At 58.9% G+C, this 113,988-nt stretch carries 97 protein-coding genes, 2 tRNA genes and 28 pseudogenes (2 of these 127 cut by a window edge); 55 read left to right on the top strand and 72 right to left on the bottom strand.

What is annotated here, in order from left to right; genetic code table 11:
• The 3 genes from ACW4PC_RS18820 to guaB form a co-directional block, all read right to left on the bottom strand.
• Window positions 1-251 carry the 5' portion of an MAPEG family protein gene (locus ACW4PC_RS18820; protein WP_455874769.1) on the bottom strand. The gene continues 169 nt to the left of window position 1, outside the view, so only the first 251 of its 420 coding nucleotides appear in the window; its start codon is at window positions 249-251; its stop codon lies beyond the left edge, outside the window.
• A gap of 67 nt (window positions 252-318) precedes the next feature.
• A complete protein-coding gene (locus tag ACW4PC_RS18815) occupies window positions 319-879 on the bottom strand; it encodes a hypothetical protein (protein WP_455874768.1) in 561 nt (186 codons plus the stop codon).
• Window positions 880-881: 2 nt separating this feature from the next.
• The gene (guaB, locus tag ACW4PC_RS18810; protein ID WP_092583541.1) at window positions 882-2,366 is read right to left on the bottom strand and encodes an IMP dehydrogenase; all 1,485 of its coding nucleotides are present in this window, start codon (window positions 2,364-2,366) and stop codon (window positions 882-884) included.
• 433 nt (window positions 2,367-2,799) lie between these two features.
• Here guaB and ACW4PC_RS18805 point away from each other — a divergent pair, with 433 nt between their 5' ends.
• A complete protein-coding gene (locus tag ACW4PC_RS18805) occupies window positions 2,800-4,221 on the top strand; it encodes a DHA2 family efflux MFS transporter permease subunit (protein ID WP_239595386.1) in 1,422 nt (473 codons plus the stop codon).
• 6 nt (window positions 4,222-4,227) lie between these two features.
• Here ACW4PC_RS18805 and ACW4PC_RS18800 read toward each other — a convergent pair whose 3' ends face one another.
• From ACW4PC_RS18800 to ACW4PC_RS18790, 3 genes are read right to left on the bottom strand one after another with little or no spacing between them, the layout of a single operon-like run.
• Entirely contained in the window at window positions 4,228-4,611 is a 384-nt protein-coding gene (locus ACW4PC_RS18800) for a VOC family protein (RefSeq protein WP_455874767.1), read from the bottom strand.
• 58 nt (window positions 4,612-4,669) lie between these two features.
• Window positions 4,670-5,389 carry an RlmE family RNA methyltransferase gene (locus tag ACW4PC_RS18795; protein ID WP_133936861.1) on the bottom strand — a complete coding sequence of 240 codons (720 nt, stop codon included), beginning with the start codon at window positions 5,387-5,389 and terminating at the stop codon, window positions 4,670-4,672.
• A 7-nt stretch (window positions 5,390-5,396) separates the two neighbouring features.
• Entirely contained in the window at window positions 5,397-6,971 is a 1,575-nt protein-coding gene (locus ACW4PC_RS18790; protein ID WP_455874766.1) for a Ppx/GppA phosphatase family protein, read from the bottom strand.
• Window positions 6,972-7,219: 248 nt separating this feature from the next.
• Here ACW4PC_RS18790 and ACW4PC_RS18785 point away from each other — a divergent pair.
• Window positions 7,220-7,293 (top strand) — tRNA-Gln (locus ACW4PC_RS18785).
• A 762-nt stretch (window positions 7,294-8,055) separates the two neighbouring features.
• Here the strand turns inward: ACW4PC_RS18785 and tnpA are convergent.
• A pseudogene (gene tnpA, locus ACW4PC_RS18780) lies at window positions 8,056-8,504 on the bottom strand (IS66-like element accessory protein TnpA).
• A gap of 500 nt (window positions 8,505-9,004) precedes the next feature.
• Between tnpA and ACW4PC_RS18775 the strand changes: the two are divergent.
• A pseudogene (locus tag ACW4PC_RS18775) lies at window positions 9,005-9,558 on the top strand (recombinase family protein).
• A 358-nt stretch (window positions 9,559-9,916) separates the two neighbouring features.
• Window positions 9,917-11,137, top strand: coding sequence for an AAA family ATPase (locus ACW4PC_RS18770; protein ID WP_455874765.1), 1,221 nt, complete (start codon window positions 9,917-9,919; stop codon window positions 11,135-11,137).
• Between the two features lie 1,002 nt (window positions 11,138-12,139).
• Here ACW4PC_RS18770 and ACW4PC_RS18765 read toward each other — a convergent pair.
• On the bottom strand, window positions 12,140-14,194 hold the full coding sequence (locus tag ACW4PC_RS18765) for a S8 family serine peptidase (protein ID WP_455874764.1): 2,055 nt from the start codon (window positions 14,192-14,194) through the stop codon (window positions 12,140-12,142).
• Between the two features lie 583 nt (window positions 14,195-14,777).
• Here ACW4PC_RS18765 and ACW4PC_RS18760 point away from each other — a divergent pair.
• From ACW4PC_RS18760 to ACW4PC_RS18745, 4 genes and pseudogenes are all read left to right on the top strand, one after another.
• Window positions 14,778-15,530 (top strand): trypsin-like serine peptidase, encoded by a 753-nt coding sequence (locus tag ACW4PC_RS18760; RefSeq protein WP_455874763.1) that lies wholly within the window; start codon window positions 14,778-14,780, stop codon window positions 15,528-15,530.
• Window positions 15,531-15,679: 149 nt separating this feature from the next.
• Window positions 15,680-16,396, top strand: coding sequence for a hypothetical protein (locus ACW4PC_RS18755; protein ID WP_455874762.1), 717 nt, complete (start codon window positions 15,680-15,682; stop codon window positions 16,394-16,396).
• Between the two features lies 1 nt (window position 16,397).
• On the top strand, window positions 16,398-17,336 hold the full coding sequence (locus ACW4PC_RS18750; protein ID WP_455874761.1) for a hypothetical protein: 939 nt from the start codon (window positions 16,398-16,400) through the stop codon (window positions 17,334-17,336).
• Window positions 17,337-17,972: 636 nt separating this feature from the next.
• A pseudogene (locus ACW4PC_RS18745) lies at window positions 17,973-18,218 on the top strand (DDE-type integrase/transposase/recombinase); the annotation flags it as partial.
• A gap of 737 nt (window positions 18,219-18,955) precedes the next feature.
• Here the strand turns inward: ACW4PC_RS18745 and ACW4PC_RS18740 are convergent.
• The 3 genes from ACW4PC_RS18740 to ACW4PC_RS18730 are packed head-to-tail and all read right to left on the bottom strand — an operon-like array spanning window position 18,956 to window position 21,345.
• Window positions 18,956-19,747 (bottom strand): hypothetical protein, encoded by a 792-nt coding sequence (locus tag ACW4PC_RS18740; protein ID WP_455874760.1) that lies wholly within the window; start codon window positions 19,745-19,747, stop codon window positions 18,956-18,958.
• Between the two features lie 7 nt (window positions 19,748-19,754).
• Window positions 19,755-20,705 carry a DGQHR domain-containing protein gene (locus ACW4PC_RS18735; RefSeq protein ID WP_455874759.1) on the bottom strand — a complete coding sequence of 317 codons (951 nt, stop codon included), beginning with the start codon at window positions 20,703-20,705 and terminating at the stop codon, window positions 19,755-19,757.
• A gap of 34 nt (window positions 20,706-20,739) precedes the next feature.
• Entirely contained in the window at window positions 20,740-21,345 is a 606-nt protein-coding gene (locus ACW4PC_RS18730) for a hypothetical protein (RefSeq protein WP_455874758.1), read from the bottom strand.
• A gap of 75 nt (window positions 21,346-21,420) precedes the next feature.
• On the opposite strand from ACW4PC_RS18730, the gene ACW4PC_RS18725 reads away from it, so the two are divergent.
• The 8 genes from ACW4PC_RS18725 (at window position 21,421) to ACW4PC_RS18690 (ending at window position 26,151) form a co-directional block, all read left to right on the top strand.
• On the top strand, window positions 21,421-22,071 hold the full coding sequence (locus tag ACW4PC_RS18725; RefSeq protein ID WP_455874757.1) for a DGQHR domain-containing protein: 651 nt from the start codon (window positions 21,421-21,423) through the stop codon (window positions 22,069-22,071).
• Entirely contained in the window at window positions 22,049-22,447 is a 399-nt protein-coding gene (locus ACW4PC_RS18720; RefSeq protein ID WP_455874756.1) for a hypothetical protein, read from the top strand. Before ACW4PC_RS18725 ends, ACW4PC_RS18720 begins: the two co-directional genes overlap by 23 nt.
• An 86-nt stretch (window positions 22,448-22,533) precedes the next feature.
• Window positions 22,534-23,649 (top strand): hypothetical protein, encoded by a 1,116-nt coding sequence (locus ACW4PC_RS18715; RefSeq protein ID WP_455874755.1) that lies wholly within the window; start codon window positions 22,534-22,536, stop codon window positions 23,647-23,649.
• Entirely contained in the window at window positions 23,570-23,788 is a 219-nt protein-coding gene (locus ACW4PC_RS18710) for a hypothetical protein (RefSeq protein WP_455874754.1), read from the top strand. Before ACW4PC_RS18715 ends, ACW4PC_RS18710 begins: the two co-directional genes overlap by 80 nt.
• Before the next feature lie 274 nt (window positions 23,789-24,062).
• Window positions 24,063-24,653: an ATP-binding protein gene (locus ACW4PC_RS18705; protein WP_455874753.1), complete on the top strand. Its 591-nt coding sequence runs from the start codon at window positions 24,063-24,065 to the stop codon at window positions 24,651-24,653.
• A 144-nt stretch (window positions 24,654-24,797) separates the two neighbouring features.
• Entirely contained in the window at window positions 24,798-25,097 is a 300-nt protein-coding gene (locus ACW4PC_RS18700) for a hypothetical protein (protein ID WP_455874752.1), read from the top strand.
• Window positions 25,098-25,246: 149 nt separating this feature from the next.
• Window positions 25,247-25,483: a hypothetical protein gene (locus ACW4PC_RS18695; protein ID WP_455874751.1), complete on the top strand. Its 237-nt coding sequence runs from the start codon at window positions 25,247-25,249 to the stop codon at window positions 25,481-25,483.
• 404 nt (window positions 25,484-25,887) lie between these two features.
• Entirely contained in the window at window positions 25,888-26,151 is a 264-nt protein-coding gene (locus tag ACW4PC_RS18690) for a hypothetical protein (protein ID WP_455874750.1), read from the top strand.
• A 31-nt stretch (window positions 26,152-26,182) separates the two neighbouring features.
• On the opposite strand, the gene ACW4PC_RS18685 is transcribed toward ACW4PC_RS18690, so the two are convergent.
• From ACW4PC_RS18685 to ACW4PC_RS18670, 4 genes are all read right to left on the bottom strand, one after another.
• Window positions 26,183-26,500, bottom strand: a complete 318-nt coding sequence (locus ACW4PC_RS18685) for a hypothetical protein (protein ID WP_455874749.1) — start codon at window positions 26,498-26,500, stop codon at window positions 26,183-26,185.
• A 201-nt stretch (window positions 26,501-26,701) separates the two neighbouring features.
• Complete coding sequence (locus ACW4PC_RS18680) at window positions 26,702-27,301, bottom strand: hypothetical protein (protein ID WP_455874748.1); 600 nt, start codon at window positions 27,299-27,301, stop codon at window positions 26,702-26,704.
• Between the two features lie 314 nt (window positions 27,302-27,615).
• Window positions 27,616-28,041, bottom strand: a complete 426-nt coding sequence (locus ACW4PC_RS18675) for a hypothetical protein (protein ID WP_455874747.1) — start codon at window positions 28,039-28,041, stop codon at window positions 27,616-27,618.
• Complete coding sequence (locus ACW4PC_RS18670; protein ID WP_455874746.1) at window positions 28,014-28,106, bottom strand: hypothetical protein; 93 nt, start codon at window positions 28,104-28,106, stop codon at window positions 28,014-28,016. Before ACW4PC_RS18670 ends, ACW4PC_RS18675 begins: the two co-directional genes overlap by 28 nt.
• A gap of 137 nt (window positions 28,107-28,243) precedes the next feature.
• On the opposite strand from ACW4PC_RS18670, the gene ACW4PC_RS18665 reads away from it, so the two are divergent.
• Entirely contained in the window at window positions 28,244-28,642 is a 399-nt protein-coding gene (locus tag ACW4PC_RS18665) for a helix-turn-helix domain-containing protein (RefSeq protein ID WP_455874745.1), read from the top strand.
• A 256-nt stretch (window positions 28,643-28,898) separates the two neighbouring features.
• Here ACW4PC_RS18665 and ACW4PC_RS18660 read toward each other — a convergent pair whose 3' ends face one another.
• The gene (locus ACW4PC_RS18660; RefSeq protein ID WP_455874744.1) at window positions 28,899-29,507 is read right to left on the bottom strand and encodes a recombinase family protein; all 609 of its coding nucleotides are present in this window, start codon (window positions 29,505-29,507) and stop codon (window positions 28,899-28,901) included.
• 570 nt (window positions 29,508-30,077) lie between these two features.
• On the opposite strand from ACW4PC_RS18660, the gene ACW4PC_RS18655 reads away from it, so the two are divergent.
• Together ACW4PC_RS18655 and ACW4PC_RS18650 are read left to right on the top strand one after the other, a co-directional pair.
• Window positions 30,078-30,920, top strand: a complete 843-nt coding sequence (locus ACW4PC_RS18655; protein WP_455874743.1) for a septal ring lytic transglycosylase RlpA family protein — start codon at window positions 30,078-30,080, stop codon at window positions 30,918-30,920.
• On the top strand, window positions 30,917-31,315 hold the full coding sequence (locus ACW4PC_RS18650; RefSeq protein ID WP_455874742.1) for a CBS domain-containing protein: 399 nt from the start codon (window positions 30,917-30,919) through the stop codon (window positions 31,313-31,315). Before ACW4PC_RS18655 ends, ACW4PC_RS18650 begins: the two co-directional genes overlap by 4 nt.
• 269 nt (window positions 31,316-31,584) lie before the next feature.
• Here ACW4PC_RS18650 and ACW4PC_RS18645 read toward each other — a convergent pair whose 3' ends face one another.
• Window positions 31,585-32,214 carry a methyltransferase family protein gene (locus ACW4PC_RS18645; protein ID WP_455874741.1) on the bottom strand — a complete coding sequence of 210 codons (630 nt, stop codon included), beginning with the start codon at window positions 32,212-32,214 and terminating at the stop codon, window positions 31,585-31,587.
• 858 nt (window positions 32,215-33,072) lie between these two features.
• On the opposite strand from ACW4PC_RS18645, the gene ACW4PC_RS18640 reads away from it, so the two are divergent.
• The 3 genes and pseudogenes from ACW4PC_RS18640 to ACW4PC_RS18630 all read left to right on the top strand — a co-directional run bounded on the left by ACW4PC_RS18640 (window position 33,073) and on the right by ACW4PC_RS18630 (window position 36,165).
• Window positions 33,073-33,378, top strand: coding sequence for a hypothetical protein (locus ACW4PC_RS18640; protein WP_455874740.1), 306 nt, complete (start codon window positions 33,073-33,075; stop codon window positions 33,376-33,378).
• Between the two features lie 911 nt (window positions 33,379-34,289).
• Window positions 34,290-35,085: pseudogene (locus tag ACW4PC_RS18635) on the top strand (lytic murein transglycosylase).
• 315 nt (window positions 35,086-35,400) lie between these two features.
• The gene (locus ACW4PC_RS18630; protein ID WP_455875061.1) at window positions 35,401-36,165 is read left to right on the top strand and encodes a class I SAM-dependent methyltransferase; all 765 of its coding nucleotides are present in this window, start codon (window positions 35,401-35,403) and stop codon (window positions 36,163-36,165) included.
• A gap of 138 nt (window positions 36,166-36,303) precedes the next feature.
• Here the strand turns inward: ACW4PC_RS18630 and ACW4PC_RS18625 are convergent, their stop codons facing one another.
• The 4 genes from ACW4PC_RS18625 to ACW4PC_RS18610 form a co-directional block, all read right to left on the bottom strand.
• On the bottom strand, window positions 36,304-36,459 hold the full coding sequence (locus ACW4PC_RS18625; protein WP_455874739.1) for a hypothetical protein: 156 nt from the start codon (window positions 36,457-36,459) through the stop codon (window positions 36,304-36,306).
• A gap of 102 nt (window positions 36,460-36,561) precedes the next feature.
• On the bottom strand, window positions 36,562-36,732 hold the full coding sequence (locus ACW4PC_RS18620; RefSeq protein WP_455874738.1) for a hypothetical protein: 171 nt from the start codon (window positions 36,730-36,732) through the stop codon (window positions 36,562-36,564).
• Between the two features lie 1,394 nt (window positions 36,733-38,126).
• Window positions 38,127-38,453, bottom strand: a complete 327-nt coding sequence (locus ACW4PC_RS18615; protein ID WP_455874737.1) for a hypothetical protein — start codon at window positions 38,451-38,453, stop codon at window positions 38,127-38,129.
• Window position 38,454: 1 nt separating this feature from the next.
• Window positions 38,455-39,255: a hypothetical protein gene (locus tag ACW4PC_RS18610; RefSeq protein ID WP_455874736.1), complete on the bottom strand. Its 801-nt coding sequence runs from the start codon at window positions 39,253-39,255 to the stop codon at window positions 38,455-38,457.
• Window positions 39,256-39,366: 111 nt separating this feature from the next.
• Between ACW4PC_RS18610 and ACW4PC_RS18605 the strand changes: the two genes are divergently transcribed.
• The 3 genes and pseudogenes from ACW4PC_RS18605 to ACW4PC_RS18595 all read left to right on the top strand — a co-directional run.
• Entirely contained in the window at window positions 39,367-39,543 is a 177-nt protein-coding gene (locus ACW4PC_RS18605; RefSeq protein ID WP_455874735.1) for an Arc family DNA-binding protein, read from the top strand.
• On the top strand, window positions 39,540-39,926 hold the full coding sequence (locus ACW4PC_RS18600; RefSeq protein WP_455874734.1) for a hypothetical protein: 387 nt from the start codon (window positions 39,540-39,542) through the stop codon (window positions 39,924-39,926). Before ACW4PC_RS18605 ends, ACW4PC_RS18600 begins: the two co-directional genes overlap by 4 nt.
• Window positions 39,923-41,115: pseudogene (locus ACW4PC_RS18595) on the top strand (tyrosine-type recombinase/integrase); the annotation flags it as partial. The gene ACW4PC_RS18600 and the pseudogene ACW4PC_RS18595, both read left to right, overlap by 4 nt.
• A 278-nt stretch (window positions 41,116-41,393) precedes the next feature.
• Here ACW4PC_RS18595 and ACW4PC_RS18590 read toward each other — a convergent pair.
• The 5 genes from ACW4PC_RS18590 to ACW4PC_RS18570 all read right to left on the bottom strand — a co-directional run bounded on the left by ACW4PC_RS18590 (window position 41,394) and on the right by ACW4PC_RS18570 (window position 45,076).
• Window positions 41,394-41,585 carry an aminotransferase class I/II-fold pyridoxal phosphate-dependent enzyme gene (locus ACW4PC_RS18590; RefSeq protein ID WP_455875060.1) on the bottom strand — a complete coding sequence of 64 codons (192 nt, stop codon included), beginning with the start codon at window positions 41,583-41,585 and terminating at the stop codon, window positions 41,394-41,396.
• 214 nt (window positions 41,586-41,799) lie between these two features.
• Complete coding sequence (locus ACW4PC_RS18585; protein ID WP_455874733.1) at window positions 41,800-42,075, bottom strand: hypothetical protein; 276 nt, start codon at window positions 42,073-42,075, stop codon at window positions 41,800-41,802.
• Between the two features lie 466 nt (window positions 42,076-42,541).
• Entirely contained in the window at window positions 42,542-43,648 is a 1,107-nt protein-coding gene (locus ACW4PC_RS18580) for a substrate-binding protein (RefSeq protein WP_455874732.1), read from the bottom strand.
• A 72-nt stretch (window positions 43,649-43,720) separates the two neighbouring features.
• Window positions 43,721-44,302: a hypothetical protein gene (locus ACW4PC_RS18575; protein WP_455874731.1), complete on the bottom strand. Its 582-nt coding sequence runs from the start codon at window positions 44,300-44,302 to the stop codon at window positions 43,721-43,723.
• Between the two features lie 273 nt (window positions 44,303-44,575).
• Window positions 44,576-45,076: a GFA family protein gene (locus ACW4PC_RS18570; protein ID WP_455874730.1), complete on the bottom strand. Its 501-nt coding sequence runs from the start codon at window positions 45,074-45,076 to the stop codon at window positions 44,576-44,578.
• A 498-nt stretch (window positions 45,077-45,574) separates the two neighbouring features.
• Between ACW4PC_RS18570 and ACW4PC_RS18565 the strand changes: the two genes are divergently transcribed.
• Window positions 45,575-46,684: a sulfite oxidase gene (locus ACW4PC_RS18565; RefSeq protein ID WP_455874729.1), complete on the top strand. Its 1,110-nt coding sequence runs from the start codon at window positions 45,575-45,577 to the stop codon at window positions 46,682-46,684.
• 279 nt (window positions 46,685-46,963) lie between these two features.
• On the opposite strand, the pseudogene ACW4PC_RS18560 reads toward ACW4PC_RS18565, so the two are convergent.
• Window positions 46,964-47,296, bottom strand: a pseudogene (locus ACW4PC_RS18560) (transposase); the annotation flags it as partial.
• Window positions 47,297-47,864: 568 nt separating this feature from the next.
• Here ACW4PC_RS18560 and ACW4PC_RS18555 point away from each other — a divergent pair.
• Window positions 47,865-49,634 carry an adenylate/guanylate cyclase domain-containing protein gene (locus tag ACW4PC_RS18555; protein WP_455874728.1) on the top strand — a complete coding sequence of 590 codons (1,770 nt, stop codon included), beginning with the start codon at window positions 47,865-47,867 and terminating at the stop codon, window positions 49,632-49,634.
• A 158-nt stretch (window positions 49,635-49,792) separates the two neighbouring features.
• On the opposite strand, the gene ACW4PC_RS18550 is transcribed toward ACW4PC_RS18555, so the two are convergent.
• Window positions 49,793-50,218 (bottom strand): tyrosine-type recombinase/integrase, encoded by a 426-nt coding sequence (locus tag ACW4PC_RS18550; protein ID WP_455875059.1) that lies wholly within the window; start codon window positions 50,216-50,218, stop codon window positions 49,793-49,795.
• A 346-nt stretch (window positions 50,219-50,564) separates the two neighbouring features.
• On the opposite strand from ACW4PC_RS18550, the gene ACW4PC_RS18545 reads away from it, so the two are divergent.
• Complete coding sequence (locus tag ACW4PC_RS18545; protein ID WP_455874727.1) at window positions 50,565-51,179, top strand: SDR family NAD(P)-dependent oxidoreductase; 615 nt, start codon at window positions 50,565-50,567, stop codon at window positions 51,177-51,179.
• The gene (locus tag ACW4PC_RS18540; protein WP_455874726.1) at window positions 51,166-51,351 is read left to right on the top strand and encodes an SDR family oxidoreductase; all 186 of its coding nucleotides are present in this window, start codon (window positions 51,166-51,168) and stop codon (window positions 51,349-51,351) included. Before ACW4PC_RS18545 ends, ACW4PC_RS18540 begins: the two co-directional genes overlap by 14 nt.
• A 1,330-nt stretch (window positions 51,352-52,681) precedes the next feature.
• Here ACW4PC_RS18540 and ACW4PC_RS18535 read toward each other — a convergent pair.
• Complete coding sequence (locus ACW4PC_RS18535) at window positions 52,682-52,834, bottom strand: hypothetical protein (protein ID WP_455874725.1); 153 nt, start codon at window positions 52,832-52,834, stop codon at window positions 52,682-52,684.
• Window positions 52,835-52,992: 158 nt separating this feature from the next.
• Between ACW4PC_RS18535 and ACW4PC_RS18530 the strand changes: the two genes are divergently transcribed.
• Entirely contained in the window at window positions 52,993-53,181 is a 189-nt protein-coding gene (locus tag ACW4PC_RS18530) for a type II toxin-antitoxin system HicA family toxin (RefSeq protein WP_455875058.1), read from the top strand.
• A gap of 4 nt (window positions 53,182-53,185) precedes the next feature.
• Window positions 53,186-53,620, top strand: coding sequence for a type II toxin-antitoxin system HicB family antitoxin (locus ACW4PC_RS18525; protein WP_455874724.1), 435 nt, complete (start codon window positions 53,186-53,188; stop codon window positions 53,618-53,620).
• Between the two features lie 506 nt (window positions 53,621-54,126).
• Here the strand turns inward: ACW4PC_RS18525 and ACW4PC_RS18520 are convergent.
• Window positions 54,127-54,480, bottom strand: coding sequence for a hypothetical protein (locus ACW4PC_RS18520; protein WP_455874723.1), 354 nt, complete (start codon window positions 54,478-54,480; stop codon window positions 54,127-54,129).
• Between the two features lie 222 nt (window positions 54,481-54,702).
• Between ACW4PC_RS18520 and ACW4PC_RS18515 the strand changes: the two genes are divergently transcribed.
• Window positions 54,703-56,316, top strand: a complete 1,614-nt coding sequence (locus ACW4PC_RS18515; RefSeq protein WP_455874722.1) for an arylsulfatase — start codon at window positions 54,703-54,705, stop codon at window positions 56,314-56,316.
• Between the two features lie 100 nt (window positions 56,317-56,416).
• On the opposite strand, the pseudogene ACW4PC_RS18510 reads toward ACW4PC_RS18515, so the two are convergent.
• The 7 genes and pseudogenes from ACW4PC_RS18510 to ACW4PC_RS18480 all read right to left on the bottom strand — a co-directional run bounded on the left by ACW4PC_RS18510 (window position 56,417) and on the right by ACW4PC_RS18480 (window position 66,661).
• A pseudogene (locus ACW4PC_RS18510) lies at window positions 56,417-57,206 on the bottom strand (hypothetical protein).
• A 44-nt stretch (window positions 57,207-57,250) separates the two neighbouring features.
• Window positions 57,251-58,559: pseudogene (locus ACW4PC_RS18505) on the bottom strand (alpha/beta hydrolase).
• Window positions 58,560-58,743: 184 nt separating this feature from the next.
• Window positions 58,744-60,972, bottom strand: coding sequence for a tetratricopeptide repeat protein (locus tag ACW4PC_RS18500; protein WP_455874721.1), 2,229 nt, complete (start codon window positions 60,970-60,972; stop codon window positions 58,744-58,746).
• Window positions 60,973-61,184: 212 nt separating this feature from the next.
• Window positions 61,185-61,955: a hypothetical protein gene (locus ACW4PC_RS18495; protein ID WP_455874720.1), complete on the bottom strand. Its 771-nt coding sequence runs from the start codon at window positions 61,953-61,955 to the stop codon at window positions 61,185-61,187.
• 84 nt (window positions 61,956-62,039) lie between these two features.
• A complete protein-coding gene (locus ACW4PC_RS18490) occupies window positions 62,040-63,041 on the bottom strand; it encodes an HAD family hydrolase (RefSeq protein WP_455875057.1) in 1,002 nt (333 codons plus the stop codon).
• 139 nt (window positions 63,042-63,180) lie between these two features.
• Window positions 63,181-64,875, bottom strand: a complete 1,695-nt coding sequence (locus ACW4PC_RS18485; RefSeq protein WP_455874719.1) for an arylsulfatase — start codon at window positions 64,873-64,875, stop codon at window positions 63,181-63,183.
• 117 nt (window positions 64,876-64,992) lie between these two features.
• A pseudogene (locus ACW4PC_RS18480) lies at window positions 64,993-66,661 on the bottom strand (arylsulfatase).
• Between the two features lie 451 nt (window positions 66,662-67,112).
• Between ACW4PC_RS18480 and ACW4PC_RS18475 the strand changes: the two are divergent.
• The 3 genes and pseudogenes from ACW4PC_RS18475 to ACW4PC_RS18465 all read left to right on the top strand — a co-directional run bounded on the left by ACW4PC_RS18475 (window position 67,113) and on the right by ACW4PC_RS18465 (window position 70,046).
• A pseudogene (locus ACW4PC_RS18475) lies at window positions 67,113-68,905 on the top strand (ATP-binding protein).
• Window positions 68,902-69,540 (top strand): response regulator transcription factor, encoded by a 639-nt coding sequence (locus tag ACW4PC_RS18470; RefSeq protein ID WP_455875056.1) that lies wholly within the window; start codon window positions 68,902-68,904, stop codon window positions 69,538-69,540. The pseudogene ACW4PC_RS18475 and the gene ACW4PC_RS18470 overlap by 4 nt, the downstream one beginning before the upstream one ends.
• A gap of 111 nt (window positions 69,541-69,651) precedes the next feature.
• Window positions 69,652-70,046, top strand: a pseudogene (locus ACW4PC_RS18465) (response regulator transcription factor).
• A 381-nt stretch (window positions 70,047-70,427) separates the two neighbouring features.
• Here the strand turns inward: ACW4PC_RS18465 and ACW4PC_RS18460 are convergent.
• The 5 genes and pseudogenes from ACW4PC_RS18460 to ACW4PC_RS18440 form a co-directional block, all read right to left on the bottom strand.
• Window positions 70,428-70,751 carry a hypothetical protein gene (locus ACW4PC_RS18460; RefSeq protein ID WP_455874718.1) on the bottom strand — a complete coding sequence of 108 codons (324 nt, stop codon included), beginning with the start codon at window positions 70,749-70,751 and terminating at the stop codon, window positions 70,428-70,430.
• A gap of 55 nt (window positions 70,752-70,806) precedes the next feature.
• Window positions 70,807-71,349, bottom strand: a complete 543-nt coding sequence (locus tag ACW4PC_RS18455) for a hypothetical protein (RefSeq protein ID WP_455874717.1) — start codon at window positions 71,347-71,349, stop codon at window positions 70,807-70,809.
• Complete coding sequence (locus ACW4PC_RS18450) at window positions 71,291-71,599, bottom strand: hypothetical protein (RefSeq protein WP_455874716.1); 309 nt, start codon at window positions 71,597-71,599, stop codon at window positions 71,291-71,293. The genes ACW4PC_RS18455 and ACW4PC_RS18450 overlap by 59 nt, the downstream gene beginning before the upstream one ends.
• Before the next feature lie 82 nt (window positions 71,600-71,681).
• A complete protein-coding gene (locus ACW4PC_RS18445) occupies window positions 71,682-72,647 on the bottom strand; it encodes a hypothetical protein (protein WP_455874715.1) in 966 nt (321 codons plus the stop codon).
• A 21-nt stretch (window positions 72,648-72,668) separates the two neighbouring features.
• Window positions 72,669-73,334 (bottom strand): annotated as a pseudogene (locus ACW4PC_RS18440) (selenium-binding protein SBP56-related protein); the annotation flags it as partial.
• Between the two features lie 572 nt (window positions 73,335-73,906).
• Between ACW4PC_RS18440 and ACW4PC_RS18435 the strand changes: the two are divergent.
• The 6 genes and pseudogenes from ACW4PC_RS18435 to ACW4PC_RS18410 all read left to right on the top strand — a co-directional run bounded on the left by ACW4PC_RS18435 (window position 73,907) and on the right by ACW4PC_RS18410 (window position 77,963).
• A pseudogene (locus tag ACW4PC_RS18435) lies at window positions 73,907-75,013 on the top strand (branched-chain amino acid ABC transporter substrate-binding protein).
• An 89-nt stretch (window positions 75,014-75,102) separates the two neighbouring features.
• Window positions 75,103-76,811: pseudogene (locus ACW4PC_RS18430) on the top strand (PAS-domain containing protein); the annotation flags it as partial.
• A gap of 3 nt (window positions 76,812-76,814) precedes the next feature.
• A complete protein-coding gene (locus tag ACW4PC_RS18425) occupies window positions 76,815-77,045 on the top strand; it encodes a histidine kinase dimerization/phospho-acceptor domain-containing protein (RefSeq protein ID WP_455875055.1) in 231 nt (76 codons plus the stop codon).
• Between the two features lie 3 nt (window positions 77,046-77,048).
• Window positions 77,049-77,243, top strand: coding sequence for a sensor histidine kinase (locus ACW4PC_RS18420; protein ID WP_455874714.1), 195 nt, complete (start codon window positions 77,049-77,051; stop codon window positions 77,241-77,243).
• A gap of 19 nt (window positions 77,244-77,262) precedes the next feature.
• On the top strand, window positions 77,263-77,589 hold the full coding sequence (locus tag ACW4PC_RS18415; protein ID WP_455874713.1) for an ATP-binding protein: 327 nt from the start codon (window positions 77,263-77,265) through the stop codon (window positions 77,587-77,589).
• 56 nt (window positions 77,590-77,645) lie between these two features.
• Window positions 77,646-77,963: a response regulator gene (locus ACW4PC_RS18410; RefSeq protein WP_455874712.1), complete on the top strand. Its 318-nt coding sequence runs from the start codon at window positions 77,646-77,648 to the stop codon at window positions 77,961-77,963.
• A 191-nt stretch (window positions 77,964-78,154) separates the two neighbouring features.
• Here ACW4PC_RS18410 and ACW4PC_RS18405 read toward each other — a convergent pair whose 3' ends face one another.
• Window positions 78,155-78,292: a hypothetical protein gene (locus tag ACW4PC_RS18405; RefSeq protein WP_455874711.1), complete on the bottom strand. Its 138-nt coding sequence runs from the start codon at window positions 78,290-78,292 to the stop codon at window positions 78,155-78,157.
• Between the two features lie 58 nt (window positions 78,293-78,350).
• Between ACW4PC_RS18405 and ACW4PC_RS18400 the strand changes: the two are divergent.
• Both ACW4PC_RS18400 and ACW4PC_RS18395 read left to right on the top strand, forming a co-directional pair.
• Window positions 78,351-78,731 (top strand): annotated as a pseudogene (locus ACW4PC_RS18400) (response regulator).
• 70 nt (window positions 78,732-78,801) lie between these two features.
• The gene (locus ACW4PC_RS18395; RefSeq protein WP_455874710.1) at window positions 78,802-79,779 is read left to right on the top strand and encodes an adenylate/guanylate cyclase domain-containing protein; all 978 of its coding nucleotides are present in this window, start codon (window positions 78,802-78,804) and stop codon (window positions 79,777-79,779) included.
• A gap of 414 nt (window positions 79,780-80,193) precedes the next feature.
• On the opposite strand, the gene ACW4PC_RS18390 is transcribed toward ACW4PC_RS18395, so the two are convergent.
• Both ACW4PC_RS18390 and ACW4PC_RS18385 read right to left on the bottom strand, forming a co-directional pair.
• A complete protein-coding gene (locus tag ACW4PC_RS18390) occupies window positions 80,194-80,823 on the bottom strand; it encodes a Vgb family protein (RefSeq protein ID WP_455874709.1) in 630 nt (209 codons plus the stop codon).
• A gap of 48 nt (window positions 80,824-80,871) precedes the next feature.
• Window positions 80,872-82,092, bottom strand: coding sequence for a helix-turn-helix domain-containing protein (locus tag ACW4PC_RS18385; RefSeq protein WP_455874708.1), 1,221 nt, complete (start codon window positions 82,090-82,092; stop codon window positions 80,872-80,874).
• Between the two features lie 121 nt (window positions 82,093-82,213).
• Here ACW4PC_RS18385 and ACW4PC_RS18380 point away from each other — a divergent pair, with 121 nt between their 5' ends.
• The 5 genes from ACW4PC_RS18380 (at window position 82,214) to ACW4PC_RS18360 (ending at window position 85,943) form a co-directional block, all read left to right on the top strand.
• A complete protein-coding gene (locus ACW4PC_RS18380; protein WP_455874707.1) occupies window positions 82,214-83,050 on the top strand; it encodes a DUF899 domain-containing protein in 837 nt (278 codons plus the stop codon).
• On the top strand, window positions 83,031-83,405 hold the full coding sequence (locus tag ACW4PC_RS18375; protein WP_455874706.1) for a hypothetical protein: 375 nt from the start codon (window positions 83,031-83,033) through the stop codon (window positions 83,403-83,405). The genes ACW4PC_RS18380 and ACW4PC_RS18375 overlap by 20 nt, the downstream gene beginning before the upstream one ends.
• The gene (locus tag ACW4PC_RS18370; RefSeq protein WP_455874705.1) at window positions 83,356-84,057 is read left to right on the top strand and encodes a DUF899 domain-containing protein; all 702 of its coding nucleotides are present in this window, start codon (window positions 83,356-83,358) and stop codon (window positions 84,055-84,057) included. The genes ACW4PC_RS18375 and ACW4PC_RS18370 overlap by 50 nt, the downstream gene beginning before the upstream one ends.
• A 191-nt stretch (window positions 84,058-84,248) precedes the next feature.
• Window positions 84,249-84,698 (top strand): SRPBCC family protein, encoded by a 450-nt coding sequence (locus ACW4PC_RS18365; protein ID WP_022717253.1) that lies wholly within the window; start codon window positions 84,249-84,251, stop codon window positions 84,696-84,698.
• Between the two features lie 186 nt (window positions 84,699-84,884).
• A complete protein-coding gene (locus tag ACW4PC_RS18360) occupies window positions 84,885-85,943 on the top strand; it encodes an adenylate/guanylate cyclase domain-containing protein (protein WP_455874704.1) in 1,059 nt (352 codons plus the stop codon).
• Between the two features lie 7 nt (window positions 85,944-85,950).
• Here ACW4PC_RS18360 and ACW4PC_RS18355 read toward each other — a convergent pair whose 3' ends face one another.
• The gene (locus ACW4PC_RS18355) at window positions 85,951-86,268 is read right to left on the bottom strand and encodes a DUF2950 family protein (protein ID WP_455874703.1); all 318 of its coding nucleotides are present in this window, start codon (window positions 86,266-86,268) and stop codon (window positions 85,951-85,953) included.
• A 114-nt stretch (window positions 86,269-86,382) separates the two neighbouring features.
• Between ACW4PC_RS18355 and pepT the strand changes: the two are divergent.
• Window positions 86,383-87,616, top strand: a pseudogene (pepT, locus tag ACW4PC_RS18350) (peptidase T).
• A 24-nt stretch (window positions 87,617-87,640) separates the two neighbouring features.
• Here pepT and ACW4PC_RS18345 read toward each other — a convergent pair.
• The 6 genes and pseudogenes from ACW4PC_RS18345 to ACW4PC_RS18320 form a co-directional block, all read right to left on the bottom strand.
• A complete protein-coding gene (locus tag ACW4PC_RS18345) occupies window positions 87,641-89,263 on the bottom strand; it encodes an ABC-F family ATP-binding cassette domain-containing protein (RefSeq protein ID WP_455874702.1) in 1,623 nt (540 codons plus the stop codon).
• Window positions 89,264-89,449: 186 nt separating this feature from the next.
• Window positions 89,450-89,614, bottom strand: coding sequence for a DUF1328 domain-containing protein (locus ACW4PC_RS18340; RefSeq protein WP_022717247.1), 165 nt, complete (start codon window positions 89,612-89,614; stop codon window positions 89,450-89,452).
• A gap of 77 nt (window positions 89,615-89,691) precedes the next feature.
• A pseudogene (locus ACW4PC_RS18335) lies at window positions 89,692-90,281 on the bottom strand (hypothetical protein).
• A 16-nt stretch (window positions 90,282-90,297) separates the two neighbouring features.
• The gene (locus ACW4PC_RS18330; protein WP_455874701.1) at window positions 90,298-91,089 is read right to left on the bottom strand and encodes an anti-sigma factor family protein; all 792 of its coding nucleotides are present in this window, start codon (window positions 91,087-91,089) and stop codon (window positions 90,298-90,300) included.
• A complete protein-coding gene (locus tag ACW4PC_RS18325) occupies window positions 91,086-91,691 on the bottom strand; it encodes an RNA polymerase sigma factor (protein ID WP_455874700.1) in 606 nt (201 codons plus the stop codon). Before ACW4PC_RS18325 ends, ACW4PC_RS18330 begins: the two co-directional genes overlap by 4 nt.
• A 37-nt stretch (window positions 91,692-91,728) precedes the next feature.
• Window positions 91,729-92,274 carry a tetratricopeptide repeat protein gene (locus ACW4PC_RS18320; protein ID WP_455874699.1) on the bottom strand — a complete coding sequence of 182 codons (546 nt, stop codon included), beginning with the start codon at window positions 92,272-92,274 and terminating at the stop codon, window positions 91,729-91,731.
• Between the two features lie 168 nt (window positions 92,275-92,442).
• Here ACW4PC_RS18320 and ACW4PC_RS18315 point away from each other — a divergent pair, with 168 nt between their 5' ends.
• The 3 genes and pseudogenes from ACW4PC_RS18315 (at window position 92,443) to ACW4PC_RS18305 (ending at window position 95,321) form a co-directional block, all read left to right on the top strand.
• Window positions 92,443-93,495, top strand: coding sequence for a type III polyketide synthase (locus ACW4PC_RS18315; RefSeq protein WP_455874698.1), 1,053 nt, complete (start codon window positions 92,443-92,445; stop codon window positions 93,493-93,495).
• Complete coding sequence (locus tag ACW4PC_RS18310; RefSeq protein WP_455874697.1) at window positions 93,492-93,995, top strand: isoprenylcysteine carboxyl methyltransferase family protein; 504 nt, start codon at window positions 93,492-93,494, stop codon at window positions 93,993-93,995. The genes ACW4PC_RS18315 and ACW4PC_RS18310 overlap by 4 nt, the downstream gene beginning before the upstream one ends.
• Window positions 93,996-94,072: 77 nt before the next feature.
• Window positions 94,073-95,321, top strand: a pseudogene (locus ACW4PC_RS18305) (NAD(P)/FAD-dependent oxidoreductase).
• Between the two features lie 27 nt (window positions 95,322-95,348).
• On the opposite strand, the gene ACW4PC_RS18300 reads toward ACW4PC_RS18305, so the two are convergent.
• From ACW4PC_RS18300 to ACW4PC_RS18235, 14 genes and pseudogenes are all read right to left on the bottom strand, one after another.
• The gene (locus ACW4PC_RS18300) at window positions 95,349-95,735 is read right to left on the bottom strand and encodes an ester cyclase (RefSeq protein ID WP_455874696.1); all 387 of its coding nucleotides are present in this window, start codon (window positions 95,733-95,735) and stop codon (window positions 95,349-95,351) included.
• A gap of 62 nt (window positions 95,736-95,797) precedes the next feature.
• Window positions 95,798-96,346, bottom strand: coding sequence for a gluconokinase (locus tag ACW4PC_RS18295; protein WP_455874695.1), 549 nt, complete (start codon window positions 96,344-96,346; stop codon window positions 95,798-95,800).
• 153 nt (window positions 96,347-96,499) lie between these two features.
• On the bottom strand, window positions 96,500-96,658 hold the full coding sequence (locus ACW4PC_RS18290) for an oligopeptide/dipeptide ABC transporter ATP-binding protein (RefSeq protein WP_455875054.1): 159 nt from the start codon (window positions 96,656-96,658) through the stop codon (window positions 96,500-96,502).
• A 195-nt stretch (window positions 96,659-96,853) separates the two neighbouring features.
• Window positions 96,854-97,231, bottom strand: a pseudogene (locus ACW4PC_RS18285) (ATP-binding cassette domain-containing protein); the annotation flags it as partial.
• Window positions 97,140-97,877 carry an oligopeptide/dipeptide ABC transporter ATP-binding protein gene (locus ACW4PC_RS18280; protein ID WP_455874694.1) on the bottom strand — a complete coding sequence of 246 codons (738 nt, stop codon included), beginning with the start codon at window positions 97,875-97,877 and terminating at the stop codon, window positions 97,140-97,142. The gene ACW4PC_RS18280 and the pseudogene ACW4PC_RS18285, both read right to left, overlap by 92 nt.
• A 109-nt stretch (window positions 97,878-97,986) precedes the next feature.
• On the bottom strand, window positions 97,987-98,202 hold the full coding sequence (locus ACW4PC_RS18275) for a hypothetical protein (RefSeq protein WP_455874693.1): 216 nt from the start codon (window positions 98,200-98,202) through the stop codon (window positions 97,987-97,989).
• A gap of 81 nt (window positions 98,203-98,283) precedes the next feature.
• Window positions 98,284-98,583, bottom strand: coding sequence for a hypothetical protein (locus ACW4PC_RS18270; protein ID WP_455875053.1), 300 nt, complete (start codon window positions 98,581-98,583; stop codon window positions 98,284-98,286).
• A gap of 284 nt (window positions 98,584-98,867) precedes the next feature.
• A complete protein-coding gene (locus tag ACW4PC_RS18265) occupies window positions 98,868-99,068 on the bottom strand; it encodes a hypothetical protein (RefSeq protein WP_455874692.1) in 201 nt (66 codons plus the stop codon).
• Window positions 99,069-99,303: 235 nt separating this feature from the next.
• Window positions 99,304-100,314 (bottom strand): annotated as a pseudogene (locus ACW4PC_RS18260) (ABC transporter permease subunit).
• Between the two features lie 86 nt (window positions 100,315-100,400).
• Window positions 100,401-101,998, bottom strand: a pseudogene (locus ACW4PC_RS18255) (ABC transporter substrate-binding protein).
• Between the two features lie 342 nt (window positions 101,999-102,340).
• Window positions 102,341-102,821: pseudogene (rirA, locus tag ACW4PC_RS18250) on the bottom strand (iron-responsive transcriptional regulator RirA).
• Window positions 102,822-102,949: 128 nt separating this feature from the next.
• Window positions 102,950-103,173, bottom strand: a pseudogene (locus ACW4PC_RS18245) (M48 family metalloprotease); the annotation flags it as partial.
• Window positions 103,174-103,391: pseudogene (locus ACW4PC_RS18240) on the bottom strand (DUF898 family protein); the annotation flags it as partial. It lies immediately after the preceding pseudogene.
• Window positions 103,392-103,564: 173 nt separating this feature from the next.
• Window positions 103,565-105,062 (bottom strand): annotated as a pseudogene (locus ACW4PC_RS18235) (CoA-acylating methylmalonate-semialdehyde dehydrogenase).
• A 200-nt stretch (window positions 105,063-105,262) separates the two neighbouring features.
• On the opposite strand from ACW4PC_RS18235, the gene ACW4PC_RS18230 reads away from it, so the two are divergent.
• Both ACW4PC_RS18230 and ACW4PC_RS18225 read left to right on the top strand, forming a co-directional pair.
• The gene (locus ACW4PC_RS18230; RefSeq protein ID WP_455874691.1) at window positions 105,263-105,595 is read left to right on the top strand and encodes a putative quinol monooxygenase; all 333 of its coding nucleotides are present in this window, start codon (window positions 105,263-105,265) and stop codon (window positions 105,593-105,595) included.
• A gap of 32 nt (window positions 105,596-105,627) precedes the next feature.
• Window positions 105,628-106,510, top strand: a pseudogene (locus tag ACW4PC_RS18225) (LysR family transcriptional regulator).
• On the opposite strand, the gene ACW4PC_RS18220 reads toward ACW4PC_RS18225, so the two are convergent.
• From ACW4PC_RS18220 to ACW4PC_RS18200, 5 genes are all read right to left on the bottom strand, one after another.
• Window positions 106,471-106,671, bottom strand: coding sequence for a hypothetical protein (locus ACW4PC_RS18220; RefSeq protein ID WP_455874690.1), 201 nt, complete (start codon window positions 106,669-106,671; stop codon window positions 106,471-106,473). The pseudogene ACW4PC_RS18225 and the gene ACW4PC_RS18220 sit on opposite strands and share 40 nt — an antisense overlap.
• Window positions 106,672-106,695: 24 nt before the next feature.
• The gene (locus tag ACW4PC_RS18215; protein WP_455874689.1) at window positions 106,696-107,133 is read right to left on the bottom strand and encodes a DUF4174 domain-containing protein; all 438 of its coding nucleotides are present in this window, start codon (window positions 107,131-107,133) and stop codon (window positions 106,696-106,698) included.
• Between the two features lie 130 nt (window positions 107,134-107,263).
• Window positions 107,264-107,509, bottom strand: coding sequence for a helix-turn-helix domain-containing protein (locus tag ACW4PC_RS18210; RefSeq protein WP_455874688.1), 246 nt, complete (start codon window positions 107,507-107,509; stop codon window positions 107,264-107,266).
• 202 nt (window positions 107,510-107,711) lie between these two features.
• A tRNA-His gene (locus tag ACW4PC_RS18205) sits at window positions 107,712-107,788 on the bottom strand.
• Between the two features lie 130 nt (window positions 107,789-107,918).
• On the bottom strand, window positions 107,919-108,368 hold the full coding sequence (locus ACW4PC_RS18200; protein ID WP_455874687.1) for a phasin: 450 nt from the start codon (window positions 108,366-108,368) through the stop codon (window positions 107,919-107,921).
• 216 nt (window positions 108,369-108,584) lie between these two features.
• Here ACW4PC_RS18200 and ACW4PC_RS18195 point away from each other — a divergent pair.
• Window positions 108,585-112,130 (top strand): annotated as a pseudogene (locus tag ACW4PC_RS18195) (ATP-binding protein).
• Window positions 112,131-112,326: 196 nt separating this feature from the next.
• Here the strand turns inward: ACW4PC_RS18195 and ACW4PC_RS18190 are convergent.
• A pseudogene (locus ACW4PC_RS18190) lies at window positions 112,327-113,988 on the bottom strand (acetoacetate--CoA ligase); it runs 326 nt beyond the window's last position.

Raw genomic sequence — 113,988 nt, 5'->3', positions numbered from 1 at the left:
AGATTGTCGGCCTCGGTGATGTAAAGCAGGATGCAGCAGACATAAAAGAGAACCGGCAGCTCGAACTGATTGGCGATGCTGTTCTTGACGAAAAGGCTTTCCGGCGGCTCGCTGCGGTTTTCGCGATAGTCCGAAAGTTTCACATTGCCGGATTGCACCGCCTTCCGGCGGCGGACGCTGAGCAGCATGTAGAGGCCATAGACCAGCGCGACGTGGGCAATAATGGGCCAGAACATTTCGTAGCCGGTCATAGTGTCTCCTCTGCGGCTTCTCTCATATTTTTCAAAGCAGTAGAGGAAAGTTCCGGCACTTTCCAGCCTATCGCCCGTCGACACCGCCAGGTGTCAGACGGATCAGGACGAAACGAAGGATGACGATTGCCGAAACGGCGAGTGCTGCGAATTTCAGCTTTGTCATCCAGGGCAGCAACGCGGCGGCGGACGCGGCGGCGCTGCTGTCACCGAAAGCAATCAGGCTGGAGAGATTCTCGGCATAATCGGCAAAGCAGTAGATGAACGGCAAAACGTAGATCGTCTTGATGAACGCTGGATGCATCGGTTTGCCGAAATAGCTGCCGCCCGGCTGGAGCTTCACCACAATCGTGAAAAGAAGCATCGTCACCAGCGCCGGCAGGACGAGCTCCGGGCCAAGATACATGCTCCGCAGCAGCGCACGCGCGACATCGTTTTCGCTCAGCACATTCTGCATGGCGGTAACCGTAGGCTGATCATAGCCGGTGAAATAGGTGTCGAGCACCATTTCTCCGGTTTCATGGCGGAATGGCAGGACGAAGCCGAAGGTCGTCCATGCCAACACTGCGAGGCAGAGAATGGCAAGCAGCCCGATCATCCTGGAGGGTATCCGGCTGCCCGCAGTCACGATCAGGCGCCTACGCCCGGATAGTTCGGGCTTTCGCGGGTAATCGTCACGTCATGGGCATGGCTTTCGCGAAGGCCGGCGCCGGAGATGCGCACGAAGGTCGCGCGTTCCTGGAACTCCTTGATATCCTTGCCGCCGACATAACCCATCGCTGCCCTCAGGCCGCCCGTGAGCTGGTGCAGGACGCCGGAGACCGGACCCTTATAAGGAACCTGGCCTTCGATGCCCTCCGGCACGAGCTTCAGCGTGTCGCGGACTTCCGCCTGGAAGTAGCGGTCTGCCGAGCCGCGCGCCATGGCGCCGACCGATCCCATGCCGCGATAGGCTTTGAAGGAGCGGCCCTGATAGAGATAGACTTCGCCCGGGCTTTCATCGGTACCGGCGAGCAGCGAGCCGATCATGACGGCCGAAGCGCCGCAAGCCATCGCCTTGGCAAGGTCGCCCGAGAACTTGATGCCGCCGTCGGCGATGACCGGAATATCCTGAGCGCGCGCAGCTTCGACAGCCGACATGATGGCGGCGAGTTGCGGCACGCCGACACCGGCGACTATGCGCGTCGTGCAGATCGAGCCTGGGCCGATGCCGACCTTGACGGCATCCGCACCGGCATCGATCAGTGCCTTGGTGCCGTCCGAGGTCGCGACGTTGCCGGCCATGATGCGAACCGAGTTGGACAGCTTCTTGACGCGGGTGACGGCATCGAGAACACGCTGCGAATGGCCGTGCGCAGTATCGACGACGAGCAGATCGACGCCGGCTTCAATCAGGCGCTCGGCACGCTCGAAGCCATCATCGCCGACGCTGATGGCGGCGGCAGCGCGAAGACGGCCTTGCGCATCCTTGGATGCGTTCGGGTTCAGCTGCGACTTTTCGATATCCTTGACGGTGATGAGGCCAACGCAGCGGCCTTCCGGATCGACGACCAGCAGCTTTTCGATGCGGTGCGAATGCAGCAGGCGCTTGGCCTCCTGCTGATCGACGTTCTCTTTGACCGTGACGAGGTTATCCCGCGTCATCAGCTCGTGGACCTTCTGGGCCGGATCGGAGGCAAAGCGGACGTCGCGGTTGGTCAGGATGCCCACGAGGCGGCCCGACTTCTCAACGACCGGAATGCCGGAAATGCCGTGCGTCTTCATCAGAGACAGCGCTTCGGCAAGCGTCGCATCCGGGCCGATCGTCACCGGATTGATGACCATGCCGCTTTCGAACTTCTTGACTTGCCGAACCTGCTCGGCCTGCTCGATCGGGGTCAGATTGCGATGAATGACGCCGAGACCGCCGGCCTGCGCCATGGCGATCGCCAGTCGGCTTTCGGTGACGGTATCCATTGCGGAGGAGAGGATCGGGATGTTCAGGTCGAAATCGGTCGCGATGCGCGTGGCGATGTTCGTCTGACCGGGCATGACCTCGGAGTGACCGGGCTGCAAGAGCACGTCGTCGAAGGTGAGCGCGTCCGCTCCGGTTGCCGTTTCTATGATGCGAGCCATGGCCAATTTCCTTCAATTAAGAAAAATGCGACCCACCCGGAACGAATCGTTCCGCACCGGCGGTGTGCAAGGGTTGCTTTGGAAGTTGGCGAGGGCTCGTAACACGTCTATGACAGGAAGGGAATAGCAAAACGCCCGGCGCATGCACCGGGCGCGTAATGGCTGCCATGCGTCTGGATCAGATGTCCAACTGGTCGGTCTTCGGCATGAAGCGGTGGCCCGTTCTTAAAATATCTCCGTCTGTGATTCCCGCTGCGGCGGCTTGAACCTATGTCGATTTTGAAAGGAAAAGTTGCCGGGAACCGCCGTCTCACGCACACGTGATGCAAACCCGCAGCTCCCGCAGTTTCAGGGATTGGCAGAGGCGGCAACTGGGACTAGACAGCACGGGCCTCCGAGCCATCCTCCCAAGAGTCGCCCAAGGCTTTTGCCTATGAACCGCATTGTTCCGCTGATCCTCGCCGTCGCGCTCTTCATGGAGCAGATGGATTCCACCGTCATTTCGACCGCCCTGCCCGCGATCGCCAGCGACCTGCATGTCGGGCCGATCACGCTGAAGCTGGCGCTGACCTCCTACATGGTGTCGCTTGCGGTTTTCATTCCAGTCAGCGGCTGGATGGCGGACAGGTTCGGCGCCAAGCGCATCTTCCGGCTTGCGATCTGCGTCTTCGTCATCGGCTCGATCTTCTGTGCAGTATCTTCCAATCTGGTCGAGTTCGTCTTCGCCCGCTTCCTGCAAGGCATGGGCGGCGCGATGATGACGCCGGTCGGCCGGCTCGTTCTCCTACGCACCACCCAGCGGAGCGAACTGGTTTCCGCCATGGCGCTGCTGACGATTCCCGCCCTTGTCGGTCCCCTCGCCGGTCCGCCGCTCGGCGGCTTCATCACCACCTATTTCAGCTGGCACTGGATCTTCCTGATCAACGTGCCGGTCGGCATCATCGGCGTCTGGCTTGCAACAATCTTTCTGCCGGAGGTTGAAGCAACCATGCCGCCGAAACTGGACTTCACCGGCTTCATGCTGACCTCGCTTTCCGCCGCGGGTGTCGTTTTCGGCCTCTCGGTCGTAAGCCTTCCGGCGCTGCCGCCGGCAATCGGTGTCACATCCACCTTGACCGGCTTCCTTTGCGGCTATCTTTATGTGCGTCACGCCAAGCGCCACCCGGCCCCGATCCTGAACCTGAACCTCTTCCGCAACCCGACCTTCCGCACTGCTACGACTGGCGGCAACCTGTTCCGCATCTGCGTCGGCGCCATGCCCTTCCTGACGCCGCTGATGCTGCAGCTCGGCTTTGGCCTGACACCGTTCCAGTCCGGCCTCATCACCTTTTCCGGCGCAATCGGCGCGATCACTACCAAATTCATGGCACGGCGCGTTTTCGCCGCCACCGGCTTCCGCACGACGCTTCTTTCGGCAGCCGCGGTCACAACGATCGTCACAATCACGACAGGCTTCTTCACGCCCGCAACGCCGCATCTCGTCATCATCACGGTGTTGCTCATCGGCGGCTTCTCGCGCTCGTTCATGTTCACCGGCGTGAACGCGCTGGCCTTTGCGGACATTGAGGATCGAGAAGCGAGCCAGGCCACATCGATGAGCTCGGTGATGCAGCAGATCAGCCTCGCGCTCGGCGTTGCCGTGGCCGCAGCGATCCTCGAGACATCCATCTATTTCCGCGGCGAGGCACTGCAGGTCGCCGACTTCCACCTGGCCTTCTACGTCATCGCCGGACTGACGGTCGTGGCGACAATCCCCTTCATTCGCATGGATAGGAATGCAGGGGCGCTGGTTTCGGGCCATCGCGCCAAGCGGATCGGCCCAGCCATCGAGACCGAGCAACAAGCGGTGAAATAAGCCCTGCTATTCCGGCTTTTCGCAGACTGCGGCAAGCTTGTTGCCGTCGGGATCGCGGATATAGGCGGCGTAGAAATTCGCATGATAGGAGCGCAAGCCGGGCTTGCCGTCATCAGTACCGCCCGCCGCGAGGGCCGCCGCATAGAACGCATCGACATCCGCGCGCGTTTCAGCGCTGAGCGCGATCATCGAACCGTTGCCGGCGGCGGCACGGCGACGGTTGAACGGCGTGACGATCCAGAGGCGCGAGCGGGTGTCGCCATCGGCTGAGTAGCCGATTTCCTCGTCAGAGAGACGCTGAAGCTTGTAACCGAGCACCGGCAGTACGGCGTCATAGAACCGCCGGGCGCGCTCGATGTCATTGGTTCCGAGAGTGACGTAGAGTAGCATCAGATTATGGCATTCCAATCCTGCAAGCCGCCATCATCGCCACAGACGAAGCCAAAGATCAAGCTTCCACAGCGTCCGTGACCGGCTTGCGGCCTTTGAAGCCCTTCGCCAGCAGGAACATCTCGACCGACTCGGCACGCGAGGAAGCCGGTTTGACGTGCACCACCTGACGGAAATGCTGCTTCAGCATGTTGAGCAATTCGCGCTCCGTGCCCCCCTGAAAGGTCTTGGCAAGGAAATGGCCGCCTTCGCCCAGAACGTCGACGGCAAAATGCGCGGCAACTTCGCAGAGATGCATCGTCCGCAGATGGTCCGTGCGGTGGTGGCCGGTCGTGGGGGCGGCCATGTCGGACATCACCAGATCCGGCGTGCCGCCGACCGCTTCCATCAGTTTCGTCGGCGCGTCCGGATCGAGAAAGTCGAGCTGCAGGATCTTCACGCCGGGAAGCGGCGCCATTTCCAGAAAGTCGATGGCCGCGACGCGGACATCCTCGTCGGTCGAGCCCGTCACCTTGGCGGCGATCTGCGACCAGCTGCCCGGTGCGGCGCCAAGGTCGATGATGCGGCGGGCGCCTTTGAGGATATTGTGCTTCTCGTCGATCTCCAGGAGCTTGAAGGCAGCCCGCGCCCGGTAGCCCTCAAGCTGCGCGCGCTGCACGTAGGGATCGTTGATATGGCGCTGCAGCCATTGCCGCGAGGAGGCCTTGAGCTTCTTCTTCTTGACGCGCTGGCCGAGCTTGCGGCCGGTGCGGTTGCCCGCGATCGGTGCCTTGGTCATTCTGTCCCTACCTTGCGCGCTGGCCGCGGCGGTTTCGATGGCGCCGCCAGACGCCGTCGTCCGCCATCATGTCGGTCAAGAGGCCTTCTCTCAAGCCGCGGTCTGCGACGCGCATGCGCGGGCTCGGCCAGCGGCGGCGAATCGCCTCCAGAATGGCACAGCCGGCGAGCACCAGGTCAGCGCGGTCCGGCCCGATGCAGGGATTGGCGGCGCGGCTCTCGAAATCCCATGAGAGAAGCTTCGCCTGCATGGCTGAAACCTCGTCATCCGAAAGCCAGATGCCATCCACCTTGCGGCGGTCGTAGCGCGGCAGGTCGAGGTGGACGCCCGCCAGTGTCGTCACCGTGCCGGACGTGCCGATCAGGTGAAAATCGCCAGAATGTGCGACCTCGATTTCCGGGCAGTCGAACCGCGCAAGCATGCCCCCCACCTCCGATACCATGCTCTCGAAGCTCTCCGGCGTCACATGCTGCCCGCCGTGGCGCTCGGAAAGCGTGACGACGCCGACCGGCAGCGAGGTCCAGTGAGTGATGTGATTGGCAAGGCGGCTGAACCGATTCTCGCCGATGCGGATGACCGCTATTTCCGAGGAGCCGCCGCCGATATCGAAAAGCACGACGGAACGCGTTTCGCGGCCGACCAGTGACGAACAGCCGGATACCGCAAGGCGCGCCTCCGTTTCGCGGTCGATGATCTCGAGTTCGAGGCCGGTTTCGGCAACGACGCGATTTAGGAAAATGGCGCCGTTTGCGGCCTGACGGCAGGCTTCGGTGGCGATCAGTCGCATGCGGCGGATCTCGCGGCTTTTCAGCTTTCCGGCGCAGACGCGTAGCGCATCGACGGCGCGGTCCATCGCCTCGTTGGAAAGGCGGCCGCTCGCGGCGAGCCCCTCGCCGAGGCGCACGATGCGCGAAAAGGCATCGACGACGCGGAACTGGCCCGGCCGGGTGGGCTGGGCAATCAGCAGGCGGCAGTTGTTCGTGCCGAGGTCGAGAGCGGCATAAAGTTCGTCCGGCCAGGGATGCTCGGCGGCCTGATCGCGGCGCTCGCGTTCAGGCGGCCGGCCGCCGCGATTGAAGCCATCGTTTCGAGGCTCGGAATGCCCATTGGCCTTAGCTATTGTTGCGGCTCTCGCAATGGCGGGATCCCTGGCAATGGCTGCAGGCTGGGCGATCCCCGGCTGGCCGACCGGCTTGCCAGGCGCCAGCGGACGGCCCTGCAGGCCGCGCTTTCCGCGATGCTTGCGCCGGTTGCGGCGGCTGGATGAAGCGTCGCCATCGGCCTGCGCGGCCGAAGCCGGCTTTTCATGCTGCTGGATCGCTGGGGATGCGCCATCATGCCGCTGGCCACCGTTACCGCGGCGGCGACGTTTGCGCTTGCGGGCCGGGTTCCCGGCTGCAGCTTCCATCGGGCGCGCTGCCTCTCCGGATGTCTCGGAGGAGGCCTGCGAAGCGGCATGAGGCGCGTTGCGGGACTGACCGCCCCGTTTGCCCTTCCGGCGCCGGGATTTCTTGCCGTCCCTGCGCACTGCCACTGACGCCCCGTCAAATTGCGGCTTTGCGCCGCCTTCGGGGTCTTCCACGTTCGTTTTTCCACGCGCCGCGCAAGTCCATGACGGTATGCAGCAGGCGCTCATTAGATTTTTGCGTTGCCGCGAGAATACCAGCGCGATGCAAAATCGCCAAATTCTTTTTGGATTCAAAAAATCGGGACCTGCTCAACCTCACCCGATTAGGGTGCAGAAATTTTTCCAAACAGTATTTGCATTCCTCCGGCTTTTGTTTATAAGCGCCGCACACCAGCGGAGCCGCTTTGCCGGCCGCGCCCTGCTGGGGAATAGTTCAATGGTAGAACAGCGGACTCTGACTCCGTCGATCTTGGTTCGAATCCAGGTTCCCCAGCCAAACACTTTTTTGAATGAAATCAGCGACTTAAAAGAACCAAAACTTGGCAAAGTTGCCGACTTCATGTTGCGTCGTGTTGCAAATCAGTTTCGTTGATTTCCAACGATTTTCACTCACGCGCGGCGAATCCACGCGACATGGAATGCAACATGGAAAGATCCGTCTCCTCGCACTTTTGCGAGTTTGAGAGTCGCATTCTACCTACTAATTTGATCGCATGCGCACGCCAGAACAAAATAGTGATGATGCGCGCCCAAGGGGCGATTTTGCGCGTCCATAGCGTCGGCTGAGCGCTTCAGCCAATCTACCGTCACCTCCAGCCTTCGGAAGCACTGACTGAGCCAAACATTCGTAATGATGGGGTCACGTGTTCGAGTCGACGTAAGCGGCACCAACCTTCCTTTTCTCCATTGAAATCATTATTCATTCAATGAAATCAAGGGATAGAGATTGACCGACTGAGCCCCAAGACAGGGACACGGCAGTCTAATGGTAATACGGATGAATCGACCGACCAAGCGCAAAGGCACAGTGAACGCCCAATTCAAACGGCGCGTTCCGCTCCATCTCCTCGACCGACTCAGAGGCTCGAAGTTTACGGCGGCCTTGCCCGTTGACCATACGCCCTATTCTGGTTCGCTAATGGTATCGTGTGTCATCCATGAGCACGTGAAGTTCTCTCTCAGGTTAATGCCGGCTCGAAAGTCGATCGGCTCACGATGCAGGTAAACCTTGAGATCAACGCCTAGCCTAAGCCTAAGCCTAAACATCACCCAGCACTCCGATTATCGCTGCCAACGCTTTTACATCACTGCATTCCAGTGTCAGATTTACACCGTTCGGCAGTGACGCGCTCACCTTGGCTGGAAAGGACAGAAAGTCGATCCTCTCTGGTTTCAACCGCCGCTCGCCACCAGGCGTGGCATGCGTTTCCAACGCACTGCTCTGCATTGGCAGAGCGCGATCCGTGCTGACCTGGACGGGAATAAACGCCGATGTTGACGACAGCGGCACAGGATGGACCGACGTGGCCTTCCTTATCCATTTCCGCAGGAGGTTGACATTCACCCCGTGTTCAAGCGCAAGCCGCGATACCGACACGCCTGGTTCAAGGCAAGCCGCAACAAGGCGGTTGACCGAAATGGGATCATATCGACGATGCCGTCGCTGCCCACAAGCCTCACACGCAGTCTCTGTTCATCTTCTTCCATGATTTGGTGTCCACCTATTTGGTGGACATCTCATGCCTCAGCGTACTCAAGAGCAAAAGGTGCGGGGGAAATTCGCGCTTACAATTACCTGAAAGCGCAGGAATAAGACCCCTTCTACCGGAAGACCACGGAATAAGAGTGCCGTACCAGAAGCTTGCGAATAAGACCCACCTACCAGATAGCGCAGCGAATAAAACCGACACACCAGAAGGCAGCGAATAAGTGTTGCCTACCAGAACACTCGCAATGGCAATAACCCCCGGCACAGAGAACGCGTGTCCTGTAGTCGTACCGCACAGGAGGAAACGCTCATCTAAGAGAATATCCCCAATGATCCGCATTAAATTGACCACCGAGCCGAATGCTCGGCACATCCACGTTGCCTCAACAACCATCGAAGGCTCGACCTACAGCGCAGCCTCATTGCCGAACGGAGGCTAGCTACGGTCCGTCGACCACAGGAAGCCGCCATTTCACTCTCAGGCACAAAGGATTTTCTTGTGACCGTCTACGGCTATGCCCGCGTATCGACCAGCGACGAAGATCTCACCATTCAGCGCGAGGCCCTGCTTAAGGCTGGCTGTGAACTCGTCAGAGAGGAGAAGCGCAGCGGCACGACCCTTGAAGGCCGTGAAGAGCTTGAGACCCTAATCACGTTCATGCGAGAGGGAGACGTGCTGGTATTCACTCGCATCGACCGTCTCGCGCGTTCCATCGAAGATCTTCAGGCAATCGTTAGGCGACTTGCGGCAAAAGGGCGTTGCTCTCCGCTCGACCGAAACTCCCATCGATACTAGCACAGCAGCGGCAAAGGCGTTTCTCCAAGACGCTAGGTGTCTTCGCTGAGTTTGAGACCAACTTGCGAAGGGAGCGTCAACTTGAAGGTATTGCCAAGGCAAAGGCCGCTGGGGTCTACGCCGGCCGCAAGCCTTCTATTGACGTTGAGAAGGTCGAGGCCATGCATAACGCAGGACACGGTGCTACAGCGATAGCGAAGGCGTTGGGCATTGGACGAGCCTCCGTCTACCGCGTGCTTGAAGGAAAGAGCGCCTAATGCATTTCCTACAAACAGCCGACTCCTGAAATGAGGCCGCTCTTTGGGAAATCCGAAGGCGGCTTTGTTCGTAGGGCGCCTTACTCATGGCCGAAAAGATAAGTTGTGCGAACGAGTGCGCCCCTCTGTTTTCTTTCGAGATCCAGAAACGCCGCGCGCTGTCGAAGCTGATAAGACCCATTTGCTACAGCATCTAGAACCTAGCGGTTCGCGCCGCGACTTTTTGCGAGCTACGCATCGGGCCGTTGCCCCAGACGAAATCGTGGGGGATGCTATTGACCCAATGAAGTCGGCGCGTCTAACTCGCTTTTAACTGCTTCGCTCTCTTGTAGATTTTCGCCAAAATGGGAAACCGAGAATGCTTTACCGGCTAGAGATCGAGAACTTCTATTCGATCCGCGAGCCACAGGTAATCGATCTCCGCTCACTGACACCAATTGACGATGTCGACGGGAGGTTCGGTCCTCTCTGGCGTGGTTCAGAGGAAAGGGTTCCGAAGACCATCGCAATATTTGGCGCGAACGCATCCGGCAAATCAACTGTCCTCAAGGCTTTGACGTTCATCGTGCAATTTGCGCTGCATAGTTTTTCGAGCGCAGCAAATTCAAGGATCATGCTTGATCGGTTCAATGATGAGGAGGCATTTGGTTTGCCTTGCCGTCTGGCCATAGAGCTTGCTGGCATTGCGGACATCACTGAAATTGAGAACCCGCGCGCTGTGCAGTGCCGTTACAGGTATGAGATAGAAATTGGTGGTCTCCGGGCAGAACCGGCGCGCGTCCTTCGGGAAGCTCTCTATTATTGGCCCCCTCCGAACCACAAGAAGGTAACGCTGTTTAATAGAGATGGGGCCGGAGGCGTTAAGGCCGCAAAGGCCTTCGGGATGGCTGGCTTCCGTGGAGCGATTGAGAAGATCCTGCGCCCAAATGCCAGCTTAGTTTCAACGTTGTTCCAGCTCAAGCATCCTTACGCCACGGCTGTTTGGAACCTAGGTTCTCAAGTTTACGGCAACATTTTCATCGAACGAACTGAGACCGACGATGCTGATATGGTCCGATATTACGCGGGGAATCAGGATCATCTAGGTAGGTTGAATCGGGAGATCTCAAGAATTGATCTCGGAATTCAACAGGTCGAGGTGTTTCCAGCGGCAAATGGTGGCCACGAAATGCAATTCCGCCACGAGGGCCTATCTGTCCCAATGCCACTTTATCTCGAAAGCCAGGGAACCAAGAGTTTTCTGAAGATCTATCCCCTGATCGCTCAAGTGCTCGAATTTGGTGGAATTGCTGTGATCGATGAATTGGACGCATCTATCCATCCGGCAATTTTGCCCGAAATCCTCAGGTGGTTCCACGATTCGGAAAGAAATCCGCACGACGCTCAACTTTGGATGACATGCCACAATGCCTCACTGCTTGATTTCCTTACGAAGGAGGAAGTGCTCTTTTGCGAGAAAGACGGCCTGGGGCGTAGTTGCGTTTACAAACTGAGCGAATTCGTTGGCATTTCCCCCGATGATAACTTCTACACGAAGTACCTAAGCGGCGCTTATGGCGCGCTCCCAAACCTTGGGTAAGTCCGTGCGCCAGCCAAGAGTTCATCCACGACACAGGGTTCATCCACGGCAAAGACTTCAACGCCGCCGCATCTTTGTTGGCTGCGAGGGCGAGAGCGAGCGCGGGTACGCTTCGCTTGTAAGTCGGCTTCTAGAGACGGTTCACCAGCGCCTCCATATAGACGCCAAACTGCTGGGAGGGGGAGATCCCCTGGCGCTGTGCGAGACAGCGGAGAGAACCATTACGCGCGAGGAGCGCAATCGCGAGTTGTTTGATCTTAAATTTCTGCTACTAGATCGCGATAAGATCGGCGTGACGCCACAGAGAGACCAACGGATTCAACCGATACTGAATAGGACCGGCGCGATCATTATTTGGCAAGACACTGCCCACGAAGCTATGCTTTTACGTCATCTACCCGGATGTGCCACGCTACGCCCGCCAACCACAATTCTCGCAGTCCAACAGCTGGAGCAGAACTGGCCGGAGTACGAGAAGCCGATGAGTGCGAGTCAACTCTCCACGCGGCTCGATATTGCTCGGCTTCAACAGGCTGCAGGGGTAGAGCAGGGTCTAGCCGACTTCTTTCAGCACATCGAAATCTTTTAGCCAGCCAATAAACGAAAGGCTGCAGCGGCGTCTGCCTCTCGAACCGCGCACGGACAAATAGCCGTCGGCCTACTAAATTTATCCGTTGGCGTTGGATGGCCGATGCCTGTCAGTGCGTTGGCTTGCCCGTCACAACTACTCCTGCCACCGTGGGGCGTGCACTAAGGCCCCCGGTGAGGTTGGTGCTGTTACGGCATCGCATACCGCCCCGGCAACCTCGTCCACGTCTCTAAGTCCCGGAAGGTGCTTCGTTAGAATTTTTACAATTGGTGGCCGGTCGGCGCGAAATTTGCAATTTCTTTGGATTTCATCAATAATTTTCGTGGCTACGTCCGTTAGTGCAACGGAATTGCAGGATGTGAGTGCAATCGCGCCGATTAGTGCGATAAAATGCCTGCGCATGAACTGTCCCCTCATTTGACTGGCGACGACGTGATATCTTCAGCGACAGCAGGGCAATCGCCGGGGTTGTTGGTAGTTACGAACAGCAGATCGCTGACGTCGCTCAGTTTAATTCGTTCACCGGCGCAAGTTACAAGCGCGGCGTTGGCGGAAATTTGAGCATCGACTATTTGGTTTATCGAGCCCAAACCCTTTGCGGGCCTCCGGGGGGAAGGGCGATTCTCTCGCTTGGAGTAAACACGCCACTCAGTGCTACCGGGCGAAGCCCCGGCTACTCTCATAAGTCGCAAGGCGTTACTCGGAGAAGCTCGGTCGATTGTGACATCTTTCTCCCAGTGGGCAAAATCGATGGGCTCCCAGCCGTTTCCTCGCTTCAGCCACGTTTTCGAAGGGTCAAGGAGGCATACACCTGGATCCACCACTCCAGCGGCGATTTTTCCGACTTCTTCGTTAACCTGGCCACCGCGGAAACTTGGAAGTGGCCAAGAACAAATTTGGACGCGATACTTTATGATAGGCGGATACGCATAGTACGTCGGATATTTCGCTATCATTCCGGCGACCATTCCAGCCACGTAAGCGGCTGCCTGTGAGGTTCCGCCGTCTGTGCTAGCGATTTCTGTATCCCCTACCCAGCCAGTTACAGTACCTGTAGGGGCGGCAACGTGCACAAACTTAATCTGCCCTTCTTCTGGATTTGAAACACCGGCTCTCTCAGTCAGCTTAGCAGCGCCCCTTGTGCAGTCCTCACAAGCGGTCACGACGATTACGTTCGCGTTATCTCCAAAATTTTGGGGAAACTTTCTGAGCTGAGCGTTCACAACCAGGGCATTGCCATTTTCTACCGGTGGTGCGGCGGTCACCACGATATTCAGAAAGTTTTCGATGGCACTCCCTTCGCTTGTTCGCAGCCTTGCGTCAGGGTTATTCCAGTAGGTCTCCGTGCCTATTGGCTCAATACTAGAGGCAAACAAATACACGTCAGGCCTGGAGTCGTTGTCTGACTGCAGATAGTAAGCGACATTTTCCATCACGCGCCCAATATCTTCGAATAAATTAAAGGGCTTAATATTAACTCTGGGCCAAATACCTACGAACCCCGTTGCCCTTTGGCTGGCGATTATTCCAGCCATGAGGTTTGCATGATTTTTCAGTTGCTCAAAAGCCACCCACCCGCAAGTTTTGGTCGAGAAAAATCTAAGGGCGCCCGCTCCTAGTGTCGGATACAAATTCCCGGCGGGGGATAGGGGGCCGTCCATCAGCATTACATTGATCTTCGTTAACGTATTATCTTTTCGCGCATCGCTATAATAATGAACGGCATCAGCATCCATATCGATGTAGTCCGAGTAATCGACATCGCTCCACGTAATGCCCTGCTTGCAAGCGTTCTCAATGAGGCTTTTGTCTACTGTGGAAGGACCTGAATTAAGTTTGATTGTCGAACCGCCGATGCCGCGGAGGCTAATGGAGATGTTCTGAAGATCGCTTTCGATGAGCGAATCATAGCCTTTGTGGGCGAGCTGTGCAGTCTTCGCTGCTACGACCGCTTCATATTGTACATAGGTCACTGTTGTAACGAATTTATTCTCGATCTTACCGTCCACTTTAAACTGAAAATGCGACCAATTTTTCGTAATGTTCTCCATGTACGTGCCTGTTTCTTCCGTGCGATAGCGAGTTGTTTCCCTTTTTCTTGTCGAAAGAAATATGCTTGGAAATAAAATTGTTTCACCGGCGGCGACCGTTGCCAGTAATTCCTCACTTCGCCCGTTAATCCTTGCCACCACTTGGAGCATAGGATTGCACGGTTCCGGATAACCCAGATGAAGTAGGGCGCTGCAGACCGTCTCACCCTTTTTCAGTACAGATGGTTCACTTGAGACGCTTACCCCGGATAATTCTAATACATTTAGTACGTCCCGGATATTTTCGGAAACCTTACCTCCGTCGAAGGTAATAACAACCGAAGGCGCATCTTTCATCTCGGCTCTGGCTGAAGCAGTGCTGTGCTCAGCTAGTAGGAACGTTACTGTGGCGAAAGAAACTTGCTGCAGCAATTTCATGTTGCATCCTCACAGCCAGTCTACATCAGGAAATATGTACAATTCTATTCTACCGATTAAATAAAACATTGACAAGCGGCATAGATGTGGCACGGTTGATTATTAGTCGCAGGTCTGGAGGAGCAGACATGACTATATCTTGGCCATTTAAATTGTTTTGTCTTGCGATTGTCATTACGTGGGCCTCTGTCTCAAGCACGGTCCTAGCGGACAATAATGATTGTGCAAATCGAGAGGCAACGTCATCCTTCGGCACGTGGCAGAGGCTTGGATACGTATTATCAAGCAAGAAAAACTTCAAAACTGTCAGCGACGACGACTTTCAAAACGCGCCGACGAGTAGCTTGCGACTTCAAATCAAGGACAACATCCCAGCGGCGGGCTCATGGGTGATATTTGTCCGTGATGATGTAGGGCGACCCCTATACTCCTAATTCGTCGGCCCAGCAATGTTGCCGCCACCAAGGGATTTTGGACTGAACGCGTCCGTGGAAACCGCCTCAATATTGAGGTTTTGGGGTTAAAGCCAACTGAAGAGGTTACCCTTGTAGGGGCAATCGCGTACCCCGCTGAAAGTAACAAAGTGCATCTGTTTTCGACCAAAAAGCCTGAACCCGATTGGCATGAAGCATACAAGTCGGGGGACGTAATAAGGAGACTGGCGGATCCGGTTGCTTTTCTTCTTACAAGCGGCACGTCTCCAAGTGGCGATCTCGAAAGCTGGACGTGCACGAGCGTCCTCGTGGAAGACCATACTATATTAACGAACTGGCATTGTGGTGGAGCTAAGTGGCTTAACAGCACGTTGTATTGGAATTCCGAGGTATTGAGCAATTGCTTATTGGATTTTAGGTGGGACGGGGGGACGTCGTCCTCCCAATTTGGATGCGGAGAACTCATTACCGCTGATCCCGCCCTCGATTTTGCGCTTGTAAAGATAGAGCCGCTTGCGGCTGGCGCACCTCTTAACAGCTTGCCGATTCCAGTCGAGATAGCAGTTGGAAATGAAGCTACAAGTAACCTGTTGGTGGTGCACCATGCTCGGTCTCTTGCAAAAAATCTTAGCAGAAATTGTGCTTCCGTCGCTGAAGCTGACCGCCCGCAGTTCTTTTTCCACAACTGCGACACAGATCCTGGCGCATCGGGCGCCCCGGTTTTCGACGAAAGCGATGGTCGCGTAATCGGCTTACACCATGCAGGGTTCGAAAGAGATAAGGATTGCAAGGTATTAGCGCGGAAAAACGAGGCGGTAAGTATAATGAGCATAAAGGAAGCCGCTTGTAAGGAGTTGGTTGTGAGGGCCAAACTCCCGCGATTATGCGGGACAAAAGGATAGGTTCGATGAAACTATTTCTGCTCGGCATTCGCATCGCGTTTGCTTTTCTGTTCTCCATTGCTTCGCAAACCTAGGCTGTCGATGTAACGAGCGCCGATTTTCAAAATGCGGTCGGCAAGTCTACAGATGACGCTGCCTTCATCGAACTATTGTCTAAACTGCCGCGGGTCGTTTATGACGGCAGAGAACCTTTCTATGTTTTGGAGGGAGACCTCCGGCTGACGCAACAGCAGGTCTGGGCCCGAATAAACTCCGCCACTCCGGTTCCTGTGGCTAATAATTCCGAACTGAATGTCATGTTTCGAAATGGTCTTGCAGATAAGTGGCCGCTTGGCCACCGGTCATTGACTTTCGCAATCGACAAACGGTCCTTCACCAACGCGGAATACAAACTGATTAGGAAGAATTTTCTACTTGCCATACCAGCCTGGACTAAGTCCTGCGGCTGCGGCTTGTCGATAACACATAAACCAGAACACGACTTTAAACCATCCCTATCGGATGTGACCTTCATTGTAAAAAAAGATCCCAACGCCCGAGCATTTTACGCCTTGGCATTTTTCCCTAACGATCCGCGAGACACCCGATATGTGATCATTGGGCCGGAATATTTTCAGCAGATCGAATACGACAAAGTCGGGATCATCCGACACGAGATTGGGCACGTCCTTGGCTATCGCCATAGCCACATCGGCGGAATTGAAGGGTGCGAGTTCTATGAAGAGAAGGACAAAAACTGGAAAGCATTGAGCCCATACGATAGCTCATCCGTTATGCATTATCCCTGCGGCGGGGGAGGATCACCGAAGTTCTTGCTTTCGGCGACAGATCAAAGAGACCACCGCAAGTTTTACGGAGGAAAGTGAAATGGTATCCTTGCTCACACGGCGACAAGGCCTCGTCGGCTTCGGTGCCTTGGCGTCCCTCCTTCCGCTGAATGCATTAGGCCAATCCAAGGACACCCAGGAGTTTTCGGATATTTTATCGCGGGCAGTTAAGGTCGGTGCTTTGTCGCCGGAGGCGGTGCCTGGAGGGCTTGTAACGGACGCGGATCGACAGCTTCTACTAGCTGAGATTGTCGTTGCCACAGTGTCCAGCCCGAACTCGGATGCTGCCGGACTAGCCATCGATAGCGGTCAGGCTTTGAGTCGCTTGAACGCGGCGTTACAAACCCGCACGCGAAAGACCACGCCTCCTGCGTTTTCAGAGCTGTCCAGCCACTACCGAGAACTTTTTGATAAGTGCGCGGTTAAATCCGAACATACTGCCGAGATTGACCGATGGATCACGTTCTTCACGCGAGACCGGAACGTGCAACAGTACCGAGCACTTGAAAAAGTAACGAACGTGCCGTGGTACTTCATTGCAACTCTGCACCTCCGCGAAGCAAGCGCGAACTTCTTAGGACACCTTCACAACGGGGACCCTTTGCGTGCGTTGACAAAGCAGGTCCCAAAAAATCGTCCTCCTCCACCATGGCCTCCAAATCCTTGGGATCCAGTGAGGGCCTGGGCGTCAAGTGCGGGTGACGCATTAAAGCTTGAAGGATTTTCGGGACTTTCGGCGTCAAGTTGGACTGTCGAGCGCAGTCTCTATCGATTTGAAAAGTACAATGGGTTTGGATATCGATATCATAAGGTGCCTTCAGCATATCTCTGGAACTTCAGTTCCGTTTCAAGGCCAGGCGGATATGCAAGCGATGGGAAATGGAGCTCCAGTTATATTTCTAAGCAGATTGGTGCTGCGGTCTTGATCAAACGGATGATGGAGAAAAACGTGGCATCAAAAATGTCCTACGAAACATAGGAGGTTCAAATGAAAACGGTGATGCTGTGCGTTGCGATAATTGTAGCTACTACAACAGGTGCCTTTGCGTGTCCTATTGGTTTCAAGCAGTGTGGCATTAATTGCTGCGCCGGGTAAAGAAATTGGCTGATATTGCCGTGATGAGGAGCCGCGTCGACTAGATGGGCGGGTGATTGAGCGACTGCTCTATTGCCGCGATCCACTCAGTATACTTAAATCAGAATGATTGGGATGCTACACATAACTGATACACGAGACTGACAATATGGCTAATAAAATCCAATGAAATCAATAACGGTTCGGATACAGTCGCTGCCGGTCCTCTTCTGGGCACCTTTTGAGGAATTCTTTGACACGGAAGCTATCGTTGGTGCGACTATGCTCACCTTTAGCTTGCCTTTTGAGCCGCATTGCGATACCCACCACTGAGCCCAACGGCGGATATTTGACGCATCAAATAGCTTAGATGAAACAACTAATTGTGAAATAATAACAGGCGCTTACGGTCTCTGGGTGGTCTAGCGATATCGCTCCACGTAAGCGGCACCATTTTTCTTTTAGTAAATCAGCAGCTTGACGGGCGGCTTCAAGATCCTCCAACAGCCCAGTTCACCACTCTCCCAGACCTTGTGAGCGAACGACTTGTGGTGCGCCGATTACAAGGGTGAGTTCATGCTCGCCGACAAGCGCTACTGCTATCCATTGACGATCACCGATTTCGCTAGCCGCTATCTCCTGGCTTGCGAAGCGCTGCACACGACGAAGGAAGCCTACGCCTTCACCGTGTTCGAGCGCGTCTTCAAGGAGTTCGGCTTACCCAGTGCGATCAGAACCGACAACGGCGTGCTCTTCGCCAGCCCCAATGCACTGTTCAATCTTTCCCTGAGCCCTGTTGCGCCGTCGCTTGCGGTGCTCGACCAGCCCGTTGCGGTCGAGCACCGCGTGCACGGTCGAGATCGCCGGCGTTTGCGATGAAAGCCCGTGAGAGCCACGAACTCGTCCAACATCCTCGCCTTCTCGGCTCGACCGCCTAAAACGTAGCGTCCACTGATCGCCGTCACCAATTCCGCCCGTGTCGCCATGCTTACCTTCCTCATCACAGCTCCTGAGGTCGTTTCTTCGGGAGCAAATTAGCTGAGGCAACACACCGATTTTAGGGAGCAGTTCAGGCGAGGCAATGCGCGTCTCATCCTGATCGCCGCGCTATAGCTACCGCCAAGTTGCTTGCGAATCCTGGTGTCAGAGACAAGGGGGTCAGTTCTTAGTTTGCCTGGCAGGTACGGCGCAGCGCAACCTGTCCGGCTGCGCTTCTTTCCGGTCACATCCAGCCCCACAGGGCGATCTTTGTGCTTGAGTGCTTCCGGTTCCGGCCCGGCACTCATCGGGCTGCGGGATTGCTCGATAGTCCCGTGCGGCGATATCGCCGATTCGAAAGCTGCTCCCGAACAGCAACGGATAATGCTTAGAAACGCTATGTCCCACACTCCTACCCAGCGCATCGCCGCACATGTGTCAACAGCGATTTGTCCAGTTAGTCGCTCCCCAATACGACGGCTGGCGAATTCTGTCGTTGTGCATTCTCCTCGGGCAGAAACTTCTCGACCCTTTCAAAAATCTCGTTAACGAAGGCAACCTGTTTCGTGCTCAGAACTCCGCGCACGCTCCGGGTCGGTCGTGCCTTGTCTAATCTCGTTAAGTTCTGCTATCCATTTTGTGTTGACTTTCTTGTTGCCCGTGTCTTTCGCATCCAATGAGATAACGTCCTTCACGAGATCCCAATTGGCGATGCAGATATCAATGTAGCTTATGAGGTACAGCTGGGATTCTTCTTCTCCTTCTCTATTCTTTGCTTCCCACGCTGCGGTACATTCCTGGCGTATCTTAAGGGGAATGCCTTCCGTCCACCACGCCTTCCTGACCGTGCCGTAATGCTTCTTAAGCGTACTGATTACATAATCAAACAGCCTACGGTAAATCTTAGTGACCTTAGCAGCGGCTTCCTCAGTCCCCACAACGTCGCGAGAGTCCAGATACTCTTTCAACCCGGAGGGACCGAAATCCGTGAACTTTGCGTGAATATGCGCTTCTAGGCCAAAGGATTGCTGCCTCACCGCAGTCAGTGAGGAGCCTATCCGTCGGAAGGACTGTATCTCCTGTGGAGTCGCTGCTTTGAAATAGTCAACGAGCGCTTGCAGGTACGGCGAAATCTCGGCGAATGTCTCTTCGGCTGTGAGCAAATACAGATCGGAACCGTCTTTGTGTCGAATATGATCTGCGACATCCTTTATAACGTGGAAAAGGGCTCTAATGCCGTTGTTGGTGCAAAGGTATCCACCTGGCCCATCGCCTGTTGTCCAATGGCTTGCCAGCTGGTTGGCGAACAACCGAAAGCAATCGCCGATTACGGACATAGCCTTCTTAAGGTTTGCATCGTATGCATCGACCCTTGCCGTCGAGAGCGGGCCTGGGACGACTGCGCCCTTGCTGAAAGTGCCAAGCGACCACTTTTGCGACCTCAAGGCCATCGCGGATAGAGGTCTGTGTCAGGCATCTGTAAGAGGTCTTTTTTGCCGGTGACAACCATCCGGTCATTGACCGGGGAAGTTTTCGAGGTGTTGAGGCGTGAAGATATTCGCGACAGTAGGGCCTGAAACGCTTCCTCAGGATCGCTTGAGCCCGATGGAGATCTGAATAGAGTTCGACAAGCAGCCCTGTGCTAACCTTTACTTGCTTGCTGTTGATATCAATGAAGAGATCCATCTCCTTGTGGGCGGACAGATTTTCGTAGGCCAAGACTGGAATGGTGGTTTTGTCCTCAGCAAATCCCTTACCTTGCCTGGCATGTGCATATCCATACAGACGGTGCTGGCCATCGATGACCCAGGCCGAGGCGTAGTTGGCAGGCAGATGGAGAACGCCGAACGTCTCCTCGCCGATCTTCTCTTTGACGTCGAATCTCAATCCTGATCGCTTGGCGGTTTTCAGGTTGAGGACGATGTTCGTTGGAAATTTGCCCCCGCTATTGATGTACTCTGCAATTTTGATGAGCCGTTTCGGCTGTAACATGCGCTGGTATGTCTCAAGGCTCTCAATGTCACGGCTGGCCTTGTGCCCCACATAGGCGATCTTCAAGAGGTCATCTGGGCGGATAAGAAAGGTGTAGAACGTTTCGCCGCCCATTTTTCCACAGGTAGCTACAACTTGCGTGGCCAGGCCGTCGATTTTCTGGCCCTCGAACATGTGGCCGAGAAATTGGTACCGGGCGGCGTGCTTGAGGTGCTGGCCGAGGGACGCATAATCGTCAATCTCGCTGTCAGCGATGACGGCAATCTGGGCCTCCCTGCACTTGTCGAGATCGACTCGCTCCACGAGATGTTTCTAGTGGCGATGACAAGCCTGACTTTCAACTTGGCCTGCGGCCCGTAGAGAAGGCGCGGATCGATTTCAAAACAGGCTCTCGAATAGCCCGTATTTTCTCGATAAGGCTCGCCATATTCTTTTTGCCAGGCGCGTCCCTCTGCGTACATTCGACGATTATGACGGTTTCATCATCCTTGGCGAATACGTCGATCTGACGTGGTGGGAGACCATCCTCAACTGCAACAAGAAATTGGCGGCCCTTGCTCATCTCCTTGAAGCCCATCTGAGCTAAGAGGCTCCAGACCTCGTCCTCAAGCTGCTCATCCGCAGGTTTGAGCTTGGCCAGGCGGGTAGACTTTGCATTGTTTCTGACGCTGCGCCAACCGTCTGCCTCCTCGAGCTTGACCTTCTCGGCGATAAGCTTCTTCGTGGATGCTGCAACGGTCTTGAAAATTTCCTTACTTTTTCTTCGGTGCAATTCTGCACCGATCTCGTGTCCAGAGACGATTGGCCGAAGATGCGGTACAGTCATGGTAAGAATCACTTTTGCTCCCATTTTTCCGAAGTAAAGTCTGCACCGCCGTTCATATGCAAGGGAATTGCTTAAACGTCCACAGTGCGATTCGGGCCGAATTTCGTTGAGTTTCACTATGTTTCTTGACCTGCAGCGTTAGGCTGCACAAAATGCAGTATGACTGCACTTTGGAGGAAGCTAATTAGCGCCGTGTCCCTCCCCATAGTGATCGACTGCCTTACGGGCCGCTCCGCCCATCTGCAGGTTCTGCTGGGGTTCGCGCCTGCTGAGCTGCTCTACAAACTGAGTTTTCCCGACATCCTTGATGAGGACGGCGGTCGCGGTTATCAGCGCCCCTTCAACGAGCGCCACAGTCAGGACTTCCGACGCTACATCAAGGAACCCAATAGCTCGACGATACCTCTGACGTTAAACCTGCGACCGTGCGCCAAAGGCGATTGGCGCATCGTCGAATTGCCGGATGGCAGAGTGCAATTGGAAATTTCGGCCAATGCAGGGAAGATCATGGCCCAGGTCGATTGCCAACATCGACTGGGCCATTTGAGTGACCTTCCAATCCCGCTGCCGTTCATGTGCTTCATCGGCCTCTCCCAGCGAGAGGAAATGGAAGTATTCAGCATCATCAACAGCAAGGCCAAGGGTCTGAGCACGAGCCTCCTCGACTATCATGAGGCGCACCTCGCTAAGTCTCTGGCGGATGACCGACCCGAGCTGTTCATTGCGCTGCAGCTCAACAACATCGAGGAACGCCTGGCTCCGCCGCCTAAACCTCGGCGGCAAGACGACGTCTGGTCTGAAGCGGATTGCTTCGCTGCGTATGATGCAGCAGGCGGTGAATGACTTTCTGAAGGCTAGCAGGATCCTGTCGGATCACCCCGTTGACGACGCCGCCAGGACTGTTCTCGACTTCTGGAGGGCGGTAGTAGCGGTCATGCCCAGGGAATGGGCGGACCCGCGACGGCATATGCTGACCAAAGGGATAGGGGTCTATGCGCTCATGCGTATAGCCGCCGACATCTTCATCGAGTGCAGGGAAATGGGCCAGGCCTGCGACAAACATGCCTTCACGACGGCGTTGGCAGACTTTGCGGGCTCTATCGATTGGTCAACGTCTGGCCCGCTCAAGGGTTTTGGCGGTCAGGGCGGGGTCAAAGCCGCCATCGAATACATTCGCGATGCACGTAAGCGCGCACGCTACAAGGTGGTCAATGGTTGACAAGAACATTCTTCTGATCGAACCGGGATACAAGAACAAATACCCACCGCTTGGTCTGATGAAGATCGCGCGATACCACGGCCCGCGTGGCAAGAAGGATCGGGTGCGCTTCATCAAGGGGGAAGACCGATCAGGTTCTCAACGAAGCCTGGGACCGCATCTACGTCACGACGCTTTTTTCCTTCGAATATCCGAAGATTTCACAATCGATCGATTTCGCGCTCGAGGTGGCGAATGGTCAAGCCGACAAAGTTTTCGTTGGCGGCATTGCCGCATCCCTTATGCACGAGCGCTTCGTCGAGCGCGCCTGGCACGGCATTCGCTTCATCAAGGGTCTCCTGTCCGAGGCGCCTGCGGTGTCCCTGCAACTCGATGAGTTTTCGGAAGAACTTTACGCCAGCGATATCGCCAGCCGGCCAATCGAAGATCTCGTCCCTGACTACGGTATCCTGTCACAGGTTGGCTACCGTTACCCGGTGCGCGACGCCTATTTCGCCTACACATCGCGCGGCTGTATTCGCAAATGCCACTTCTGCGGCGTGCCAAAGCTTGAGGGCATGCAGCGCGACACGGAATCGCTTACAGACCTCGTACGCGCCATCGACCAGCACTACGGTCCAAAGAAGGACCTGATCCTGATGGACAACAACGTTGTCGCCTCGCCGCGCTTCGAGGACAGTATCGCGGAAATACGGGACCTTGGCTTTATTCCCGGCGCCAAGCTGTTGCGGCCAGGCGCGAAGGTCCCGGTGCAGCGGCGTGTCGATTTCAACCAGGGTGTCGACGCGCGCATCCTGTGCAAGGATCCGATGTATCTTCGTGAGCTGTCGAGTATCTGCCTGAAGCCGCTGCGGATTGCGTTCGACCACCTTGGGGTTAGGAAGCCTTATGAGCAAGCCGTTCGTTACGCTGCTGAATATGGCCTGACTGAACTGTCGAACTACATGCTTTATAACTTCCACGACGACCAGGAAGACTTGTTGGAGCGCATGCAACTCGATGTTTCGCTGAACGAAGAGCTTGGGGATCCGCATCTGGTCGTTCCCGATGCGCTACCAGCCCACCAACCGTCCCGACCGAGGTCACATCGGCGAGAAATGGTCCCGCTATCAGTTGCGTTCGATGCAGATCATCCTGCAGGCAACCCGCATCGTCAGCGGTGCGCCGGAATTCTTCAAGCGCGCCTTTGGAGATACCTTTGACGATTACGCGCGCATCCTGATGCTGCCACACGACTTTATTTTCAATCGTACCTGGTATGAGCGCCTCGATCCCGACCAGAAGCTCTATGCGTTTCAGACCGAATTTGCCGAGCTCGACGAGTACGGCGCGCCGAACTGATGGAACTTCTCTCCTCGCGGGATCCGCGTGAATTCGTGCTTTTGAGCGACTTTGCCAACCACGACAAAGTCCGCCACATCTTGCGCTTCTATCTCCCGCATCCAAGGAAGAGCTGAGCTCGATCTGGGTGAAGCAAAAGGAGCTCGTTCGATTGGAATCGATATCGGATTTAGGACTTGCCGAAGACGAGCGTGTCGAGGATGCCGGACTTGACTACGAGGAAGACGGGCCTGCGGCTTCAGCAGGCGAATGAACCCAAGCAAAGGATTGTCGCATGAGCATGGAGCCCGTAGTTCGCGCCGATAGAGCAGCGCTCCTTGCTGCAAAGGAGCAGGGGGCTACAGAGTCGATCGACGACATCGTGATTGGTCGCGACGTGCTCGAGCTCGTGTCGAGCGCAATGTATGTCGATCCGATGACTATCTATCGCGAATATATTCAAAACGCCGCCGATGCGATCGATGATGCACGCCAATCAGGCATCCTTAGAAGCGAGCCTGGAAAGGTGACGATCGATATCGACACAGCGACGCGATCGATCCGCATTCGGGACAACGGGACCGGCGTTAAGAATGCTGACTTTTCGAGAAAAATGGGAGCGCTTGGAGCAAGCGGCAAACGTGGGACGACCGCCCGCGGCTTTCGTGGAGTGGGACGGCTTGCGGGGCTGGGCTATGCCCAGGAACTAATTTTTCGCTCAAGAGCTGTCGGCGACGACCGTGTCGCGGAGCTCGCTTGGGATTGCCGAAAACTGAAGTCGCTGCTACGGCAGGCTGAGGGCAGCATTGAGGACTTAATTCGGAGTGTTGCCACCCCTCGAAGAAAGCCGCCGCAGGAGACTACCCGGAACATTTCTTTGAGGTAGAACTTCGCGGCGTTATTCGAATCCGCAGCGATAAACTCATGAGCGCCACCGCTGTGGATGATTACCTCGGCCAAGTCGGACCAGTTCCAGTTTTCCTGAGTTTCGAAACATGCATCCGAAATACGAGCGGCACTTGCACCTGTCGTGGCCCTGGGTGAGCTCGAAATTCACATCGACGGAAGCGAAACACCTGTCTACCGGCCTCACCGCGACGTCATGATTCAAGTGGTCGGGGAAGCCATCTCATTTGACCGGTTGGCCATGAGCCGCGAAATCTCCGGCATGGAAGGCGAGCCGGCCGCCATCGTTTCGATTCTTCACCACGATTACGAAGGGGCACTTCCAAATTCAGCCGGAGTCAAGGGTTTACGGCTAAGGGCTGGAAATGTGCAGATCGGGGAGAATAGTCTTCTGGAGGATCTTTTCCCCCGAGACGCGGTTTAATGGTTGGGCAGTCGGAGAGATCCATGTTGTTGACCGCAGGATCGTGCCCAACGGCCGACGCGATCATTTCGAGCAAAATGCGCATTACACCAATTTGGTCAATCAGCTTGGTCCGATAGCGAGAGAAATCGCCAAGCCGGACGAGTTCGGTGAAGCGGAAATGGCTGCGCGAGGCAGAGCTTCAACGTCAACAGATTGAGCAGGCCATCGACGTTCTCGCGCAAGGCGTGATCGACGCGGACGAAAAGGAAAAGCTGGCGGTACGCACCGAAGAAAGCTTTTCCCGCGTAAAAAGGGCGCTCAGAAATCCGGTGTTCGAGACGGCGGAGATTGAGCAACATGGGCTTACTGTCGATACTCTTCGAGCAAAATACGATGCCAGCTGAGATCGGCTCCACCATTGCAGATTGAACTACCGGAAATGGCCTCGAGCGAGCGCAAGGCATTCGCCCGGTTTTGCAGTCTTGTCTATGAGTGCTCGCCGAATTCAGCATCCGCCAAGGCCTTAATTGACAGGATTTTGACAAAGCTGCGGGAGTCGTAACGGCTGCCGAAGTCGTCGTGATCACTGCTCACAACGCCAGGTAGCGGTAGCACAAAGAGATGATGCAGAATGTCCTTGATGTGATCAATCTTTTCGTAGAACCTGCAACGCAGTACCAAAAGTTCAAAACGACACTTGCTTAGGATACGGTAGGAATTGACGAGCAACCGTCGATCATTTGTTGAACGAATCGCGCGAGTGCAGTAGCCTGTTCGTTGAATGTTCTCGTTTCACTGGAAGAGACCGATGCAGCCAATGACTTCTCTACAATCCTCGGCGGCTTGGATCACGCGGCTTAACAAGGCATGGCGGTCGACTGACCTGAGAAAGCAGTTTGAAGCAGAAACCGGTTTAAAGCCGCTACTCATCGGCAACAGCCTCGCAGTTGAGGAGCAAGCGGCGTCTGGTGCCGCAGCGCGCTATCACTATAAGTTTCGCCTGTGGGCAACGAAGAAGCTTGGCATAGAGGATCTGGCCCCGGATGAGATCCGGGACCAGCTGAATAATTAGACGCGTTCGATTGCTTTTACATAAAGGTCGGTCATAAGCGCGACACCGTCGAGCAGCTTCGATTTGCTGCTTTTGCCGGCATAGAGCGTGTTGATGGCTGACATTCGTGTTTGTCTCGCCGTTTCTTGGCGCCCTCCACCAGCGCTTTCTGGGTATCGCGGAGTATCAACATCTCCCAGCCGGTGGCTACGCCTTCCTTCGCATGCTGCACGGCGTCGAAGATGGAAACGATATTGCTCAGACCTGGAATTTGGCCCGCAGCATCGCGGGACAGGTCCGCGCCCACCTGGATTATCCGCTGCTTGGCTTCGAGTTGGCCCTTTGTCCGATAGTTTGACAGTTCACGCATAATGGCCTCATCGAAAAGTCCATGAAGATGGGTCACCGCCTGGGTGATGTCATCGATATTGATGCTTTCCAGATTGGGACGGTTAAAGGATGGATCGACATGATCTTGCTCAGCGCTTTGTCATACTCGGCCTGGAAACCCTGCTCACGAAGCGCTTCGCTCAATTTATGCGCCGTCCTGAAATCAATCGCATCGATGATGCTATCGCCCGTGACTAGCCCCTGAACCGCTGAGAGGGCGGTCGCCGCAAAAGTGTCCAGAAAGATTGCTTCCTCGACAATTGTCCTGACCACCATCAGCGGAGCGGGCGGCCAGCAGCATGTCCGCAGCTTTGTATTCAGACAGCGGGTGGAGATCCGTACCGATTTCACAATTGACGACGGCAGCTCCTACTTTGTGGTAGCTTGCCGTCACAAATGCCTGCAGCAAACGAGACGCGATTTCCGATTTGACGTTCATAAGATTTCGAACATTGGTGCTGGCGCTCATGTCAGCGCTTCGGATGCCACTTACCAGCTCTTGTCTGGCGGCCTGACCGAAGCCTTCCTTCGCAAGCTCAATGGATATCAGCGAGCCGTCATTCGTCAGTCCATTGATGAGAAGGGTGCGCAGGCTCTCGCCATTTTCCGCAAGTTTCCAAGGCAAGATTTTTGTCAGCGAGTTCTTTAGCTTTGCGAGATGCTCGTCGAGGCGGGCGCCTTCGATCCCGCTTGCGGCAAGCTCTTCGTTGCGTTGGACCAGATCATCAAGCTCTGTTTGATCGTCGCGGAAGGCCGGCAGAATCCCGTTGCCGTCGAACAACCCGGTATCATTCTCAAACAGGGCGACGCCGCCCGGTGAGAGCAGATAGACGCTGTTGAGAGTAACGAGACCTTTCGTGATGAGCTTGATTTTCAGAGCTGGGAAGCAATTGCGACGCTACCCTCCCGATCGCTCGACTTGAACAGAGCGGGGAGAAGATCTGTTGAATAAACGCGTGGGCCTGACAAAGATGATAAATCAATGATCGTTCGGCCGTACAAAAAACTTGACATTCGCTACTCCTTGATGGGTATTCACACCTCTAGATCGCCCTTAGTAGAAAAGCGACCCCCTTTTTGCAGCTTTAAATCGCATTAGGTAAAGAGTGTGGAACCACCGCGCGTAACGGCCCGATCCTTCCGGCGCTCGAGCGAAGCTATGGCGGCCGCGAAATTCTCGCCGTGTAGCGGCTGATCCTCGAAGCCTTGGGCCACCGTCTCGTCCATGATGTCGAGCCGGTCGAGGTAGTAGGCGACCTCCGTTTCGGTGTGCGCGATGTCTCGGGCGAGACGCTCGGCGCCCGCGATATTCTTTGGACTCCGCCACCGCCCGCATTTTGGTGCCGTCGACCGCCAGGACGCGCCCGCCGACGAGCCCTTGCTCCCGGCAGAGGGGAGCCCCACGAAGGCCGCGCTGGCGGCGATGATCGCCTCCGGATTGTCGTGCCGGAACGCGGCAATGGTGCGGTAGTCCGGGCCAGCCGGCGCATCAACTAAAGCGCTTCGAGGTCCCGGACGCATGCGCGCTCGAGGTGTCGCGATGATCGGACTTGGTTGAGATAGCCCCAAATGTAGAGGCGGAGCATGTCACCAGGCTGAAATCCTGGCCTGCCAGTCGGGAGACGTCGATCGGCGGTGATAGTAGCCAGACGCTGTGCCGGTGATGTAAGAGGGGATGGGATAATCATGGGCAGCCTGACGAGCAAGCTTGAGAAATATATCGATGAGAAAGGTCTCGTTGAAACGTCTGATCCAGAGATCGGGTATTTCCGAAGCATTAAGAGAAGCTCGAGAGGGAACCGGCCCTACGATGGCCGAAGTCGCGCCATTTCTCGGCCTCCATAATCGTACCGGTCGATACGAGCGCAATGAGATGCCGATGCAAGTCTCTCGGCTCATCCATTTAAGCGAGGTTTTCAGATTTTCGCCGATCGATCTGATCATGGCTGCAGCTCCTTATCGCTTGGGAAAAACGCAGTCCCAGGCGAGCCAGCGCCGGAAACTGATCAAGGTTGTTGAACCGCTTCCGCTTGATGTCTCTCCTGGTCCTCATCGAAGCCATGGCCAAGCTCCCGCCGCCTCACGGATGATGCCTCCATCGACCGCAGGATCGTCTCATTAGATTAGATCGGCCGGAGGTGAAATCACCTAGGCCTCCTCCTCGCGCCAGTCCCGTAACGTGGCGTGCCGTAGCCGCTGCCAAGCGGCGCGCGCAGGCTCGGAGCGATCGACGGGCTCGGCGTTTTGGGTCTCTCTCGGCACGACCGGCTCGTCTACTGGCACCGAAGCCAACCTCGCCAGCAGGTTAGCGTCGGACCGACCATTGCCCGATGCGGAGACACCCAAATTGGGACCAAGCGCCAAATCGATATCGACAACTAATCAATCGAGCGGCGGACTAAACCCTCGATCCGCACCCACAGCCCGTCTGCTTGCTTGGCGCGCTCTTCAAGACGTTCTGGACCGTTGCCACGCTGAAACCCACACTCTTCGCGATCGAGCGGAAGCTTTCGCCCGAGGTCCGGCGCGTGCATATGTCCCTGGCGATTGCTTCCGTGACCTCTTTTCGGCCGCCCCGTTCGCCCCTCGGCCTTTGCACGTGCGATACCTTCCATTTGCCGCTCGCGCCGAATGGCAGTTTCAAACTCAGCAACGGCCGCGAGGACCTGGAGCTGCAGTTTGCCGGCCGGCGTCGTCATGTCGAGGCTTTGGTCTAGCGCCTTGAAGGCGACACCCTTGGCCTGCATTTCCTTAACGATGTTGAGCAGATCGACAGCGGAGCGGGCCAGGCGATCGAGCTTCGTTACCAGCAGCGCGTCACCCTCCCGCACATAGTCGAGGCACTTTTTCAGCTCTTCACGCTCACGGTCTACACCAGAGCGTTTTTCCTGGAAGATTCTCGTCGCGCCGGCCGCTTTCAGCCGTTCCACCTGTCCCCCATGATCCTGTCCGACGCTGGACACGCGCGCATATCCGACGATTGCCACTTGTGTACACTTTCCTCTCAGAGAGTTATTTGCACATAGTTAATGTACGCAAAGAATACGCACAAGATGCGCTGTGCTAGAAAGTATACTTTTCTGTACGGCAACGGCCCTTGACGAACAGAATTCGCGTTAGTGTGGATCAGTCAGCTTGCCACTATGGCCGCACAGTTGCGGTGAGCAAACCCCGATTCCGTCACCTGACGATCCAGTCCAGCGCCATGTCAAATTTGCACGGCAACCGCGCGGTGCGTTCGGCGGGGGTCGTTTTCACTGCCGAGGGGCGGCGTCCGGATGGCGATGTCAGTTGCCCAAGTAAAAGGGCGGCGCAAAATCGCGTGTCACAGTGGAACTTTTGGCATTGGGTCCCGGTTTTTAATATTAGTTCACCGACGGAACGAATTAATGGCCCGACCCCAGAATACAGCAATGCATCGACAGTCTGTTCTTCGCCCCAATGCACAGTGAGCGCGTGGCCAACATGAGCGTTTGTGTCGAGGCTTGCCGGAGATGCACGGAAAGCTGTCGCCACCGTTGGAGGGGGTAGTTAATGCAAATACGGCTGTCAAAGGCTTGCGATGGCTGGCAATCACGGTGGTCTGCGCCAGCGTTGCTTCCTGTGCGACCACGCAAACGCCGAACAAGAACGGAAGCAAGGTCTATTTTTCCGAAAAAGCATACGGCGTGAAGGCGAGATCGCGGGTCGTCTACCGCAAGAATATTCCCAAGGGCGGCGGCCACTATATGGTCGGCGAGCCCTATGTTGTGAAAGGCAAGCGCTACTATCCGAAGGAAGACCCGACCTACGACAAGAAGGAAGTCGCTTCCTGGTACGGCTCGGCTTTTCACGGGCGCCTGACCGCAAACGGCGAAGTTTACGACTTGGATCACCTTTCCGCCGCGCATCCGACCCTTCCGTTGCCCAGCTATGTGCGGGTGACCAATCTTGAAAACGGTTCTTCGCTCATCGTGCGCGTCAACGATCGCGGTCCCTATCGTCAGGGTCGCATCATCGATGTTTCCAGCAAGGCCGCCGACATGCTGGACCTAAGCGGCACGGGCGCTGTCCGCGTGCAGTATGTGGGGCTCGCCCACATGGACGGCCACGACATGCCTTATCTCATGGCCTCCTACATCAAGACGGGTGAGCGCTTCCCGGGCGCCAATCCGCAGCCTCAGATCGCAACCGGCGTAATGGTCGCCTCGAGCCACTCAATGGGCGATCATTTGTGGAGCTACTGGCAGTCCCTCTGGTCGACGCAGACGAACCTTGCCGGCAATACGCCGAGCGCCCCTTTCCAGACAGGGACTAACGTGGCGGCTGCGTTCCAGTCGTTCCAGACATTCAAGCAATTCGTGATGCTGTCTAAGATCGGCGACGTTACCGTTGAACGGCCGTCCGAGTACACGCCATGATCTCCCGAAACGCCGAGATCACATTACCGCAACAGATAATTTCGGAGATCGTCCGAACAAGGACGGATCACGAAATTGGTGTCATGCTTGACGGTGAGGTTGGCGGTCGCATCGGCATGATCACGGGCAGGGATCTGATGGACCGGGCCTTGGTCGATGGCCTGGGTGGCGATGCCAGGGTCCGCGACGTGATGACGCTGGGTGTCAAATATTGCTTGGACGAGGATATTGACGACGTAGTGCGCGACATGTGCGAGGTTCAAGTTTTCCCTCTGCCAAGTATTGATCGCAATCGGCGTCTGACCGGCGTGATCTCCATACGGCGACGCCGCGCTTGCCGAAGCGGCTATCGCTGGCGAGGGAAAAGCGGTCGTTCAGTCACGATTGCCTCGTAGCGGCGGTGTCGCATTCCCATGGTCCAGGGCGCCCACTCGCACCATGCTCGGCCAGCGACGAGGCCGATGCTGCAGTGCAGGCAGGCGCCGTGAGGTCGTCACCACGGCCGATACGACGAGAAGGATCAGGCCCAGGATGAGACGGAGAAGACGCCGTGAAAGGTCGGACTGCCTTAACACGCCCCCTCGTGCTCGGCAGCCGGCATCGAATCCCCGCCTTCACCAGACGCCGGGGACCAATCTCCACCCGCACCCGACGGGAAAAGTCGTCATATCCAGGAAGCTCGGCCCGCAACAGCTGGTCTTCCCGAGGACGTGCGCACGACGAGCAGCACCGCCGCCAGCGCGGCGGGACCGAGGCGCGCCAGAACGAGCCCAGCGCAAGCGCCATGCCGAAGAACAGGAACAGCGCGGCGATATATCGCGGGGTGACGCACGAAACGGTAGGGACCGATATCGATCACGCGCTGATGCCGCTCGGACTGGATTCGGACGCCCGGCTCGAAGAACGGGTTCACCGCCTGCGCCCATCCGGTCACCGCGATGCCCGCCAGCACACCGACATAGCCCGATAGCACCGCCCAAGCCGGAACAGCCGACCAATGGAACCGCCCGGCATCGAGCGCCGCGACCGGTAGGATCGCTGCCATCGCCGGCAGGATGACCGCAAGCAGCGCCTTGTCCCAGCTTTTTGTGCCCGCCTGAAACCGGCTGCGCGCGCGGTAGATGATAGGATTGACCCGGGCGAGCACGAGGGCCGAAGTGCCAAAGCCAAAAATCAGAACTGTAAGGAATATCCATCCGGGCCGCCAAGCGATTGTGCCGGCCGGCAGGAAGATCAATCCAAGCAGCGAAAGCGGCAGTCCGATCGCATAGGCAATGGCCGTGCGGCGCGACATCGCGCTCGGTTCCCGGGGCGTTTAGGATCCCGTCCATGTGGCTCACTCCTTCGGCGAAGTTGCTTCCAGACCGGGTTCCATCCAAGGACGAAGCCGCTCGCGCGGCACTGGCGCGCAATGTTGACTGACTGCTTGCAATTCCTGCTAACATTCCCTCGCCAAGGAAACGGATGGCTTTTAGAAAATCAAACATTTTGCGGAGGCTTCCGTGAATATCCTGACTGTAAATCTGCTGTTCAGCACGCTCGTATTCTGGATAGCCGCTAAATCTATCTCATCCCGAAGCTTTCAGAGTTGGAACCTTCTGCCATTGTGCGGCCAATACTTCTGCTGCATTCCTTGCGACATTTGGGACTAATGTTTCCTCGCTCCTGGCGCTGTCTATGCTGGGATCCCTTGGGAATTCGCAACGCCGGCCGCATACGGGGATCTTCTCACTGCAGTATTGGCGCTTATCGCCATTGGGGCTGTGTCGGCTGAGATAGCGCGTGCCGCTCGTTCGCTTGTCGCAATTTTCAACATCGTAGGAACTCTTGACCTAATCGACGCGATTGCGCGTGCCACTGTTTACGATGCCGCACCATTTATGGGGCCGGCTTATAAATATCGGCGTTTCGGTTCCGCACTGCTCGTAACACATTATATCGTTTTTCTCTTGCTCGGTAGGCGATGGACTGGGCCGATGTAAGCGGTTCCTGCCTCTCATTGGAGGTGCAGGGGCCACGTCCTACATTTGACGCGCTGGCTTCCTACACCTACATATTGATCGGTCAGCGTGGGGCGGAGGTGCCTCTTGGATCGATCGCTGTTTCTCGCCAGGCTCTCTAGGGCCGACATTCGTCGCTGATCGCGCTCGGCATGCTGGTCAATCTCGGCATGTATGAGAGCATGATCGCGGAGGCGCTGCACTCTGGCATCCTGTTCTATCTGTCCGGTTTACTGTCGCTGCTCGCCGGCCTCGCAATCGTCAACCTGCACAATAGATGGCAGATGGACTGGCGCGTGATCATCACAGTGCTGGGCTGGCTGATGACAATCGGCGGCATCATCCGCATCGTCTTGCCCCAGGTCGCGATTGCGAGTCGGCTTCGACCATCTATACGCGGCCGCGCCTCTACCGTCGTGGCGGCGCTGTATAACCGGCACGCTGGGCGACCTTCCTGAGCTTCAAGGGTTACGTGCGGCGCGCCTGAGGGCACGGCGCGGGCGTGAGTGTGGCGAAGGCGTCTTTAACCCGTTAAGAGCTCTTCCTTGAGCGCCAAATGATACGCGAGAAGCTGGTTCGTCTCCGTCGGGAACGAAACTCGGAAACAGGCGCGCAGCGAGCAGCGACAGATCGTCGGATCATGAACACGGAAACGCTCATAGAGGAGCTAGCCAAAGCCTAACCGTCTTCATTACACTAATGATCTGGACCGATCATGCTGCATTTCCTACAGGATGCGGTAGGCGCCATGCCTACCGCGACCGGGCGTCCCCACGGCCGTTGAGGGCCAAGCGGCATCTCCTGGAAATCTCTCAATAAAGGCGTCGACGTTACCGTAGTCTTCGCGGCTACGGCAAACATGGCCCGCATTTCCCACCCCCGGCGTGTCGCCAATCGGATGGTTATGGGCAGCGCAGAAATTAGCGATTGATCCCCATTCTCGTTTGATGATGGCGGCCTGCACGATCGCGAAAACGGCGTTTTCGTACCGTCTCTTGCTCTCTCTAATACCTTTTGAATTGTCGCCAAGCTGGCAACCTCGGCGGAGCTTTCGGGCGACACGCCGGACAGCCTCCGAACGGCCGCACGTTGGCCATGCCGCGCGTTTGGGGCGCGTTCGCTGCCATCATCCCGGACATCGACCCCTCTCCACGGGCCTCTAGGTCGCGATCCGACCATTGAGTCGGCCATTCCGCCGTCCTCCAGTCGTCATGGTCCAATCGCCATGACTGGCTTTATTTCGCACAATCGCCATTATTGATCTGCTCTCATTTCTCGAGCGCGCGAGCAACCATTTAGCTTTTCGCAAGTGAAGGAGTGACGCCATGCGGCCGGATACATGATGGTTCAGGCATATTAGGAGAGCGACATGGCATTCTTTGCTAAGGAAAGTTGATTGCTGCGGCGGGCGCCCTCGCCTTCTGCCATCTAACGTGCGTTGCTCAGGCGGCCTCATGCGGCAAAAGCGCTGCCGGATTTGAACAGTGGAAAGTGGAGTTTGCCGAGACGGCAAAGGCCGCCGGTGTCAAGGGAAAGGGTCTTGCAGCGCTTGCCGTGTGCCAAATAACGCCCGTAAGGACTATCCAGGCCGACCGCTCCGTCAACAAGGCTTTCAGCGGCCGGTCGACGACTTTATGAGACGACGCGGCGGGTCCGCGATTATTTCCAAGGGCCGTTCGCTCAAGACGGCAAACGCAGCACTCTTCGACAACATCGAGCGTAACTACGGCGTGCCCGCCGGGGTGCTGCTCGCCATCTGGGGTATGGAGACCGGCTTCGGCGCCTCCATGGGCAACCAGAACACTGTTTCGGCAATCGTCACGCTCGCCTACGATTGCCGCCGCCCGCAATTCTTCGCGCCGCATGCCATCGCGCTCAGGCTGGTCGACAGCGGCGCGCTGAGTGCCGGCTCGGTCGGCGCCACGCACGGCGAGATCGGCCAGACCGGGTTCCTGCCGGGGAACGTCCTGAAATACGGCGTCGGCAGCAGGAACGTGCGCGACAAGAGTACCGCGCTGATGTCCACGGCCAACTTCCTCAGGGCGCACGGCTGGCGGGCCGGCGGGGGCTATCAGGGCAACATGGGCGCCATCGCTGGCTGGAACTCCGCGAGTGTCTATCAGCAGGCGATCGCCCGCATCGGCGAGGCGATCGACGGCAGTTAGATAGTTAGGCCTGCTTCCAGCTAACAAGCCGCCATGCGCCGGCTCAGAATGCTATTAACGCTTGGCATTGCCGCGCCACTCCGTCGTCGTCGGGCGACTCGCACCTTGCCAGCCTGGCCCAGGCGCAATTGGCATTCAGCGTCGTCCATCTAATGCGGTGCGAACCAAATGAGGGACGACGCTCGGCCGAAAGGTGATCGCGGTATACAGCGAATTCGCCATGCCGCTGGTGCTTGGGCAAGCCCGCGTCTTTTTTGAGTCGTCCCCCCTGTTCCTAACCGATGTCAATTTTGGCACCTCAGATGCGAGGTCGAGCTGAGTGCTCCGAACGTCCGCGTCGGATCGATGTTGTTGAAAAAGTCTCCACTGACAGGCGGCGCGCAACAGAGGGCCGAATTTCTGACCGCCGATTGCGGTCAGCCTCTGCCGTTCGAAGACAACTCCTTCGACATTGTGGTCTGCGTCGACGCGGTATCGCACTTCGCGGATCGCCAAGCCGCCTTCGAAGACTGGTTCCGCCACCTCGTTTCCGGCCTGCACATCTTGTTTCTCACGGATGCTGTCGTCTTGACGGGTGCCTTGTACGGGCAACAGTTCGATATCCGCGCTTCGCAGGGCAATCTCGTTCTTGTTCCTGCTGGCTTCAATGAGACGGCTCTTTCCCAAGCGGGGTTCCGCCTGAAAAACCAGGAAGATACGACCACGCTTGCTGCCCGCAAGCAGCGGGAGCAGTCCTTGCAGCAGATCGAGGGGGCTGAATGGTTCGAAATGCGCCAGGCTTTCCTGGCGATCACAGCGGATCTTGCAGCGGTCGGAAAGTTGTCGAGATTTCGCTGGATGTCGCGGAAAAACCAACTTAACCGACATCCGCCGGATGAGCGGCAGGTCATCGCAGTTTTTCGGGGCCGATCACACTTTCCGCCTTCACCTTTGCCCGCTTTGCCCAACTTCGCCAATGTCGCCCGCGAGCATCCCGTCGCGTTGACGATCGCGCTCCGGACATTTCCTCGCACCTGGGCGGATGCCAGACAAATGCTGGCGGATGTGAGTGCAGGGTGGCGTTTTCTCGCTCGGCTTTGATTAATTTCGTGCGGCAGCGGCGCAGATCGGCAATCCCTCCGCGCTATTCCGGCAAGCGTCCCCGGTGCGAAGCGGCCTATCATCGGGGCAATCGTCTCAACAAGCGCGATGGCGGGGCCGATGCGGAGTGGCATGGGCTTAATTGCAGACATGCTCGATGCGCCACGCGTACTTCAGCGCGCGGACGGCGGAAACCCTGTCGCCGCTGGCCTCCGCCTGTTCCGCTATCATTCGGAGATCATTGACAAGCTCCTCGCGGGTGACCGGGTTCGGCGCTGTCTTCCGGGTTTCCATCAAGGCCTCCTCTTCTTAGTGGGCTCGGCTATCTTCGACGCGAACGGCCTCCGCGAGCCATGATCGGCGTGGGTTCAACCAGCCACCCCACCACGGCGGGCATCAATCGAGATCGATCACCCTTCTGCTTGGCATTTCGATCTCCGCTGCGTCATCGCCCCAATCGATTGCCTTGGCGGCCTCGATGGCTTGTTCAGGGCCGCGCTGATAATCGCGCGTGCGGCCATTCAGCTTCCGCTTCTCCGCCTTCAGACGCTTAGCCCCCTCGGTCAACGCGGGCCTCGGTCCCGGTCCCGTCGAAAACTGCGCCGTCCACTCCTCCTCGGTCAGTTCCAGGACCTTTGTCGGTAGCGGCGCTGGCCGGTGGAACCACCTCCAATTGCCTCGGAGCCTCGAGGCCAAGGAGCCTTGCCTGCAGCGCGATTGCGGCGACGACAGCGGACGGGTTCTTGCATTTTCGTGCGAAAACAATGGCCTCGTCGAGATCGGTGACTAAGGAGGCGACAGTTTTTGTGGTCTGTTTTCGCCTGCACCTTCAGTTCTCCCACCCGGTCGGCCACCTTAGCGTTCCTTAGCAGCTTGGAACCGTTTACTTCGGCCACGCTACCGGTGACGTGATAGATACCGGAATAGGCCCGCGACGCCGTTCCCCCGCCCATGAGACGGGCGAAAGCTTCGTGACGTTGGTTTGAAAGCGGTGCCATAATACCACAATAACGCGTCCCCGAAATCGCGCCAAGTGGGTCGCGTCTCTAGGGGATCTCTAAGTGCATCGTCCCCCAATCAGGATTACGGCAGCTTCAGGTGCCCTCTAGGCCTAACATTTCCGATCGAAAACACGCTCGGTGGCCCCAGTGGCGGCAAAATCCTCATCGCGAAGTTTGGGAGGACGATGCATCGAGAACAGATTCAAGGCTTCCCGGGTTTGCATATTAAAATCGGGCTTTAGCTGAGACCCAGCCTTCCTCTTTCTGATAGTAAAATAGGTCTCGTAGAACGGTCCGACGCGGTTAAAACTTTTGACAGAGACCCCGTCAATTAATTCGTCGTGCATCCAAACCTCCGTAACGTGAGCGTACATGTTGATGCTGTTTACCCGTAAAAACCGACGGATCCAGGTGAATGTCGAATACATTTCGCCGGGGCCGCCCAATCCATGCCCACGACTTGGAGTTGGTCAGGCAGGCAAAATAGCCAGAGCGGAGGTGTGCCACCACGGAGCGCGACCTGTGCTCTGGTGATACGGATTGCTTCCGTATGAAGATCGCCAAGATTCCGAAACAAAACCCATTCCAACGGCGGGAACCAGCGAAAGCCGTTCGCAGATGCGAACATTTCGAGGTTGTTCATTGTCCTTCCCCCCTCTGCTGCCGGATCTTCGACTCCGGCGTTGCCGGTCTTAGTGGTGAGTAGGTTTGAGAAGCAACTCGATTTCCTCCATAGTGGCAACACGTAGGCCACCCTCTGGTCTCGATATGAGCCCAACGCATCGATCCAGGCGGATGATCCCGGCCCGCTGTAAGGCGTCGAGGATGTCCTCGCTAAGATCGGGGTCTATCTGATTTAGTTTCTTCATTGCACTTCCTCCTGCCGGATCCGGCTCCGGCGCCGGTGTCTTGCCACACCTATGAGCGGAACCCTTCGGTCTTGGCGATCAGGGTCCCTTTTCATGACGCTCCCCACTCCGCCTCTGTGATCCATTCTTCAATGTCGAACGGCCGAAGTTCGCCGACCATAAGCGCGTCGAGATGTTTGGCGACCGCACGCTCCGGGATACCAAGGCCGGCGAGAAGGCGCTTTCCATCTGCAGCACTCGCGGGTTTGGGATAAGGCGTCAGCAACGGACTCCCGCCGTAGCCCTCAGCATTTGAGGCTTTCCACCCTCCTAAGCCCGATGGTCCTTCTCCTTGTCCTAGGTCCTTTTCCTGTTCCTTCTCCTTCTTCTTGCTTCGAAGGGGCATCGATGGGGCTCCCTGCAGATCGGAACAGGCCAACTCAAATTCCTCTAAGCAGAACTCTTCGTGAAGGTGGAAAGGAAGTCTGTACTCCCCGGTAAAAATCCAATGTTATTGGGGAGATAGGCAGCATGGCGAGCTGTTCAGCAATGCCTTTCACTCGCTTGTCTTTCGGTGAAAGTTGGGGGGCGATCTGATCAGAGGCCATCCGGCAGACCCAGACGAGGTCGTGCTCATAGTCGTAAGCGCAAATTCCAGCTCGGATCAGGCTTTCGAGCCCCATCGATGCCCCTTCCATGGTGCATCCGATCTCGTGAGCGATGTACGCGATCGGGACGTAGTAGAGGCCGAGCATGTTGGCGTGGCCGCTAGTGGTGAGATGATAGTGGACAGCGATGGCATCGAGGTCGCCGCGTACGGCCTTGAGGTCCGCTTGCCAGATCCGCGGAGGGATGGAGGCGAACTTTCTCCATCCGTGCACTCTCCTGAGGATCCGAAACGGCCGAGCAATGGCAATCACTTCGCATGTCTCCAATGCGGACAGATTAAAGTGCGATCGGAGGAGAGGCACGGCCGGATGTGGCGCCGGGTTCTGCGCGGAGAATTGCTGCGCCGTCATGACGCCGTTCTCGTTGTTCCCATGATCCGGCGTTGCTTCAGTGAAGAAGCTCAGGAGCTTGCCCCGTTCAGCGACCCAGCGGCCGCCTACTTTTTTGGCAGGTAGCTCGCCATTATCGAGCATGTGGAAGACGGCGCGGCGTGATCTGCCGATCGTCTTGGCTATTTCTTCAGCGCCCCAAATCAACTCGATTGGAACCGTATTTTCGGCGTTCTTTGTCATTCGGCGTTAACCTCCGCGCAATGAAATCACCGTAATGTAAATTACCGTAATTTGCTTGCACGTCAAGCAGAAAAAAATTACTGTGATTTCATTGCAGGGGATTAGATCGTAATGGCTATGAAACCAGGACGCGGGTCGGATCAGTTTCCGCTTCGGCTTCCGCCGGGCATGCGCGACCAAATAAAGCGCGCCGCTGAAGAAAGTGGCAGATCGATGAATTCGGAGATCTTGGACGCTCTCCGAGAGGTTTTTCCCGGTGGAGCCGAGTCTTCAGGAACTGGTCGATGAGATCGATCACTCGATCGCGCTACTTTCGCGATATTCAAGAAAATTCTCGCTCAGGCGACATAACGCAAAGCAGCAAGTTCTTGTCGGTGCTCGGGCGACTGACCACTGCCAATGAAGATTTATGGAAAGTGATCGCCGACGAACGGCGGCCATCCATTGTCAAACTGGACAGCGAGGTTATGGACGGCATCGAGAAGTTAAGTCTGGAATGGGAGCTGTCTACACCAATGTCAGGGCTCAATGACAGCTTGGTGAATAGTCTCGTCCAAATAAGTCTCGACCGCATCGCCCGTGGAGAAGAGAATCTGAAGGTCTGGATCGGAGAAGGCGAAGCTAGAAGGATGATTGAGCTTGAACGCCCAGCTTCGGAGGAGAAACAGTGAGTGTCCGCAAACGAGAATGGACAACGCCGAAAGGTGAACAAAAGGCTGCCTGGGTGGTCGATTACAGAGACGCTGCAGGCAAGCGTCGGCTGAAAACCTTCACGAAGAAGAAGGAAGCCGATGCCTTCGCCGCTACGGCCTCTGTCGAGGTCAGGGAGGGCGTTCACGTTGCAGACAGTGCCACCATCACAATCGAGGAGGCCGGCAAGTTCTGGCTCAAATCTGGCGATGCGGCTGGCCTGGAGCGCACGACGATGGACCAGCGCCGCCAGCACCTCAATCTGCATATCGTGCCCCTCGCCGGCACGGTGAAGCTGACGAAGGTCACAGTGCCGTGGGTGCGCGTCTTTTCAGGATGAGCTACGGGAGACAGGGCGATCGGCCGCGATGATCAAGCGCGCTACGGTCAGTCTCGGCAGCATCCTTGCCGACGCCCAGGGACGCGGCCTTGTGGTGCGAAATGCTGTCCATGAGCTGTCTAAGGCCAGATCGGGGACGAAGGCGTCAGAGAAGCGCGCCAAGGCGAAATTGAGGGTCGGGACGGACATCCCCACGAATTTGGAGATCCGGGCCATCCTCGACGCCGCTACTGGTCGTTATCGGCCAGCTGCTCGTCACGATGATCTTTACCGGACTTAGGGCAAGCGAGGCGCGCGGCCTGCGTTGGGAAGACGTAGACTTGAAGAAAGGCATCCTGCACGTTCGTCAACGCGCGGATCGCTATGGCGTTGTTGGGATGCCGAAAAGCGGGGCCGGGCGACGCACGGTGCCCCTGCCCCCGATCGTCGTGAACACGCTAAAGGAATGGCAGCTCGCGTGCCCGAAGAACGACGCCGGCCTTGTCTTCGCCAACCGGGCCGGAAACATCGAATACCACAACAATATGCTCCACCGCGGATTGTGGGTGACGGAACTGGCGGCAGGCGTGTCCGTTGCCTCAGATAAGGTCGACGAGGAAGGCAATCCGATCATGTATCCGAAGTATTCAGGCTTCCATACGCTTCGTCACTGGTACGCTTCATGGTGCATCAACCGGAAGATAGACGGCGGGCTCGAACTGACGCCGAAGTCAGTGCAGACACGCATGGGCCATAGCTCCATCCAAGTGACTTTTGACACCTACGGACATTTGTTTCCGGCGGTTGATGAAGGGGCGGCGGTGGCGGCTGCAAGGCGCAGGCTCTATTCGCAGTCAACGCGACATAGGCGCGACATGGATGGAATTTCTTTAGCATTTTCAATGTCTTTAGAAAACTCTGTAACTCCAGTCGAATCTTGGTTCGAATCCCGGTTCCCCAGCCAATTCTCCCTAAAAGCCCTTAATTCCTTGATTTTCCAGTCGTGCCGGCGACCTGATGCCCATAACTGTAGCCCACAGGTGATGCCTACGCAAAAGTCGCGTAGCGGCGTCTCAGGTGGCAGGCAAGGGCAACAAACCCATGGCGGTCCGCCACGACGTCGAGAACCTTATTCGCCGCGGCAACATCTTTTACTGGCGCTGTTCCAGGGCTCGTCGGCAAGGAGATAAATCACCTTGCCAAATCTTTCGGACGCGGCCACGAGCTTGTCGGCGAGCGCGTCGAGTTGAGCGCGGGGAAAGATGCGGCCGGTCGGGTTGTGCGGCGTGTTGACCACTACCACGCGGGTGCGCGGGGTGATCGCTGCCTCGATCCTTCGAGATCGAGGTCATAGGTTCTCGGTGCTAGGTCGACGGCGACGGGTGTCCCTGCCGCGCCGCGAAATCTGGGCACCATAGGCGAGCCAGCCGGGACGCGGATAGATGACCTCCCGTCCCACCTCGAGCACGGCGAGCAGCGCAGCCGCTATCGCGCCGAACCCTCCCGCGGTGGTCGCAATGTCTTCTGGCTTGTAGTCACGGTTCGCGCCTCACTGAGCGAACGGGCCACCGTTTCGCGCGCCAGCGCTTCGTACTTTTTATAACCGAACCAGTGAACATCCTGGGCTCGACGTGGCGGATCAATGCATCGACAAATCCACGCAACGGCGTTTCCTGCGGATTGCCGAACATGAAATCGCAGGCATCAGGCCCCAGGCCGTCGCCCTCCAGGACGTTTCGCGCAAAATCCATGACCGTGCGCATTTCCTCGGTGACGGAGAGCATCCGGCTGGACACGGTGGCGATTGGCACGACGCACCCCCCTGCTGCAGGCGGCGCATGTCCCTCGACGAAACCGCCCCTTGCCTGCATTACCATTTTTGGCGGCATGCGCGTAGCAGAAAGTTCTTGTGTATTTTCCGATGCGCAATCTGCAGAGGACCGACGCACGCAACCGTGGTAGGACCAATGGCCGCTTTGGGGGCCGTTTGCGGACTGTCCGTTTTCGGGATGGCGAGACTAGAAATCGGACCGACGCGTCCAGCGTATCGCGTAACGATTGCGCCAAGAGCGGGAATTGAATAGTCGCCCGTCAGCGACTTCAAGTCTCGCGGCACAGATAGCGCGTCCTGATTTGCCGGTCGCTCTCGTGGGTGTGGCTGGTACAGCCATTATCGGCCCGGTTGATGGCGAGGGCAATATCTAGCCGCCCCCGCCACTTGGAGGAACAGTGATCGACGCCGCCAGCTACCCCGCGTTGCCTAGTTGGAATTTGTCGCTAAGCGCGCGCTCGTTCGTTGGGATCGATCGGACCCAAGTTCTTCACAACCCGGAATCGACCGCCCTGCGCCTGCGCGATGTACATGTTCATGCGAACATGGTGCTGGCCGGGAACCATTTCGGCCGGGCCGCCCGGTCCCTCGCTGATCCGAGCGTGATCGAGCGCCCGGATGACCGCGTCGCGCTCCACCGTGCCGGCCTCCTTCACCGCCGCTTCCCACATCCTGATCGCCCGATAGTGGCCGGTGCACCCGCTGCCCGCAGTCAACAGGGCACTGCCGGAGAACCGTTCGCTGTAGCGGCGCAAGAGCGCGCGACCGAACGGATCGTCGAGTTCCTGGTAGTAGTCGAGGCAGCTGTAGAGGCCCTCGATCTGCTCGAACGGCACCAGATTGAAGAAGTTCTCGTCGAAGTAGGTGCAGACGATCTTGCCGCCGCGTTTGCCGAAACCGGCCTTGTGCAGTTCTTCGAGGAACGGTGTCAGGCCCGGCGGAACGATGGTATTGAAAACCACCTCGGTACCGCTCGCCATGATCTGCTGCACCGTCCGCCGGAAATCGACGGTGTCCAGCGGAAAATACTCCTCGCCGACGATCTCGCCGCCATTGGCGCGCACCACCCGGCTCGCGGCCTTGTTCAGCAAATGGGGCCAGATGTAGTCGGCCGACGGAAAATAAAACCTCTTCGCGCCGGTGCTGTTCATGAGCCATGGTATCAGCGGTTCAACCTGCTGCGCGGGCACGGGCCCCGTGCAGAAGATCAGGGGATCGTTTTCCTGTCCCTCGTACTGCTCGGTGTAGATGTAGAGCGTTCTGCCCCGTGTAACCGCCTCGCTCTTGATGGCCTGGCGGGTCGAGCTGTAGATGCCGCCGACGACCACATCGACCTTGTCGACGTCGATCAGTTTCGCGGTCCTTGTCTTGGCGACGCCGTCGATGGTTTCGCCATCCTCGATGACGACCTTCACTGGCCGGCCCAGGAGGCCGCCCCTGGCGTTGATATCGTCGACGAGCATGGTGGTGAGGTTCGCATTTGCGATGCCCATGAAAGACAACGGGCCGGTGAGTTCGGCGATAAGGCCGATCTTGATGGGTTTTGGATCCATTTGATTTCTCCAAATCTGGGGGTTCGTCGGGCGCGCCGCCGCCGGGCGGCAGGCGGCGCGCAGTGCGGGACCTCAGGCCTCGTAGTGGCCGAGCAGCAGTGCCGCCTGCGGCTTGCCGACATGGCCGGCTTCCTGCAGGATCGCGGGCACCTCCGGATCCGACACGAAATTCTTCCAGCCCTCGGCGTCCCAGTCGAAGATCGCCCAGACGCGGTCGGGCTCGCTGGGGTCGCGGAAGACGGTTGCGCCCTTCGAGCCGTGCAGCCGGCGCTTGTCGGCGCCCTTGGTCGAAAAGATACGGATGAAGTGGTCGACGTCCGCCACTTTGTAGAACCGCTTGAAGGCCTGCACGAAGACCCTGCCCAGTTCCGCACGATTGCCCATGTCGAGACCGACAAGATCCTGGCGGAGCGCGATTTCGTCGCCGAAGGTGGCCGACAGAAGGTCCGTGTCGGCATTGCAGCCGACATAGCGCAGCATCGACTGGTGGTAGGCATTGCGCCGAACCTCATCGGAAACACCCGCAAGCTCGGCGATCCGCATTGAGAGCACGCAGGATTTCAGCGCGAAGTCGCGAGAATGGCCGGTGGCGAGGTCCGAAGCATAGACCAGGACCATCATGAAGTCCGCCCGGCGTATCGAGACGTCTGTCATCGCACACCCCCAGTGAGCCCTATGATAGCCCCGTGTGCCGTCGATACCTAGGGGAAAAACCCAAGCCTGATGTAGATCCTGCGAGAAACAGAACGTTCTATTTTGGGCGGGAAACTGACGAGCTGCTTCGAGGCACGAATTAGCTAAAGAGCAGACCTTCAGGCACCCTGCGTGCATCATCTTGAAGCTGTTGCTGTCGTTGGTTTCCGGCACGACGGCTTTTCGGAATAGCGGCAACGGACAGCGCCGCACTGGCAACCGCCGGAATAGGACTCAGCCATCACGCCCCCTCACTGCCCATGAGGTGGTATCGTGATCAGGGTGCTGGTTGTTGCTTTCCTTGATCGCCGCGGCCCAGTCGGTGCCGTTGTTTTCGGTCGCACCGGTATTTTCTATGCCCGTGATCGTATCGAACCATGCCACCATGTTCTCGGTGCAGGTATTGGCAAGCGGCGAGAAGGCGTGCGGATCGTCAAGCGAACCGATCATCAGGTTGGTGCGACCGTTTTCGAGGTGGTGGAAGAACAATGGCGTGCCGCAATTGGCGCAAAAACCGCGCTCGACAAGCTCCGAGCTCTTCCAGACGCTCGGCTTGCCGCGCGTCCAGGTGAGCGCATCATCGGGCGCGGCGACGAGCGCGGCAAAGATGTTGCCCGAGGCTTTCTGGCACATGCGGCAATGGCAGAGATGCGAATTGTCAAGCATAGCGGTTGCGTGGTAGCGCACGGCACCGCACTGGCAGCCGCCGCTCACCTCCATCTCGATGCGTTTCATTTTTTCTGCTCCTTCAAGAGGCGGGTTTGGGCTTACTCTCTTTTAGGTTTTCGTCTTTTGATCGTCCAGCCTCCCAGAGCGGATCCAATTCTGGTGGTAGTGGGCGTGGTTTGCCAGCCCAGAAGAATGGACGCGATCACGCCTTCTCGACCGTCTGCCCATAACTTCCGCTTCAACCGCCGGTTAAGCGGTGGCCGAAGCTCGCAGAGACTGTTGGGTGGGTCCGCAGCCGCGAAGTTCCGGCGCGGGCGCTGGCGAAGTCCGCTTTTGGAAGTTGCTCAACGTGGCTTTGACGAACGAGATGCGGGCGCAAAGCGGTCAAGACCGCCGTCGGCCCCTTTGCTGCCGTTCGAGGTCGATCCGAGGAACGTGCGGTATGTGCTAGAATGCGGCCCGAAGGCGGAATGCGACAGACGCACTGCGAGGGGCGGTGTGATCGTACCGGAATTCGCGCGACCGAGAGCCGACGTTGTGCTCTTGAAAGGGGAGACGAGGACGATGCCGACACCACAGCAACCCAGTCTAATAGTTCGACAGAAATCCCCACAGAACATCGAGTTTCCGTTTGCGTCGCTCTCCGATTGGCTGATCCCAACCGAGCTGTTCTTCGTGCGAAACCATTTCCCGTCGCCGGACATCGATGCGCGAGACTGGAGATTGCGCGTTGGCGGGGCGGTGGAGCGGCCGATCGAACTTGACCTCGACAGCATCAAGGCGATGCGGAGCACGACTTTCACCGCCGTCGTCGAGTGTGCAGGGAACGGGCGCGTCTACTATGTGCCGCCGAAGGAGGGTTTGCAGTGGCAGAACGGAGCCGTCGGCAATGCCGCGTGGACAGGTGTTCTTCTGCGCGAGATTTTGGAAATGGCGGGCGTTAAGCGAACCGCACGTGAGGTTCTGCTCGCAGGCGCCGACAGCGGCGTCGTCGACACAAACAAGAAAACGGCTTCTCCCGGCCCCATCGCTTTTGCGCGCAGTTTACCGCTTGAGAAGGCCGTCGCTGAAAGCACGATCCTTGCCTATTCGATGAACGAGGAGCCGTTGACGCGCGATCACGGCTACCCGCTACGCGCGGTCGTGGGTGGCTGGTTCGGCATGGCTTGGGTCAAATGGATCACGCATATCACGGTTGTGGAGCAACCGTTCCTTGGCTACTGGCAGGCGCGCGACTATTTCCGTTGGGAGCGCAGCCTCGGGGAACCCAGGCTGGTCCCCCTTGCGGAGATGGAGGTCAAAGCGCAGATCGCGCGTCCCGTGCAGGGGGCGCGTCTCATCGCCGGCCAACCGTACCGGATTTTCGGAGCCGCCTGGAGCGGAGAGGCTGTTATCCGGCAGGTGCAGGTCTGCACCGGAGATGGCAGGGGCTGGCGCGAGGGAAGGCTCCTCGAAACAGAACGTCCCTTTGCATGGCGCTTGTGGGAGTACATGTGGACCCCTGAAGAAGTGGGGCGATATATACTGCGATGTCGCGCGATCGATGGGGCGGGGTGCGTGCAGCCCGACCTCCAGCGTTCCGACTGCGAGAGCTACGCGGCCAATTGGATCGTTCCGGTGGAGGTTACGGTCGTTCCCGAGCCACAGACGTACGAGGAGGAATTCGTGATCTAATCACCCGCATGGGGCGGAATGGCGGCTTTTGGCGCAACTGCGACCCGCGTTGTCACTGCGTCATGTCCGCTTTGCAGCAACAGCGACGGGTGGCTCGATGACCATTATGAGAGCGCGTTGCCGTCCGGCAGTACCCCGGCCGGAAGCGGCATGTCCTGTGTTGGCCGATACCGTTGAAAAACTCGCCGGATTAGCTACGCGTCGAGCCGTTTCGGCTTTACATGAAAGTCATCAGATATCTGCCCCACGCTTTGCGCAGCGTATTGCCTTCCTCCGCTTTTATGCGGCGATGACGCCCTGCGGTGCCCTGTGTGGTCTCAGTTTCGCGAGTCTCCTAAGGTTTTGGGCGGTTGCTGCGAGCAGGAATTCGTCTCTTGCACCGCACGGACCTCGCAACCTCAAACGCGCCGTCCGGAGAATGCGTTTAAGGTGAGCAAAGAGCATCTCGACCTTCTTGCGACGATGTCGGGACTGCTCATATTCGGGCGTGGCAGCAATCGCTCGGGCGACATCGCGGGCATCTTCGTTGAGATCACGCGGTACCTTGCGAGCACCTGCATTTGGGCAGCAGCGTTGCTTCAGGTCACAGGCGTCGCAATCGCTCTTCGACGCCGACAGTCATCTCCGTGCTCGACTACTCTAGGGGTTTCGGCCACACAGATCTCGTCACCTGCTGAGTGCTCCCCAAACATGAGTGTGGGGCCGTGCTTGCAGTGAGGCCGGAACATCGTCGGCGAAGTCGGCCGCCTTCCTTCTGCGAACGGGGTGAACGCGAAAAATCGACCCATCACGAGCTAGATATGGTCGACCAGGGCGCAGTTCAGCGGGCACGAGGCGAACGTACCACGCTCCCAATCCTGCCACGGGCGGCCGCCGCGGCATCAGGTATCGACGGCACGGTCGACCAGCAACTGATAGAAGACATCGGCCGCGTTTTGGGGACCGGATGCTGCAAACCAAAGCGGTTCTGTCGAGAGCAGCACGGCATCCCCTGTCACCCTCGAAGGTGTAGATCCAGACCGTCAAGCGCGCCTCGCGATCGGTGCTCAGCATCGTAAGCTTTCAGGCATGAGGGTGAACAGATGGCGAGCCTGGATCTCACCCACCGGCACGCTGGAACACCGAACTTTCCTCCTTCCCTGTGTCTTCGTGTTATTATGGCGACTAGGGAGATGGCTCGATGAGCGAGAACCGGAAGCTAGCAGCGATCCTGGCTGCCGACGTGGTCGGGTACAGCCGGCTGGCCGGCGCAGACGAAGAACGTACCTTGGCGAGGTTGCGGGCACTGCGCAGCGACCTGATCGATCCGACCATCGCCGTGCACAACGGACGCGTGATCAAACGCACAGGGGACGGGGCGCTAGTCGAGTTCCGCAGTGTGGTAGACGCCGTGCGCTGCGCTATGGAAGTGCAGAATGGCATGGTCGAGCGCAATGCCGGCGTGCCGCAGGAGCGCCGCATCGAGTTCCGGATCGGAATTCATCTCGGCGACGTAGTCGAGGAAAGCGACGGTGATCTAATGGGCGACGGCGTCAACATCGCCTCGCGTTTGGAGGGCGTCGCGGCGCCTGGCGCCATCTGCCTATCCGAGGATGCCTATCGTCAGGTCAAGGCGCGGCTTGACCTCTCGGTCAGCGATCTCGGCAACACGCAGCTCAAGAACATCGCCGAGCCGATCCGGGTGTATTCGCTGCGTGTCGGCACCGCCGAGGCAAAGGCAACCGCGAACTCCGAATCCGCGACAAGCCGGCTGGCGACGGTACCGCCGCCGAAGCTGTCGATCGCCGTGCTGCCCTTCGCCAACATGAGCGGTGATGTCGAGCAGGAGTATTTCGCCGATGGAATCTCGGAAGACATCATCACGGCTCTCTCAAAGCTGCCGCAGCTCTTCGTCATCGCCCGCAATTCGTCGTTTACCTTCAAGGGCAAGAACGTCCACGTGCAGGAGGTCGGCAGAAACCTCGGCGTACGCTACGTGCTGGAAGGCAGCGTCCGTAAATCCGGCAACAGGGTACGGATCACCGCCCAGCTTATCGACGCAGCCTCGGGTGGCCATCTGTGGGCGGAGCGCTTCGATCGCGACCTGACCGACATATTCGCGGTTCAGGACGATGTCACTCAGCAGATCGTGGATGCGCTGGCCATCAACCTGACGGAAGGCGACCGGCAGCGGCTGGTGCCAGAGCACACTGGCAACGTGGAGGCTTATGACTATTTCCTGCGTGGCCGAGAGCTGTGGCACCGGCTGACGAAGGAGACGAACATCGCCGCCCGGGATCTTTTGCAACGTGCAATCGAGCTGGACCCGAATTTCGCCTCGGCCCACGCGTTCCTGGCCCTTACCCACGGACTCGACTACTTGAACGGATGGAGCCCGTCACCGCCGAATTCGCGCGAGCAAGCGGAAGAGCTTGCGAGGCGGGCGGTAGCGCTGGATGATCGCGATCCTAGGGCGCACTGGGCGCTGAGCATCGTCGAATTGTATGCGCGACGACACGATATGGCCATCAGCGAGGCCCAGCGTGCGATAATCCTCAATCCGAACTTCGCTGAAGGGCACGTCAGCCTCGGCGAGGCGCTGTACTACTCGGGCAGGGCCGACGAGGCGCTCAAGTATTTCGATGGGGCGAAGGTCTTGAACCCTTACTTTCCGGATGTGCTCCTGCACTTCCAGGCATTGGCGTTGTTTCAACTGGGAAGGTACGAACATGCAGTTGGCTTGCTGAAAGAGCGGCTGACCCGCAATCCCGTTACCGATGTTTCTCGCGCGCTTTTGGCTTCCAGTTATGGCCATCTGGGCCGTTTCGACGAGGCCCGCGCGGCTTGGCAGGAGGTGCTCCGGGTTAATCCCGACTACTCCCTGGAATACCGTCGCAAAGTGCTGCCCTACAAGAACCCCGCGGATTTCGAGTTGGTGGTGGACGGGCTTCGCAAGGCCGGCTTGGCGTAACTGCGCACCAGGGGAATGCCCGGTTTCAACCTTCTGCAGCCACTCGCTCAAATGAGGAGCAATGACTGGTGTTGGCGCATCGCCGCTCGATAGAACTGCGAAAATCTGAAATGCTTTTCCCTACAGCTTGGCCCCGCACCCAGCGGGGCCGCACATTGTCAAATCTCTGTATGCTCCGCAAGTTCCAGCGCATCCTCGATGTCCACGCCCAGGTACCTAACCGTGTTCTCGATCTTGGCATGTCCAAGCAGGATCTGGATTGCACGAAGATTGCCTGTCGCTTTGTAGATCATCGCGGCCTTCGTGCGTCGAAGCGAGTGTGTGCCGTAGTCTTCGCATCGTAGCCCAATTGCAGTGACCCACTCATCGACCAATCTGGCATATTGGCGAGTGCTGAGATGATCGGCATGATCGACCCGGCTGGGAAAGGCGTAGTCGTCAATTGTACCGCCTCTCCGTTCAAGCCACGCAAGCAAACTTGCCCTGACGTCGGCCGTGATCTCGAACTGTACGGCACGTCCGGTTTTTTGCTGGACGACCATGGCACGGGTTCGGATTTCTTGATCTGTGACGAGGGTTCCTATTCGTGATCAGTCGTCGGCAGTTGGGCCCTAAGCGGCCATTAGGATGGGAACCCTCATGATCATTTTACGAGTTTGACCGTCGCAGAAGCGAGTCCGCCACCGGCGGCACCGCGGTCGAAATGAACTGCTCGAGGTCTCTGCGCAAATTCAGGCCAACTCTCTGCTCAAGGCCACGCCCTGACCAAATGGACGTTCGATGTCGCCTTCAGTGATCTGGGATCGCGCAAACGCCTAACCGAAAACGGTCAGCATGCTCGCAATATCTCTCTTGGTAATGTCGGAAGGCGGAACTCGCGATCGTCTTCTAGTGCCAGCTTATGTAAACGGTGGCAAAAAGGAGAGGTGCATGTTGCTGAAAGATCGAAATGCAATTGTTTATGGTGCCAGTGGGGCTGTTGGAGCGGCCGTGGCAAAGGCATTTGCCCGAGAAGGCGCTCGCGTCTTCCTGGCGGCCCGTCACAAGGATCGGTTGGATGCGGTTGCGGACGATATTCGGACGCGGGGTGGAATGGCGGAGGTGATGCCTGTGGATGCAACGGACAAGCAAGCTGTTGAGGCGCAACTCGCGCTGATCTCCGATAAGGCGGGTCCGGTCAAGATAATGTTCAACGCGATCGATTGGGGCGACACGCAAGGTGAGCCACTCGGGACGATTTCATTAGAGAAAGTTCTTCGGCCCGTTCAAACCGGTCTCACAACGTGGTTCTACACCGGAACTGCAGTTGCGGATCATATGGCGCGCAACGGTGGTGGTGCCATCGTCGGTATCAGTGCGAACGCTGGACGCCAAGCTTTCCCGAACGTGGGCGGGTTTGGAATTGCCTGTGCTGCCGTCGAGCATTTTTTGCGACAGTTAGCAGTAGAGAACGGGCCCTTAGGAGTGAGGGTCACGTGGGTTCGTTCGCCGGGCTCCCCAGAACTCTCCCGGCGTTCACGACGTTTGGTCGATGGCTGCGCGTGAGCGTGGTATGACTTTCGATGAAATCCATAAAGAGTTCGCCAAGGATACCCCGTTGCGGCGTGTGACGCCGCTCGCGCAAATAGCTGACGCGGCGGTACTCCTGGCCAGCGACTTGGCGGCCGGCATGACAGCCACGATGGCCAATGCGACAGGAGGCGCACAGATCGACTAAATCGCTGGTCGCGCATCGGGACTCTTAGACACAGTGTGGGCAGCCAGTACGATAGCTTCCCGCTAAGCGTCCCCGAAACTTGCTGTCCACTTCCGCTCAAGGTGGACGTCGTAGTGGCTCATGGCGCACGGATGTCGTCGCGCCAGCCCGATACAACGGCTGCTTTTAGGCAGAGGCAACAACTGCCTCTATGACCGACGTGCGGGCGCAAAGCTGACGGGCGCTTTATGGCCGCCTCACCGTAAACTTGAGGTCCGAAAACGGAAATTATTGCCGATACCCGTCCATTTGACTGATGCCCAAAGCCAGGGCACAAAGGTGGCATCCACGGTCGCACGCGATGGAAAAACAGAGGAAATTTCAAGGCGATTTCTCTAAGTCTTTGAAATCATGTGAGAATCCAGGTTCCACAGCCAACCGCTTTCCAACACAAAATCAATTGCTTCACCTCCCCAGGGGGCAACGCTTTGCGCATTTTCATGTTGCGCGATGTTGCATTCTTATCCCCCCACATTTCCGGGCGTTTCCCTGTGACCTCGACAACTCCAAGCAACATGGATTGCAACATGGCGGAAGCCGCGCGACATGACGTGACCGGGTCCAAATCCCCCTCGCCATGAGAGCGTCGGCACCAAACCCCATTCAGTATCGCGTATCTTGGGAGTTTCCACGATGGACATGTCGTTCCGGCCGTGGGCTGTCGGCAGGCCTGTGTCTGTGCCTGGGGAGGATTGTGGCGGAGCGGTTCAATTCGTATCGATACGACAATGAGATATATCCGAATCGCAGCAGCATCCGTGGGGATAGGTACGGCCATCATGGCCACACCTTCAGAGGCGATCGAGACTTGTTCTGGGGAGACAGAGTCGCGCGTCGGTTGACCTGTCTCGTAGACGGGGACACCGGCTGGGAGCTAGGCACGAAATGGCGTCTGCTGGATATCGACACGCCGGAAACCATTGAGGCGGAGTGCGATCGGGAAAAGGAAATCGGGGAGCGAGCGAAGCTACGGCTGCAGTCGCTCATGTCGAGGGATACCGGCTCGTCAACAGCGGAGGGAAGGATCGGACTTCCGACCGCCGCGCCCTCGTAAGGGCGGTTCTTCCAGACGGACGAGACGCTGGCAGGGTACTCGTGACAGAAGGACTTGCCCGGCCGTGGCCGAACAAAGGGAATAGGTGGTGCGGATGTGACTACGGTCCTCTGGCATATCGAGAAGAACAGCGAGCTAATCCAGGCGATTGGAAAGGTCACCGTCCGCTGGACATGTTGCTTTTGGAAATGTTGTCTGTGGCGATCGACAACCGTGCCCTTGCAGTGGACGTCATTCTCATCCGCCCCGGCGCTGGTCGCCAGCGGATCGAGGCTTTTGATCGCGCAATCGGAGGATCGAGGCTGTTCGCGACATCTCGATAGGCTCGGGTCGCAGGCCTTCGAACTTCTTGATGTGCGAAAGCCCCTCCGCGTTAATACTACGGGTCATGACATTCTCCGATGTTGGAAAAGAAAAGCGGCCGAAGACCGCGTGGGATTGAGAAATTCGGGATCGTAAGGAGCGCTTTCCCTTCAATGATCGCTTCAGATTCAGGAACAAATCAACTCGCTGTTGATTTATACACACCGAATGTGTATAACAAACTCATGAAGAGTGGCGACATCGTCTCGGCATTGCAGGCAGACGGTTGGTACGTAGTAGCCACGAAAGGCAGCCACGTCCAATTCAAGCATCCCGAAAAGGCAGGCCGAGTGACCGTTCCCCATCCGAAGCGGGATATCCCGATCGGGACGCTCAAAAGCATAGAAAAGCAATCCGGCTTAAAACTGAGGTGAACCAATGCGCAACTATATCGGACTGATCCATAAGGACGCTGATAGCGACTTCGGTGTTTCCTTTCCTGATTTTCCTGGCGTCGTGACTGCCGGCACTGACTTAGACGATGCGCGCCGTATGGCAGAAGAAGCCCTATCCCTTCACGTTCAAGGCCTCCTGGAGGATGGCGAAGCTATTCGGGAGCCGTCGTCTCTAGACGCTGTTATGGCCGACCCTGACAACAAGGACGGAGTCGCCATCCTTGTTTCCCTGAAAACCGAGAGTAAGAAGGCCGTCCGCATCAACATCACTCTTCCCGAGGATGTTCTCAAGCAAATTGACGCTTTCGCCGAAGCTCAAGGACTTACGCGATCCGGCTTCCTAGCTCGAGCAGCGAAGCATGAGATCGCTTGGGCAGAGAACGAGGACAACGTCCGAGAATACGCACTTTCAGCTTGAGATGAGACCCGGGGCACCTCGGACGTCGTTCAGCTTCGGCCCGATCGACGTTCTCGGGTACAGCCGCGCCGGCTGATCGCCAATTCTCAAGAAAGGGCGATCACGGAGGAGCAAATCGCGGCCTCGCGCGCCAGTGGCGTGTCATCGGTGCCGACATTTCAATTCGGGTCGGCTTCGATTGTCGGTGGTCAGAACGAGGATCAGATCGCCGCAGCCATCACGGAAGCTTTGCCGCCATTCGATTAGCGTGGGAGGGCGCGTCGGCGCGTTCGCCGCAGATCTTCAGGGCGAATACCGGCTAAGGCTCGAGTAACCCGATTCCGACCTTAACACACTGACGTGCGAGGTCCACTTTAGGCCGCAAGAGCGGAAATTATTACCGTTTTGCACGCCGGTTGACTGAGGCCCAAAGCCACGGCACAAAGGTGGCATCCACGGTCGCTCGCGACGGAAAAACATCGGAAATTCAAAGGAACTTTTACTAAGCCTTTGAAATCATGTGAGAATCAAGGCTCCGTAGCCAACCCTTTATGGGTGATCCACATGGACTTTTCGAACAAATTGCTCGCCCGCAGGCTCGCATCGCACACGGCTTCGTCAATCCGAAACGACGTCTGCTCGTTCCACCACGACCTGACGATCGGCCGCAGTCGCAATTCCTGCAGTACCACCGAGCCCACGTTTTCAAGCGGTGACGGAGCGGAAATTATTTTCTCGTGCGATTCATTTGCGTTCTTCAATCGCTCAATTTCCGTATTGCTCGAGGGACAGGCCGCATCCGCGCATCGACGACGGTCTGTTTCAATCACATCCAGCCGACCGACGAACCCATCATGCCAGACGTCCAATTGGACGCCCATTTTGCCGCTACCATCGAAACTGCGCGGCCGCTTCGAGTCCCTGGCTGCAACGAATCTCACGACGGCTTGTGGCCGTTTCCCCAAAGGACAATAGACAGAGTTTTAATTTAACCCACAGACTGGATCACATAACACTCCCGAAGCGGCGACCGCTTGGTCACAGAAGACATTTCCACGAGTCGCAGGAGCGCCAGCGCCTGCCTGATTGATGGATATCCTCCGATGAACCACAGTATCCGCCTGTCGGATATTTCGGGGCCGGTAGTCAAGTGGAGGCACAGCATGATACGGCTTACATTGTGGCGGCAGACGCGCCGGGCACTGGCGATCGGGTTGTGTCTCGTCGCTCAGTCGTTGCTTGTGGGAACGGCATTTGCGCAGCCATCAAAGCCGAACATCCTGTTCATTCTGGCGGACAATATTGGCTACGGCGACGTCGGCGCCTACGGCGGTGGGGAGCTGCGCGGATCGCCGACGCCGCGCATCGACCAACTCGCCGCTGAAGGATTGCGGCTGACTCAGTTTTTGGTCGAGCCATCCTGCACGCCGTCGCGCGCCGCATTGATGACAGGGCGCTATTCCATCCGCTCCGGCCTCTCCCTGGTCGCCGTTGCAGGCACCCCGTTTTCGTTGCCGGCGGACGAAATCACGATGGCGGAGATGCTGCACGACGCGGGGTACGCTACTGCGATCTTCGGCAAGTGGCACCTCGGCGGGCAGACGTATAGCCAGCCGCAGAACCAGGGGTTCGACGAGTTCTACGGAATCCCGCCCGGTGATACCTGGGATGCGTTCGGCATGATCCGCCAGGGCCGCCAGACCAAGTCCGTCGACATCCCCCTCAACAAGGGACCGCACATTGTTGAGGCCAAACGGGGAGAACCATTAAAGCTGGTAAAGCCATACACCGAGGAAGTGCGCCGCGAGATCGACTGGGAGCTGGTGGATCACGGTGTCGATTTCATGAAGCGTCAGACGGCAGCGGGCAAGCCGTTCTTTCTTTATCTGCCGATTTCCCGGACGCACTTTCCGAACTTGCCTTCGGAACGCTTCGAATATGCATCCCGAATAGGACAGTTCGGCGATTCTCTGATGGAGGGTGATGCAATTGTCGGCGCGATGCTTGATGCGTTGAAGGAGCTTGGCATTGCGGACAACTCCATCGTGGTCTTTGCTTCCGACAATGGACCGGACGGCCCCGGAGCGAGCCACTTCGGCACCGACATGCCAGACATGGGGACGACCGGACCCTATCGCGGCGCGTTGGGTGACGTCAGCGAAGGCGCGATCCGCACCGCCGCCGTGATCCGCTGGCCGCAACGGATCAGGCCACGGTCCTCCCACGCGATGTTTTCGATCATGGATTTCTTCCCCACCTTCGCGCACGTGGCAGACGGCAAGGTGCCCGACGACAGGCCGATCGACGGTATCAACCAGATCGATCTGCTGCGCGGCGAGAATGATAGAGGACGGCGAGAGCATTTGCTGACCTTCGTGGGTTCCGAGTTGGTCGCCGTTCGCTGGAAACAGTTCCGGGCCTATTTTGTGGACGTAGCACCTGGACGCAGCGGCCCAGGCGGCGCGACGCTGATGGGCGGTATCGGATCCGGCGCCGCACCCATGAACGGGTATCCGAAGGTGTTCAACATTGAGTCGGATCCCGCAGGAGGAGCACAATATCGGCGAGATGTACAACTGGGTTCTCGGACCGCTGCTGAAGGTAGTGGGGGAATACAAGGCGACCCTCGAGCGATCACCCAACCCACCGGCGGCGAACATGACAAAGTTCTGAATGCCAATATTGCTGGGTCGGTTCCGGCGCTGAATGGTGATTAATCTGCACGATCCTGTAACAAAACTCTTCAACGAAAGCTGACGATGGCCGGCGTCGACAGCCTGTCGCGATGCGCTCCAGGCTGTCAGAGGCGAAATCGCGCTAGAAGCGCACGGCGAGCCCGAGGATCGGTCCTTGCTGAACAACATCGAACACGAAGCCGTCGTCGCTGTAATCAACTCCGAGGGCTCGATATCCGGCGATGGCTGAAATCCTGTCGTTGAAATCGTAGCCGACGCCCAAGGCGACATCCCAGTCGATGTCGGCTCCACCGCCGCCGACCAGTCCCCATCCCGTCAGATAGATCTCCGGCGTGAACGAATACTTCCCACGCAAACCGACCATGCCATCCACCCATGTGCGCGCTGTCGCTTGTCTCAACACCGCCGAGAAGGCCGCCGTTGAACGAGAGCGTTGTGTCGACCGACCACAGCTTCGCACCCCCGACGATGTCCAGATGTCCGGCCGGACCGTCGAGGAGCGCGTAGCCTATGCCAAGCAAACCCGAAAAGCTTTCCGACGTGACATCGACATCAGTCGCCAATACCCCGAATGGAGTCTCGCCATCGGCGGAGAGCTTCGTGTAGATGACGTCGCCGATGACGCTGAAACGGTCGTATCGGGCTTCGCCTGCCGCCATGAAAGCGAAATCGAGATGGCGAAGGATATCCCCGAAGTCGGCATCGATGTCCACCGTGGGCAGCCCGAATTGCGCCGTCTCGCCGGATATCCCGGCCATCCACAGATATGGAGCAATCGAGAATGTCCAGCCTTCCGGCACTTCGGCAGGCTTTGGATCCTGAGTAAGGAGCGGCGATACGTCGGCCGCCTGGACGCCGCTGCAAATCATGGCGGCGACAGCCGCGCAAAGTCCGAGTTTCAAAAGCTTCATCCCAATCCCCTTCTGTCGGAAGGCACCGTTGCCCCATTACTTCCTCAGTTCTGCACCGCGCGGCACGCCGGATCCCGTGCCGCTGCCTGCTTCGATGTGCAGTCGTTCACCGCAATCTTCTGCTCTGCGCCGATGTGTCCAGCCATCCCGCTTACGTGGTGGGCGTAGTTGTCTCGGGTATGCGGATCAACCGCGGCCATCGGAGCGGCAAGGATCAAGCCTGCGGCGTTGCCGGCCGCTGCCGCCGCCCCCGTCGTTCCGGCGATCAGGTGATCCCCAAGGCCCATCCGGCTGTCGGTCAGCGTCTGGCCCTCGGAGATGCGCGCGCCGATGAGCTGGACCACCTGCGGGGATTCCGCGAACTTGCTGTGGTGGAGACCGTCGCCCGCCTTCACCTTGGTGAGGTCGATGACGGTGACCTCATTGGTTTCCATCTCGTCCTTGTAGGGCGCTTCCTCCGGATCGATCGAGCCCAGCCGGGGGATGTCGCCCCAGACCCTGCGCGAAAAGGCCAGCGCGCGGTCATCGCGGGATACGAACAATGTGAAGCGCGGCTGCCGCTTGCCCATGTCCTCGATCTGCGAGCGAAACACGTCCACGTCGACGTCCGGAGCAGCAAGCATCACATTCTTGAACTTCGGTGGCAGACCACCGTTGCGGATCGCCATTTGGCGTAGCCCTTCGAGGGCCAGCCAGTTTCCCATCGAGTGCGCGAGGATAGAGACCTCCTTCACTTCCGGATCGGCGGCCAGATACTGAAACAGTTTCTCAAGGGCGTTTCGCGTGTAATTGGTGCTTTCGCGGTCGTATCCATAGGCGAGCAGGCTACCTCGCGATGGCCAGGTCACAAGAATGGGAGCGCTGCGGACACCTGAAATCGTGGACAATCTGCGCAAAGCGGTAGACGGAATCCTCGAAGCGATTATTGAACCCATGGATGAAGACGAACGCGCTGCGGTCGGGGCTCTTCTTCACCGCGGCGTTGAGCCAGGTCTTCGCCTCCTCTTGGCTGATCTCTTCGGCCTTGAGAGTCGCGAAATCGGTCGCCGGATTGGGGGGAAGCCTCTTTGGCCAGGCGACATCACCGACCTTGCGAACAGGTGGGATCGACACCGTGATGTCCGCAAAGGCTGGGGCGCGTGCCCGCTCGCCCGTGAACATCTCTCCGGCACGCTCCGAGCGGCCACGCGTGGTGGTGATCAGCATGCTGACCCGGCTCGAGCCGGGCGACGCATCGGCAATGGGCGTCAACACGCCCTTTGGATGCCCGCCACATCCGGCAGGAACGATGAGCGCGACGCAAAGCGACAGCCGCTGAAGGCGACGAAGCGACGATGATGAGGTGACGCGGATGCCACCACTGCGAAGACTGCTCACGCTTCCCCCGAGCCTAAGTCATGTTCAGCGCAGCACGCGTCCCCAAGCTGTCTGCGCACTCGCAAAGACAAATCAGTTCTCTACAGATAGCAAGTATTGGGGTCGAAGCACAGCAATACTTGGTCGTGCGGAGGCGACTGGTTGATCGTGTGTATTGCCATCATTTTGCACCGGTTACTTCCCGCAATTGTCTGACCAGCTCCGCAACCTGTGGATCGTCCGGCCGCAGGCGGGCCAGCGCCTCGGCATATTCCAGTGTCTCCGGAAAGCGTCTGAGCTTCAGTCCGTACCTGACCGCAGATCCGAGCAGCTCGGCGTCGAGCTCTCCACCCGCAACTGCGCGACCGAGCAGGTCGAGTGCCTCCTGCGTCCGGCCGAGCGAGTCGAGTGCGATGGCAAGCGTCGTCTTGTAGCGGGTATTTCCCGGATCCAGTCGTATGGCTTCATCGAGTTCCCGCATCGCCTCTGGCATTGCTTTCTCGCGAACGAGCGACAGCGCATGTCCGTAGCGCAGATCCGCGTGATCGGGCGAGATCGCGATGGCCTCGGCGTAGGCGCGTTCCGATTTGTCGTTTTGGCCCGTAGCGCGGTAGAGTTCGGCAAGGTTGATATGTGGGCCCGCAAGCGCCGGGTCGAGCACGATCGCCTGTCGGAACGCTTTTTCCGCGTCTCCGGCGCGCCGCTGGCCGAACAGGAAGGTTCCGTAGTTGTTCTGTGCCTCGGCGACGTCGGCGTTGGCCTCGACATAGGCACGCAGGTCTTCGACGGCGGCATCGAAGCTCTTTCGTTGATTGCCAAGGAGATCCAACGACGGTGTGCTGCCGAGTGCCGTCGCTGCAGCCACGCGCACCGCGCGGGTTTCATCGCCAAGCAGATTGCCGATAGCCTCCAATCTGAGCTCGGGCGGCAAGCTGCCGGCCGCTTCTGCGGCACCCAGCCTGACCAAAGGATCGAAGTCTCCCGCGGCCGCTTTTACGTCAGCGACGACGTCGGCTCCGCCAATGCGGCTCATCTGCGCGATCGCGCTGCCTCTGACGATGCCCGCCTGTTCTTTGTCCACGACAAGCTTGCGCAGAGCCCCGATCAAATCCGGATCGCCTCTTGCAGCTGCGGCGAAGGCGTGCGCGGTCGTCGGGCGCGCACGCCAGGCGGTCCCGTACCACTTGTCCATGTTCTCCGCCGCCCAGGCAGTGGTTTTGCCCTCATGACACGTCGTACAGGCATTCGGCGTTCCGTAAGCGACGGAGAGATCGGGGCGCGGGATCACGAAGGAGTGGTCGCGCCGCGGATCGACCTTCATATAGGTACGCTCCGGCATGTGACAGTTGGCGCACTGCGCGCCGCTCGAACCGGCCGGGTGGTGAGTGTGGGCCGGGGTATCGAACATGCCGCTCGGGTCATTCTTGGCGAACCGCTCCGACGCGGTTTTCGTGTGGCATTGCGTGCACAAGGCATTGCCATCCGCCTTCAACGTTGCCTCGTGCTGCCTGTGGCAATCAAGGCAGGTGACGCCCGCTTTTGCCATCTTGCTCTGCTGGAAGGAGCCATACTCGAAAACCTCGTCGAGAATCTGCCCGTCCGGAAAGTAGAGGTCCGGGCGGAGCAACGCCGGCGAAAAATGATCAAGAAATGGCTTTCCCGCAGCATAGCCGTCGCTGAGCTTGATCCGTCTCGAGTGGCAACCGAAGCAGGTGTTCGCGTCGACCTGCGGTAACCCCAGACCTAGACCGACGGGTATTGAAGCACCTTTCGACCCCGCCTCGGCCCATTCGACATGCTTGGCACCAGCGCCGTGACAGGACTGGCAGCCGATGCTGGTCGCGACATAGGTTGACTTATAGTCGTTCGTCTCCGGCTGGAAATTGCTCCGAGGATCGGTGGAATGGCAGTCGATGCAGGTGCGGTTCCATCGGTAGAACGAACCTGTCCAATGATATGTCGAGCCCGGTTTTGCCGGCGTGCCTTCGCCAAGCCAGAACCATTCCTGCTTGTCGCTATCCCAGGCAACGTCGAGAGCCTGCAGCCTGCCGCCGCCCAGATCGATCAGATACTGCTGCAAAGGCTCATAGGCGAAGGTGTATTTGACCTCGAATTCCCCCTGCTTGCCGTCCGGCCCTTCGGTCCGAACGAAGAAGCGGCCGTCGCGGCGAAAAAAACTCGTGGCGATGCCGTCGTAATCGAACCGGACATTGTCGAAATTGCCCCGCACCGTCCTGTCATTGGCAAGTGCCATCGCCTTGGCGTGGTGCGACTTGGCAAAGGCGGCGGCCTGATCGCCATGACAGGTTGCACACGTCTTTTCGTCCACGAATCCGTCGTGGATTGAGATCCGCCGATCAACGGCGGCAGGCGGAGCCGTCTCGGCGGCAACAATCGGTGCGGCGAACACAAGCAAGGCGCCAAACAATAAGGCTGCCCGAATAATTGCCGCTGAGTGGACAAACCCCGTCAATCGAACGCTCCCGTATCGCTCTGGAACAAAGGTCCCGCTGCACCCGGCAGCGCGACCAAGCATCGGGCAAAAAGACAACTGGCCAGCCTCCAATCAGCCCGAGCCTTTCGACCATCTGTTGGGAACGGTTGCATTCGTGCCGACTAGACTTAGTAGCACGGTGGGTACGGATAGTAGCCGCATTGTGGCGGGTAGTAATATGGATTGGCTGCCGCGGCCCCGACGGCGGCGCCAGCCACCACTCCCGCGGCAACCGCACCACCGCGATACCAGGCTCCGTTATAGGCGGGGGCGTGCCAATAGTTGCCTCCGACATGGGCAACGTTGACATTGACGTCGTTGACGCGCGCGAAGCTTCCATGGACCCCGCTCGCGCCGAGGTCCCCACCGCGGAATCCGCCGCCGCCGAAACTACCGCCGAAATGATCGATGAAAACCGCAGCGGGACCGGCCGCACCACTCAGGCCTCCTTCCAGAACGGCAACGTCGAAGGTGAGAGTAGTCCCTTCCAGCTTTGGCGATTTCAGAGTGACCACGACGTCACTCACGTCAGATCCGCCACCTCCCAGCACCGACACCGTTGCATTCGGAGGATCGATCGCGAAGTTATCCTTGCCTTCATCCCACTGCATGATGAACTGCTCGGTGGCTACATGTCCGGCGGCACGCACCGGTCGGTCAGCAAATACGATCGAATTTGCCGACACGCCAGTCAGAACCAGCTTTCCGTCATCAATCTTAGCGCCATCCGAGTTGATGACCGCAAGTGACGGCACCGGAGCGCTTGGCGTGACTTGGCCGAAGTTATTTGCCAGCGGCACATGTTGTTTCTTGGTGGAATCCTGGGCGAGTGCACCAGTTGATGCCAGTGCAAAACCTCCAGCAAAGGCTATCAAGCCTGCGAAATGATGGATGTTCATTGTGGATCTCCTCGAGCTTCCGGACAAGCGGCAAGTCCGCCTGTCCATTCTTGTTGCAGATGGATAACTGCGCGAGATGCTGTCCTATTTCTCCCGGAAAACCTGCTTCCAGTCGGCCTTCATGTCGACCACGGTCCAACCAGTGATCGCTGCCGCATCAAGCGCCTTGTCAAGGCGGCCGATTTCGCTGTCACGGTCGTATGCATATTCGCGTTCCGCATCGGTGTGATGAATGAGCATGCCGAAACGCGCGGGCGCACCGCCCATCGTCGTCCATTGCAGCATTTCAAGGTCACCGTCGGAATTACCGAAGGCGGCAATCGGTCGGCGGCCGATATGCTCGTTGATTCCGACCGGCTTGCCCGCCTTGTCGTCGATGAAGTTGACTTGCGGCAGGCGATACAAGGTCGGCGTGTCGTCACGCATCCTGAACTCGGTCTTGATCGACGAGCCGATAACCTGCTCTGGGGGGACGCCGTAGACCTGTTCTGACCATGGCCGCATGAACTCGATACCGCCGCCCGAAACGATGAAGGTCTTGAAGCCGTTGGCGCGCAGATAAGCGAGCAGCTCGATCATCGGCTGGTAGACCAGCTCGGTGTACGGGCGCTTGAATTTCGGGTCGAGCGCAGTGGCAAGCCAATCGGTAACGACCTTCTGGAAGTCGTCGGTAGTCATTCCCGCGTGCGTCGTCATCATGAGGTCTACGAGGCCCTTTTGGCCGGATGCGGCCAGGGTTTTCATGTCGCCCTCGAGCACGGCCTTGAACGGCTGCATGTCCTTCCATTCCGGATGGTCAGGAGCAAGCACCTTGACGCGGTCGAGCGCGAAGGCGAGCTGAGTGTACATCGGATGCTCGGTCCAGAGCGTGCCGTCGTTGTCAAACACGGCAATGCGCTCCTGTTCCGGGACAAACTCGGGCGACCCCTCCTTTGTCACCTTCTCGACGAAGGCGACGATCGCCGCTTTCGGGGCGGTGTCGTTCCAGGAGGAAAGAGGGTCGGTCTGGGCGATAGCGAGGGGAGCGACGAGCAGAGCCGCGGCGGCAGCCAATATGACGCGCCGGGTCAGTTCCGGGGAGATCATACTTCGCAAGCATGTGACACTCCGTATTGTTATCTTCATCACGTTGTCGAACGGCTGCTATATGTCTGCGGATCGACAGGCGAAATATTCATTGGCGGCCGACCGCAAAGAGCGATCAGCCGCGCCGATTGACGCCGTGCTACTGACTTGCGCGTTGTTTAACCGCTGCCTCGATTTGCGCCTTCACAGCGTCGAGGTTGAAGCTTGCGCCCTTCTGCAGCGGTGGATACTCGATTGCCGTTTGGGCGAGGGCAGCTACCTGCTGTTGGACGAACACGAAGCGCCAGAACTCGTAGACGAACCAGCCCATGAAATTTCCCTGCGCGCCATCCAAAGTCCCGTTTTCAGGATCTCCGAAGCGCTCGAACGGGTCCAGGCGCAGGTTTGTCAGGGTGGGCGCGTTGAGCTGGTTCTTGACGCCGATCCAACCGTGGGGCTGGTCAATGAAGCGATACTTGTAGTCGCCTACGCGCACCGCTCCGAGAGTGCTTTCGCCGAAATAGAACACCTCCTGGCGGGCTGAGGGTCCCTTGCCGGTAACCAGGTCCATCTGATTATAACTGTCGAGATGGTTCTTGTAGGTTTTGTCGCCGACGGTTTTGCCTTTCAGCAGTTCCTCCTTGATGGTCGGGTTGCCGGCAGCGGCAACGAAAGTGGGGAACCAGTCGAGACCGGAGATGATGCCATTTTCGATCTTGCCCGCGGGCACTTTGCCGGGCCAGCGTATCATCGCGGGGGCGCGGAAGCCGCCTTCATAGACGGTGCCTTTTTGCCCCTTGAATGGCGTGTTGCCACCGTCCGGCCAGGTGAAGGTCTCCGTCCCATTGTCGGTCGTGAACACGACGATCGTGTTGTCGTCCACGCCCATGTCCTTCAACTTCTGCATGGTCGCGCCGACGATGTCATCGAGTTGGGCCATGCCCGCTTCCTGAAGCGACCATCCGTTCTTCGAATTGCGCAAAGCCTCATATTTGGGTGACAGATAAGTCACGATATGCATACGTGTGGGATTGAGCCACAGGAAGAACGGCTTGTTGTCCGCCTTCGCTTTGTCCAGCCACTTGAAGGCGACATCGCGGATTTCTTCATCCACGGTCTCCATCCGAGGCGGATAAAGAGTGCCGGCGTCTTCGATCCTCTGCTTGCCGACCTTGCCCCAGCGCGGGTCTACCGTTGCATCGTCGGTTTCGGTCGCAAAGCTGTGAACCATGTTGCGGGGGCCGACCTTGTCCAGCAGCTCCTGCGGATAGCCGGGGTGCGACGGGTCCTCCATGGCGTCGAGGTGATAGAGATAGCCGAAGAACTCGTCGAAGCCGTGGACCGTGGGCAAGTACTCGTTGCGGTCGCCGAGATGGTTCTTGCCGAACTGCCCCGTGGCATAGCCCAAGTCCTTGAGCGCCGTCGCGATCGTCATTGCTTCTGCAGGCATGCCGACAGTGGCGCCGGCTTGGCCTACGGTGGTCAGGCCAGTGCGAATTGGAAGTTGGCCCATAACAAAGGCCGCGCGACCAGCCGTGCAGCTCGCCTCGGCGTAGTAGTCTGTGAATAGCATGCCCTCGGCGGCGATCTTGTCGAGGTTCGGCGTGCGCCCCGCCATCATGCCGCGGTGATAGGCGCCGATGTTCCAGATGCCGACGTCGTCTGCCATAATGACGACGATGTTGGGTTTTTCCTGATCTTGCGCGGCTACCGGCGCAATTGCTGCTGTCGCAACAAAAACGGAAGTCAGCAGACCAAACCAGATGTTTTCATCCCACTCATGGTATGGATTCCTCCCTGGCTGCCCGAAACGGGCCGGCAGCCTGCACCCGTTCAGAAACGCCTCATGCCACATCTTCCAGTATCGCAGGTGGATCCATTGCCGGTGATCGTTGACCGAGAGCGTGTCCGAAACTTCCCTTGCTCATGGTGAAGGTTGCCGGCGGCCCGAATTCGGGCCGCCGCGCGCAAATCAATTGCCAGTCGGCATCGGAAGGCTCACGCCCTCCTTTGCCAGCGAGTCCCGTACCCACTGGAACCGTTCGTAATCCGACAGTGTGAGCGGACCGTTGTAGGTTAGACTTTGCGGCTTGCGAGGCGGGTACTGCACGTAGGTGGCCATGATCTTCTTCATTTCCTCGCCCATGACCACGCCCATCCAGGTCCGCTCGGTGAAGTTGTTCATGAAAATGTCGTAACGTTCCTGCGGGTCCTGCCAAAGATCGAACACTTGGGGAACCGTGGCTACATATTTTTCCGCACCCTTCCAGCCGAGGTTGGAGTCGACAGCCAGCCCTCCCGTCGAGGCTCCGTCATCGCCGCGGATGTTGAATGCGAACTTGTAGTTGTTGTAGCGTATCGCGCCCGGCGAGAGCTCATTCTCGGTAAAGTAGAACCATGACTTGCGTTCCGACTTTCCGGTGCCGAGCAGGATCGGCGACATGTCATAGCTGTCGAAAATAATGGGCTTTTCTTCGCGGTCCTTGTCGGGCAGCGGCACCCCGCCGACCGCGGCGAATGTCGCCATCAGGTCGAGACCACCGACAACATCGTGACTCTTGGTTCGAGGTTTGATCTTGCCCGGCCAGACTGCGATCGCAGGAACACGGTTGCCGCCCTCGCGCAGAGTGCCTTTTGTACCGCGGAACGGAGTGTACCCGGCATCCGGATAGACGTCTTGCCACGCCCCATTATCCGTGGTGTAGAAAACCAGCGTGTTCCGGTCCATTCCGGTTTCACGCAGTTTGTCCATGATCCGGCCAATCCGGGTGTCGAGCTCCACAATCGAGTTCTGCGTACTTCGACTTCGACAGCGACTTATGCTCGAACTCCGGGGCCGGCATGTTCGGCTGGTGCACCTTCATGAAGTTCACGTTGATAAAGAATGGTTCATCCGGGGTCTTGGCGGCTTCATCGAGGAATTCGAGTGCCGCCTTCTCGACGTAACTGTCAAAGAACGGAACGCCGACGACGCCTTCCTTGCCGTCGATCACGGGCGTGTCAACGTATTGCCCGTTGACCTTGAAGTCTTCGGTCACCGGTCCGCCGGCCTTGCCGGAGAGCGCGCCTTTGGTGACTTTCTGGAACATCGCTCTGAGTGCCGGATCCATGTCCGGGAACCACGTCGGGTCGGCATAGGTGTAGGCATTGAGGTGATAGAGCCCGGCATACTTCATCTCATCGTAACCCTGAGCGTTCGGCAGCGCATAGTCAGCCTCGCCAAGATGCCATTTGCCTGTGAAGTAGGTGTGATAGCCGCCTCGCTTCAACACCGATGCCAATGTCCATTCGGCTGCAGGCAGTCCGCCGCCCTGGCCCTGGAAGGCGACCGTCGTCATGCCGCTGCGGTTTGGAATACGGCCGGTCTGCATCGCGGCGCGGCCTGGAGTGCAGCTTGGCTGAGCGTAGAAGGAAAAGAAGGTCATGCCTTCGTCCGCCAGCTTGTCGATGTTCGGCGTCGGCATGCCGCGACCCTCGCCACCGCCATAGGGCCCGAGATCGCCGTAGCCTGTGTCGTCGGAAACGATGAACAGAATGTTGGGCTTTGCTGGCGCGTCCTGGGCTTGCAGAGGCGATGCGGTAGACCAAAGAACGGTTGAAGCAGCCACTGCTCCAATTCGGCAGATTATCCTGCGATTTATATTGAGTTCCTCCCGTGTGATTTCCGGCCGAGCGATGATTCATCCAAACGCACCACGGCAACCGAGCGCCGCCGGTCGCGGATTTACTCTGAATTCAATCGAAACAAATGGAGCAATATCAAATTGCGGACGCCCTTCAGTCGGAACGGCATCCAGCCTGAGCATCCGTTGCAGATGGCCAAGGACACTCATGGCTCGCACCTTACCGGATGGCAATCCGCGCCGATATTGTACCTTCGGGCAACCATGGCTTTTTATAAGCTTTATGGAATATATTTAAACGGTTGCAAGGCCGATGCGACTTGGCTTAACTGCTATTCGTCGATTAGCTTTTTCGGGGGAAGGCTATGGGCTTGGGCGCAAGTGGGCGTTTCGATCGGACCGGCTCGGTCGGTGTGCGGCCCTCTGTTCTTTTCTTCTCGTAGTGCTCGCTTGGATACCATCCGCGTCCATGGAGATCGTGGACCGGCTTCCCCGTGTTCTCATTCTCTACCCATACGATGAACGAATAGCGGCAACAACCGCCGCCGGAGAGGCCGTGAGGACGCGGCTGCTGGACGCCACCCAAGGAAAGATCGATCTTTTCTCCGAATTTCTCGACCTTTCGAGATTCCCGGAAAGCGCCCACGTTGATCGTATGGCGCAGTATCTTTCGGCCAAATATGCTGATCGTCGTCCTGATGTGATCGTTGCGCTCGGCGAGCAGTCGGCAAGGTTCATCATTGCGAACCGCAAGCAGCTTGCAGAGAATGCAAAGATAATCCACGCCGGCTTCAGTAGCTCCACCGCCGAAAAAATAGACTTACCCAGCGACGTGATCGGTGCCTTCACCGAGTTTGACATCTTAAAGACAGCGGAGATGGCGCGCGGACTCCAGCCCGAGGCGCGTTATCTCTTCATTATCGGCGGATCCTCAGAATTCGATCGGTGGTGGCTCGCCACGGCGCGGGCCGATCTTGCGGCATTCTCCAAGGACTACGAAACGACCTATCTGGAGGACATGACGATCGACGAGTTCACCAAGCGGGCCGCGCAGTTTCCCCGGAACAGCATCGTCCTCGCGCTGACGATTTTCAAAGATAGCGCCGGCCGCAATTTCATTCCGCGTGAAGCGGTGCTATCAGACAGATATCGCAGACTGCCAGCGCTCCGATCTACGGTCCATATCCCACCTACATCGACTACGGCACTGTCGGTGGCAACGTTGTCACGTTCGAGTCGTTGGGCTCTAACCGGCGGCGGACCTGGCACTCGATGCTCTCGCCCGCAAGCCGATCTCCGACCTCGAGCTCTCCCCAGACCTATATCGCAGACGCGAGGCAACTACAGCACTGGGGGCTGCCGGAGAAGAACCTTCCTCCGGGCACAGTCCAGATGTTCAGGGAACCAACCTTTTGGGAGCAACACTGGTTCGCCGTGGTTGCGGCATTTGCCGTCATCATGGCACAGGGGATCGTCATCAGTGGTCTGCTTATCGAACGCCTCCGTCGCCGGAAGGCGGAGAATCCAATCGCGCCGCCGTCTCCTCGAAAAGTGGTTCACCTCAATCAGTCCGCGACAGCCGGCGCGCTGTCGGCGTCGATCGCGCACGAACTCAACCAGCCGCTGGGTGCTATCCGCAGTAACGCGGAAGCGGCTGCGGTCATTCTTCGATCGGAGAGGCCCGCATCTCAAGCTGATCGAGCAGATCCTGATAGACATTCAAGACGACGATCAACGCGCTGGCGATATCATTTCGCGGATGAGAGGCCTGCTTAAGAAGAGAAGCGAGATCGACTGGCAAGAGTTCGACCTCAATGAAGTGACGACCAGTGCCGTACAAATCCTCCACGGCGAAGCGGAGCGGAAGGGTGTTGTTGTCAGTTCCAACCGCCCCCCACGGGCGCTGCCGGTCCGAGCCGACAAGGTCCATGTCCAGCAGGTTAATCCCAACCTCGCGATCAACGCCATAGACGCGATGCTGGAGATGGTAACGACTGAAAGAAGGCTCGTGCTTGAGACAACGCTCACGAAGGAATCCTCGAGGTCGAGCTGTCGATTTCCGATACGGGCCGCGGTATCCCTGACGAACAGCTCGCCTGCGTTTTCGAGCCGTTCGACACGACAAAGCCCACCGGGACGGGCCTTGGCCTTTCCATCGCGCGCGCAATAGTCGAAACCTATGGCGGCAAGATCTGGGCCGACGACCGCCCCGAGGGCGGAGCTGTTTTTCGTGTTGTCCTGCCTCTTGCCCGAAGCGGATAAATCCATTCGAAGCTACCGTTGTTCACATCGTCGATGACGACCAATCTTTCCGGACAGCAGTCGGGCGGCTGCTGTCGGCGTCAGGTTTCCGTGTGGCTCTCTATGAATCAGGCGATCAGTTTCTCGCGCAATTGCCTGCCATCGGGCCTGGCTGCATCCTCCTTGACCTCCAGCTGCCTGGGTTGAGCGGTCGGGAACTGCAGGACCGCCTTTCGGAGGAAGCACCCCTGCTGCCGATCGTGTATCTCACAGGCCAAGGCGACATAAGGGCCAGTGTCAGTGCAATGAAGGCCGGCGCGGAAGATTTTCTGGAGAAGCCGGCGTCCGGCAATATTTTGTTGGAGGCGATCCAACGAGCGCTCGTCAAATACGAAAAGCGGCGTGTGGAGCACGACCGCATTCGCGCGCTGCAGGCGCTAGTGGCTGGCTTGACACCTCGCGAAGCCGAGGTCTTCGGCCTGATCGTGCGCGGCCATCTCAACAAGCAAATCGCCTATGCCCTTGGCACCTCCGAGAGGACCGTGAAGGCCCATCGCCACAATATCATGGAAAAACTTGGGGTGCGTTCGTTGGCCGAAGCGGTCTCCATCGCCGAGAAAAGCGGCCTCCTCGATCCCGACGCGAGACCGCTGTAGCGTTCATGAGCGCGCAGTTTCCCTTTTGGACAATATCCGACGTCCCGTGGAAGGCCTACAGTCATATGCACGGGCCGAAGATCCTCCACACGAGCGAAAGAGAGGCACGAGTTGGAAAGCCTGCGCCGCACGGTGGCGGTCGTTGAGGACGATGCAAGCATGCGAAGGAGCGTCCTGCGGCTGCTGAATGCCCACGGATTTCTGGCAGAGGCGTATACGTCGGCGGAATCGTTTCTCAGTCGCGATGTGCGAAACAACGCGGAATGCCTTGTTCTGGATGTTGATCTGGGCGGCATGTCCGGGATAGAGCTGCAACGTCGATTGGAAGAATCTGCGCTCCGGCCTTCCAGTGATCTTCATCACGGCTCTCGAAGACGACACTCTGAAAGTTGAGGCGACACGAGCAGGTTGCATCGCCTATCTACGGAAGCCGTTTCCCGGCCGCCTTCCTGATCGACGCCATCAACGACGCGCTCAAATCAAAAGGTCCATCTTCATCGAACTGACATCGCAAGGACGTCGCACTTGATGACTGAAATGCAAAGCCAGGGCACAAAGGTGGCGTCCACGGTCGCTCGCGCGGAAAAAATATCATGGAACTCAAAGGCCGTTTGGCTAAACATTTGAAATAATGTTATAATACGAGATTCCCCGGCCAATCACACGTTTCGGCTAAAGTAAACGCCGTATTCGCTATCTGATATTCCCACGTCGTGAACTGACCTCGCGTCCAAATACCTGCGCTCGAGGGCACGCGACAGATGATTGTGTCAACGACGTAGGGTTGCTTTCGCCTCTTGGATGTGCCGCGTTCGCGGATTCGCCAAGCCGATCGAAGAGCACCACACGGATTACTTCCTCACTTCAGCGCATCTTTCTCGTCTTCGCTAGACGATCAGCAGCACGCAACCGGTGCCAAGCAGCACCAGCGTCCGTACGAGATCCACGTTGAGCCAGGCGCTGCGCAATATCTCGAGCCCGATCCAGCGATAGACCGCCAGGGCAACGAGACTTGTAACCGCCAACATCGCAAGTGTGTGGACGCCGACCGCGGCGATCGCGATGGCAGCCGACCCATCCCCGCCGACTTCGCGCAGTGGTGACTCCGCGAGACAAAGTGGTATCAACGCAGGCAGGATCATCAGTCCGGCCCCATGGGCAGTCGCCATCAGGAATGACCAGAACGCCAGACCGGCAAGCCCCGTGCGCATGCCGATACGAACGCGACGCCCGTGTCCGACGAAATGATGCCAGCAGCAGCCCAGCCTACGAGGCCTGCGGCTCGACAGCCTGCCGCGCGCAACGCCATCCTGGGCCTGACGAAGAGTGCCGGCCGCCGACCAGGGCTCCTGGAGCCAGGCGCAGCGCTATCGATACGGCGTGTCCGATGGCGATGGCGCGCACGGCCTGAACCACGCCGGCAGAACGCTGCCGGCGAACGCCGCCGCCAGGACGCCCAGGGCAACAAGCTGATCGCATTGCGGTTTCGCCGCCACCAGCTTCAAGCTCCTGCAGGCGCAAGATCCGATCACCTCCACCGGAACCGCCGCCGCCGCCGCCGTTCCGTTGCTGGAGGAAACCGAGCAGCACCGCCGTTTCGCCGGCGGCCAGCCTGCTGGAAGAATTTTTTTTTTTTTTTTTTTTTTTTTTTTTTTTTTTTTTTTTTTTTTTTTTTTTTTTTTTTTTTTTTTTTTTTTTTTTTTTTTTTTTTTTTTTTTTTTTTTTTTTTTTTTTTTTTTTTTTTTTCCATTCAGTTTCCACCACCACCACCACCACCACCACCACCACCACCACCACCACCACCACCATTCCATTCCATTCCATTCCATTCCATTCCATTCCATTCCATTCCATTCCATTCCATTCCATTCCATTCCATTCCATTCCATTCCATTCCATTCCATTCCATTCCATTCCATTCCATTCCATTCCATTCCATTCCATTCCATTCCATTCCATTCCATTCCATTCCATTCCATTCCATTCCATTCCATTCCATTCCATTCCATTCCATTCCATTCCATTCCATTCCATTCCATTCCATTCCATTAAATTCCATTCCATTCCATTCCAATCATTCCATTCCATTCCATTCCATTCCATTCCATTCCATTCCATTCATTTTATTTTATTTATTATTATTATATATATATATATATATATATATATATTATTAATTCCATTCCATTCCATTCCATTCCATTCCATTCCATTCCATTCCATTCCATTCCATTCCATTCCATTCCATTCCATTCCATTCCATTCCATTCCATTCCATTCCATTCCATTCCATTCCATTCCATTCCATTCCATTCCATTCCATTCCATTCCATTCCATTCCATTCCATTCCATTCCATTCCATTCCATTCCATTCCATTCCATTCCATTCCATTCCATTCCATTCCATTCCATTCCATTCCATTCCATTCCATTCCATTCCATTCCATTCCATTCCATTCCATTCCATTCCATTCCATTCCATTCCATTCCATTCCATTCCATTCCATTCCATTCCATTCCATTCCATTCCATTCCATTCCATTCCATTCCATTCCATTCCATTCCATTCCATTCCATTCCATTCCATTCCATTCCATTCCATTCCATTCCATTCCATTCCATTCCATTCCATTCCATTCCATTCCATTCCATTCCATTCCATTCCATTCCATTCCATTCCATTCCATTCCATTCCATTCCATTCCATTCCATTCCATTCCATTCCATTCCATTCCATTCCATTCCATTCCATTCCATTCCATTCCATTCCATTCCATTCCATTCCATTCCATTCCATTCCATTCCATTCCATTCCATTCCATTCCATTCCATTCCATTCCATTCCATTCCATTTTTTTTTTTGATTCCATTCCATTCCATTCCATTCCATTGAAACCACCACCACCACCACCACCACCATCAAATGGAATTCCATTCCATTCCATTCCATTCCATTCAATTCCATTCCATTCCATTCCATTCCATTCCATTCAATCCATTCCATTCCATTCCATTCATTCCATTCCATTCCATTCCATTCCATTCCATTCCATTCCATTCCATTCCATTCCATTCCATTCAATTCCACCACCACCACCACCATCATTCGTCTCCATCAATTGGCATTCGTGCCGAGCAGGATTTCCGGGATCAGGCCGTTTTCGAACGTATCCGGCGTGCCCCACTCGCTGGTGATGAGTGTGTCGTGGCCCAGGTGCCACCAGACGTCATAGGAAAGCTGTTGCGGTCCGCGATCCATTTCCCACTGGCCGCGCACCTCGAATGTCTCGTGATCCATGAGGAACACGCCGCCCGGTCCCTTACCCTCGGCATTGCCAAGTGCTGCGACATAGATCCCTTCTGGTCCGCAGTGAACCGTATGCGGCCTGGAGTAACCGGCCCGCTCGGCGACTTCGCCGGGTTCGATGACCTTGACGATCGATGGCCTGCGGCCATCGGGCTTGGTGTCGATGATATGGATACGCGAGGATTTCAATCCCGGCACCACCAGATAGCGGCGCTCTGCATGCGGATGCGGCGCATTCGGGCAAAGGCAGGATGAACAGGCGTTCCAGCCGAAATGATGCAGCTCGTCACCGACATTAGGCATCGCAAGCGATGTGACGATCTGACTAAAGGAGGCTGATTGCGGATCGACATCGACGACCGCGAGTTCGTCGGGAACCGCTCGCGTCGGATCGAAGGCGACGACATAGGCAAGTGTCTCCGGCGCAGCCTTCATAGCCATTCGCGGTGACGGATAAAAACTTGGATCGGGTTTCCACGTTACCATGTGAAGTGCTCCTGGCTCGCGTTTGCTGAACAATGAACGATGTTCGCTAGATGCTTGCCGACAGCAGACTCATCGCTGCGGACGGGGCAGGATCCAAGGATGTTTCGACGGGATACGAGATTCGAAACCGCCCTCTGCGGCTGAGCGAGCTTTAGAGGTAATCCTCCCCACGTAATTGTCTCAGATAATGGCGGATTTTGGCAGTCCCTTTTTCGCCGCCCCCCTCCTCGCGGCTTCCATCGCTTCATGCAAGCGCCGACCATACGAATAGACGTCGCGAAATTCGGCAGTTCCGCTCGGCAAGCCCCGCTGCCGGCCCTTCGCGACGGAGCCGCTCATGTGCTCCGCCACGAACGTGCCCTGCTCAGCGCCATCGACACTAAAGGCCATATCACTCCCAAGCGCCGCATGGGATATTTCGAGGCATGGCGACTAGGCGCAGCTGGAACAGCAGATTGCTGATCGCGGCGGGGTCGCAAGTGCCACATCATGACAGAGGCGTCCCGCTGCGCAGTTTGCGGGTACCGCGCTCGTGGCACAAGATTGGGATATCAAGGCGGAAGGCTGTTTCCATGCACCGAATCCTTGCCGTTGCAGTTTTCGCGCTTGCAGCCGTGGTCAGTTACTCCGCGCACGCTGAGGTACTGATCGGCGTTTCAGCCGCGATGACCGGACGGCTCGCGTGGATCGGCGAACAGGGGCAGCGTGGCGCAGAGATGGCCGTGGCCGATATCAATGCGGCGGGCGGCGTTCTAGGCCAGCGGGTGCGGCTCATCGCGGTCGACGACTTCTGCGATCCAGAGCAAGCGGTGGCCGTCGCCGAAAAGCTCGTGGCTGACGGTGTGGTTCTCGTCGTCGGGCACTACTGCTCTGGAGCCTCGATCCCGGCATCAAAGGTGTATGAGGCGGCGGGAGTTCTGCAGATTTCACCGGGGTCGACCAATCCGCTGCTGACCGAGCTAGGCCGATGCCAACGTGTTCCGCGTCATTGGTCGCGACGATGCGCAGGGCGGCGTGGCCGGCAACTACCTGGCCGATCATTGGGGCAACAAGAAAATTGCGATCCTTCACGACGGCACCACCTATGGCAAGGGCCTAGCCGACGAGACCAGAAAGCAGTTGAACAAGCGGGGCGTGACCGAGGCGATCTACCAGGCGTACGCGTCCTGCGAAGAACGACTACTCGGCTGAAATCGCTGCACTAAAGGCTCGCGGGAGTCGCCGTGGTATATGTCGGTGGTTATCATGCTGAAGTTGCGCTGATGGTTCGCGGCTGCACACGACCAAGGCTACGCGGTTCAGTTCATCTCAGGCGATGCTCTGGCGACCGAGGAATTTGCGCTTAATCGCCGGTCCAGCCGCTGAGGGAACCCTCTTCACGTTCTCCGCGGACGCCACGCCGAACCCCCGAAGCGGCCCCGGTGGTGGAGCGGTTCCGTGCAGAAAACTTCGAACCCGCAGGCTATACGCTGCTGAGCTACGGCGCCGTTCAGGCCTGGGCGCAGGCGCTCAAGGAAGCCGGTTCGCTGGAGGTGCGCGAAGGTGATTGCTTCATTGCGCGGCCACTCGATTTGATACTGTACTTGGGCCGTATCGACTTTGACGACAAGGGTGACCTCACGGTTCAGAGCTGGGTATGGTATATCTGGAAGGGTGGCGAATACGTGCCATTGGAATAACGCGACGCTGATCACTGCCGATCGCGTGCTGAGTAAAAGAGCTGTGCGGGCCATGTTGACCACATCAGCCGGATCGATGGGTCGCCGCGATGTTTGAACGTCTCGGCATACGTGGCCGCTTGCTCTTCGCTTTCTTTGGTATCAGCACCTTCGCGGTGCTCGCAACCGCTGCAGCCGTGTATGCCTTCCTGCAAGTGGGCGAGGTCGTCGAGAGGATCACGGAGCGCCGGGTCCCCTCGGCGCTTGCATCGCTCGAGCTCTCCCGCCAAGCTGAGCGGGTCGCCGCCACTACGCCGGCCGTACTTGCGACGACTAGCACGGTTCAGCACAACGAGGTCTCGGCTGCGATCGGAGTGGAGATGTCGCGCCTCGAAGAGTTGCTCGCCGCGCTCAAAGGCACCGCGGCAAGCACGGCGGCGGTGGCTGAGATCGAAGCCGCAGTGATTGGCCTGACGGCGCAATCTCAACGCTCTCAACGATCTTGTCGCCGCTCGCCTCGCGTGTGGTTGCACGCAAAGAGGAACTGCTGGGCCGTTTGTCGGCTACGACAATCGCAAGCGAGCGTCTTGTGGCACCCGGCATCCTCGTGATGAACTCCAAGGTCCCCCAGTGGCGTGCTAACCGTGGCGGATGCCGCCGTACCACCCGAAGCACGCGCGGCGGCTACGACAGAGCTTGCGCAGGCAATTTCCGCCTACATCCCGCAACAAAAGGCCCAACGGGAGATTTCGGCGATCAACGAAGCGCTGCTCAAAACGGCGGTTGCGCCGACGCCCGGCGACCTAGGCGCTGATGTCGTTTCCGCTTGCGCCGCTCGGTCGAAGCGCTTGCGGCGGTGACATCGGAGATCGATGAGAAGCTGCGGGCGCGGTTCCGCCGGCGCGTTGACGAGTTCGAGGGGCTGATCGACGGGCCGGAAGAGCATTGCACAAGGCGCGTGAGGATGAGCTCGCATTGCTCGCAAACGGCGGGAAGCTTCTGGTCGAGAACGACTCAGCTCTCGCGGAATCTGACCGTTGCCGTGGATCAGCTTGGTGGCTGCGGCTAACCGTGACATCATCCGAGGCTGGTCGCGAAGCTGCGACCGTCCAGCGCTACGGTACCGGCGTTGTTCTTGGCTCAGCAGTGTCTGAGCCTCCTGAGTTCAGTTCTGATCGTCTGGTTGTATGTCGACCGCAATCTTCTTGCCCGACTTGTCGGGGCTGAGCCAAAGCATGCTTGCCATCGCTGGCGGCAATCTTCGGGCACCACTGCCTGCCACGGGCCGCGACGAGATCGGCCGCATGGCCAAGGCGCTTCTGTTGTTCCGTGACACTGCGGTCGAGGTCGAGGAAAAAAACCTGCGTGAGGTCGCCGAAGCGCGCCAGCGACTCGTCGATGCAATCGAGAGCATCTCCGAGGGCTTCGCCCTTTACGATGCTGAGGACCGGCTTGTTCTGTGCAACAGCCGCTATAGGGAAATCCTCTATCCCGGCATAGCCGATGCCGTCGTGCCGGGTGCGCAATTTGAGACGATTGTCCGTAAGGCGGTGAAACAGGGCCTCGTCGAGGATGCGAAAGGCACGGGAGGAGGAATGGCTCGCCGCGCGCCTTGAGGCACACCGCAACCCTAAGCAGACGCTGGTTCAACATCGCAGCCATGACCAGCTGGGTTCAGGTAAATGAGCGGCGCATTACCGGCGGCGGCACGGTCGCGGTCTACACCGATATCAGCAAGCTCAAGAGGCATGAAACGGAGCTCGAAATCGCCCGCGACGCGGCCATGGCGGCGACACAGGCCAAAAGCAAGTTCCTTGCCAGCATGAGCCACGAGTTGCGCACGCCACTGAACGCCATCCTGGGCATTACCGAGATGCTGCAGGAAGATGCGAGCGAAGCCGGCCAGGGCGAACTCGATCGAACCGCTTCAGTCGGGTCTCGGGCGCCGGCAAGCATCTGCTCAAGCTTATTAATGAGGTCCTCGATCTGTCAAAGATCGAGGCCGGCCGCCTGGAATTGCATATCGAGGAGTTCGATATCGCAGGAATGGTGAAAGATGCCGCCACAACCGCGCAGCCCCTTGCGCAGCAAAAACCGCAACCGGATCATCATCCACTGCCCGGATGACATTGGCAGCATGCGCGCCGATCAGCTTCGGGTGCGACAGATCCTCCTCAACCTGTTGAGTAACGCCTGCAAGTTCACGGAGAACGGTCAAGTGACGATTGGGGCGGCCTGCGCGAATGCATGATGGGGGCGAGTGGCGTCATATGTTCACCGTCGCCGATACTGGCATCGGTATGACGCCGCAGCAGATGAAGAACCTGTTCCAGGAGTTTAGTCAGGCCGACAGTTCCACCACCCGCAAGTACGGCGGCACCGGGCTAGGGCTTGCCATCAGCCAACGCCTGTGCCGCGCGATGGACGGCCAGATCACTGTGGACAGCACCCCCGGCGCCGGTACCAAGTTCACGGTGTGGCTGCCGTCGGCAATCGATGTCGGCCCTCACGCGCTGGAAGAGCAGCCGGCCCCTGGCACCGGGGTCGCCGCTGATGATCGCGTACGCCGCAGTCTCGAACGTCGTCCTCGTCGTTGATGACGATGAGGCCGCGCGGGACCAGATGCGCCGGTTTCTCGCCCGCGAGGGTTGCGATGTCGATAACGGCCAAGGACGGCGCCGAAGGCCTTAATCTGGCCCGGCAGGTGAAGCCAGCGCTCATCACCCTTGACGTGCTCATGCCGGGTTGCGACGGCTGGAGCGTCCTGCAGGAACTTAAGGCGGATCCGGAGCTGGCGAGTATCCCCGTGGTGATGCTCACCATGGCCGATAAGAGGAATCGGGGCTATGCGCTCGGTGCCGCCGATTACATGATGAAGCCGATCGACCGCGACGCGCTCCGGAAACTGATCGCCAAATTCTGGTCGGGCGCGCCTAGGCCCGGCGCTTCGTGTTCTGATCGTCGAAGATGATGAGAACACGCGCCAGCAATGGCGTCGCATATTGAGTACCGAGGGTTGTGATCGTGGACGAGGCCGAGAATGGCCGGGTCGCGCTGGAACGGCTCATCCGCGCGCTCTCCGGACCTGATCATTCTCGACCTCATCATGCCGGAAATGGACGGCTTCGAGTTCCTTATCGAACTGCGACAAGCAGCCTGCCTTCAAGGCCGATGCCGGTCGTGGTTGTGACGGCGGCGACCCTTGGCAAGGAAGACCACCGGCGTCTGAACGGTGGCGTCGAGCGCGTGCTCGCCAAGACCGCCTTCAGCCGCGACGACCTTCATGGAGGAATTGCGCAAGATGGTTGCTCGATACAGCCTTGTCAAGCATAAGCTCACCTGAACAAGGATCGCCGTGATGGTTAGGATCCTCTATGTCGAGGACAATGAGGACAACATCTACATGCTGTCCGCGCGGCTAAGACGCAAAGGCTACGAGGTCAGTCGTCGCCACCGATGGCGATCAGGGCGTGGCGCGGGCACGATCGGACGCCCCGGCGCTCATCCTGATGGACTTAAGCCTTCCCGTCCTCGACGGCTGGGAGGCGACGAAGACGTCTCAAGGCATTGGCTGAGACGCGACGGTATTCCCGTGATCGCACTCTCGTCGCACGCGATGGCTGGCGACCGCGAAGCAGCACTGGCAGCCGGGTGCGATGACTTCGATACCAAGCCCGTCGACTTCGCGCGCCTGCTTGGAAAGATCAAGGCCCTGCTCCCAAAGGAGTCGATGCCATGACCGAGGTTGGGCCCGCTCCTGCTCGTCGTCGATGATAACGAGGACAATCGTTTCACGTCTGACCGAGCGCTTGAAGCGGGAAGGCTACCGGGACGTGGCATGCGCCAGCAATGGACGGGAGGCGCTCGAAATGCTGGCAACGAGACCGTTCGACCTCGTGCTGCTCGACATTACGATGCCGGAAATGGACGGCTACCAGGTGCTCGAGCACCTGAAAGCCGACACAACGCTGCGCAACATTCCGGTTGTCATGATATCGGCGGTCGATGAGATCGACAATGTGGCGCGCTGCATCAGCCTCGGTGCCGAGGACTATCTGGCAAAACCGTTCAACGCGGTTCTGCTGCGTGCCCGCGTGGCCGCGTGCCTGGAAAAGAAGAGGCTGCGCGACCAAGAGGCGGTCTATACGCAGCAAATCGAAAACGAAAAGCGCCGAGCCGACGAGCTTCTGTACGCCATCCTGCCCGCCGGCGCGGTGCGTGAGCTCAAAGCGACCAATGAGGTCCGGCCCCGCCGCTACAACGAAGTCGCGGTGCTATTTTGTGATGTCGTTGGCTTCACAGCCTATTGCGATGAGAACCCGCCAGAGAAAGTGGTGGAGGATCTTCAGGCGCTGATCGGCGAATACGAACGAATCGTCCGTCAGCATGGGATGGAGAAGATCAAGACTATCGGCGACGCCTTTATGGCTACGGCCGGCCTGTTTGATCCGCATGCCAGATCCGGTTTTTGCCAGCTTGCAATGCGGACTCGACATGGTGACGCGCATCACGCCGCATCGAGCCCAAATGGGAGGTGCGATGTCGGCGTTCAATTCGGTCCGGTTGTGGCCGGAATCATCGGGCACCGGCAGTACGTGTTCGACCTGTGGGGCGACACGGTGAATATGGCCTCCCGGATCGCAGCCCATGCCAGCCCTGGAACTGTAGCGACCAGCGGGGCCACGTGGCATCGCATTCGCGAGCGGGGTCGCGGGCGCTCACTGGGCTTCGTAGAAATCAAGGGCAAGGGTCGGATTGAACTGATCGAATGCCAGGAACTTCGTTGAGGGGACCCGTACAACCCTTCGCCATGCCGGTCGTCTTGCCAGGCTGAGACGTTCCTGAGCAACGGCAAAGGCATGCTGCTTTCGCGGCAGATATAAAACCGCTGAAGGTCCGGATTGGGCCCCGGAAGCGAAGATTAGTGCCGTTTTGCGTAGCTGGTGACTGTGACCCAAAACCGAGGCGCAACGTGGGATCCACGGTCGCTCACGATCGGAAAAACAGACGAATTGCGAGTCCACTAAGCCTTTGATATCATGTGATAATCAAGATTCAAAGCCAGTTCTCGCTAAATCATCTTTAATCCTTGTGTTTCTGGGTGGTTCGGGTCGCGTTTGACGCGATATGTTTGTCGTCCGTGACGTCGGTTCGATCACTCGTCGGGTTAGTCACCATATGTCCCCGGCGCCGGGCGCGTCTCACCTCGGCCGGCGGATGGCCCGCACTTTGCCGCTGCTTCCGCCGCCGCAGAAGAGCTGATCGCCGCCATCGGATTCGAGACCGGAGACGGCCACACCGGCCGGCATAGCGAGGACTTCCAGGACCTCTCCCGTTTCAGGGTCGATTTGCCTGACCTCGCTCTCGTCACCTTCCCAGGTGGCGTGCCAGAGTTCGCCGTCGACCCAGGTGACCCCCGTGACGAAGCGGCTGGACTCGATGGTGCGGAGAATCGCTCCTGTCTCGGGATCAATCTGATGGATCTTGCGGTCCCGGTATTGCCCCACCCAGAGCGTGCCCTCGGCCCAGGCAAGGCCAGAGTCGCCGCCGCCGGGCGACGGGATCGTGGCGAGCACGCGGCCGGTCTTCGGGTCGATCTTCTGGATGCGGTCCTCGGCAATCTGAAACAGGTGCTCGCCGTCGAAGGCGGTCCCTGCATGCGCGGCAACATCAACAGAGCGCACCGTCTCTCCGCTCGCGGGGTCGAGGGCGTTCAGTTTGTCTCCGGACGCAAACCAGACGTGCCGGCCGTCGAAGGTGACGCCGTGCACCTGCTCGGCACCGGGAAAAGGTCCATATTCACGGAGAATTTCGGCTGCGGATCTTTTCATGATTCCACCCTGTCGTTTCAGGTTTTCAACTCAGCTCAGGCCCTGATCTTAATCACCCGGCAGCGCACCGGGGAGTAACAAGATTGTCGGGAATCCCGGTACAGGCGGGGTCATCCAGCGACGCGCCCGCCCGCGACCATAAGACTGCACCTTGCCTGCTGCGGCAAGCTGCTCGAGCGCCCGCTGTACCGTGCGCGGGCTGGCTGCGAGCGCAATCGCAAGTGCTGAGCTCGACCATGACTCGCCGTCGGCGAGAAAGGCGAGCACCGCCGGATGCTGCTCTTCGACGGGCGGCACCAGCACAGCGATCTCGCAAGCTCGGCGCGGCGCCAACGCAAAGCCTCGCTTCGTCGCCTTCACATCTGCAAGCGTCCGGATTTCCGCGCGCAGCCGCCCGATCTCGACCCGCAGTCGCGCGCGATGGGATTCATCGGCATGTTTTCCCCGGAATGCGCGTGCGATGAGCGTGCCCCTCGGCACGTCTCCAGGCCAGGCTTCGCCCAGCGCACGGGCAAGCGCGAACAATACCGGGCGCGTCGCGAGCGGGACGGCCAGCCGCTCGTCCCGCACGATATTCCGGCACGCGTCCACAACAAGCGCACCGGACGCCGGGAGCGCTTCGATCTCCTCGAGCAGGAGGGGGCGTTCCTCACCACGCGCAATCAGGCGCGCTGCGGGCGTTATCAGGAGGAGGGATGCTCGTTCTACCTCCGCCATGAGCGCAGGGATGTCTGCCTCGCTCGCGGCGTGCCTTGCCCGCGTGAGAGCCTCGCGCGCCGCTTTCGTCTGGAGACGCCGAATGGCGATCCCCGCAACCACCAACTCATGGGCGGCCCTCGACGCGGGCGGGAGTGGTGCTGCGTCGAGCGTAGCCAGCATACGCTCAGCCTCGTCAAGGCGGCCGATCAGCAGCAGGCGCCGGACCTCCACATTCCGTGCATGGGCGGCATTGATGCGGTCGCCGTGGGCTTCGAGGGTCGCCCGCGCTGCATCGAGCGCCTTCGCAGGCCAGGTGAGATCGCGCGAGACGAGTGCGATCTCGGCCTCGGCGACGACACACCTTGCGCGCGCCACCGCCTCCTTGCGGCCGAACGCGCGCGCCGCACTCTTGAGGAGAGCCGTGGCACGGACGAGATCGCCGAGCTGTGCCATCGCAATACCCCTGAGCGCAAGCGCTGGCGCGTCGTCGCGCAGGGCGACCCGCTTCAACGCGCCGAGGGGATCGCCTGCGGCAAGGGCGCGTGCCGCGGCAGTGATCAGCGAGTCCATCGGAATCCCGTCACACTTGTAACTCCCACCATTCGATATCCGGCCCTAGTCTATTCACGACCAGCAAGCAACACGCCGCACCGAAAATGAGACGGCGACAGACAGCCATTGGAGAAGAACGATGACGGCACATGTAACCGGAACACGCGAAGAGTGGTTGTCGGCACGGCTCGACCTGCTCAAGGATGAAAAGGAGCTGACACGGCGCAGCGACGCATTGGCGTTGCGGCGTCAGGAATTGCCCTGGGTTCGGATCGACAAGGAATACCGGTTCGAGACCGAAGAAGGGAGCGCCAAGCTGGTGGATCTTTTCAGGGGCCGCTCGCAGCTTCTCGTCTATCACTTCATGTTCGGCCCCGACTATGCAGCCGGCTGCCCGTCCTGCTCTTCGATCGCCGATGGATTCAACGGCATTGTCGTCCATCTCGAGAGCCACGATGTCGCCTTCTCGGCGGTCTCACGCGCACCGCTCGCAAAGCTGCAGGGATTCAAGCGGCGGATGGGCTGGACCTTTCCCTGGGCGTCGTCGAACGGTGGCGACTTCAACCGTGACTTCGGCGTCTGGTTCACGGAAGAGCAGCAGCGCGAGGGCAGCATAGAATACAATTTCCATCGCGAGCCGCCAGCACCTGAGCCGCTCGCAGGAAAAACCGTTCAGGAATGGCAGGTGCGTGGCAGCGAGGGGCCGGTCGCGCAGATCGCAGCCATGACCGGAACCGACGTTGCCACATATACGCGCGACAGGCCGGGCCTCAGTGCCTTCGTGCTCGACGATGGCATCGTCTACCATACCTATTCCAGCTATGCGCGCGGTCTGGACGGCCTGTGGGGTATGTACCAATGGCTCGACCGTGCTCCTATGGGGCGCAACGAGCACGACGTCTGGTGGCGCCACCACGACAAGTACGACAAGCAATTTCGCCGGGGAGGTCACACCGATGATTGCTGCTCGGCGTGAAACTTTGGGCTCCTCCGGCGAAAGCGGCCACCTGGCGGCTCTCGGTGCCGCCGATTGTCTATCCCTCGCGGCGGCCCCGACCTTCGCGGTCATGGCGCTGTTGACGTCGGTTTCTGGCGGTACGGACATGATCTGCTTTGCCGGGTCTCATACGTCACCGCTGACCGGAATGGTCCCGATGTACTTGCTGATGAGCGCGTTTCATTTGGCGCCCTGGCTGAAGCTGATCTCCAGCCGGCGAAGCGGAACCTGTCGTCCCGATCCGGCTTTCGCCCCGCAAAGCACCAACAAACAGGAGAATAACGATGCAGAATCAAGTCGTCTCGCACGAGGAATGGCTGAAGGTGCGCCTTGACCTGCTCACTGCCGAGAAGGAATTCACGCGCCGGCGTGATGCGCTGACGCGCCGCCGCATGGCGTTGCCCTGGGAGCGCGTGGAGAAGTCCTATCAGTTCGAGGGGCCGGACGGCGCCCTCTCGTTCGCCGATCTCTTCGATGGGCGTTCTCAACTGATCGTCTATCACTTCATGCTCGGCCCTGACTGGGAGGATGCGTGCAAGTCATGCTCCTTCTGGGCAGACAATTTCAATGGCATCCCGATGCATCTCAATCATCGCGACGTGACATTCACGTCGGTCCCGCGTGCTCCACTGGCCAAGATTGAAGCCTACAAGAAGCGCATGGGCTGGAGTTTCCCATGGGTGTCGTCCCACGGCAGCGATTTCAATTTCGACTATCATGTTTCGTTCACCCCGGAAGAGGTCGCCAAGGGCGAGGCGTACTACAACTACCAACCGGGCCGCGCGATAACTGGCTCAGAAGAGGAAGGGATCAGCGTCTTCTATAAGGACGAGCGAGGCCAGGTGTTCCACACCTATTCCTGCTATGAGCGGGGCATCGACATGGTCAATGGCGCCTACCAGTACCTCGACCTCGTGCCGAAAGGCCGTGGTGAGGACGGTTTAAACTACCCGATGGAGTGGCTACGCCGGCACGATCAGTATTGATCCGACGCAAAAGATGCGGCGCCCGGTGGCATAAGCAGCAATCATCTGGCGCTGCCATCGCAAGCGGTGGCCGGTGCCCTTGTTGCGGGTGAGCGTTTGCCTACATGCTGTCTCACGCCAAGCGGGACATCCCCCGTCCATTCTGCGCCTCAAACGGGGCAGGCAATAGCAACCAACCACAGGAGAGACCAATGCAAGAGGCCCTTGTCGTTCGTCGCGAGACGCATATCCCGGCGCCGCCCTCGGCGGTGTTTGCCCTGTTGACAGATCCAGAGAAAATCCTGCGCTGGATGGGTACCGAGGCGGAGATCGAGCCGCAGCCTGGGGGGATCTATCTGGTCAACGTCACCGGCGCTCGCTTCGCCCGCGGCTCCTTTCGCGAGGTGGTGCCGGTGCACCGTTTGGCCTACAGCTTCGGCTGGGACGGCAGCGAAATCGTGCCGCCGGGGTCGAGCCTGGTCGAGATCGACCTGATCGAGCAGCCGGACGGGACGCTGCTGCGCCTGACCCACACTGGCCTGCCCAACGCCGAACAATGCGCCGGCCACGCGGAAGGCTGGGCTCACTACCTCGGCCGGCTGGTCGAGGTGGCAGCCGGACGCGACCCGGGCCCGGATCCGATGCATGGCAGATATGACTGAATTCAGCTCCCGAAACGCCCGCCTTGAGGCGATTACCAGGCAACGGTCAGCCGTCCGGAGCTTCGTCCGAGGGGTCGCCTCTCCTCGATGACGTCTTGTCGCGGAATGTCCTCCGACAAGGGCAGGCGGACATGGCGTCGCCACGGCGTGGATGACAGCCTCCGGCCCCCGTGGCATGATCGCGGCATGGATCTGCCCGCCCCCCTCACCTGGCTGGTCGACGAGGCTGGCGCCTCATCCGACCCCGAATTGTTCCTGGCCGAGCTCGGCGGCCGGTTGCTGGCCGACGGCCTGCCGCTGGCCGGCGCAGCCCTGACGCTTGCCGTGCCGCATCCGATCATCGCCCGCCGCACCTGGTTATGGCGGGCCGAAACCGGGGTAGTGATCGAGGCGCTCGGCTTTGCCGGCGGTCCGCCCGGTCAGGCCGGACACGGCTGGCTTGCCGGACTTGGCCCCGTGCTGGAGGAGACGGTTGGCCCGGCTCCGGACAGCCCGGTGCTGGGCTGGGCCGGGTGCCGACCATTCGATCCCGCCGAGGCCTACCGGCTGCGACAGGCCTCGCGCTTTGCCGCCGCACCCCTGGCGGCGTTGGCCGCACGGGCGGCGCTGGCAACGCTGCTCGAGGCTTATCTCGGCCGACGCAGCGCCGCGCAGGTGCAGGCCGGCGCGCTCTGCCGGGGTGCCGGCGAGACCATCCGCGCCGCATTGCTCTGCGCCGATCTGCGCGATTTCACAGCGCTGTCCGAAGCGACAGAGCCCTCCGTCATGATCACCGCCCTCGACGCCTGGTTCGACCGCGTCACGGGGGCGGTACATGCTTTCGGGGGCGAAGTGCTGAAGTTCATCGGCGACGGCGTGCTGGCGATCTTCCCGACCGCCGGCGCGCCGGGCGAGGCTTGCGAGGCGGCGCTGCGCGCGGTCGCCGCCGCCCGCGCCGGCATGGCTCATCTCGATGCGACGCGGCAGGCGCAGGGCCTGCCATCGCTGCCCTTCGGCATGGCACTGCATTTCGGAGAGATGCTATGGGGCAATATCGGCGCGGCCGACCGGCTGGACTTTACCGCCATCGGCCCCGCGGTCAACCTGGTCAGCCGGCTCGAAGGGCTCTGCAAGCCCCTTGGTCACAGCGTGCTCATCTCGGGCGCTGTCGCCAAGGAGACGGCAACGGCCTTGATCCCCTTGGGCGAACACGCATTGCGCGGCATCGCTGATCCCTGCGCGGTCTTCACCCTGCCGGAGGATTGAAAACCGCTCAATCCTCGGTCACGGCCCAATTGTCATTCGGATTGAACCGCTCGATGCCAGACGCGAGCTTATCCGTGCCTTCTCCGAGATCCGCCTGATAGACGATGTCGTTGCGGTTGACCACGAAGGTGTGGATGCCGGTTTCACCGTATGTCACCGGCCAGGCGACGAGGCCGAAACCGGCGATCATGTTTCCGTTGATGGTATAGTCATAGGCGCCGCCGGCGATGTTGGCGCTCTGCCGCTTGAGTATCTTGAAGTAGCCGTAATAGCCCCTGTCCTCCGTTGCCTTCTGAAGTTCCGACTGATCGTCAATGCTCGCCATACGAAGCCTGCCTGCGCCCGCTGACACAGGCGCCGAGGCAAAAAAGCCTTCACCGCAACGCGGATGAAGGTTACAGCAGTCCATCGCTGACGATCATGCACTGGACTTGAGCCTATGACCGATACTGTTACCGAACGCTTCCTTCGATATGTCGTTATTGACACGCAATCGGATCTGACGTCGTCGACGCAGCCTTCCACCGACAAGCAGAAAAACCTCGGCCGTGTGCTGGTCGAGGAACTGCTGGCAATCGGGCTTTCGGATGCGCATCTCGACGAACACGGCTATGTCTATGCGACCATTCCGTCCAATGTGGACAAGCCAGTGCCGGTGATCTGCTTCTGTTCGCATATGGATACGGCACCGGACTTCACCGGAACGAATGTCAAGCCGCAAATCGTGCGGAACTACAGCGGCGGCGACATTCGGCTTTCAGGCGATCCGCAGCAGATCATTCGCGTCGGCGACAATCCGGCGCTGAACGACCAGATCGGCAACGACATCATCACCACCGACGGTACGACGCTGCTCGGGGCCGACGACAAGGCCGGCATTGCCGAGATCATGACGGCAGCGCAAATCCTGGTCGACAATCCGGATATCAGGCACGGGACGATCAAGATCCTCTTCACGCCGGACGAGGAAATCGGCCGTGGCGTCGACAAGGTCGACCTTGAAAAGCTCGGCGCCCGGTTTGCCTACACCATGGATGGCGAGACGGCAGGGCATATCGAAGACGAGACCTTCTCCGCCGATGGCGTCGAGATCACTATTCAAGGTGTGGCCATCCATCCTGGATTCGCCAAGGGAAAGATGGAGAACGCCATCAAGATCGCCGGCGCGATCATCAGCCGGCTGCCGAAGAACGTGGCACCAGAGACGACCGAAGGCAGAGAGGGATTCGTTCACCCGACGGGCGTCACAGGCTCGATGGAAAAGGCAGCCCTCAACCTTCATTGTTCGTGACTTCAATGACGATGGCCTCGCAGCCAAGGAAGCCATGCTGGAGAGCATCATAAACGAAGTCATGGCGGACTATCCCGGCTCCTCCTACGGCTTCAAAGTCAAGCCGCAATATCGCAACATGAAGGCCATCCTCGACCGCCATCCGGAAATTATCGAGAACGCCGTCGAGGCAATCCGGCGCGCCGGAATGGAGCCGGTGCGCGGCAGCATCCGCGGCGGGACCGATGGTTCGCGGCTTTCGTTCATGAACCTGCCCTGCCCCAATATCTTTGCAGGCGGCCACGCCTTCCACTCGCCGCTCGAATGGGTCAGCCGACAAGATATGGAGAAAGCGGTCAAGACGATCGTCGAACTGGCGAAAATCTGGGAAGAGCGCGCTTAAGCGCGCGCGCTTATTGCTCTCTGCTCAACTGCGCAGGCCAGGCGCCTCATGACCGGTGCGCGCCACGTATTCCGTGTAGCCGCCGCTATACTGATGAATACCGTCGGGGGTGAGTTCCAGCACCCGATTGGACGAAGCGCCCAGGAAGCGCCGGTCGTGCGAAACGAACAGCATCGTGCCTTCGTACTCGGACAACGCCTTGATGAGCATTTCCTTGGTGTCCAGATCCAGGTGGTTTGTCGGCTCGTCCAGCACAAGGAGGTTCGGCGGATCGAAGAGCATCATTGCCATGACGAGCCGCGCCTTCTCGCCGCCCGAGAGCACCCGGCATTTCTTCTCGACGTCGTCGCCGGAAAATCCGAAGCAGCCCGCCAGCGCGCGCAATGAGCCCTGCCCCGCTTGCGGGAACTTATCTTCCAGCGACTGAAGTACGGTGCGGTCGCCGTCCAAGAGATCCATGGCGTGCTGCGCGAAATATCCCATCTTGACGCTGGCACCGAGAGCGACGTTGCCTTCATCCGGCTCCGCCGAACCCGCAACAAGCTTCAGAAGCGTAGACTTTCCGGCGCCATTGATGCCCATGATGCACCAGCGCTCGCGCCGCCGCACCATGAAATCCAGCCCCTCGTAGATGGTTCGGCTGCCGTATTTCTTGTGCACGTTCTTCAGGCTGATGACATCTTCACCCGAGCGCGGTGCCGGCAGAAACTCGAATGAGACGACCTGGCGGCGCTTGGGCGGTTCCACCCGGTCGATCTTCTCCAGCTTCTTCACACGGCTCTGTACCTGCGAAGCATGCGAGGCGCGGGCCTTGAAGCGCTCGATGAACTTGATTTCCTTGGCGAGCATCGCCTGCTGGCGCTCGAACTGTGCCTGCTGCTGCTTCTCGTTCTGGGCGCGCTGCTGCTCGTAAAAGGCATAGTCGCCGGAATAGCTGTTCAAGTTGCCGCCATCGATCTCGACAATCTTGGTGACGATGCGATTCATGAACTCGCGGTCGTGCGAGGTCATCAGCAGCGCGCCGTCATAACCTTTCAGGAACTCCTCCAGCCAGATAAGGCTTTCCAGATCCAGATGGTTGCTCGGCTCATCAAGCAGCATAACGTCAGGACGCATCAGGAGAATTCGGGCAAGGGCTACACGCATCTTCCAGCCGCCGGACAGTGCGCCCACGTCGCCGTCCATCATTTCCTGGCTGAAGCTGAGACCGGCCAGAACTTCGCGCGCGCGTCCTTCCAGGGCATAGCCGTCCAGCTCCTCATAGCGCGCCTGGACCTCGCCGTAGCGATCGATGATCCTGTCCATGTCGTCGGCCTGCTCGGGGTCCGACATGGCAGCCTCGAGCTCTCGCAATTCGGCAGCAACGATGCTCACGGGGCCGGCGCCGTCCATCACCTCGGATACGGCGCTGCGGCCCTCCATCTCGCCGACATCCTGATTGAAATAGCCGATGGTGACGCCCTTATCGACGGATACCTGCCCCTCGTCGGGGTGCTCCGCCTGTGTGATCATCCGGAAAAGGGTCGTCTTGCCGGCACCGTTCGGACCGACGAGGCCGACCTTGTCGCCTCTGTTGAGCGCTGCGGTCGCCTCGATGAAGAGGATGCGGTGGCTGTTCTGCTTGCTGATGTTTTCGATACGAATCATATGCGATAAGGACCCAGAAAAGTTTTTCGGAGGCCTTATGCCACGGGGCGGCGAGGCTGTCGCAGGTTTTTCCGCATTAAGATCTGTTTCGGGGGTCGCGGCTGATGCCGGATGACATCGCGCCCTATCGACGCAAAAAACCCGGCGCCACGACGCCGGGTTTTTCAAACATCTCATTTCGTCGCACTATTCGCGGCGCATCAGGCGCATGACGAGCGACACGACGAACAGCACCAGGAATATGAAGAAAAGAACCTGTGCTATGGAAGCCGAAGCGCCTGCGATCCCGCCAAATCCGAGGACGCCGGCGATCAGGGCTACGACGAGAAATACCAAAGCGTAGTACAGCATGGTGAACTCCTCTTTCGATTCTGATCTATCAACGGCTACCCTTGGCAATTGGTTCCAGAACGCCTGGTTTCAGGGCATCAGCCGAACTGGAGGATGCCCTGATGCGTGCGGTCGCCTTCGTCGGGGGCGGGTGGCTCTGCTGCTTCGAGATAGAACTTCACGGGCGCAGTCAGCACGAACCAGATGCATGCGCCAGCCATGAACGCCGATCCGATGGGATCATCAATGCGCGTCACGAATGGCAGTCCGGCCGAGGCGAAGAGAACGGTCATCCGCAAAGACCATTCCGCCTCACGCTTGTTGATCGCTCGGGCTCGGAGAGATTTGTAACGCCGGGCATCATAGCCGCTCCTTCCCACCCTTGCGGAGGAAGCCAGCTTCCAGATGGACGGCAGAGCCAGCATGAACAATGCCGCAAGGCTGAGGACAAGAGGCTGTCCAGAGAGATTGTACCGGCTTGCGATTGCCAGGAACGAAAGCGCCGCGAGGTTCCACACCGGCTCCAAACGCTCCGGATGCTGCGCCGTGTAGACATGCCAAACCCGCAGCGTACGCGCCGCGCCGGAAAGCAGCGGCTCGTCGATATAACGATTGATCCAATCCATACTGAAACGCCGGTCCCTGTCGTATCGAGATGATCGGCAACACCATGCAATCTGGTCATCATGATGGCGGGACGGCGATCATGCCGTCAATTTTGACCTGAGGCCATCGACGATTTCCTGCATCCGGTCTGCCGGGGCATGGCCGATCAACATGAAGGCATGGCTCCGGCTGGACCAGTAGATGATGTTCATGCCCTCGCGGCCTTCGATGTCCGGCGCCTTTTCACCCTTGTCCGAGCCGATGATGCAGAGCGCCATCGGGCCGGTCTCGGGATCAAGGTAGGCAATCTGGGCAAGCGGTCTTTCGTCATATTCCAGGAGCAGCACGCGCTTAAAGTCTACCCCTGGCAACGCAACCATCCTGGGGGAAAGTGCAAGCCCGAGCTTTCGGTCGATCTGGGCAAGCTGAACGCTCTGCACATCGGCAGGCGGAACGGGACCTGCCAGCGTGTCCGACGTGTAGAGCGAGATATATTCGGCGACGACAGCGCGCCATTCGGCGCCCTCGTCCTTCGAAAGGCTGTGGCTGATGCCGAGGTAGGCGCGGTCTGCAATGACACCCACGACCACCGAAGCGGCAAGCGCGCCGAGAAAGCCGCGGCGGCTCGCAAAGCTTGAGCCCCTACTTTCCCGCTGTGTGGGGATTGCGGCAAGCATCGTTTCGAGGCTCGCCCGCGGCGCGGCAGCGAGAAGCGGGGTGAAGGCCTCCTTGAACGGCAGGTTGCTGTGGGACAGGAATTCCAACCTGGCGGCTACGCGTTCGTCGGCATTGGCGAGCGCTTCGATGCGCGCAGCATCCTGCGACGGCAGTTCGCCGTCGATGAAGGCCGTCAGTTCTTCGTCAGAGGGTATGTTGATATCGTTGCTCATTGCCGTCCCTCGTCCGAAATGGCTCCGCAAAGGGTCGCGCGTGCTGCCGCCAGCCGGCTCATCACGGTTCCGATCGGTATGGCCAATACATCCGCCACCTCGCGATAGGAGAGCCCTTCCACGTAGGCGAGGAAGACGGCACTGCGCTGTGCTTCCGGCAGCGCGTCCACCTGCAGCAGCACCTGATTTGCCATGACATGCATTTCGGTGTCGCGGGCTCCGTCGAAGACCAGTGCTTCCTCCGGATCAGCCAAGCCCTTGCCCTGGCGGACCTTGCGGGAGCGGACCTCGTTCAGCCAGATCGAATGCAGGATCGAAAACAGCCAGCGATCGAGCCGCGTCCCCTGTTCGAATTGCCCGCCGCGTTCCAGCGCCCGGACACAGGTCTGCTGGACGAGGTCATCGGCCACATCGCGCTGCCGCGAGAGCACGAGACCATAACGCCAGAGCCTGGCAAGGTTCTCTGTCAGGCCTTTCCTGATGTCCGCTTCGCTCGCGATGGCCGCCTCCGCCCCAGTTCGTCTTCCGGGGATCGCCAGCCGAAGCGGCAATCCCGTTTCCAGGCGACTATAGGCAGGAAATGTGGCGCGCGCGACCGGCATTCGACTATCCCTCCTTGCCGCCACGCGCCGCCTCTTTTCAGATCTTCGATGGATCGAGGATTACGGCGTTGAGGTCCTGGTATTCCTCGCAACCCGTGCCGCAGATCGCCTTGATCATGTTCAACTGCTCCTTGGCCAGATCGATGCGGCCTTTGACGACGTAGGCTTCGCCGAGATATTCACGAACCTTCGCATATTGGGGATCGAGCTTGACCGACTGAAGGTAATAGGAGATGCCTTCGTCCGTGCGACCGAGCTTACGGGTGGCGTAGCCGCGATAATTCAGCACTTCCGCATTGTTCTGGTCCTTGACGGTATCGAGTATCGCCAGCGCTTCTTCGTAGCGGCCGGCCTTTGCCAGCGAATAGGCATAGTCGGTGCGGTTGTCATCCGTCACATTGGCGCTCTGCTGCTTCACGCATTGCTTCGACCTCTTGTCATAGATCTGACCCTTTTTGCAGGTGGGCGTGTTCGCGCCGCCGCCGCCACCGCCGCCGACTGCGAAGACGGGAGTGGAAAGCATGGAGGCGGCGATGCAGCCGCCGAGGACGAGAGAAGCGATACGGACAATCGTGGTCGTCATGGGATATCTCCGGGAAAATGACCTTGCCGCGAAAGAACACGCCTGCCCGGCATTTTATTCGGACGGCGCAAGGCATTTTTCCATCACCTTTTCGTGACGAAACCGGTACGAATAAATCGCCGTCAGAGGTGTTCTCCGCTTTACCGCCGGGGGCAAAAGGAGAATGCCGTGAACGATACGGTCACATTTCTGAGCCTTGCCATTGCCGTGCCCGAACACATCATCACGCAGGCAGAAGCAGCCGAGGCATCGGCCCGCCTCTTTGCCGGCCGCTTCCAGGACTTTCGGCATCTTGCGAGCGTCTTCGACAATGCGGGCATTACCAAGCGACATGCGGCGCGACCGCTCTCATGGTTCGACGAGCCGCATGGCTGGCAGGACCGGATGGACGCTTATGCCGAGGTCGCAAGCAACCTCTTCATCGAAGCGGCGACCAAGGCACTGCGGCAGGCCGATCTGCAGGCAAGCGACATCGATTGCGTCGTCACCGTCTCCTCCACCGGGTTTACGACGCCGAGCCTCGATGCGCAGCTTGCCGGAAAGATGGGGTTCCGGGCGGATATCGAGCGCGTTCCCGTATTCGGGCTTGGCTGTGCTGCCGGCGTCTCGGGCGTCGGCATCGCGTCGCGTCTGGCGAAGGGCAAACCGGGCAAGACCGTGCTCTTCGTGACGATCGAACTCTGCACCCTTGCCTTCCGGCTGGACGAGCTGACGCGGCCCAATATCATCGCAACCGCACTCTTCGGCGACGGTGCTGCAGCTTGCGTGCTTCGCAATGGTGGAGACGGCATCGCCGAAGTGGAATCTTGCGGCGAACATCTGTTTGCCGACACGCTCGACATTATGGGCTGGAAGATCGACGACACAGGCTTCGGCATCGTACTTGCGCAGTCGCTGCCGCCCTTCGCGGAGACGGAGCTTGGTCCCGCTGTCGACGCGATCCTTGCCCGCAATGGCCTGTCGCGTCGGGATATCGACCGTTTCATATGCCACCCGGGCGGGACCAAGGTGCTGGCGGCAATGGAAAGTGCGCTTTCGCTCGCGCCCGGTTCGCTGGATCACGAGCGCGCGGTGATTTCCGACTATGGCAACATGTCCTCGCCAACCATCCTCTTCGTGCTGGAACGCGCAATCCGCGCCGGTCTGCCCGAGCGCGCTGCGATGATCGCCATGGGACCAGGATTTTCCGCAAGCTGCGTTACGCTGCGGAGGACGGCATGATGCTTGCGTCCATTGCGCTTCTGACCTTCGTCACGATCCAGCGGCTCGGCGAACTTGTTCTCTCCAGGCGCAACACGGCCGCGCTTCTTGCAAAAGGCGCACGCGAGACCGGGGCGGAACATTACCCCTACATGGTCGCCCTGCATGCCGCCTGGATCGGCGGGTTGTGGCTGCTCGCCTCGGACAGGCCGGTGAACCTTGTATGGTTCGGCATCTTCATGCTGCTGCAAATCCTCCGCCTCTGGGTGCTCGCCACCCTCAAGGAGCGGTGGACGACGCGGATCATCGTTCTGCCGGAGGCGCCGCTCGTCCGTAGCGGGCCCTATCGCTACATCCGGCATCCGAATTATGCCATCGTTGCGGGGGAAATCGCGGTCCTGCCGCTTGCCTTCAGCATGCCGCTCTACGCGGCCGCCTTCACCATCTTGAATGCGCTCATGCTTGCAATCCGCATCCGTGCCGAAAATGCCGCACTCAAAACGGCAATGATTTTGAAATAAAATGCGATTTTTCAATTGCGCCATTGCAATCCTAAGGGCATTTTCGTCCCTTGGAATTCAGTGGGCTGCAAGGAAAAATGACCAAGAACGCAATCGTGCTCGGTGCCGGCATCGTCGGTGTTTCGACGGCAATCCATCTGCAACGGCGCGGACGGCAGGTGACGCTGATCGACCGCAAGGATCCCGGCAGCGAGACCTCGTACGGCAATGCCGGACTGATCCAGCGTGAAGGTGTCGTGCCTTACGGCTTTCCCCAACAGATCGGACTGCTGCTGCGCTACGCGTTGAACAACCGCATCGACGCGCACTATCACCTGAAGGCACTCCCGAGCCAGCTCGCCTTCCTCGCCCGATACTGGTGGAACTCCAATGCACGGCGCCATGAGATGATCACCCGTGCCTATGCGCCGCTGATCGAGAACTCGATCCTGGAGCACAAGGACCTGATCGAGGCGTCGCATGCAGAACAGCTGATCCGCAAGGATGGCTGGATGAAGGTCTTTCGGACCGAGGTAACGCGCGACGAAGAGCTTGCTGAGGCCGAAAGCTGGCAGAAGGAATTCGGCGTCAGCTACGAAACGCTGTCTTCCGCCGACATTGCCCGCATGGAGCCGAGCCTCATGCAGACCTTCGCCGGCGGCATCCGCTGGCGCGATCCCTGGTCGGTCCTTGATCCGCAAGCGCTGACGGCCGCCTACCGCAGCTATTTCGAAAGCCTTGGCGGCCGCTTTGTTGTCGGCGATGCCGTTTCGCTCGGCCAGTCGGGTTCCGGCTGGAAAATCATGACGTCCGAAGGCTCGATCGAGGCAGACGACGCGGTGATGGCGCTCGGTCCTTGGGCTGCGGTTGCGACGAAGCGGCTCGGCTATTCCTTTCCGCTTGGCGTCAAGCGCGGCTACCACATGCACTATGCGGCGCAAGGCAATGCCGTCCTCAACAACTGGACGCTCGATGCCGAGCGCGGCTATTTCCTCGCGCCAATGAACCGCGGCATCAGGCTGACCACCGGTGCGGAATTCGCAGCACTCGACGCGCCGAAGACACCGGTTCAGCTCGACCGCGCAGAAAAAGTCGCCCGTACCGTCTTTCCGCTCGGACGCAGGCTCGATCCGGAGCCGTGGATGGGCGCGCGCCCCTGCACGCCGGACATGATGCCGATCATCGGCAAGGCGCCGCGGCACAACGGCCTGTGGTTCGCCTTCGGGCATGCGCACCACGGCCTGACGCTCGGTCCGGTGACCGGCCGCGTGCTGGCGGAACTGATCACCGGGGGGACGCCGTTCATCGAATATTTCCGCCTATTCGCCGCAGCGCTTCAATCCCTAGCGGCACGACAAGTCGTGGCGGCCTTCATTAGAGCTGTGCTTCGACGGCCGCCTTGTCGATGATCGACCATACCTCATCGATCTTTTCCCGATCGAAGCGATAGAAGACGTTTTCGGTGAAAAAGACTCTCTTTCCGTTGACTGGAAGGCCGAGGAACGTTCCCTTCGGCGTGCAATCGAAAGCCAGCCGGCATGCCATAAGGGGTGGGTCGGACGTCATCAACTGGACGTCAAAACGAAGGTCGGGAATCTCCTCGACATCCCGCTCCAGCATCGCCCGATAGCCTGCCAGGCCAACCCGCCGGCCATTGTGGCGCACATCGTCGCCGACAAAGCGCCCCAGCCGCTGCCAGCCCCGCGCGTTCAGGCAGGCGATGTAGTCGCGATAGATCGCTGAAAGTTCAGCCCTGCTCAAGGCAAGTCCTCCGGGCACTGGATTTCTCTGAGCACTCAAAGATGGCCGCTTCTAAGAGGCCGTCAATAGATCGTGGTCAGGCAACGCCGAGCGGCGCTAGCTTCTTTCTGAGCTTGCTCGGCAATGTCTTCGATCGTGTCATCGATATCCACCGTTACGACCCCTGGCTCGCCGGTCGGCACTTCCAATGTCTCGAGCTGACTTTCAAGCAGGGACGTCGGCATGAAGTGACCCGAGCGATGCCCCATCCGCTCGCTCAGCAGCTCCTTGGAACCTTCGAGATAGACGAAGAAGAGATTGCCGCCGGCCGCGACGCGCAGCCGCTCGCGATAGATGCGCTTCAGCGCCGAGCAGGAGACGATGACGCCATTGCCTTTTCCAAGAGCCGCCTTCATGGCTTCACCGATGAGGTCGAGCCAAGGCATGCGGTCCGCATCGGTCAGTGGAATGCCTTTCGACATCTTCTCGACATTGGATGCCGGATGAAGCTGGTCGCCTTCAATGTAGCGAAGGCTCAGCGCCTCCGCCAGTTTCTCGCCGATTGAGGATTTTCCCGAGCCGCTGACGCCCATGACGATGATTGCATGGGCCTTGTTCGTCCGCTCCGGCATTCGGTCCTCCGTCGTCGCCTGCGTCCGTTCAGTCGAGCGGAAAATGACAGGCGTATTTTTGTTCGCCCTCTCCACTTAGCTCAGGCTCCACCCGGCGGCAATAGTCCTGCGCCTTCCAGCAACGCGGGTTGAAATGACAGCCGCTCGGCGGTTTCAGCGGCGAGGAAGCTCGCCCTGCAGACGGATGCGGCTCTTGGCGCGATCGGGATCGGCGATCGGCGTCGCCGACAGAAGTGCCGCCGTATAGGGATGACGCGGGTGCGCAAAGACTTCGGCCGCCGGCCCCGTCTCGACCGGGCGGCCGAGATACATGACCATCACATCGTCGGCGATATGGCGAACGACCGATAGACCATGCGAGATGAAAAGATAGGCAAGCCCCATTTCCTTCTGCAGATCCATCAACAGGTTCAGCACCTGCGCCTGGATCGACAGGTCGAGCGCCGAAACCGGCTCGTCGAGCACCAGCACCTTCGGCCGCAGCATGAGCGCGCGGGCAATGGCGATACGCTGGCGCTGGCCACCGGAGAACATGTGCGGATAGCGATCGTAATGCTCCGGCCGCAGCCCGACGCGCGCCATCATTTCCTCTGCCTTGCGGCGGCGGCGTGCGGCATCGAGATTGGTGTTGATCTTCAGCGGCTCTTCCAGGATCGCACCGACCTTCTGGCGCGGATTGAGCGATCCGTAAGGATTTTGGAAAACGATCTGCACCTGGCTGCGGCAGACTCCGGTCGCCGACGCGGGCAGGCTTGCCGTCGATCAGCAGCTGCGCCTGCCGTCGGGTCTTCGATCATGCGTGACCAGGCGCGCGAGCGTCGACTTGCCGCAACCGGATTCGCCGACAACGGCGAGCGTCTTGCCGGGATGCAGACTGAAGCTCACGCCGTTCAGCGCCTTGACGGTCGCCTCCGGTTTGAACATGCCGCGATTGACAGTGTAGAAGCGGGCAAGATCCTTGCCCTCGAGAACGGCGCCGGTCATACGAAGTCTCCAGCGGATTGCTTCGGCGATCACGCCGGGATGACCGAGCGGCTTGCCGTCTTTCAAAGGATAGTTGCATAGCGCACAGGCCAAGCTCCGGCCCCTGGCGGACGACACCACGATCGCATTCGACCGTCGCGTAGCCGCAGCGCGGCGCAAAGAGACAGCCGCGCCGGGCGGTCATGCTGGCCGGGAACGACACCGGCGATCGACGGCAGATGCTGGCCGACTTGGGCACGCGTCCGGGCAGGGCGGCAAGCAATGCGGCGGTATAGGGATGATGCGGGTCGCGGAAAAGTGCCTTCACCGGCTGCTCCTCGACCTTTTGTCCGGCATACTGCACCTGCACGCGCTCTGCAGTTTCGGCGACGACGCCCATGTCGTGGGTGATCAGCACCAGCGCCATGCCCTGCTCCTTCTGCAGGCGCACGAGCAGATCGAGGATCTGCGCCTGGATGGTCACGTCGAGCGCGGTCGTCGGCTCGTCGGCGATCAAGAGCTTCGGATTGCAGGCGAGCGCCATGGCGATCATCACGCGCTGGCTCATGCCGCCGGACAGCTGGTGCGGGATAGTTCGACCAGGCGATCTGTCCGGCGCCGGGCATGCCGACCAGGCTCAGGAGCTCGATCGAGCGCTCGCGGCGCTGCCTTGCGGTTCAGACCCAGGTGCAGCCGCAGGCGTCTCGCCAAGCTGGAAGCCGACCGTGAAGCACGGGTTCAGGCTGCGACATCGGCTCCTGGAAGATCATCGCCATGTCCTTGCCGACGATCCTGCGGCGCTGTCGGCCGGAAATGCCGATGCAGTTCCTTGCCCGTCGAAAGTGCATGCGGTCAGCGGTGATCTTCGCCGTCCAGGGCAGAAGCCCCATCATGCGCGAGCATCGCAACGGACTTGCCGGAGCCGGATTCGCCGACGATCGACGAGGATCTCGCCCTTGTCGCAGCGTGAGCGATCACGCCGTCGACGGCGCGGAAGAGGCCGGACAGACGTCTGGAATTCGACCGTCAGATCTTTGAATATCGAGAAGTGGCATCAGGACCTCTTCAGCTTCGGGATCGAGCGCGTCGCGCAGCCCGTCGCCCATCAGGTTGATGGCGAGCACGGTCGACGAGGATGGCAAGGCCCGGGAAACGTTACGACCCACCAGGCGCGCTGGATGAACTCTCGCGCTTCGGCCGAGCATCGTGCCCCATTCGGGTGTCGGAGGCTGGGCGCCCATGCCGAGAAAGCCGAGGGCGGCAGCATCGAGGATCGCCGCCGAGAAGGCGAGCGTCGCCTGAACGATCAGCGGCCCGCGACAGTTCGGCAGGATTGTCGTTGAACATCAGCCGCAAGGTGCCGGCACCGGCACACGCGGGAGGCGATGACATACTCGCTTCTCACGACTCGGCCATGACCGAGGCACGCGTCAGGCGCACGAAATGCGGCTGATTGACGATGGAGATCGCAATCATCGCATTGATCAGGCCAGGCGCCAAGGACCGCAACCAGCACGAGGGCCAAAAGCAGCGACGGGCAAGGCGAGGATGATATCCATCAGGCGCATGATCGCGATATCGATGCGCGCCGCGGAAATAGCCGGCGACGAGGCCGAGCAGAACGCCCGACGATCACCGAGAGCGTCACGACGACAACGCCGATGAAGAGCGAGAAGCGCGCGCCATAGATGAGGCGCGAAAGAATGTCGCGTCCGACGGCGTCCGTCCCGAGCGGGAAGGACGAGCTGCCGCCTTCCATGCCAGGACGGCAGCAGGAAGAAGCATCTGCCGATTCTGTCTCGTTTGGCGTATGCGGCGCAACGAGCGGCGCAAATAGCGCGACGACGAGAATGAAGGTGAAAACGGCGAGGCCGATGACGGCGCCTTTGTTTCGCGAGAAATAATACCAGAACTCCGCAAGAGCCGATGGGCTGGGCGGTTTTTGCAGCGACCGTGCCGGTTTGGACTGTTTGTCGTGCTCATCGGGACCGCTCCTAGTGCCGAATGCGTGGGTTGATGAAGCCGTAGGTGACGTCGACGATCAGATTGACCAGCATGATGATGCCGGCGATCAGCAGAAGACCGCCCTGGACGCACCGCATAGTCCGCGCTTGAACGACCGAATCGACCATCCACTTGCCGATGCCGGGCCAGGAGAAGATCGTCTCGGTCAGGATCGCGCCCGCGAAGCAGGACGCCGATCTGCAGACCGATGGTCGTCACAACCGGGATCATGGCATTGCGCAGCGCATGCACGCCAACGACCCGAAGCGGCTTCAAAGGCCCTTGGAGCGCGCGGTGCGCACATAGTCTTCGCCAAGCACCTCGAGCATCGCCGAGCGCGTCTGGCGCGCGATGACGGCGAGCGGAATGGTGGCAAGCACGATCGTCGGCAGAATGAGGTAGCTGACGGCGGAGCGGAAGGCGCCCGCCTGCCCCGACAGCAGGCTGTCGATCAGCATGAAGCCAGTGACCGGCTTGAAGAAATACATGAGCGAGATGCGGCCCGAAACGGGCGTCCAACCGAGATAGCCGGAGAAGAAGATGATGAGCAGCAGGCCCCACCAGAAGATCGGCATCGAATAGCCGACAAGGGCGACCCCCATCACGCTTTGGTCGAACCACGTGCCTCGCTTGACGGCGGCAAAGACGCCGGCGGGCACGCCAAGACAGACCGCGAGAAGAATGGCACAAAGCGAGAGTTCGAGCGTTGCCGGGAAGAGCGCACCAAAATCACCGAGAACCGGGCGCTTGGTGACGATCGACGTTCCAAAGTCGCCCTGCAGCACCTTGCCGAGGTAATCGAAGTACTGGATGTACATGGGCCGGTCGAAACCGAGATCGTGCATGATCTGGGCGTGACGCTCAGGCGCCATCACGCGTTCACCCGACAGAAGCATGACGGGATCGCCGGGAAGCATGCGGATGAACGAGAAGGCAATGAGCGTGACGCCGAGGAATGTTGGGATCAGGACCGCGAGGCGCCCGATGAGAAATCGCAACATGGCAGATGTTCCAATAGTTTCCGGCGGTCAGGGAGCCTGACCGCCGGCCAGCCCGGCGTTAGCCGGGCATTCTTGCATAATTCTTGTTATTCGGAAATGTCGACGCCGTCGAAGCGGTGGTAGCCGAGCGGATCCTGGACGAAGCCGGAAACCTTCTTGCTGACCGGAATGAAGACGAGCGAATGGTCAAGCGTTGCCCAGGGAGCTTCCTTCTTGAAGATCAGCTGAGCCTGCTCGTAGGCCTTGGTGCGCTCGGCAACATCTGCCGTCGTCTTGGCCTTGGTCATCAGGTCGTCGAATTCCTTGTTGCACCATTGCGCGCGGTTGTTACCGCCGACAGCGTCGCAGCCGAGGAGCGTGTCCATGAAGTTGTCCGGATCGCCGTTGTCGCCGGTCCAGCCCGAGGATGACGGCACCGTCACGGTCCTTGGCGGAGGAAAGCTTCAGGTACTCGGCCCATTCATGGGTCACGATCTCGACTTCGACGCCGATCTTTGCGAGGTCGGCCTGCATCAGTTCAGCTGCGCGGCGAGCATTCAGCATGTACGGACGCGAGACGGGCATCGCCCAGAGCTTCATCTTAAGATCCTTGACGCCGGCATCTGCAAGCATCTTCTTTGCCGCATCCGGATCGTACTTGTCGTCTTCGACGGCATCGTTATACGACCACATCGTCGGCGGGATCGGGTTCTTGGCAACCGCTGCAGCGCCCTGGAAGACGGCATCGATGATCGCCTGCTTGTTGATCGCCATGTTGAGAGCCTTGCGGACTTCAACCTTGTCGAACGGCGGGATCAGCGTGTTGTAGGCAACGTAGGAAACGTTGAGGCCGGCCTGTTCCATGACGGTCAGGTTCTCGTCCTTCTTCAATTCGGCTACGTCGGCAGCATTCGGGTACGGCATGATGTGGCATTCGCCGGCCTTCAGCTTCTGCGCGCGGACGGCAGCGTCGGAGGTGATCGCGAAAACGAGATCGTCAATCTTTTCCTTGCCCTTGAAGTAGCTCTCGTTGGCCTTGTAGCGGATGACGGCATCCGGCTGGTAGGCGACGAAGGTGAACGGACCGGTGCCGAGCGGCATCTGGTTCATCTGGTTCATCTTGCCGTCAGCCGCGAGCTTGTCGGCATATTCCTTCGACAGGATCGAAGCAAAGTCCATGGCGAGGTCGGCCATGAAGGGCGCTTCGGGATGTCGCCAGGGTGAACTTGACCGTCAGGTCGTCGACCTTCTCGATCGACTTGATGAGCTCCGGGAAGCCCATGCCGGCGGCGTATTCGTAAGAGCCGCCTTCGACATACTTGTTCCACGGATTGTCGGCCTTCAGCTGGCGCTCGAAGGAGAAGATGACATCGTCGGCGTTGAGATCGCGCGTCGGCGTGAAGAACTCGGTCGTCTGGAACTTGACGCCCGACCGCAGCTTGAAGGTATAGACCATGCCGTCGTCGGAAACGGTCCAGCTTTCGGCGAGACCCGGCTCGATCTCGGTGCTGCCGTGCTTGAACTCGACGAGGCGGTTATAGACCGTGCGCGAGGTCGCGTCGAAGGTCGTGCCTGCGGTGTAGAGGCCCGGATCGAAGCCTTCCGGCGAACCTTCGGAGCAATAGACAAGGGTTTTTGACCAGGCCGACGTCGCCATGACCGAAGCCAGGGCCGTCGCTGCCAGCAGGACGGAGAGCTTTTTCATAATTTTGTTTCCCAGGTTTGTTCTTTTTGATCTTTGGAGATCGAGCACAAATATCCCGATCAGCGGGCCGATGGAACGATATTTATTTGCTGAAAGCAACGGTATCCGCAGAAAATTTTTCCAGTTGGACAACTTTAGAAATTTTCCGTCAAAAATCGGCCTCATTTGGAAATAATCGGCACGCAAGAAGCTGAGTTTTTGTCGCTTTTGGTATAATTTCGCGCTTTTTGGATACGCGAAATTGCCTGCCGGCATTCAATCCACGAGGAGCTAAACGCAAAAACCGCAGCTGCATGCTGCAGCTGCGGTCAATGAGGATATTCGACTATTACGTGTCAGGCGTCAGGCAGCCGGAGCGCTGATGGCGGGTTTGCGGAAATCTTCGCCAGTCAGGCCGAGAAGGAAATTGATCTGCGGGCGCGCCCTTCACGAGATCGTCGATCGAATATTCGGCCAGCACGTCGAAGAAAGCGTTGAGCGCCTTGCGCAGCGCCGAGTTCAGACCGCAGCTGTCGACCAGCGGGCATTCGACCGCGCCGTCTTCGAAGCACTCGGCCATCGCAAAGCTGTCTTCGGTCACTTTGACGACGTCGAAGAGGCTGATCTCCTTCGCCGGTTTGCCGAGCCGGACGCCACCGTTGCGGCCCCGGACGGTTTCGACCAGGCCCGCCTTATTCAGCGGCTGCAAGGATCTTGAATAGAAAGAGCTTCAGAAACCCCGTATGCCTTGGCAATTTCGGGAATCCGGCTCTAGATGTCCTTCATTGGCAGCGCAATACATCAACATGCGAACCGCATAGTTGGTCTGCTTCGTCAATCGCATGCCGTTCTCCTGAATCGCGCGGGCTGGATAGCCGTATGGATGCTATATAGTGGCTTTCGTAGTTTTGAACAATTCCAAAATATGAAATTCACATTCACGTTTGCACCGCCAGCCACTGCCGCGCCATTTCAGTCGGCGTTTCCGGCGTATTTCAGGATGGCCTCTTTCCTCTCTGGCGTACCGGGATGGGTGGAGAGCATGCTGGTTTCGGAGTGATCGCCGAGCTTCGTCTCGATCAGATCGAAAAAGCGCACGATCGCGGCCGGGTCCATACCGGACCTGTCATGAGGTCGACGGACCTGCGATCGGCTTCGCTTTCGGCGGATCGCGAGTAGGAAAGCGCCAGCAATCCAATCTGCTTGCCGGTCGCGTGATATTCGAAAGCTGCGCCCGAGCAGGACCGTATTGCCATAGAAATACCGGTTGCGGCGAACCTTCGCCCAGGCCGAATAAATACCCAGCGTGACGATCGTGAGAAGCACGTTCACGATCCAGATGCCGAAATACTCCGAGGCCGCTGCCCGTAAATTTCGCGCGTTCGAAACGCGATTTGCCGCGCGTGTCCGCCAGACATCTCGGTTCTTCAAAAGCATTCGCTGTTTCCCTACCCCTTCGCCGGCCTATGCGGCGTCTGGGTGAAAACTTCCTCATGTTGAGAAGCACGCGTCTGCAAATTTAACAACTTAAAATCGCAGAAATTGGGGGCCGCGGCCCCCGAATCGCGTATTCACTTGCTTTCGATACTACTTCATCGTCGGCATGACGAATTCGGCGCCGTCCTTGATGCCTGACGGCCAGCGGGCGGTGACGGTCTTGGTCTTGGTCCAGAACTTGATCGAGTCCGTACCGTGCTGGTTGAGGTCGCCGAAGCTGGAGGCCTTCCAGCCGCCGAAGGAGTGATAGGCGAGCGGAACCGGGATCGGGACGTTGATGCCGATCATGCCGATATTGATGCGCGAGGCGAAGTCGCGGGCGGCATCGCCGTCGCGGGTATAGATGGCGACGCCGTTGCCGTATTCGTGCTTCATCGGCAGATCGAGGGCCTCTTCGTAGTTCTTGGCGCGAACGACTGAAAGCACAGGTCCGAAGATTTCGGTCTTGTAGATATCCATGTCAGGCGTGACGTGATCGAAGAGGCGAACCGCCGACGAAATAGCCGTCTTCATAACCCTGCAGCTTGAAGCCGCGGCCGTCGACGACGAGTTTCGCGCCCTGCTCGACGCCGCGATCGATCAGGCTATTGACGCGGGCATAGGCTTCCTTGGTGACGAGCGGTCCCATGTCGGCCTTCTCATCGGTATAAGGGCCGATGCGAAGCGACTCGATCTTCGGGGTCAGCTTGTCGACGAGGCGGTTTGCGGTTTCCTCACCGACGGGAACCGCAACCGAGATCGCCATGCAGCGTTCGCCCGCCGAACCGTAGCCTGCGCCCATCAGCGCGTTGACGGCCTGGTCCAAGTCCGCATCCGGCATGATGATCATGTGGTTCTTCGCGCCGCCGAAGCACTGGGCACGCTTGCCGTTCATGGCGGCGGTGCCATAGACGTAACGGGCGATCGGCGTGGAGCCGACGAAGGTGACGGCGCCGATATCCGGGTCCGTCAGGATCGCGTCGACGGCGGCCTTGTCGCCGTTGACGACGTTCAGGATGCCGGCGGGAAGTCCGGCTTCGATCATCAGTTCGGCCAGACGCAGAGGAACGGACGGGTCGCGCTCGGAGGGCTTGAGGATGAAGGCGTTGCCGCAGGCGATTGCCGGCGCAAACATCCACATCGGGATCATGGCTGGGAAGTTGAATGGCGTGATGCCAGCGCCAATGCCAACGGCCTGGCGCAGGGAATACATGTCGATCGCCGGACCTGCGCCTTCGGTGAATTCGCCCTTTTGCAGATGCGGGATACCGCAGACGAACTCGCAGACTTCAAGACCGCGGACGATATCGCCCTTGGAGTCTTCGACGGTCTTGCCGTGCTCCCTGGAGAGCAGCTCGGCAAGCTCGTCCATATGCTTGTTCAAGAGTTCCACGAACTTGAAGAAGACCCGGGCGCGGCGCTGCGGATTGGTTGCGGCCCACTTTGGCTGCGCCGCCTTGGCGTTTTCGACCGCGGCACGGATTTCCTCGAGGCTTGCGAGCGCGACCGTCGCCTGGACCTCACCGGTTGCCGGGTTGTAGACGTTGCTGCTGCGGCCGCTTTTGCCCCCAACATGCTTGCCGCCAATGAAATGACCGATCTCACGCATGGATGTGCCTCCTCTTGATTTCCGTTGATAGCGCATAATCGCACTTCAATTTGCACAAATCAATGCAATGCGATAAGCAACCGTTGTGCAAAAATCGAAGCCCCAACCTGCGCGCACTCCTCCAGCAGGCCTTCTCCAAGGCGCAACCCGGGGGCAGCCGCGCGCGCAAGAGGCCGAACGCAAGAGGAGGTCGCCCATCGATGAGCGGCAAACGTGTCGTGAGAATGGCGGAACTGGAGATAGACCCTGCGGAGCTCGATGCCTATCGTGCGCTCCTGGCTGAAGAAATCGAGGCGTCGGTCACGTCCGAACGAGGCGTGTTGACCCTATACGCGGTCGCGATCAAGGATCGTCCGGATAAAATCTGCATCTTCGAAGTCTATGCCAGCCAGGAGGACTACGAAGCCCATCTCCAGACGCCGCATTTCCTCAAGTACAAGTCGTTGACCGCCCGCATGGTCAGGTCGCTGTCACTCATTGACGTCGATCCCATCATTTTGCGCGCTAAGACCGGCGATCACTTGGCGAGGTAGGTTCGGGACTTGGGCAGCAAGGACTTAAGGACATGAATTGGGATGACGTCCGCATCTTCCTCGCCGTAGCGAGAACGGGGCAGATCCTTGCCGCCTCCAAGCGGCTGGGGCTTAACCACGCCACCCTCTCGCGGCGCGTGACGTCGCTCGAGGCGGCACTGAAGACTCGGCCTCTTCACGCGCCGCACCAATGGCTGCGAACTGACTGCCGAAGGCGAAGTGTTCCTCGCCTCGGCAGAGCGGATGGAGACGGAAATGCTCGCCGCGCAGGCCAACCTCGGCCGCACGGACACGGCTATCGCTGGCACGGTCCGCGTCGGGGCGCCGGACGGCTTCGGCGTTTCCTTTTTGGCCCCGCGTATCGGACGGCTGATCGAGCGCCATCCGGAGCTGAAAATCCAGTTGGTGCCAGTGCCGCGCTCCTTTTCACTCTCGCAACGCGAGGCGGACATTGCCATCACGCTGGAACGACCCGAACAGGGTCGTCTCGTATCCTCGAAGCTGACCGACTATACGCTGGGGCTCTATGCCTCGCGCGGTTACGCCGAACAAAACGGCCTGCCCGACAACAACGAAGCGCTCAAGCAGCATCGCCGCATCGGTTATGTCGAGGACCTGCTCTTCTCTCAATCGCTGAATTTCACCGGCGAGGTCATGCGCAACTGGAGCGCTGGCTTTGAGATCTCCTCGGCGACCGGTCAGACCGAAGCGGTGCGTTCCGGCGCCGGTATCGGAATCTTGCACGACTACATCGCCCGGCAGTATGACGAACTGGTTCGTATCCTGCCCGATGTCTCGATCCGGCGTGCCTACTGGACGACCTATCACGAGAGCGCCCGCGATCTGGTGCGCGTACGCACCGTCGCCGATTTTCTTCAGGAGCTGGTCGGCGCGGAACGGCAGATATTTCTCTGACCGCCGGCCTGCTTTGGAGACTCGTCGTTTTCGTCCGGATTGGGATTGGGCGTCTCGTCCGGCAGGCGATCGGGATCCGGCTCCTTGACAGGCGGCTCCGGTTTCCAGCCAGGCCCGGGCATCGGCGGCTGATCGGGGATCGGTTCGTTGGGAACGGACATCGTGCTCCTTCCGTCTTCGATTGCTCACTTGTCGGGTTTCAGGGCTTCGGCTGCACGCATGGGCATGCTGTCGATGATGGCAAAGAGTTCGCCGTTGCTCACCGGCTCGCTCACCTTGAGCTTCACCGTCCCATCCTTGCCGACAAGGGCGGCTCCGAATTCACCAGTCTCGGGAGCCCCAAGCTCCTTTCGAAGCGTCCCTTCATTCAGATTGCCGCCTGCGCCGAAGATCGGCTTGACCGTACTGCCGGAAATCTTGAGAACGACCATGTCGCGCTCGCCCAGGCCGGTGCGATCGGCAAGCAGCTGGTTTTCCTGGCGCGCAGCGCGGCTATTGTCCCTGTCGGCGAAAATGACTAGAACCCGGCTCTTCCACCGGAACTCTTCGAGGCTTGCGACCGGCGCCTGAGCGCCGTCCGTCTCCTCGACCTTGGTTGCACCGTAAAGAAGCGTTTTTGACATTCTCATCTCTCCCGTCGCCTGTAAAACGGCGGGAGGATGGGCAGGTTCCATCATTTCGGAGGGCGTGGCGCAAAGCCGAAAAAAAGCCGGTCAAATTTGACCGGCTTTTTAGTTCGTTCACAGTGTAGACTTACAGAGGAACGAAATCGGACGGCGGAACCTGCAAGGCGGCAGCAATGCGCCGCAATTTTGCAGGATCTGCATTTTCCCCATTTTCGATTTCGATGATTTCATTGGTGACGAGGCCACAGGTGACCGCCAGATCATCGACGCTGTACCCAACGGCCTCACGCGCTTTCCTGACCTCGGCGGCAACATTCATCGCGGAAACCACCGTCGCTTTGAATTCATCCAGATTCTTGAGAGAAATGGACATTAAAGTCTCCTTCTAAAAGCACTCTGATGTAACCCCCGGCACAAAATGACATTCCGGCTCACATTTTGCAACGCAATATAACACAAAGTTTACCTTTGCTGCGGTGGCTAGATAGGGAGCCAGTGCCAGAGGGCAATAGTTCAGCAGATAACAAGCCGGACGGCCGAAGTGGATCTGCCGAATTTCGGTTTTTTGAGAGGAATGGTACGGTTGGAGGGGATCGAACCTTCGACCTCAGGTGCCACAAACCTGCGCTCTAACCAACTGAGCTACAACCGCACAAATCGCGCTCGGCGCGACGGGGGTCACATACGAGGACTTGGAAATTAATTCAAGTCCTATCTCCCCTCAATGTACAAAAAGGCCGGACATAGGGTCCAGCCTTTTGTTTGATTGCACCCGTATGGGATCAGGCAGCCTTGAAGGAGGCCATGGCCTTTTCGGCGGCTTCCTTGCTGGGCTTTGCGAGCTTCTCGGCAACCTGCTTGGAGGTTTCCTGCATCGACTTCGCTTGCTCGACGGTCAGTTCCGCCTGCTTGCGCAGGAAAGCGGTCTGAAGTTCGACGAGTTCTACAATCGACTTCACACCGAGCAGAGCTTCCATGTGCGAGAGGGAATTTTCAGCGTTCGTGCGGAGTGCGTCGATCGCCTTCAGGCCGATTTCAACCGTGCCGGCCTGCGCGGTCTGAACCGTGGCTTCGAGGGTCTTGCCGGCATCTTCGCCGGCGGCCTTCATCTTTGCATAGGCTTCACGCGACTGCTGGGCGCCTTTTTCCGCGAAGTCGCGGAAGGATTCGGCGAACTTGGAAGGGTCGAAGGAGGACATTGAAAAAACGTCGTCGATCTTTATGTTAGCCATCGAATTAAGCTCCTTGGGTTCAGGCCGATAACGCCTGCATAGTTTGGATATATCTTATATAAGGCATTCCATTGTGCATTGCAACATAATTGTGCGTCGCACAACGAATTAACCTTTCCACCCGAAACCCGACCCCTGCGCTGGACCCATTTCCGGCGCGTCGTTATTAATAGACTGTTAATTTTTCAAGAGGCCGAAAGGGGACAAGGTTCCGACATGCCCGCAGTCCAATACCCGTTCATCGACATTGCCGTGCATCAACGGGTGCGGGAACGCTTTTCGCGTGGCGAAGCAATGGTGCTTTTCTCGGCCGACCTTTCCCGCCTGCTCTGGGCCAATGGCGCCGGTGCGGAACTCTTCAGCCAGACCGCCGTCTATGATCTTCTCGATCAGGGCGTGAATCGCACCGACATCACCTTCCGCCAGATCGAGACGACCGCTCGCCAGCTCGCCGCGATCGGCGACACTAGAAGCCTAGTGATCCGGATCGCCAAGGGCTTCCAGCGGGCTCCGGCCCAAGCAACGGCCGAAATGATCGGGCTTTCGTCCGGCGAGCGCGGCATTTTGTTCTCGGTTCCCGTTTCTTCACAACCACTTCCTGCCGCAGAAACCGCAGCGAGAATGCTACAGGGGCTCGACGATCCCGATACGCATATGGCCGTGATCGGCGCGGAAGGCGACGTCATCGCGTCCTCCCCCGGCTTTGCGTCGCTCGGCATCACCCAGCAGACCGCCAAGACGCTGACGAACCTTGCAGGCGCCCATCCCGACCGGCTCGTCAAGCGGCCGGTCGCAACCGGCAAGGGTTACCTGCCCGCTGCCGTCGGCAAGCTCAGCGACGAACCGGCGCTCAATCTTCTCTTTGCCGTCGAAACCGTGCTTGGCAATCTCGACCCGATCGACGCGGCAGCGCCGGAAGAGCCGTTATCCACAGCCGCCGTTAACCATATCGACGAGCCGAAGGGCGCGAAGTTCGACGACGCGCTCAATGCAGTTGCGCATATCGAGGACCTCGAAGAAGGGCTGGAGATTGTCGACGGCGAGGAAACCAAGCCCGTAGCGGAAGCCGCAGATGAGCCGCTCATCGATCACGAAGAACCCGAAGAGCTTATCCTGTCCGAACCCGAGATGCCGCTTACCGACCACGCTGAGCCGGCCGGGGACGATACGGTAGACGCGGAGACCGTGACAGAACCTGCCGATGCCGAGGTGCGGCGCGAGATCGAACCTGCCGGAAGCAATCCGGGGCACGAAACCGAAGATGGCGGCCAAGACAAGGTTGCCACCCCGCCGACAGCAAACGGCTTTGCGTTCAAGCCGAACAGCCGCGCGACGCGCTTTGTGTGGAAGATCGACGCCGACGGCCACTTCAGCGAAGTGTCGGGTGAATTCGCCGACGCCGTTGGTCCACACGCAGCCAATATCATCGGCGTTGCCTTTTCCGACATTGCGGCACTCTTCAACCTCGATCCCGAAGGCAAGATCGCCGAAGCACTCGAGCGCCGGGACACATGGTCAGGCAAGACGATCCATTGGCCGATCGAGGGGACGAGCCTGATCGTTCCCGTCGATCTCGCCGCGCTGCCGACCTATACGCGCAACCGGGAGTTCGACGGCTTCCGGGGCTTCGGCGTTGTCCGGCTTTCCGATGCCACCGAGGATCCGCTGGCGCTCGGTCTGACGCTCGGCGCCGATGCCTTCGGCCGCGACACGGCCAGCCTCGAACAGCCGCCGGAAGAGGCTGCTTTGGCGACATCCGACGTGCAGCCCCGGCCGGAAGCGCCGGAAGCCGCACCGGAGCCCGAGGCAGCCTCCGAAACCGTGCCTCGCGAAGAGCCGCCAGTCCTGCGCGTGGTGGAAACGCCGAGCCGCCGGCTGACGGACAAGATCGTTCAACTCCATGGAGCAGGCCCGACGCTGAGCGCGGCCGAGCAGGCAAACTTCCGCGAGATCGCCAAACGCCTGGAGGCTTTCGGCGTTCGCGACGATGAGCCGGCCCCCACCGAGCCCGATGCTGCAGAGAGCCCGGCTTCCACAGAGCCGGCAGAACCTGCATCCGAAGGCGAGCCGAACTGAGGCAATCTTCGAGAGCGCGAGCACGGCCGCCGAAGAACCGGCCGATACAGCGGAGCGAACGGAAGAGCACGTCGAAACGGCGGAGCCGGGTGGGGACGACGCCACCGAGGGCCTGCACGAAACCTTCAGCCCGATCGAAGTGCTGCACAGTGCCATCCCGCCGCGGGTGAAGATGACGGACGGGCTATCGGCCAACACCGTCGACCAGTTGCCGGTTGCCGTGCTCGTCCATGCCGGCGATGCGCTGATCCACGCCAATCCCGAATTCATGCGTCTGACCGGCTATGCTTCGCTCGAGGATCTCAGCGATGTGGGCGGGATCGACGCGCTGCTTCAACGCCGCGACTTGGATGAAAAAGCGGGACGCCCGGGCGCAATGGTGCTCGTGACGGCCGACGACTCGCTCGTACCGGTCACTGCCCGCCTGCAATCGATCCGCTGGGAAGAATCCAGCGCGCTCATGCTGGCGCTGATGCCTGTCGAAGGAAGTGACGGTCGCGCCGTCTCAGAACGAAGTAACCCGTCCGGACATCCGTTCCGACCGCATGGTCGAAAAGGTCGCCAAGCTGCAGGTCGAGGTGGAAGAACTCCGCTCCATCCTGGAAACGGCGACGGACGGCGTGGTCGTCATCGGCGCAGAAGGCGACATTCGATCGATGAACCGCTCGGCAAGCGCGCTTTTCAACTATGATGAGGAAGAGACCCGCGGCAAACCCTTCGTGATGCTCTTTGCGCATGAGAGCCAGAAGGCAGTGCTCGACTATCTGAACGGCCTTTCCGGCCACGGCGTCGCAAGCGTTCTGAACGACGGGCGTGAGGTGATCGGCCGCGAGTCATCCGGCGGCTTTGTTCCGCTGTTCATGACCATGGGCCGGCTCACCTCCTCCAGCGGCTATTGCGCCGTCATCCGCGACATCACCCAGTGGAAGCGCACCGAGGACGAGCTTCGCAATGCGAAGGGCGCCGCCGAAACGGCGAATGCCCACAAAACGGATTTCCTGGCGCGCATCAGCCATGAAATCCGCACGCCGCTCAACGCCATCATCGGCTTCTCGGACATGATGGCGAGCGAGCGCTTCGGACCGATCGGCCATCCGCGCTACATCGAATATGCGAACGACATCGGCCGCTCGGGCCGCCATGTTCTCGATATCGTCAACGATCTGCTCGATATCTCGAAGATCGAAGCGGGTGAGATGGATCTCGATTTCGCATCCGTCGGCCTCAACGAGGCGATTTCGGAGGCCGTGGCTCTGGTCCAGCCGCAGGCAAACGGACAACGCGTCATAATTCGCACGGCGCTGTCGCAGTCGGTGCCGAATGTCGTTGCCGATCTTCGCTCGGTCAAGCAGATCGCCCTCAACATCCTTTCCAACGCCATCCGCTTCACGCCGTCAGGCGGTCAGATCGTCGTTTCAACGTCATATGAAGCGAATGGCAGCGTCGTGCTGCGTGTCCGCGATACCGGCATCGGCATGACGCGCAGCGAGCTCGACCAAGCGATGAAGCCGTTCCGGCAGGTTTCCGACCCAGTCGCGCCACCGCGGCGACGGCACGGGTCTCGGCTTGCCGCTGACCAAGGCGATGGTGGATGCAAACCGGGCGGTCTTCTCGATCAATTCGGCGCCGAACGAGGGCACGCTGGTCGAGGTCACCTTCCCGTCGCAGCGCGTGCTGGCAGGCTGAATCAAAAAAAGGCAGCCACGAATGGCTGCCTGGAATTTAGTGCTGTTCAACAAGAGCTTAGTCGATCAACATCATGTTTCGGGAGCCCGCAAGGCAAAGCTGCTTCGTTCATGCGCAGCCCCAACTTGCTTTTACCTTTGACCAACCTTTCTTAACGAAAGGTATCCAGGTCGACGGGAAACTATCAAACGATATCTTATAGTTTGCGGTGCATCTCTACGATTGAAATCAGATCGCGCAGTTCCTTGAGTCCGACGAAAAGGTCGAGCGCCTCGGGATTGGCGAGCGCCTCCTTGTTTTTCACCGGCCGCCCGTGCACGACCTCGCGCACCGCAAGCTCGACGATCTTGCCGGATTTGGTGCGCGGGAATATCGCGCGACCGCGATGATCTTCGCCGGCACATGGCGGGGCGAGGCCCCGGTGCGGATGCGGGTCTTGATGGCCTTGACGAGGTCGTCGGTCAATGCGGCGCCCGGCGCGAGGCGAACGAACAGCACCACCCGGACGTCGTCTTCCCAATCCTGGCCGATGCAGAGCGCTTCGGCCACCTCTTCCATCTGCTCGACCTGATTGTAGATCTCAGCGGTGCCGATGCGCACACCGCCGGGGTTGAGCGTCGCGTCGGAGCGGCCATGAATAACAAGGCCGCCATGTTCCGTCCATTCGGCGAAATCGCCATGGCACCAGATATTCTCGAAGCGCTCGAAATAGGCCGCTTTGTATTTCGCGCCATCCGGATCGTTCCAGAAGCCGACCGGCATCGACGGGAAGGCCTTGGTGCAGACCAGTTCGCCCTTCTGCTGGCGCACAGGCTTGCCTTCATCGTCCCATACGTCGACGGCAAGGCCGAGGCCCGCCCCCTGGATTTCGCCGCGCCAGACCGGCTGCAGCGGATTGCCCAGCACGAAGCACGAGACGATATCCGTGCCGCCCGAGATGGAGGCTAGCTGGATGTCTTCCTTGATGCCTTCATAGACGAAGGTGAAGCCTTCGGGCGAAAGTGGCGATCCCGTGGATGTCATGAGACGCAGGCTCGAAAGATCATGGGTTGTGCGCGGCGTCAGCCCGCCCTTGCGCACCGCGTCGATATATTTCGCGGAAGTGCCGAAAACCGCGAAGTCTTCAGCCTGCGCATAATCGAAGAGCACATTGCCGTCCGGCGCGAAGGGCGAGCCGTCGAACAGGCAAAGCGTGACGCCTACCGCAAGGCCGCTCACAAGCCAGTTCCACATCATCCAGCCGCATGTGGTGAAATAGAAGAGCTTCTCGCCACGCTTCAGGCCGCAATGCAGCACATGCTCCTTCAGATGCTGCAATAGCGTGCCGCCAGCGGAATGAACGATGCATTTCGGCACACCGGTGGTGCCGGAGGAGAAGAGAATATAAAGCGGATGCGCGAAGGGAAGCCGCACGAACTCGACGGCTTTTGGCTGGTAAGGTTTGATGAATTCTTCCAGCGTCATCGCCTTCGGGGTCTCGCTCGCAACCGCTGCGGCATCGCCGGCATAGTGGACAATCACGACCGGAGCACCGAGGCTCCTTGCGACCGAAGCCACCTTCGCCTTCACATCCTGCAGCTTGCCGCCATACCAATAGGCGTCGCAGGCGATGAAGAGCTTGGGGCCGATCTGGCCGAAGCGGTCGAGCACGCCCTGTTCGCCGAAATCCGGTGAACAGGACGACCAAATGGCACCGATCGAGGCAGCGGCCAGCATGCAGGCGACCGTCTCCGGCATGTTGGGCATCATCGCGGCGATGCGATCCCCCTCGCCGATGCCGAGCGCGCGATAGGCTTGCTGCAGCTGGGATACGAGAGCACGCAGCCGGTCCCACGACCAGCGATATTCGACCTTGTCC

This window comes from Rhizobium yanglingense, from assembly GCF_977109285.1.
Note: the sequence above shows the minus strand (reverse complement) of the source record. Positions and strands in the feature narration are given on the sequence as shown.

Coding starts and splice junctions, on each gene's coding strand:
- guaB (WP_092583541.1), bottom strand. CDS start 2,366: ATGGCTCGCATCATAGAAACGGCAACCGGAGCGGACGCGCTCACCTTC.
- ACW4PC_RS18805 (WP_239595386.1), top strand. CDS start 2,800: ATGAACCGCATTGTTCCGCTGATCCTCGCCGTCGCGCTCTTCATGGAG.
- ACW4PC_RS18800 (WP_455874767.1), bottom strand. CDS start 4,611: ATGCTACTCTACGTCACTCTCGGAACCAATGACATCGAGCGCGCCCGG.
- ACW4PC_RS18795 (WP_133936861.1), bottom strand. CDS start 5,389: ATGACCAAGGCACCGATCGCGGGCAACCGCACCGGCCGCAAGCTCGGC.
- ACW4PC_RS18770 (WP_455874765.1), top strand. CDS start 9,917: ATGCTTTACCGGCTAGAGATCGAGAACTTCTATTCGATCCGCGAGCCA.
- ACW4PC_RS18765 (WP_455874764.1), bottom strand. CDS start 14,194: ATGAAATTGCTGCAGCAAGTTTCTTTCGCCACAGTAACGTTCCTACTA.
- ACW4PC_RS18750 (WP_455874761.1), top strand. CDS start 16,398: ATGGTATCCTTGCTCACACGGCGACAAGGCCTCGTCGGCTTCGGTGCC.
- ACW4PC_RS18740 (WP_455874760.1), bottom strand. CDS start 19,747: ATGTCCGTAATCGGCGATTGCTTTCGGTTGTTCGCCAACCAGCTGGCA.
- ACW4PC_RS18720 (WP_455874756.1), top strand. CDS start 22,049: ATGATGCAGCAGGCGGTGAATGACTTTCTGAAGGCTAGCAGGATCCTG.
- ACW4PC_RS18710 (WP_455874754.1), top strand. CDS start 23,570: ATGCAGATCATCCTGCAGGCAACCCGCATCGTCAGCGGTGCGCCGGAA.
- ACW4PC_RS18705 (WP_455874753.1), top strand. CDS start 24,063: ATGAGCATGGAGCCCGTAGTTCGCGCCGATAGAGCAGCGCTCCTTGCT.
- ACW4PC_RS18690 (WP_455874750.1), top strand. CDS start 25,888: ATGCAGCCAATGACTTCTCTACAATCCTCGGCGGCTTGGATCACGCGG.
- ACW4PC_RS18685 (WP_455874749.1), bottom strand. CDS start 26,500: ATGCGTGAACTGTCAAACTATCGGACAAAGGGCCAACTCGAAGCCAAG.
- ACW4PC_RS18675 (WP_455874747.1), bottom strand. CDS start 28,041: ATGCGTCCGGGACCTCGAAGCGCTTTAGTTGATGCGCCGGCTGGCCCG.
- ACW4PC_RS18670 (WP_455874746.1), bottom strand. CDS start 28,106: ATGCTCCGCCTCTACATTTGGGGCTATCTCAACCAAGTCCGATCATCG.
- ACW4PC_RS18665 (WP_455874745.1), top strand. CDS start 28,244: ATGAGAAAGGTCTCGTTGAAACGTCTGATCCAGAGATCGGGTATTTCC.
- ACW4PC_RS18650 (WP_455874742.1), top strand. CDS start 30,917: ATGATCTCCCGAAACGCCGAGATCACATTACCGCAACAGATAATTTCG.
- ACW4PC_RS18645 (WP_455874741.1), bottom strand. CDS start 32,214: ATGTCGCGCCGCACGGCCATTGCCTATGCGATCGGACTGCCGCTTTCG.
- ACW4PC_RS18640 (WP_455874740.1), top strand. CDS start 33,073: ATGCTGGTCAATCTCGGCATGTATGAGAGCATGATCGCGGAGGCGCTG.
- ACW4PC_RS18625 (WP_455874739.1), bottom strand. CDS start 36,459: ATGGAAACCCGGAAGACAGCGCCGAACCCGGTCACCCGCGAGGAGCTT.
- ACW4PC_RS18610 (WP_455874736.1), bottom strand. CDS start 39,255: ATGACAAAGAACGCCGAAAATACGGTTCCAATCGAGTTGATTTGGGGC.
- ACW4PC_RS18605 (WP_455874735.1), top strand. CDS start 39,367: ATGGCTATGAAACCAGGACGCGGGTCGGATCAGTTTCCGCTTCGGCTT.
- ACW4PC_RS18600 (WP_455874734.1), top strand. CDS start 39,540: ATGAGATCGATCACTCGATCGCGCTACTTTCGCGATATTCAAGAAAAT.
- ACW4PC_RS18580 (WP_455874732.1), bottom strand. CDS start 43,648: ATGGATCCAAAACCCATCAAGATCGGCCTTATCGCCGAACTCACCGGC.
- ACW4PC_RS18575 (WP_455874731.1), bottom strand. CDS start 44,302: ATGACAGACGTCTCGATACGCCGGGCGGACTTCATGATGGTCCTGGTC.
- ACW4PC_RS18570 (WP_455874730.1), bottom strand. CDS start 45,076: ATGAAACGCATCGAGATGGAGGTGAGCGGCGGCTGCCAGTGCGGTGCC.
- ACW4PC_RS18565 (WP_455874729.1), top strand. CDS start 45,575: ATGCCGACACCACAGCAACCCAGTCTAATAGTTCGACAGAAATCCCCA.
- ACW4PC_RS18555 (WP_455874728.1), top strand. CDS start 47,865: ATGAGCGAGAACCGGAAGCTAGCAGCGATCCTGGCTGCCGACGTGGTC.
- ACW4PC_RS18545 (WP_455874727.1), top strand. CDS start 50,565: ATGTTGCTGAAAGATCGAAATGCAATTGTTTATGGTGCCAGTGGGGCT.
- ACW4PC_RS18540 (WP_455874726.1), top strand. CDS start 51,166: ATGGCTGCGCGTGAGCGTGGTATGACTTTCGATGAAATCCATAAAGAG.
- ACW4PC_RS18535 (WP_455874725.1), bottom strand. CDS start 52,834: ATGACCCGTAGTATTAACGCGGAGGGGCTTTCGCACATCAAGAAGTTC.
- ACW4PC_RS18530 (WP_455875058.1), top strand. CDS start 52,993: ATGAAGAGTGGCGACATCGTCTCGGCATTGCAGGCAGACGGTTGGTAC.
- ACW4PC_RS18525 (WP_455874724.1), top strand. CDS start 53,186: ATGCGCAACTATATCGGACTGATCCATAAGGACGCTGATAGCGACTTC.
- ACW4PC_RS18520 (WP_455874723.1), bottom strand. CDS start 54,480: ATGGGCGTCCAATTGGACGTCTGGCATGATGGGTTCGTCGGTCGGCTG.
- ACW4PC_RS18515 (WP_455874722.1), top strand. CDS start 54,703: ATGAACCACAGTATCCGCCTGTCGGATATTTCGGGGCCGGTAGTCAAG.
- ACW4PC_RS18495 (WP_455874720.1), bottom strand. CDS start 61,955: ATGAACATCCATCATTTCGCAGGCTTGATAGCCTTTGCTGGAGGTTTT.
- ACW4PC_RS18490 (WP_455875057.1), bottom strand. CDS start 63,041: ATGATCTCCCCGGAACTGACCCGGCGCGTCATATTGGCTGCCGCCGCG.
- ACW4PC_RS18485 (WP_455874719.1), bottom strand. CDS start 64,875: ATGTGGCATGAGGCGTTTCTGAACGGGTGCAGGCTGCCGGCCCGTTTC.
- ACW4PC_RS18460 (WP_455874718.1), bottom strand. CDS start 70,751: ATGCGCACGGGGCTTGCCGGTCTGGCGTTCTGGTCATTCCTGATGGCG.
- ACW4PC_RS18455 (WP_455874717.1), bottom strand. CDS start 71,349: ATGGTGGTGGTGGTGGTGGTGGTGGTGGTGGTGGTGGTGGTGGTGGTG.
- ACW4PC_RS18450 (WP_455874716.1), bottom strand. CDS start 71,599: ATGGAATTTAATGGAATGGAATGGAATGGAATGGAATGGAATGGAATG.
- ACW4PC_RS18445 (WP_455874715.1), bottom strand. CDS start 72,647: ATGATGGTGGTGGTGGTGGTGGAATTGAATGGAATGGAATGGAATGGA.
- ACW4PC_RS18425 (WP_455875055.1), top strand. CDS start 76,815: ATGAGCCACGAGTTGCGCACGCCACTGAACGCCATCCTGGGCATTACC.
- ACW4PC_RS18420 (WP_455874714.1), top strand. CDS start 77,049: ATGCCGCCACAACCGCGCAGCCCCTTGCGCAGCAAAAACCGCAACCGG.
- ACW4PC_RS18415 (WP_455874713.1), top strand. CDS start 77,263: ATGTTCACCGTCGCCGATACTGGCATCGGTATGACGCCGCAGCAGATG.
- ACW4PC_RS18410 (WP_455874712.1), top strand. CDS start 77,646: ATGTCGATAACGGCCAAGGACGGCGCCGAAGGCCTTAATCTGGCCCGG.
- ACW4PC_RS18390 (WP_455874709.1), bottom strand. CDS start 80,823: ATGAAAAGATCCGCAGCCGAAATTCTCCGTGAATATGGACCTTTTCCC.
- ACW4PC_RS18385 (WP_455874708.1), bottom strand. CDS start 82,092: ATGGACTCGCTGATCACTGCCGCGGCACGCGCCCTTGCCGCAGGCGAT.
- ACW4PC_RS18380 (WP_455874707.1), top strand. CDS start 82,214: ATGACGGCACATGTAACCGGAACACGCGAAGAGTGGTTGTCGGCACGG.
- ACW4PC_RS18375 (WP_455874706.1), top strand. CDS start 83,031: ATGATTGCTGCTCGGCGTGAAACTTTGGGCTCCTCCGGCGAAAGCGGC.
- ACW4PC_RS18370 (WP_455874705.1), top strand. CDS start 83,356: ATGCAGAATCAAGTCGTCTCGCACGAGGAATGGCTGAAGGTGCGCCTT.
- ACW4PC_RS18365 (WP_022717253.1), top strand. CDS start 84,249: ATGCAAGAGGCCCTTGTCGTTCGTCGCGAGACGCATATCCCGGCGCCG.
- ACW4PC_RS18360 (WP_455874704.1), top strand. CDS start 84,885: ATGGATCTGCCCGCCCCCCTCACCTGGCTGGTCGACGAGGCTGGCGCC.
- ACW4PC_RS18355 (WP_455874703.1), bottom strand. CDS start 86,268: ATGGCGAGCATTGACGATCAGTCGGAACTTCAGAAGGCAACGGAGGAC.
- ACW4PC_RS18345 (WP_455874702.1), bottom strand. CDS start 89,263: ATGATTCGTATCGAAAACATCAGCAAGCAGAACAGCCACCGCATCCTC.
- ACW4PC_RS18340 (WP_022717247.1), bottom strand. CDS start 89,614: ATGCTGTACTACGCTTTGGTATTTCTCGTCGTAGCCCTGATCGCCGGC.
- ACW4PC_RS18330 (WP_455874701.1), bottom strand. CDS start 91,089: ATGAGCAACGATATCAACATACCCTCTGACGAAGAACTGACGGCCTTC.
- ACW4PC_RS18325 (WP_455874700.1), bottom strand. CDS start 91,691: ATGCCGGTCGCGCGCGCCACATTTCCTGCCTATAGTCGCCTGGAAACG.
- ACW4PC_RS18320 (WP_455874699.1), bottom strand. CDS start 92,274: ATGACGACCACGATTGTCCGTATCGCTTCTCTCGTCCTCGGCGGCTGC.
- ACW4PC_RS18310 (WP_455874697.1), top strand. CDS start 93,492: ATGATGCTTGCGTCCATTGCGCTTCTGACCTTCGTCACGATCCAGCGG.
- ACW4PC_RS18295 (WP_455874695.1), bottom strand. CDS start 96,346: ATGCCGGAGCGGACGAACAAGGCCCATGCAATCATCGTCATGGGCGTC.
- ACW4PC_RS18290 (WP_455875054.1), bottom strand. CDS start 96,658: ATGTATCTCGGCCGCCCGGTCGAGACGGGGCCGGCGGCCGAAGTCTTT.
- ACW4PC_RS18280 (WP_455874694.1), bottom strand. CDS start 97,877: ATGAGCCAGCGCGTGATGATCGCCATGGCGCTCGCCTGCAATCCGAAG.
- ACW4PC_RS18275 (WP_455874693.1), bottom strand. CDS start 98,202: ATGATGGGGCTTCTGCCCTGGACGGCGAAGATCACCGCTGACCGCATG.
- ACW4PC_RS18265 (WP_455874692.1), bottom strand. CDS start 99,068: ATGGAAGGCGGCAGCTCGTCCTTCCCGCTCGGGACGGACGCCGTCGGA.
- ACW4PC_RS18230 (WP_455874691.1), top strand. CDS start 105,263: ATGAGCGGCAAACGTGTCGTGAGAATGGCGGAACTGGAGATAGACCCT.
- ACW4PC_RS18220 (WP_455874690.1), bottom strand. CDS start 106,671: ATGTCCGTTCCCAACGAACCGATCCCCGATCAGCCGCCGATGCCCGGG.
- ACW4PC_RS18215 (WP_455874689.1), bottom strand. CDS start 107,133: ATGTCAAAAACGCTTCTTTACGGTGCAACCAAGGTCGAGGAGACGGAC.
- ACW4PC_RS18210 (WP_455874688.1), bottom strand. CDS start 107,509: ATGTCCATTTCTCTCAAGAATCTGGATGAATTCAAAGCGACGGTGGTT.
- ACW4PC_RS18200 (WP_455874687.1), bottom strand. CDS start 108,368: ATGGCTAACATAAAGATCGACGACGTTTTTTCAATGTCCTCCTTCGAC.